Here is a 96,475-nt window from a genome sequence, read left to right on the forward strand (position 1 = left end):
CAACCACTACAAGGCGGGCGGTGTCGAGGCGCGGGAGTGGGGGGAGCGGTCTCGACGGGTGGCGGGTGGGCTGTGGCCGCACCACGCGCTGGGGCGGGCGGCGACGGACCGCAACAGCGTGCGGGCCCATGATCTGTCCGGTGTCGGCTCGCTGGGAGTGCCTGTCGGCTGAGGACGGAATGGGCGGAGTGCTCGGGAGGTTGCCCGTCCATGACCCTCACGAACGACGCCGTTGACGGCCGTACGATCACCAACCCGCCCACGCTCCACGACCCCACCCCCTTCGGGTACAGCCATGCCGTGTCGGCACCCGGTGAACTCGTCTTCATCGGCGGGCAGTACGCGTCCGACGAGACGGGCGCACCGGTGCCGGGCGACTTCGCGGCGCAGGTGGACGTGGCCTTCGCGCGACTCCGGTCGGCCCTTGCGGGAGTGGGCCTCGGGTTCGAGCACGTGGTGCGGCTGGGTACGTTCGTCGTCGACCACGACCTTGCCAAGCTGGAGACTCTGGGCAAGGCGCTGCACACGCACTTCGGTGACCGTCTGCCGGCCCAGACGCTGAGCGGGGTCGCCTCGCTCGCGCTGCCCGGGATGCTGTTCGAGGTGGACGCGGTGGCGGTACGCCCCTGACCGGCGATGGCGCCGGTCAGGGACCGTTGACGCGTGGGGGGCTCCGGTCAGCCGTCGGACTCCGGGGACGGGAGGTAGGCGCCCGGTACGTCGTCCGGTGCGTAGATCTTGCTGTCGCCGGGGTACGGCTTGGTCCAGTTGTGGGTCTGGTACCAGGTGTAGCGGTTCATCTGGGTGGGGTTGGCGTAGTCGGGGACCGCGTGGGGGCCCGTGAGGCGTTGGTGGGAGGCCCAGGTCTTCCACTCTGCCGCGAGTGTCTTCTCGGCCGGGGGGATCGCGGTCGACGTCGGGGCCAGTCCCGCCGGGGTGTCCGAGCCGCAGGACGGCTGGGGGCTCACGCCCAGGGTGAGGGAGGTGCGGTTGGGGACCGCCGTGAACGGGGTGTTGTCGGGCTTGCTCGTGAAGGCGCCGTACATGGGGGTGGCCGCGCTGTCGAGCTGGTTCATCGGGTGGATGCCGAGGATCTGCTCGATCGTGCGGACCATGGTGATCTGGGAGTAGTAGTGGGCGTCGACCGTGGCGTGGTTGGCGTACGGGCTGATGATCTGGACCGGGGCCCTGTGGCCGTCCACGTGGTCGAGGCCTGCCTGGGAGTCGTCCTCTACGACGAAGATCGCGGAGTCCTTCCAGTACTTGCTGTGGGTGATCGTGTCGACCATCCTGCCGACCGCGAGGTCGTTGTCGGCGACCTCGGCGGCGGCGTTGGCGGGGCCGCCTGTGTGGTCGTTGGAGTACCAGAACATGTTCAGGTTCGCCGGGCCGTTCTTGGCGAAGTCCTGCTGCCAGATCTGCTCCTTGTAGATGTCCGGGACGTCGAGGTCGAAGAGCGGGAACCCTTGCACCGACACGTCGTTGAGGGAGGGGATCGCCGAGCCCGTCTTGATGGGGTAGGCGGTCCCCGCTCCGGTGGCGGCCATGTTCTTGCTGTCGCAGTACAGGTTCTGCCAGGTCGCGCCGGAGGGTTTCGTCTCCAGCGACTGGAACTCGCCGAAGTCCTTCACCGACTTGCCTGCCGCCTGCGCGCCGGTCCAGATGAACCCGGACTTCTGGTGGCCCAGGACGTCGTTCTCGGTGTCGTAGCTGCGCGTGTACTCACCGGCCGAGGACTCGGTGTACTCCGGATTGTCCGACTGCATCAGCCAGTTGTGGCCCTCGGCGGAGTTGGTGCCGATGTCGTAGAAGTTGTCGTAGAGCCCGAACTGCTGCGCCAGCGCGTGCTGGTTGGGCGTCACGTTCGCGCCGAACTGGGTGAGCGAGGCGTTGCCGTCGCCCTGCGGGAGGTCGCCGAAGACCTGGTCGTAGGTGCGGTTCTCCTTGACGAGCAGGAAGACGTGTTTGATCGTCGAGGGGTCGCCGAGCCGGGCGGGGACCGGGATCGCCTTCGCGTGGCTCTTGCCCTTGGCCGTGGTGACCGAGCCGGGCGTCCAGCCGTTCTGCTTGAAGACCTTGGCCGTCTGGGACTTGACGGTCAGGTCGCTGGGCAGCGTGAACTGCGTGAGGCTCGACGTGGTGTCGTGTGTGTTGTGGCCCGCCGCGTCGGGGCGGAGGGCGTCCACGCCCCGGGTGTTGGCGACGACGATCTGCTTGCCGTTGGCCGTGATGCCCGAGGGGAAGTAGTCGGTGGGGAGCAGGCCGACGTAACGGGCGGGCTGCTGCGGGGAGTTGTAGCGGTAGATGGCGACCGCGTTGGCGCGGCCGAGCGTGACCAGCAGCCGGCCGTCGTCGGTGAGCGTCACCGCATTCGGCTCATAGCCGACGGACGCCTCGGGCCACGGCTGGGTGGCGATCGTCTGGACGACCCTGCCCTTGCGGGTGTCGATGACCGACACGCTGTTGTCGGCGGTGTTGGTGACGAACACCGCGCCCTTCTTGGCGTACACGGCGGTCGGGTGCAGTCCTACGGCGATGGTGCCCACGGCGGCGGACGGGTCGGCGGTGTCGATGACGCTGACCGTGCCGGTGGTGCTGGCGCCCGTCTTCGGGTTCGCGGGCACGTCGGTGCCGTAGGAGTTGATGGTGGTGTCGCCGGGCTTCGCCGGGCGCCCGCCCTCGTTGCTGACGTACAACGTGCCGCCGACCAGGGCGATTCCGCGCGGAGCGGTGCCAACTGCCCAGGTCTGCTTGATGGTTCCGGTCGCCGCGTCGATGGCGACCACCTTGTTCTGGCCGTTGACCGCCGAGTAGACGGTGGAGCCGTCGGGGGAGAAGACTGCCGCGCCCACGAGGGCCTGCTTGGCGCCGTCCGCCGCGATCGGGACGGCGGTGGGGGCGGCGAGGGTGCCGTCGGCGTTGACGGTGAACTTGGTGTAGCCGCCTGCCTGTCCGAGCCACAGCTGCTTGCCGTCGGGCGAGTAGGTCGGGCCCTCCTGGCCGACGGCGCCGCTGCTGATACGCAGGTCGTCCGCCGTGCTGGTGCCGATCTTCTGCTTGATCCGCCCGGTCGCCAGGTCCATGACCACCAGAGAGGCGTCGCCGTCGGCGATCGAGGCGGCGAGGTGCGTGCCGTCCGGGCTGACCGTGGACGACATGATCTTGCCGTCGTTGATGACGGTGCGGGTGCCGTACGGCTTGATGTACTGGTCGCTGGAGATGACCTGGCCGTTGGCCGTGGCCTGGCCGACCTGCTGGGTGCCGAACTGGTACGTCGAGGCGACCGCCGTGCCCGTGACGCCGAGGGCGACGGCGATACCCGTCGTCACCAGCAGTGCCCGGCGGCCGACGTGTCTGCCGAAGAGGTTGACCTGTTTCTTCTCACTGATCCGACGCTGGCGGGTTACCTGCACGGAACTGTTCCCTTCACTGGGTGTCGAGCAGCTCGACGTTGCCGTCGAACTGCCACAGCGGATTCGGGGCGTCACCGGTCGAGGTCCGCACCAGGAAGTAGCCGTTGACTTCCTTGGGACCGTCGCCGTCCGCCACGAACCGCCCGTCCGAGGTGATGTCGAGCTGGTAGATCGCCGACCCCGTGACCGCGACCCCGGGGACATGCCAGCTCACGACGCAGCGCCAGTCGTTGCCCGCGCCCTCCTGGGCGGCCTGGCCGTCGCTCTTGGTGCAGGCCGCCGAAGTCCGCAGCTGGGCCTCGGTGACGGCGGGGCGGTGTAGCTGCCGGGTCTGGAGGCGGTAGAGGTGGGCGAAGACGGTGGCGAGGGACTTCTGCACCTTCTCCTGCTCGATCCCCGAGCCCGTCGACGGTGTCGCCACGGCGACCGCCCCCACGGTGACCGCGGCCAGCGCGGCCAGCGGCAGCACGCCGAAGGTGAACGCGCGGCGCCCGGAGCCGTCGTAGGCCGCGTTGGTGAAGTCCCTTCGTACGAAGAGGAGATGGGCCAATGCTGTGGCGAGTGCAGCCCACGCCAGGCTGACCGCGACGGCGATCAGGAGCGGGGTGAGCTGGGCCGGGCTGGTGAACAGGCCGTTCCAGGCGATGAAGGCGTAGCCGGGGAGGGCGAGGCGTACGGCGACGGGCAGGGGCAGCATCTGGGCGACCTGCATCGCGAGCGCGACCAGGACGGGAAGCAGCAGTCCCATCGAGGACCGGCCCAGCGCGACCGAGCCGAGGAGGCCGATCGCGGCGAGGGCGAGGGTCGGGGCGAGGGCCGCGGTCCAGGAGAGCAGGACCGCGGCCGCCGCGTCGCCGGGCGTCAGCAGGTGGCCGTCGAGGCCGACGAGCGGCTGGTTGCCTACGGCCAGGAGGCCGCCGACCGTGCTGGAGACGGCCAGTCCCGCCACCAGTGCCAGGATGACGGTGACGCTGGCGAGGGCCTTCGCCGCGAAGATCCGCGCGGGCGAACGGACCGCCACCAGCAGATGCCGCCAGGTGCCGAGGCGGTCCTCGGCCGCGAACACGTCGCCCGCGACGAGCGAGGTCAGCAGCGGGAGCGCCCAACTGCCCGCGAAACCCAGCATGACCAGCGGTCCGGCCCACCCCGTGGCGTGCATCCAGCGGCCGAAGAGGGTGTCGGAGGGGAGGGTGCTCTGGCCGCTCACCCCGGCGACGAAGAGGGCGGGGGCGATCCAGCAGGCGAGGACGAGTAGGCGGATCCGCCACTGGGAGACCAGTTTGACGAGTTCGAAGCGGTAGCCGCGCGCGACGGAGACGCGGGGGGCTGTGGCGGTGTGTTCGGCGCCTGCGGTCGCGGTTGCGGTCGCGGTGGTCATCGGCCCGCCTCCTGGTCGGTGAGCGCGAGGAACGCGGCCTCCAACGGCGATACCACGGGGGCGAGTTCGCGTACCGCGATGCCCGACCGGACCAGGCCGGCGACCAGTTCGTCGAGGGCGGGGGTCAGTGCGCGGACGACGAGCAGTTCGGTGTCCTGTCGTATCCCCACGTCGTCGATGATCTGAACGCTGGCTGTATCGGCGGCAAGCACGCGTGCGGCCTGTGCGTCGGATGTCCGCAACCTGTAGTCGAGTTCACGGCTCTCGGCGGCCAGTTTGCTCAACGGGCCGGAGAACACGACCCGTCCGGTGGCGAGGATGGTGACCTCCGAGCACAGCGCCTCCAGGTCGTCCATACGGTGGCTGGAGAGCACCACGGCGGTTCCGTCGGCGGCGAGTCCGCTGAGCACCTTGTGCACATGTCTCTTGCCCGCCGGATCGAGGCCGTTGGACGGTTCGTCGAGCACGAGCAGCCGGGGTCTGGTGAGCAACGCGGCGGCGAGGCCGAGCCGTTGGCGCATACCGAGCGAGAAGCCTCGGGTCCGGTCGTCGGCGACATCGGTGAGGCCGACCTGGTCGAGTACGTCGTCTATGCCTGACGTGTGTGCGTCGCCGCCGCCGCGCAGTGCGGCCAGCGCGGCGAGGTTCTGCCGGGCGGTGAGGGAGGGGTAGAGGCCGGGGCCGTCCACGAAACCGGCCACGCCGTCGGGGGCCGCGAACGCCCGTCCGACCTGCCGACCGAGGATCTCCAGCCGTCCGCCGTCGGCGACGGCCAGTCCCAGCAGCAGGCCGAGCAAGGTGGTCTTGCCCGCCCCGTTCGGCCCGACCAGGCCGTGGATCTGACCCTGCGTCACATCCAGATCGACGCCGTCGAGCGCTACGACCTCGCCGAAGCACTTGGTGATTCCGGCGGCCCGGACCGCGTGGAGTGTCTCCATGAGCCCCTTCTCTCCTGAATCCTCAGGGAACCTAGGGGCACCACACATCACACGCACAGGTAGTCGTCTGAACGGCCATGGAACGGATCGTCAAGTCGTCGGCAAGCCGGGTGAAGGAACGGTCAACCCGAACGGTCAACTCGAACGGTCAACCCGCGCGCAGCATCAGCCCGATCCCGGCCACCAGCAGCACGGCGGCGGCGATCCGGGGCGCCCCGAACCGTTCCTTGAAGAAGACCGCTCCGATGGCCGCGCCGACGATGATCGACGACTCGCGCAGGGCGGCGATGGGGGCGAGTTCCGCGCGGGTCTGGGCCCACAGGACCAGTCCGTACGCCAGCACCGACAGGACGGCGCCGAGGAAGCCCACGGCGACGAACGGCCGTAGGGCCGGGAAGAGTTGACCGCGTCGGAGGTAGAAGGCGTAGGCCGGGATCATCCAACCCTCCACCGCCATCAGCCAGGCGATGTAGCCGAGTGACGATCCCGAGGCGCGGACACCGAGTCCGTCCACGACGGTGTACGCGGCGATCGACAGTCCCGTCGCCAACGCGGCGCCGATCGCTGCCCAGTTGGGCCGTCGGCCGCGCATCCCCCACAGTGCGACGCCGGTCAGACCCGTGCACGAGAGCGCGATGCCGGCCGCCGCCCAGCCGTCGGGCACCTCGTGCGCGAAGACCGCGGCGAAGACGGTGACGACGAGGGGTGCGGTGCCGCGCGCGATCGGATACGCCTGGCCGAAGTCTCCGAGCCTGAACGACTTCATCAGGAGGAGTGTGTAGGCGACGTGGATGAGCGCGGAGGTCGCGAGGTATGGCCACGCGGCGGCCTTCGGGAAGGCCGTGAACGGTACGAGGGCCAGTCCGATGACCGTTCCGCCGCCCGTGATGAGCGTGAAGCCGAGAAGCTTGTCGGTGATCTGGTGCGCGAGGGCGTTCCAGCAGGCGTGGGTGACGGCGGCGAGCAGGACGGCGGCTGCGACCAGTGGCGTCACGAGGTCTGCTCGCGCACGTCCACCAAGGTGGCACCGGCGTACGCGACGAGTTCCTTGGGTTGCATGGGAAACACGGCGTGCGGGTTGCCTGCGGCGGCCCACACGACGTCGTGCGCGAGCAGTGAACGATCGGCGAGTACGCGGGTCTTCGTACGGTGTCCGAAGGGCGGCACGCCTCCGATGGCATAGCCGGTCGTCTCGCGTACTACGTCTGCCTTGGCCCGGGTGACCTTCTCGGCGCCGAGTTCCTCACGGACTCGTTCCAGGTCCACGCGCGAGGCTCCGTCCATCAGTACCAGTACCGGTACGCCGTCCGCCGCGAAGATCAGGGACTTGCAGATCTCACTCAGTTCGCAGCCGATCGCGGTGGCGGCCTCTGCTGCGGTGCGGGTCGCGTCCGGGAAGCGGCGGATGCTGGTGAGGAGGTCTCCGAGTCCCAACTCCCTTGCGGCTTCGGCGAAACGGGGGTTGGCGCCGGAGTCTGGGGCCTGGGGAGTTTCGCTGCCGTTCGTGGTCATGTACCGCACGCTAGCGGGGGGTGTACTGGGCCTGCGACTGAGTTCTTGCCGTGGGGCCACTCGCTTCTTTGCCAGTGTCGGGCTGGAGCGGACCGAGTAAAGGGCGCTACGCGTCGGCTCCGCCGATTCCGCTGCGCTCCACCCTTGACTAGGTCCGCTCCAGCCCGTTTGAGAAGCGAGCGAGCGGCCCGGAAGAGCGGGGGGCCGCCGGGGCGTATCGGTCCCTCGCGTCGGCTCAGCGGCCAACCCTGAGTGGGTGGACCCGAAGGGTCGGGGGGAGAGAGACCCCGGGGGGGTGGGGTGGTGGTTCCAAAAAGTGTGTCAGTTTTCGTCCTAAGTGACACACTTTTTTGGTGACCACGGCCTTGGTGCGCAACCTGTTGGTCAGCTGGTGGATACCGGAGGGCAACCCTGCGGTGTTTTGGCGTGTCCACGTTGTGTGCTGACGATACGTAGAACATGGCGGACAGCCGCTGTCGCCGCTTTCGTGACCGCCGCTGTGGCGGTCACGATGCCGGCCGCGCATGCCGCCGGAACAGCGCTCGTCCTGGACGCCCAGGAGAACTACTACCTCCCCGCGAAGGGGGAGGGTCCGAACCTGGGTCTCGCCGTCGCGGCCTCGGGCGGGGACGCCCATGACGTCTCGGTCGTGGTCGACGCGTCGTCGCTCGCCGGGAAGGCGACCATGGTGGTCACGGGGGACTGTGTGAGCACCGGCACCCTGAAGGTGAGGTGCGACGTGGGCCCCTTGTCGGGCGAGGAGTCGATCGATCCGTTCCTGTTGAAGCCGACCGCAGGTGCCAAGGCGGGCGACATCGGTGTCATCTCCTATACCGCCAGCGCCTCAGACGCGGCCACCGTGACGGGGGAGAGGGACGTTCTGGTCGGTGGGCCGAAGCTCGTCTCCCGGGGCTATCCGGCGGTGAAGGGCATCGCGCCCGGTGGCGTCTTCGAGCGCACCCCGGCCTTCGCCGACACCGGCACCGCCCCCGCCGACAAGAGCGTCATGCTGCTGGTGCAGGACTCGGAGGGCGTCTCTCTCGCCCGTGATCACTCCAACTGTCACTACTCGGAGCGGGCTGACGTCGGTGCCTGGTGTCGGTTCGACACCCCGGTCGCGGTCGGCGCGGCCTACGAGACGGACGTGCCGCTGCCCTACACCGCCGCCAAGGACACGATGTACGGCTACAACACCTACATCGTGTGGCCGGTCGGCGGCACCGCGCCCGACTCCTTCGACCCGGCCGCCTTTCCCGAGACCGGCACCGGCGCGCCGCTCGGCCTGAAGTCCGTCGCCTCCGGATTCGCCGACTCCGGGTACGGCACCTTCGCCACCACCCAGCACGCCGACTACCGGGCGCTCGGTGACACGGTCGAGGGCAAGGTCGGCACGACGGTGAGCATCACCCTGGGCGTGCGGAACAACGGGCCGGGCCGGATGAACTTCCGGTGGATGGACGCCGAGAATTCCGGCACGTTCGTGGTGACCCCGCCCGCCGGAACCACCATCACCGGCGTCCCCGCCCCCAGCGAACAGGGCGACCCCGGGCCGTTGTGGAACTGCACACCGCGCAAGGCCGGCGCGAAGAGCTACACCTGCGACATCAGCAGTACGGACTTCCAGCCCGGCGACTCCGTGACCCAGAAGTTCACGGTGCGGATCGACCGGGTCGTCCCCGGCGCACGGGGCAGCGTGCGGGCCGTGGAAAACCCCAAGTACCCCAATCGGGACGGCAATGCGTCGAACGACACCGTGGCAATCACGGTGAAGGCGATCGGTTCCGGGACGACTACCGGCGGCGGGCTCGCGGCCAGTGGCTCGGGCGGAGTCCTGCTGCGGGCGGGCACCGCCGGTCTGCTGGTGACGGGCGGCGCGCTGGTGTTGCTGGCGGCGCGGAGGGCGCGGTCGTCCGCCGGGAACCGCCGTATGTGACGAACTCGCCCTGGGCCTAGGTCAGTTGGTGAGGGTGACGTCCTTCGTCGTGTCGACTCCCGCCGTGCGGCCGGGGCCGGTGTGGTGCTGCCAGTAGAGGTTCGTGTGGGCGATGACCTGCTCCGGCGGGGCTGCGCCCCACTGGCTGAGGTCGGTCGTGGTGTGGGCGTCGCCGACGAGTGTCACGTCGTAGCCGCGGGTGAACGCGCTGTGGAGCGTGGAGCGGATGCACTGGTCGGTGGACGCGCCCGCCACGACCAGGCGTCCGACCCGGGCGGCGGCGAGTACCTCTTCGAGGGGCGTGTCGTCGAAGGAGTCCGGGTAGAGCTTGTGGAGCTGGGGTTCCTGGTCGCCAGGGGTCAGTTCGGGGACGAACTGCCAGCCCTCGCTGCCCTTCTCCACGTTCTCGTCGGAGTGCTGGACCCAGATGACGGGGACGTCTTCCTCGCGTGCCCGGTCGGCGAGTGCGGCGATGTTGGCGACGACGGCGTCACGCTCGTACGCGTCGGCCACGACAGCGACCTGGACGTCTACCAGCAGGAGTGCGGTGTGGGGCCGTTCTGCGAGTGTGGTCATGTCCAACACGTTAGTCCGGCCCACTGACATCGGCCCGGTTCGGATCCCGGCCCACTGACGTCGGCCCGGTTCGGATCGGTCTGAAGCTCGGTTCAGATCGGCTTGAAGCTCGGTTCCACCGGTCCGGTCTCTCCTTGTTCGGCCAGTTCCGCCAGGTCCTGCGGCTCCAGGAACTCCAGTTCGTCCGGATCGAGTCCGTGGTGCGGGTCCAGGTTCCGCAGCTGCTCGACGAAGTCGAGGACGAACGCGGTGAACGTCCCCTCGAAGACCTCCAGTTCCAGGCCGTGGCTGTCGGTGACGACCTTCCACCGGTCCGGGTCGGGGTCGCAGGGCCAGAAGAAGTGCTCGTTGCCGGAGTGGTCGTAGCCCCAGGAGATCAGGCCGCCGGGTTCCGGGTGGACGGGGAAGGTGTGCAGGTCCGGAGCGCGGCGCCGGGCCTCGGCGCGTCTCTCGTGGACCTGGCGCATCCGGTCCAGGAGCGGGCTCTCCCCGCGCGGGTGGAAGACCACCAGTTCGTCGCAGACGACGCCCGTGCCGTAGGTGTCGAGGAACGTCTTGAAGTCGGTGGGCAGGGGTGAGGCCACGTACGTCTCGGTCTCGGTCCAGTCGTCGGGGGACCGGGTCCTTGCCACGGTCGACGGGCCGAGCAGTCGTACCAGATCGTCCAGTGCTGTCACGGCCGTAACCCTGTCACCGACGCGATCTGCCGCGCCACCCGAATTCGGTGGCGCGGCAGATCAGTTGTCCGGTGCCTCAGTGCCTCGCGGCAGCCGCCTCAGGCCCGGACCAACTCCCGGTCCTCGTCGGGATCCGAGTCCTTGGAGTCGAGGTCGCGCAGGCCTTCGCCCTCGACGTCGACGTTGGGCAGTGCCCGGTCCAGCCACTTCGGGAGCCACCAGGCCTTGTCGCCCAGCAGGGCGAGGACGGCCGGGACGATCGCCATGCGGACGACGAACGCGTCGAAGAGGACCGCGACCGCCAGGCCGAAGCCGATCATCTTGACCATGGACTCGCTGGAGGTGATGAAGCCCGAGAAGACCGCCATCATGATGACCGCCGCGGCCGTGACGACCCGGGCGCCGTGCTTGAACCCGGTGACGACGGCCTGGTTGGGCTTCTCGCCGTGGACGTAGGCCTCGCGCATCCGGGTCACGAGGAACACCTCGTAGTCCATCGCCAGGCCGAAGACCACGCCCACCAGGAAGATCGGCATCATCGACATGACCGGGCCGGTCTCCTCCACGCCGATCAGGCCCGCCAGCCAGCCCCACTGGAAGACGGCGACGACCGCGCCGAGCGAGGCGAGCACGCTGAGCAGGAAGCCGAGGGCCGCCTTCAGCGGGACCAGGATCGAGCGGAAGACCACGATCAGGAGCAGGAAGGCGAGGCCTACCACCAGGGCCAGGTACGGGATCAGGGCGTCGTTGAGCTTCTGGGAGAAGTCGATGTTCATCGCGGTGGTGCCGGTCACCAGGACCTGTGCGTCCGTGTCGGCCTTGATGCCGGCGCCCTCGCCCCGGATGGAGTGCACCAGGTCCTCGGTGGTGACCGACGACGGCTTGGAGTCGGGCACGACGGTGATCGTCGCAGTGTCACCGGCCTTGTTGAACATGGCCGGACTGACCGAGACCACGTCGTCGAGGGTCTTGATCTTGTCGGTCACCGTCGTGACGGCGGCCTTGGGGGCGTCGCTGTTCTTGGCGTCCACGACGATCATCAGCGGGCCGTTGAAGCCGGGACCGAAGCCCTCCGCGAGGAGGTCGTAGGCCCGTCGCTGGGTGGTGGACGTCGGCTGTGAACTGTCGTCGGGCAGGCCCAGTTGGAGCTGGCTGGCGGGCAGCGCGATCGCGCCGAGGCCGAGCACGCCGAGGATCAGGACGGCCGCGGGACGCCGTACGACGAAGCTCGCCCAGCGGGTGCCCATGTTGGGCCTGGCCGCCTTGGCCGCCTCCTTGGCGCTGCCGCCGCCCAGCCACTTGGCCTTCTCGCCGGTGGGCTTGATCCTGCGGCCCGCGTAGCCGAGCAGCGCCGGGATCATGGTCAGGGCGATGAGCACCGCGACCACGACCGTGCCGGCCGCCGCGACGCCCATCTTGGTGAGCATCGGCACGTTGACGACCGCGAGACCGGCCAGGGCGATGACCACGGTGAGGCCGGCGAAGACCACCGCCGAGCCCGCGGTCCCTACGGCCCGGCCCGCCGCCTCCTCGCGTTCGCGGCCCTCGGCCAGTTCCGCGCGGTAGCGGGAGACGATGAACAGCGCGTAGTCGATGCCGACGGCGAGGCCGATCATCAGCGCCAGCGTGGAAGTCGTGGAGCCCAGGTCCAGCGTCTTCGCGAGGGCGGTGATCGTCGAGACGCCGATGCCGACCCCGATGATCGCCGTCAGCAGCGGCAGGCCGGCCGAGACGAGTGAGCCGAGGGTGATGAGGAGGACGACCGCGGCGAGGGCGATGCCGATGATCTCGCCGATGCCCATCTCGGCGGCGGCCTGGAGCGCGTCACCGCCGACGTCGACGGTCAGGCCGGTGGCCCGTGCCTGGGCCGCGGTGTCCTCCAGGGCGTCCTTGCTGGCGTCCTTGAGTTCCATGCCGGCGACGTCGTACTTCACCGAGGTGTAGGCGACCGTCCCGTCCTTGCTCACGGCGTTCGTGGTGAACGGGTCGGAGACGGAGACGACCTCGGAACCGTCGGCCAGTTCCTTCACCGTCTTCTCGACGGTCGCCTTGTTGGCGGCGTCGGTCATCTTCTCGCCGCTCGGCGCCTTGAAGACGACGCGCGCGGTGGCGCCGTTCGAGCTGGAGCCGGGGAAGCGCTGGTCGAGGAGGTCGAAGGCCTTCTGGGCCTCGGTGCCGGGGATGGAGAAGGAGGTGGAGCCCGCGGCGGGCGCGCTGGCCGCGCCGACTCCCGCGAGTGTCAGCAGGGCGATCCATATGAGGGCGACGAAGTGCCGTCGCCTGAAGGCGAGCCGGCCGGCTTTGTAGAGGAACGTGGCCACGAGGGCGTATCTCCCGGTCAGGTCGTGGGGTTCTTCGGGGCAGGTGTGACCGGCCGGTTGGGGACACGGCTGATCGGCCCGACGACGTGAGCGGTTACGTCAGGTGGGCTTGCTGGGTGTGAGGGTGTCGCGGGTGTCGCGGGTCTGTCAGGTGGTGGGTACGCCCAGTGCGGGGAGCACTACGGCGTCGATGTACGAGGTCAGATAGGCCTGGGTCGGCGGCAGATCCTCGATCACCGTGCGGGTGGCGAAGGCGCCGATCATCATGTGCACCACGAACTGCAACGCGGGGCAGTCCGCGCGGATCTCGCCCCGGTCGATGGCCCGCTGGGTGACCTGGCGGAACTCTTCCATCTCCGGTTCGATGAGCAGTTCCCGGAACGCCTGGAGGAGGTCCGGGTGGTTGTGCGTCGCCATGGCGAGACCTCGCATCAGCGCGGAGGTCTGCTCGATCCGGCAGTCGTCCTCGCGGGCCACCATGGCGTGCATGTCGCCCCGGAGTGTTCCGGTGTCGACATCGGTGGGCCGGCCCGGCTTGCTGTGCCGCACCGCTTTGGCCACCAGCTCGGCCTTGCCGCCCCACTGGCGGTAGAGGGTCGCCTTGCTGGAGCGGGTGCGGGCGGCGACGGCGTCCATGGTGAGGGCGTCGTAGCCGACTTCGCGGAGCAGGTCGAGCACGGCCTCGTACAACTCGGCCTCGCGCTCGGGTGTGATGCGACTGCGACGCGCCGTTGCGACTTCAGTCATGCGACTCACCTTCCAGCTCCGAACGACACGGTTTCGTACATGACGAATGTAGCGCACCTCTCTACGAAACGAAACAGTTTCGTACGTGTGCTGAGTCACCCACAGTCTTATTTCACGAGTTGCTCCGGTCCGTCCCGCGGAAAAGCATAGGGACGTGAGCTATCTGCGCCTGCCGCACCTCAACGGAGACCTGCTGAGCTTCGTCGCCGAGGACGACCTCTGGCTGGCCCCGCTCGACGGCGGGGGCCGCGCCTGGCGCCTCACCGTCGACCGCACCAAGGTCGGCCACCCCCGCTTCTCCCCCGACGGCCGCCACCTCGCGTACACGACCTGGCGCAGCCTCGTCCCGGAGATCCACCTCGTCCCGGTCGACGGCGGACCCGGCCGCAGACTCACCTACTGGGGCAGCGCCGACACCCAGGTCTGCGGCTGGACTCCCCCCGACCGGGAAGGAAACTCCGACATCCTCGCGGTGGCCTCCCACGGCGAACCGTTCTCCTACTTCACCTGGGCCCACAAGGTCCCCACCGACGGCGACCCCGGCGGCCGCCTCCCCTGGGGCCCGGTCTCCGACATCCAGCTCGCCGACCTCGACGGCGAACGCCAGACCCTCCTCCTCACCGGCACCCCACCCCACGAACCGGCCGCCTGGAAGCGCTACCGCGGCGGCGCCATGGGCCGCCTCTGGCTGCACGGCCGCCGCCTCCTCGCCGACCTCGAAGGCCACCTCCACTCCCCGATGTTCGTCGACGGCCGCATCGCCTTCCTCTCCGACCACGAGGGCATCGGCAACCTCTACTCCTGCGCCTACGACGGCTCCGGCCTCCGCCGCCACACCGACCACGACGCCTTCTACGCCCGGCACGCGGCCAGCGACGGCACCCGCGTCGTGTACCAGTGCGCCGGTGACCTCTGGATCGTCGACGACCTGTCCCCTACGTCGACTCCGCGCAAGCTGGACGTGCAGTTGAGCGGGCCGCGCGCGGGCCGCCGTACGTACCAGGTCCCCGCCGCCCAGCACGTCGACGGCATCTCGGTCGACGAGACGGGCCGGGCGAGCGCCGTCGTCGTACGGGGAAGTCTGTACTGGCTCACGCACCGCGACGGGCCCGCCCGCACCATCACCGACACCCCGGGCGTACGGGTCCGCCTCCCCGAGATGCTCGGCAGCGGCGGGCAGGTCGCCTACGTCACGGACGCGGACGGCGAGGACGCGATCGAGATCGCCTACCTCCCCCGCGCCACCGGCGACCGCGCGCCCCGCCGGCTCGCCTCCGGCGAGGTGGGCCGCGTACTGGAGCTGGTGTCGGACACGGCGGGTGAGCGGCTGGCCATCGCGGCACACGACGGACGGCTACTGCTCCTGGACGCCACGGAGGACTCCAACGGCGAAGTCACGGAACTGATCTGCTCGCTCAACGGGCCGGTACGGGATCTCGCCTTCTCCCCCGACGGCAGCTGGCTGACCTGGTCCCACCCGGGCATCGGCCGCTCGCTGCGCCAGATCAAGATGGCCCGCATAAAGGACCGCCTGATCGTCGACGTCACCAACGGCCGCTTCGAGGACGAGAATCCGGTCTTCACCCGGGACGGCCGCTACCTCGCCTTCCTCTCCTGGCGCGGCTTCGACCCGGTCTACGACGTCCACACCGGCGACCTGTCCTTCCCGCTCGGCTGCCGCCCCTACCTCGTCCCCCTCTCCTCCGCCACCCCCTCCCCCTTCGCGCTGACCCCGGAGGGCCGCCCGGCCGCCGGGGGCCTCGACGCGGCGGCGGACGACGAGGGCGCGGACGGCGCGGTGACGGTCGAGGTGGAGGGCCTGGAGAGCAGGGTCACGCCGTTCCCCGTCTCGGCCTCCAAGTACTCGGCGCTATACCCGGTTTCGGGCGGCGGTCTGGTCTGGCTGCGCTGGCCGATCTCGGGCGCGCTGGGCGAGACCTTCGCGAATCCGGACGACACCAGTGGCCGCCCGACCCTCGAACACTTCAACATCAGCAAGGCGAAGAAGTCCGAACTCGTCGACCACCTCGACTGGTTCGCGGTGAGCGGCGACGGCACCCGGCTGGTCGTGGTCGACGAGGACGAGCTACGGGCGGTCCCCTCGACGGAGTCCGGTGACGGCGACTCCACGGTCTGGATCGACCTCCGCCGCATCCTGCACGAGGTCGACCCGCCCGCCGAGTGGCGCCAGTCCTACGAGGAGGCGGGCCGTCTGATCCGCGCCTACTACTGGGACCCGCAGATGTGCGGCATCGACTGGACCGGCGTCCTGGACCAGTACCGCCCGTTGGTGGAACGAGTGGCGTCTCCGGACGACTTCGCGGACCTACTCCGCGAAGTCCTGGGCGAGTTGGGCACCTCGCACGCCTACGTCACCGCGTCCCGCCGCAACGAGGGCCCGCCCCACTACCAGCGCCGCCAGGGCCTGCTGGGCGCCAACCTGGTCCGCAGGGAGGGAGGTTGGACGGTGACCCGCATCCTCCCCGGCGAGTCCTCGGACTCCAAGGCCCGTTCGCCCCTGGCCGGCACAGGCATCCGCGAGGGCGCGGTCCTCACGCACGTCGACGGCCGCCCGGTGGACCAACTCACCGGCCCCTACCCCCTGTTGGCGGGCGCGGGCGGTACGACGGTGGAGTTGACGTTCACCCCGGCGGAGGGCGAGGGCAGGGCTCGCCGGGTGGCGGTCGTCCCCCTCATCGACGAACGCCCCCTCCGCTACCAGGACTGGGTGGCCAAACGCCGGGCGGTGGTACGGGAGTTGAGCGGCGGCCACTGCGGCTACCTCCACATCCCCGACATGGGCGGCTCCGGCTGGGCCCAGTTCAACCGCGACCTGCGCCTGGAGGTCTCCCGCCCCGCCCTCATCGTCGACGTGCGCGGCAACGCGGGCGGCCACATCAGCGAGTTGGTGGTGGAGAAACTCACCCGCACGATCCTCGGCTGGGACCTGACCCGCAACGCCCAACCGGTGTCGTACGCGTCAAATGCCCCCAGGGGCCCGGTGGTTGCGCTGGCGGACGAGGCGACCTCGTCGGACGGCGACATGATCACGGCAGCGTTCAAGCTGCTGAAGCTGGGCCCGGTCGTCGGCCAACGCACCTGGGGCGGAGTGGTCGGCATGACCGGCCGCCACCAGCTCGGCGACGGCACGGTCATCACCGTCCCGATGAACGCGGCCTGGTTCGACGCGTACGGCTGGTCGGTGGAAAACAGGGGCGTGACCCCGGACTTGGAGATCCTCCGCACCCCGCTGGACTGGGCGGAGGGCAGACACGCCCAACTGGACGACGCGATCAAGCTGGCGCTGGATCTGCTGGCGATCCATCCGGCGGCGACCCCGCCGGACTACAGCGCGGTACCGGACCGAAGCAGGCCGAAGCTGCCGCCGCGTTCGAGCCCGTGACCACGATCAGGGGTACGGCTACGACGGAGTCCGGACTCCCAGGACGCCACTGGGCTGGTCGAAAGGAACTGCCGCGACGATCACGGGTTTCGCCACGTAACCGGCCACGCTCTCCACGGAGACGACCAGAGCCACGGGCGACGACACGTCGAACCGGCTGACCAGCTCACGGGCCGAGCCCCGTGAGAACAGGTGGCTCGCACCCGTTGTGGCCAGAGTCCCGCAACCGGCGACGAGGATCAGCCGGCTCCGGGGCGCGAAGGGATTCCGGGCCAGCAGGACGATGGCGTGATCGACCGAGCTGCCGTCCTCCCGTTCCGACTCGCCGAACTCCTCGTCCCCGCCCACCAGTCCGATCCGGGCTCCGGAGTCGTACCGGCGGAACTCGACCGGCGCGGCGAGTCGCCCGGTCAGCAGATTCCACAGCGGATTGTGTGCCGGGCCGCCGATCACGACCAGGTTGACCTCCGCATCGGCCGCCATGTCGAACGCGCCGGCGCGAACGATGGTCGCCGTGTGCACCCGAAGATCCTGGGCAAGGAACTGCCGGAGATTCATCGCCGCGAGGGCGTCCGGCTCGGGGATCTTCGCGTACCGGGGCGAACCACCCCTGCTCTCGCCCACGACGATGACGGTCTTCTTCTTGAGGTCCAGGCGCCACAGACGCGCGGCCGGCTTCCTGGTCCGGTAGTAGTGAACGAGGTTCCGGACCAACCAGCCCGCAGCGAAGGCCAGCAGCGAGGAGGCCAGATTGATACTGAGCTCTTCCCCCACGACCGCTCCCCCACCTATGAATCCCCAACGTGCAGTATGCGCTGGACAGTTGACATGAGAAAGGGTGCCCCTCGTCAGGGGCACCCTCTGCTCAGGGGAGGACGTCAGACGTCGTGGTCCTGGTCCATCCGGTCCTCTTCGCGCTGCACGCGCTCAGAGACCTCGTCCCGCTGAGCGCCACGCTCGGACGCCTCGTCCTGACCCTGGCCCATCTTGTCCTTGGCCTTGTCCGCGAGGTCCTTGGCCTTGTCCTGGAACTGGTCCTTCATACCCATGTGGGTTCACTCCCGTAGTGGGGGGAAACGGCCCGCGACCGGGCCTCGACCAGATTCACACGGGCGGACACAGTTCGCATTTCGGTCAGCTACGTTCCGTAGCGCGAGCCTCCTCGTCGGCGGCTCCACCCGCCCCGACAAGCCCGGAACGCATGCCTTCCAACCGCGATCCGAACCGCCGCATCTCCCGCTGCCCCACCGCCCCGATGATCCCCGGCAGATACCCGCGCACACCCTGCGTCCCCCGCAGCCACCCCTGCCCGTACACATGGCTCGCCCGCCGTTCGATCCCGGCGACGATCCGGTCCACGGCCGGTCCCAGTGGATACGTCTTGTTGGCCGGCCACGGCAACCGTTGCCTCAACTCCCGCATGACGTCGTCCTGGTCGGCCCCGCGCACCATGTCCGTGTCGGTCCAGGACAGGTACCCGACCCCGACGCGTACGCCCTTGTAGCCGACCTCGGCGCGCAGGCTGTGCGCGTACGCCTCGACGCCCGCCTTGGACGCGCAGTACGCGGTCATCATCGGCGCGGGCGTGATCGCGGCGAGGGAGGCGATCTGTAGCAGATACCCGCGGCTCTCCATCAGCACCGGAAGGAACGCCCGCGCGGTCACGGCGGACCCGATCAGGTTGACCTCGATCACCCGCCGCCACGCGACCGGGTCGGAGTCGACGAAGGGCCCGCCGCTGGCGACACCGGCGTTGGCGACGACGATGTCGACCTTCCCGAACCGCTCCTTGACCTCGGCCGCGACCCGCGCCATCGCCTCGTGGTCGGTGACGTCCGCGTACCAGGAGGCGCTGTCGGTGTGCAGCCGCTCGGCGACCTGCTTGAGCGCGTCCGGTTCCAGGCCGACCAGCGCCACCTTCGCGCCGCGCGCGGACAGCTTGCGGGCGAGCAGTTCGCCGACGCCCCGCGCGGCCCCGGTCACGACCGCGACCTGACCCTCCAGGCTGACCTTGTTGCTCATGCGCCCTCCTTGACCTGATCGATCGGGTCCAACTCGATGTAGGCGGCGGCCAGTTCGCGGATCTTCGCGCTGACCAGCTCCGGCGCCTCGACGGGGGTCATGTGGCCGAGCCCCGTCAGCTCGGTGCTCCCGACGCACTGCGGCAGCGCGGCGACCAGCGCCCGCGCGTGCACCGGCGGTGTCATCCGGTCCGCCGTACCGACGACGACGGCCGTGGGCACCGCCAACTCCCGTACGCCGTGGTCGAGATCGAGGGAGTCGAGGACCTGCGACCACGCGTGCCGCACCGTCCGCGGACACGCGTGCACGATCCGCGCGCACGCCTCGACCATGTGCGGCGCGGAACCGGGTCCCATCGTCGCGTACTTCAGGATCCGGCGCGCGGCGGGCGTGACCGGCCCGAGCGGTGCCCTGCTGCCGAGGACCTTCCGGGTCAGCCGGGTCCGGGTCCGCCCGGCCCGCATCGGCACCACGCGCGACTCGTCGACCAGCCGCGAACTGCCCGTACTGCACAGCAGCACGGCCACCGCGTGCTCCCGGAACCGGGCCCGCCCGGCCGCCGCCAGTACGGTCATCCCGCCCATGGAGTGCCCCACGACCACGGCCTTCTCCCCGGGGGTGAGGGTCGCTTCGAGTACGGCTTCCAGGTCGTCGGCGAGCGCGTCGGTGCTGTAGGTGAGGGCGGCCGGACTGCGCCCGTGGCCCCGCTGGTCGTAGACGACGACCCGGTGGTCGGCCGCCAAGTCCCTTGTCTGCGCGGCCCAGAAGGCCGTGGAGCAGGACCAGCCGTGGGCGAGGACGACGGCCGGCGCGCCCTCGGGGCCGTGCACCTCGACATGCAGCCGGGAGCCGTCGGCCGAGGTGACGGTCAGTTCACGGCCGGGGACGGGCGGGGCGTACGGCCCGGACGTGACGTGCATGAGCCGGCTCATGCCTCCACCACCTCCGACTTCTCGGCCTTCTCCTCGGCCCTCTTGTCGGCCTTCTCCTCGGCCCTCTTGTCGGCCTTCTTCTCGGCTTTCTTCTCGGCGGGCGCCCGCACGACCTCGTACTCCGCGAGGTCCACGCGCCGGGTGGCCGTGCGAAACTCAGTGGTCGTGCCTGGCCAGACGGTGGTGTTGCGGCCGTTCGCGTCGAGGTACCAGCTGGTGCAGCCGCCGGTGTTCCACACGGTCCGCTTCATACGTTCCTGCACACGCCGGTTCCAGACGTCCACGGCGGCGGGCCGGGCGTCGAGGGCGACCCGTCCGCCGAGGACGTCCAACTGCCGTACGTAGTCGGCGAGATAGTTCAGCTGGGACTCGATCATCAGGATCATGGAGGAGTTCCCGAGGCCGGTGTTGGGCCCGATGATGGTCATCCAGTTGGGGAACCCGGCCGCCGAGGCGCCGCGCAGCGCCTGCATTCCGCCCTCCCAGGCCTCGGCCAGTGTCCGCCCGCCCACGCCGACGACCCGGTCGGCGATCGGCATGTCCGTGACGTGGAAGCCGGTGCCGAAGACGATCGCGTCGACCTCGGCCGTACTGCCGTCGGCGGCGACGACGGTGGAGCCGCGGATCTCGCTCAACCCGCTTGCCACGACGTCGACGTTGGGCTGGGCGAGGGCCGGATAGTAGGCGCTGGAGAGCAGGATGCGCTTGCAGCCGATGCGGTAGTCGGGGGTGAGCCTGGCGCGCAGGGCCGGGTCCTTGATGGAGCGCGCCATGTTGCGCTTGGCCAACCGCTCCACCATTCCCAGCTCGTTGGGCCGCTTGGTGAACGCCTGGACCTGCAACTCCCGCAATCCCCACAGGAGTCCGCGACGGGCCTGGGTGGTGAAGGGCAGCGCGCGGTGCAGTGCGCGTTCGGCGCCGCCGATGGCGCGGTCGACGCGGGGCATCACCCAGGGCGGGGTGCGCTGGAAGAGGGTGAGGCGCTCCACGTCGGGCTGGATCGACGGCACGATCTGGATCGCGGAGGCGCCGGTGCCGACCATGGCGACGCGCTTGCCGCGCAGGTCGTAGTCGTGGTCCCAGCGGGCGGAGTGGAAGACCTTGCCGGGGAAGGAGTCGAGCCCGGGGATGTCCGGGATTTTGGGGTCGGAGAGCGGCCCGGTCGCGGAGACGACGAGATCGGCGGAGTAGGAACCGCTGCTCGTCTCGATGTCCCAGCGCAGCCGCTCCGCGTCCCAAGTCATCATCTTCACTTCGGAGTTGAAGCGGAGGTGAGGGCGGAGCCGGAAGACGTCGGTGACGTGCTCCAGGTAGCCGCGGATGTGCTCCTGCCCGGAGAAGGTGCGCGGCCAGTCGGGGTTGGGCGCGAAGGAGAACGAGTACAGGTGGGACGGTACGTCGCAGGCGCACCCGGGGTAGCTGTTGTCCCGCCAAGTCCCGCCGACGCTGTCGGCGCGCTCCAGGACGACGAAGTCGGTGACGCCCTCGCGCCGCAGCCGCACCGCGGCCCCCAGCCCGCCGAACCCCGAGCCGATCACCGCCACCCGCACATGCTCGTGTTCGGTCATCCCGTGCCCTCCCATACGACCGCGCAACCGCGCCAGTGAACACTGGCGCAATCGGACTGTAGAACAGCTCCGTACTCATGGGTAGGGGGCGGTACGAGGAAAGTTACCGGGGGTACGACGTAGGGTGCGGGCGTGGCGGAGAAGGCAGAACAGAAGCGCGAATACCGCATGGAGGAACTGGCCGAGCGGGCCGGCATCACGGTGCGCACCCTGCGCTTCTACCGCGAGCGCAAACTCATCCCCCCGCCCCGCCGGGAGGGCCGTATCGCCTGGTACGACGAGACGCACCTGGCCCGCCTGCGCACGATCTCGGCGCTCCTCGAACGCGGCCACACCCTCAACGGCATCGCGGAACTCGCCGAGGCCTTCGACCACGGCCGCAACGTCGGCGAGCTGCTGGGCCTCGGCGCCCCCACCGAGGAGACCCCGGTCCGGCTCACCCCGGAAGCCCTCGCCGACTACTTCGGCGACCAGGCCACCCCGGAGAACTTCGCCGCCTCGCTCGAACTCGGCTACCTCGGCACCGACGGCAGCGAGATCGTCCACATCAGCCGCCGCCTCCTCGACGTCACGGCCGCCCTGGTCCGCGAGGGCATCCCCCTCGCCGACGTCCTCACCGCGGGCCGCCGCGTCCGCGCACACACGGAGTCCCTCGCCGACCTCTTCGCCGACCTGATCCTCGCCCAGGGCGGCACACCGGAGGACCTGCAACGACTGCGTCCACTGGCGAAGAGCGTGGTGGAGGCCGAACTGTCGATGGCCATGGACCGCCGCCTGCAAGCCGGCCGCGACCAGGGCACTGGTCCTGACCGTGGCCCTGCCCCTGAGCCTGGTCCTGGTCCTGGTCCTGGTCCTCAGAGGTCGTAGACCACCGTCACCGGCGCATGGTCCGACCACCGCTCGTCGTGCGTGGCCGCCCGCTCGACATACCCCTTGACCGCCTTGGCGGCGAGCCCCGGCGTCGTCACGTGGTAGTCGATACGCCATCCGCTGTCGTTGTCGAAAGCCCGCCCCCGGTACGACCACCACGAGTACGGCCCCTCCACGTCCGGATGCAGCGCCCGTACGACGTCGACGTACGCCCCGTCCGTCGCGTCGAAGACCCGGCCCAGCCACTCGCGCTCCTCCGGCAGGAAGCCGGAACTCTTCTGGTTGGCGCGCCAGTTCTTGAGGTCGGCCTGCTGGTGGGCGATGTTCCAGTCGCCGCAGACGACGACCTCGCGGCCGTCGGCGGCGGCCCGCTCGCGCAGGTCCTTCAGGTAGGCGAGGAACTCGTCCATGAAGCGGATCTTCTCGTCCTGCCGCTCGGTGCCGACCTCCCCGGAGGGCAGGTAGAGGCTGGCGACCGTCACGCCGGGGAGGTCGGCCTCGACGTAGCGGCCACTGTCGTCGAACTCGGCCGATCCGAAGCCGACCTGGACGCGGTCGGGCTCGCGGCGGGTGTAGAGGGAGACGCCCGCGCGGCCCTTGGCGGCGGCCGGCGCGTGCAGCACGTGCCAGCCCTCGGGGGTGCGGACATGCTCGGGCAGCTGCTGCGGCTCGGCTCGCACCTCCTGGAGGCAGAGCACATCGGCGGAGGTCCCGGCGAGCCACTCCACGAAGCCCTTCTTCGCGGCGGCCCGCAGTCCGTTCACATTTACAGAGGTCACAGTGAGCACTCCGGCACGATACCGGCACACTGGACGGAGCCCGGATCCGCCCGGATCCCCCTTTCGAGTAGGTATACGATTTTCGGCATGAATATACGTACGGTTCCCTTCGACCACCCCGACGCCGTGAAGCTGAACGACGAGGTCCAGGCGGAGTACCACGCCCGCTACGGCGACGGCGGCGACTCCACCCCGCTCGCCCCACCGGACTTCGAACCACCCAACGGCGTCTACCTGATCGCGTACGACGAGGACGACAGCCCCGTCGCCACCGGCGGCTGGCGCGCCCAGGACGCCAACGGCGAGGGCAACGAGGACGGCGACGCCGAACTCAAGCGGATGTTCGTGATCAAGCGGGCGCGCGGCCTGGGCCTCGCCCGCCGCATGCTCGCCGCCCTGGAGAAGGACGCCCGCGCCGCCGGCCGCGTCCGCATGGTCCTGGAGACCGGCACCAAGCAGCCCGAGGCCATCGCCCTCTACACGTCCAGCGGCTACGAGCCCTGCGTGAAGTTCGGCTACTACCGCCTCTTCGACGACAGCCGGTGCTTCGCGAAGGCGCTGTGACCTCCTCGTACCTGCCGGCCGGTCAGCTTCTCAGGTAGGTGAGCACGGCCAGCACCCTGCGGTGCGCGTCGTCCGCCGGCGGCAGGTCCAGCTTGGCGAGGATGCTGCCTATGTGCTTGCCGACGGCGGCCTCGGTGACCACCAGCTCGCGGGCTATCGCGCCGTTGGACCGGCCCTGCGCGACCAGCCCCAGCACCTCCCGCTCGCGCGGGGTCAGCCCGGCCAGCGGATCACGGCGCCGACGCAGCAACCGCCGTACGACCTCCGGGTCGACGACCGTGCCGCCGGCCGCGACCTCGGTCAGCGCGGCCACGAACTCCTCGACCTGGCCGACCCGGTCCTTGAGCAGATAGCCGACGCCGGTGCCGTCTCCGGAGTCGAGGAGCTCGGCGGCGTAGGCGCGCTGCACGTACTGGCTGAGCACCAGCACCGGCAGTCCCGGGCGCTCCGCGCGCAGCCGCACCGCCGCGCGCAGGCCCTCGTCCTGGAAGCCGGGTGGCATCCGTACGTCCGTCACCACGATGTCCGGCGCGTGCTCGGCGACGGCGGCCACCAGGGCGTCCGCGTCCCCGACCGCGGCCACCGCCTCGTGCCCGAACCGGGCGAGCAGCGCGACGATCCCGTCCCGCAACAACACACTGTCCTCGGCCAGCACGACGCGTAGCGCCGACCGCTCCCCCTCGACCATCACTCCCCCCGTTCCCCCTCCGCACCGCAGGAAATGCCCGCGCGTGGACTGCCATCGCGCGGAATGCCCGCGCACGGAGTGTCCGCGCACGGGATGTCCACCCGCAGGACCGTCGGACCGCCCACCGGACTCGACACCTGAAGTGAACCACCCAGCACTGACACCCGGTCCCCGAGCCCGGTCAGCCCGCTCCCCCGCCCCGCGTCCGCGCCCCCGCACCCGTCGTCGTACACCTCCAGCACCAGCCGTCCGTCCCGGTGGCCGCCCCGCACCCCGGCCCGGGTGGCGCCGCTGTGCCGGTCGATGTTGGCGAGTGCCTCGCAGACGACGAAGTAGGCGGTGGCCTCGACGGCGGGCGGTAGCCGTTCGGGCAGGTCGAGTTCGAGGTCCACGGGTACGGCACCGCGGTCGGCGGCGTCGGCGACGGCGGCTTCGAGGCCGTAGTCGACGAGGACGCGGGGATGGATGCCGTGGATCAGTTCGCGGAGTTCGGCGAGGGCGCGTCCGGCCTCGTCGTGGGCCTTGGCGAGTTGGTCGGCGAGGGGGCCGGGCGGGGCGTCGAGACGGGCGAGGCCGAGGGTCACGGTGAGGGCGACCAGCCGTTGTTGGGCGCCGTCGTGCAGGTCGCGCTCGATGCGGCGACGCTCGGCCTCGAAGGCGTCGACCAACCGCAGCCGGGAGCGGGCGAGTTCGACAACCCGAAGCCCCAAGTCCTGCTGTCCCGGCTCCAGCAGAAGTCGCGTCAGCCCGGCGCGTGCTCCGGCGACGACCCCGAGGGCGTAGAGCCCGGGCGCCAGCAGCACGAGCCCGAGGACGGCGCCCCCGGCGGCGGACGGCCAGGTGGTGACTGTCCACAACTTGAGCACCTTCACCTCGCCGTCCCCCATCAGCGCGGGCGTGCCCAGCATGGCCAGCGGGCCGCCGAGCCCGACCACGAGCGCGAACGCGTCGAGCGGCCACAGCACCAGCGCGAACAGCAGCGTGTACGCCAACTCCCGCCAGGTCGCCTGCTCGCGCAGCCGGGTCGTCAGCAGGCCGCGCAGCCCCGGCCGGTCCGGCACCCGGTGCGGGCTGGGCACCGGTTCCCGGTCGACGAGCCGCAGCCGGTACCGCTCGGCGGCGGCGACGGGTATCCCGGCGAGCGCGGTCAGCACGAGCAGCGGTATCCCCACCAGGACGACGGCCAGCACACCCCCGCCGACCACCCCGGCCAGCAACAGCACCAGCACGACGGCCCCGGCCGGAACTCCGCTCCCGAGATACAGCACGGCCCGCCAGGGCCACACCGACCACAGAAAACCGCGCCTCGCCAGGGCCTGCCACACGGTACGCATGCGGATCACCGTAGGAGGCGGGGCAGTTGGGGGACAGGGGTCCAGGGGGTGGGACGGGGGTAGGGGCAGCCATACCTGCCGGGAGCGGAAAGGTTCCCTTCGCCCGTGATCCGCTACGGGCCGGAGAGGGCCTCCCGGGGAGCGAGGCGGGCGGCGCGGACTGCGGGCCACAGGCTGGCGAGGGCGCCGACGGCGATCGTGGCGCCGACGCCGACGGCCGGGGCCCACGGGGGTATGACGACCTGCCAGCTCTGGTGGACGGCGTAGCCCGCCGAGGCCACGGCACCGAGGGCGGCGCCGCTCGCCCCGCCGAGGGCGGACAGCAGGACGGACTCGGTCAGGAACTGGGTGCGGATCTGGGCGCGGGTGGCGCCCAGGGAACGGCGCAGGCCGATCTCGCCGCGTCGTTCCAGGACGGCGATGACCATGGTGTTGGCCACGCCGACACCGCCCACGAGCAGGGCGATGCCGCCGATGCCGACGAGCAGTCCGGTGAAGGCGTTGTCGGCGGCCTGCTTGGCAGTGCGGGCGTCGGAGGGGCGGGAGACGGTGACCTCGCTGGGGTTCTCGGGGTTGACGGTGGCCGCGCGGACGTCGCGGACCTGGCCGACCTCGCTGTCCGCGCTGCGGAGGTAGATCTGGGTGGGCCTGCCGTCGAAGCCGAGCAGGCGTTTCGCGGCGCCCCAGCCGACCAGGGCGGAGGTGTCCAACTCCGGGGCGAGCGGCGCCCGGTGCAGGATGCCGCTGACGGTGAACCACTGGCCGCCGAGCCAGATCCGGTTCCCGGGGCGGGTGATGCCGAGGAGTTCGGCCGTGGCGGCGCCCAGTACGACGGCCGGGTAGCGGGCCTGCGCGGCGTTGAGCCAGCTGCTGGCCGCCAGGCGCAGGCCGACGGTGGCGGGGAGGCCGAGTCCGGTGGCAAGGACGCCGATGCCGCCGCTGGCCTCCATGGGGATGTGGTCGTTGCGGTAGACGTGGGCGTCGGCGATGGTGCCGGTGGCTGAGGCTGAGTCGACGGGGGCGATGCGTTCGAGGCCCCATTCAGCCTGTTCAGGGTCAATTCAGGGTCAATTCGGGGTCTGTTCGGGGACAAAGCAGCGACAGCCGCAGCCGCCGAACCGGCCACCGGTCAGCGGTCAGCGGCAGGGCGGAGCGGCCGAGTAGGCACTTCACCTTTGGCAGAACCGGCGCGACTGGAACAACTCAATAAGCCGGGACGTCGATGCGTTCCGTGCTCTGGTCGGCGGCCATCTTCAGGTACTCAACCTGGAACGGCCGGCCGCGACCATGCACCTCAACAACGAAGGCAGGCTCGACGGGTTGCCGTTCAACCCCAGGGCTACGGCTCTGCTTTGGGCGCACAAGCTCGACCTTCGCAACGAAGACATCATCGCCGGTAACGCCTTGATCCTCGGCGTGCCCGATCGACACGCGACGACACCACGGCACCACGGCAGCAACAGAGCTGGTCGACCTCCTCTTCCACACCAAGCGTTACCGCGTGTTGGTGCAGAGCGAAGGCAACGAAAAGGTCTACGTGCACCTACCTGCGAACCAAACTCATCCAGGAATTGACGCGCATCGGAAAGGAGAACCCAGGAATCGCGGCGGCTGACCCCTCGTTCACCACGTCTCACGCAACGAACAGAGAAAGCCGATCAAGCAAAGCAAACGCCTCATCCAGACGCTTTGCAATACGCCCCTGTTCGAGCAGCGGCGCCAACGGGACGGTGAGCGCCTTCACCTGCTTTCCGTTAATTCCGATGTTTCCGGCGGTTGTAGCCGCGACACTCTCGATCTGCCTGCGGACAAACTTGGAATTCATCACATGCCGGAGATAGGCGTGCGAGACAAGAATTGCCCGAAGGCAGATAAGTTTGTCTGGGTGCAAGATAGGACCATTTGCCACAGGAGGCACCTGCGACACCCTGCCGACGTAGTGCAGATTACCGTTGAATCGACAAGCTAGCAGGTCGCCGGGGCGAACAAAATAAGAGGCGGCCTGACTCTCCGACAATTCGGTGAACTTGTGATCTGAAAGATCGACAACGCCGTCTCGCCGGGAAGTTGCCGCACTGATCCGGAGTAGCGGATAGCCAGCCCCCACATCATTTGGCTTAGCCGACGTTCCATTCCGACAGTGAGCCAAGATGTCCCCCAGCGAGACAAGCCGCCAGGAATCAGGCAAAGCGAGAGATTTGTCCGTCTCTAGCGCACGCACTCCACCCTTGAGACCCAGAGTTTGCTTCTCCGACGCGATTCGCGCGATCAGGTCGTCAACAGCCTCGTCTCCAGGCTCCGACTCAACAAGATGCCCGGTCAAAGCAAGCTCAACGACCGCATCTCGCATCCTCTCGACACCACCGGGAATGCGGGCCACTTCGTCCAATCTCTCGACCATGAGTCGAAGTTCGTCAACGTCCACAATTCTTCGTTCACAGGTCTTCAACGCCTGATTCAACAGATCACGGATGGCGTCAATTGTGTGCGCCGCCTCGCGCTGCTTGTGACGATAATCAGCAAGCAGCTCAGCCAGGCTTTCCCTCTGGCCGAGGTTGGAATTCGGATTATTTACGGCAAGATTGAAATTGCGTTCCCGGATTTGTTCAATCCCAACGCGCCACGACCGCTCCGACTCTTTGCGCTCACCCCACCACGCTCTCTCCTCATCGAACTCCTCAGATCGCATGGGATTGCTCTTGCTGTAGCTCTTTAGAGCCCGAGGAAGGGGATGCTCATAAAACCAAATTTCCCTCGTGGGCTCACCCTTGGCGAAGAAGAGCAGATTTGTGGCAATGTTGGCGTACGGGGCGAAAGCACTATTTGGAATCCGCACAACCGTATGCAAATTGCATTCTTCTAGCAACTGCTCTTTAATGCGGGTCTTAACACCCTCACCAAACAGTGTTCCATGCGGCAGGACGACGCCTGCACGGCCTCCAGGCTTAAGCAACCTCATGATAAGCACGAGGAACAGATCCGCGGTCTCTCGCGTGCGGACTTTCTGCGGGAAGTTCTGCTCGACCCCGGGTTCCTCGATGCCACCAAAGGGCGGGTTGGTGACGATCACGTCCACACGGTCCGCCGGTCCGTAGTCCCGCAGTGGTCTGGTTAGCGTGTTCGCCCGACGAATCGCCGTCGGAGCGTCGACGCCATGCAGGATCATGTTGGTCAAGCAGAGCAAGTGCGGTAGCTGCTTCTTCTCGATACCTCGTAGAGAGGATTGCAGCAGAGTCTCTTCGTCACCGGTCTTCACCTGCTTGCGCAAATGGTCGATGGTGTTGGCCAGGAAGCCGCCAGTCCCGCAGGCCGGGTCCAGCACGATCTCCCCAAGCTTCGGATCCACCATTTCCACAATGAACTGCGTCAACGCCCGTGGTGTGTAGTACTCGCCAGCATTTCCTGCGCTCTGCAAGTCCTTGAGGAGCTTCTCATAGAGATCGTTGAACTGATACCGGTGAGCGCGAATCGTGAAATCGATTGAGTTGATTCTGTTGATGACCTGGCGGAGCAGCGTGCCGCTCTTCATGTAGTTGTAGGAGTCTTCGAAAGCCTCACGAACGATCAGCGTGCGAGGGTTAACCCCCGCAGGCAGTTTCCGGAGAGCTGGAAACAAGTCGTTGTTGACGAAGTTGTTGAGGTCGTCGCCGGTGAGGCCCTCTTCGTCCCCGGCCCAGTACCGCCACTGGTACTTCGCCGGCACGGCCGACTCGTACCCGTCGGTCATCAACTCCAGTTCTCGCTCAGTGTCGTCAAGAATCTTGAGGAAGATCATCCACACGAGCTGGCTCAGACGCTGGGCGTCACCGTCTACGCCCTGGTCCTGCCGCATGATGTCCTGGACGGACTTGATCAGCGTAGAGGAAATCACTGCTCCGCCCGGTACAGCTGCCGCTCAAGGTCATTCACGGCCTTGAGGTAGGTTTCGCGGGCTCCAAAGGGCCGGATGAGCTCCATAGGTCCGCCCATCGATCGGAACGGCTCCACCCGCAAGATCCCAATATCTTCGATCGATCGCATGCCTGACTGGATGTACTTGTCGAGCAACGCCTCCAGCACAAAGCGCGCCTGGCCCTTGTATTTGTCAAGGTAGCCGTTTGCGCGGACCGCTTCGGCGCGATGCCGACGCTCAACTGGCTGACGTCCGTAGGCAACATCAAGCGCCATGTCGAACGGATCGAGCTCCAGGCCTGACTGCTCCACCAGATCTTCCAATGGGATCCCGGCGTCCAAGAGTTCGTCGAGCAACAACGATCGCTGGTCTGCGCCCACCCAGACATTCACAAAGGCGTCTACGGTCGGATACCGCTCCAGCAGGTTCTTGCGGACGAACTCCTTGAGACTCGATGTGAGCGGCTTGCCGTCGGCCCCAAGCAACTGCACCTGCTCGCCGATGATGGTGACCTGCTGGCCACTGACCACTATTCGCTTACGCCGAGGCTTGCGGCTGCCCGGCCGTTCCACCCATTGATCCGGAACGTCAGCATCCTCATCGGTGCTTTCGGTCTCATTGACATCATCCAGGTCTTCGACGGCGTCTTCCATGGCGCCGTCGGGCGGCAATTCATACACCTTGACGGGCTCGCCGTCGAATTGTGCGTCGGCGAACAACCTCGTGACGTTCTTGAAGTCCATGACGACAAAGAACCACTTGTCGTAGTCCGTTCGCACACGGGTTCCGCGACCGATCATCTGCTTGAAGTCGGTCATGCTCTCGACTTTACTGTTCAGCACAATGAGCTTGCATGTTTGTGCGTCCACCCCTGTGGAGAGAAGCTTCGAGGTGGTCGCAATGACTGGATAGGTCATCTCTGGGTCGATAAAGTTGTCGAGTTCTTGCTTACCCTGCTGGTCATCGCCGGTAATCTGCATGACGTACCTGGAGTCCTTACGGACTTCGTCAGCGTTGAGGTTCGCCAGAACTCGCCGCATCCGATTCGCGTGCGGAATATCCCTGCAAAATACGATCGTCTTGGCGTACCTGTCAGTGCTCTTCAGATACTCGGTGATCCGCTCCGCAACGCGCCTGTCGCGCTCGGGAAATACGATCGAGTCGTCGATGTCATCGCCGGCATAGTGCCGGTCGGGAATCAGAGTCCCCGAGTCGTCGACTTGCCCTTCCTCGGGACGCCAGCCGAAAGTATCGACGTCAAGGGCAGTACGGATGACTTTATAAGGGGCGAGATAGCCGTCATCGATCCCTTGCTTCAACGAGTAGGTATAGAGAGGGTCGCCGAAGTAGTCGCTGTTGCTGACGGTCTCTGTTTCCCTGGGTGTTGCCGTTAGTCCGATCTGGATCGCAGAGCTGAAGTATTCAAGGATGCCCCGCCAAGCGCTATCTTCCCTCGCACTCCCCCGGTGGCACTCATCGACGATCACCAGGTCGAAGAAGTCCGACGAGAACTGCTTGTAGACGTTGTCTGCTTCTTCTGTACCACTGACAGCTTGGTAGAGCGAGAAGTACAGCTCGAAGCTTTTGTCGACAGCCTTGTTTTTTACACCGGTCGAGTCATCAGCGCTTGCAACTTTCGTAATGGTACCGCGTGAGGAACTGAGCTTCGCCATTCGCCCCTTGAACATGGCGAAGTCGTTCATCATGGCCTGGTCGATCAGGATATTGCGGTCAGCCAGAAACAACACCCGAGCCTGGGACTTACCAGGGTTGATGGCCTTGAAGGATTCCATGAACCGCCAGATGATTTGAGCGGCGGTGTAGGTCTTGCCAGTGCCGGTTGCCATGACGAGTAGCAGCCGCCGAGCCTCCTTCGCGATGGATTCCATCGTCCGGTTGACCGCAATGCGCTGGTAATAACGCGGCCTGCGCCCCGACCCGTCGTCATAAAACTGGCTTGCGATGACCGGCTCTTCGGCGTCCGCGATTCCCTTCCACCGTTTATAAATGTCATAGAGCTCGGCGGGTGACGGAAACGCATCGAGCGGGATTTCCGTCTCGACCTCTTCCCGAAAACCCGTCCGGTCATGCCATACGAAGGAGTCGCCGTTGCTCGTGAAGACGGAAGGTACATCGAGCTGTTCGGCATACTCAATGGCCTGCTGCATGCCGTCACCCGGCTCGTGGTTGTTATCCTTGGCCTCCACCACGGCAATTGGCAGGTTGGGACGCCACTCCAGCAGATAGTCAACCTTCTTGGGCCTTTTCCGAACGCCCTTCTGGCCAACCACCTGAATGCGTCCGGCCGAGAAGTAGTAGTACTCCTCGCGGAGCGAGGTCAGGGGCCAGCCGGCGGCACTCAGGGCGGGCGTGATGTACCGGGTGCGGATCTCTGTCTCGGTAAGTTGGGCCTTATCCGGATCACTCACGGCGCCGATCCTACCGACCACTCCCGACAGTCACGGCGAGACGCGGCAACCCTACGGACCTCGCCCTGCTAGCGACCACCTGGCCCGTTTATGCCGCTTGTATCTATCTGTCCATTCGTGCGGCTGGCCCGCCCCTGAACCCCTCGCCCTTTAGACGGGGGCTTCTTCTTGTTGGTGGCCTGCTCCTCCGGCTCGTCACCGATCGGCATGCTCAGCTTGTGACCCACCGGGGCACACGCGGCTGTCGACCAACGATGACGAAATCGTGGACAGAGCGTCGTACACGGCTGGTGCGCTGCCCCTCAACGTCTGCCTTGCGCAGTACAGCGCGCTCGGTGCTCGCCTGAAACAGCCGGTCGAGGACGGCCAGCGTGCACCGCGCCCGCCCCCAGCTTGCGGAGCCGTGCCCTGCTTGAGTTGGTCGAACTCGTCCACCACGACCATCGGCACCACGAGGTGAACGGAGTGTTCTGTTACGCCCAGCAACTCGTCGAAGTCGGTCTCTCCGCCAACCGTCCGCCGCCAACGCAACCGAGCCGTCTTCGTCCGCTTCTGGATCGTCGACGACCAGGAGCACGGCGTGGACCTGACCGAAACCTTCGCCCACCTTCTCGCGCCCGACTCCGACGGAAGGGAAAACAAGATCGCTGACGCCCCGGAAACCGACCCAGAACCGGTCATGGTCGGCGGAACGGTGGGACGCACCCCCAGGGGCCACCAGTGCCCCACTGAGGCGCCGAACGGCACCCCCGAATCGATCCCCGACCCCGCGACCCGATCCAACGCCCGCACGGCCCTCTACCCGCCGAAACGAAGAACCCCGATCCGTTTCGGGATCGGGGTTCTGACGTCGTTACTTGGGTGGACCTGTGGGGATTTGAACCCCAGACCCCCTCGATGCGAACGAGGTGCGCTACCAGACTGCGCCACAGGCCCTTGCAACGAGTGAAACTCTAGCATCCCCCTCAGGGTGCTTGGAAATCCGTTCCTTGCCTGGTCACTCGTTGGCCGCGCGGGGCCGCTCGCCGTCCTCGTACTGGTCGAACAGGGGGGTGCGCCCCCGCTCGCGGGCCCGGCGGGCGGAGGCGGCGCGGCGGGCGTCGGTGCGGCCGTCCGGCGTCGTCTTGTCGTCGTCCGACAGGTCCTCCGCCTCCTCGTCCCGGGCCTCGTCCCGTGCCGTCGGCTGCGCCTCCTGCTCCGGTGCCACCGTGCTGGAGCGCGCGGAGCTCCACGCGTCGGGCGCCCCGAGGTCCACGTCGGAGGTGGCGCGCGGTGCGACCGGTGCGGTGACGTACGTCGGCAGCGGTACCGGTACGGGGTCCCAGCTGTCGCCCTGGCCCGGTCGGCGCTGACGTTCGCGCTGTTGGTCGACCCACTCGGCGTGGTCGGTCTGTTCGACGAGGGCACGGCGGTCGGCGGCGAGGGCGGACATCCCGGGGTCCGTCTCCGGTTCGGGTCCCTCCTCGGTGTCGTCGATCCCGGCGTCCACGGTCGCGCGCCGGCGCGGCTGACGCTCCCGCAGTCGCTGCGCGGCGACCTCGGCCTGGCGGCGGTCCATCTGGTAGGCGAAGCGGCTGCGTTCCTGGGAGCGCAGGTAGGCGATGTACCCGCTGAGCAGTACCGCCGGCACACCGGGCGCCCAGAGCAGGGCGAGCCCGCCGACCGCCGCGACGATCGCGCCGAGCGTGAAGGCGAGGAAGAGCATCACAGTGGTACGTCGACGGCGCGCGAGCACCTTCACACGCCGGGCGCGCGCCGCGGCGGCCTCCTCGGCGGGCGTACGCCGCCCGACCGGGACGCGCCTACGGGCGGACGCGGGGGCCGACTTGGGTGCGGTCTTGGGCGCGGACTTGGACGCCTGGGCGGAGGAAGGGGCGGGGACGGAGGCTTGCTGGGGTGCCGGTTTGGCCGCCTGATCACGGGCCTGGTCCCGAGCTTGGTCACGGACCTGACCCCGGGTCTGATCGCGGGTCTCGTCGCGCGCCGGTTCACGACCCGGCTCACGCGCGGGTTCGCGCGCCGACTCTCGGGTCGCTTCGCGCTCCGGTTCCCGCGTCGCTTCCGACCTGTCCGGGCCCGGTCGGCGGACCTGCGCGTGCACCTGGGGACGGGCCGGGGGCATGGCGAAGGCCCGGACGTCCACCGAGTCGGTGACGGCGTCCGGCACGACGGCGCTGGACTCCCCCTCCTCGGTGGAGCGCGCCCGCAGGTCCTTGGCGTACCGGCGCTCCATTCCCGCCCGTCCGGACAGCAGCCGGATGGCGGTGCTGAAGCGTTCCGTCGGACGGGCCTCGTTCAGCTCGTCCTGCCTACGGAGCCACATCGGCACCAAGTAGGCGGCCCAGGCCCCGACAATGACTGCGTAGATGAGGCCGCTGCTGCTCACGCCTCACACGGTAGAGGGGTTTGCGTGAGGCCATCTGCCAATTGAGCCGGTGTGTCGCACGATCTGGCTGATATTTCGAGCTTTTTTTGTGACCGATGCGATCAACAGGCCGCGGAGTTGGCGAATTCATTGCCCCGAGGTGGTCATCCGTCGATCACTTTCGAACACTTATTCCATTTTTGGGGATCCGGGCTTCCGGGCCCAACAGGCTCCCCGCTACGCGGGATTGTCGTGCGGTGTGCTCCGGGAGCGTGCCCGCTGCCAGCGGGCCAGCAACCCTTCGGGGACCTCTTCCGCGGTGAGCGCGAAGACGAGATGATCGCGCCAGGCGCCGTCGATGTGGAGATAACGGGGCCTGAGCCCCTCCTCACGGAATCCGAGTTTCTCGACGACCCGGCGGCTGGGGCCGTTCTCCGGGCGAATGCAGACCTCGATGCGGTGCAGTCCCACGGCACGGAAACAGTGGTCGACGACGAGTGCCACGGACGTCGGCATCACTCCGCGCCCGGCCACCGACTCGTCCACCCAGTAGCCGATGTGGCCCGAGCACATCGAGCCCCAGGTGATCCCGGCGACCGTCAACTGCCCGACCAGGCGCCCCTGGTACTCGATGACGAACGGCAGCATCCGGCCCGAGTTCGCCTCGGAGCGGAGGTGTCTGACCATCTGCCGGTAGGTCGGCCGGTGCGCGATCGGCCCACTGGGGGTGGGCGGCGGAATCGTCGCCTCCCAGGGGCGCAGCCAGTCCCGGTTGCGCCGGTTGACCTCGCGCCAGTCCCGCTGGTCGCGGAGTTTTATCGGCCTCAGGACGATGTCGCCGTCCGCCAGTACGGCGGGCCAGGATGGGCTGTTCAGCTCGCACCCCCACTGGTGTCGGCGGGTCTGGGGTGATCGCCGCCTCGGATCTGGTCGACGGCGTGCGCCAGCAGGGGTTCCAGGACGGCGAGGCCGTCCTTCACCCCGCCGGTGGAACCCGGCAGGTTGACGACGAGTGTGCGCCCGGCGACTCCGGCCAGGCCCCGGGAGAGCGCCGCGGTCGGCACCTTCTCGCGACCGAACGCCCGGATGGCCTCGGCGATGCCCGGCACCTCGTAGTCGATCACCGCGCGGGTGGCCTCCGGGGTGCGGTCGGTGGGCGAGAGGCCGGTGCCGCCGGTGGTGACGACCGCGTCGTAACCGGCCGCTACGGCGGCTCGCAGGGCGGCCTCCACCGGTTCGCCGTCGGGGACCACCCGCGGTCCCTCGACCGCGAAGCCGAAGCCCTTGAGGCCGGCGGCGATCAAGGGGCCGCCCCTGTCCTCGTAGACCCCGGAGGAGGCGCGGTTGGAGGCGGTGACCACCAGTGCCCGGTACGGCGCGGGCAGCGCGCCGCCGGCCGGATCGTCGGGACTCATGTCCGGCTCCAGTCCCCCGACTTGCCGCCCGTCTTCTCCTCCACGCGTACGTCCGTGATGACCGCTCCCTTGTCGACCGCCTTGACCATGTCGATCACGGTGAGCGCGGCGACGGAGACCGCGGTGAGGGCCTCCATCTCGACACCCGTGCGGTCCGTCGTCTTCACGGTGGCCCGGATCCGTACGGCGTCGTCCGCGACCGACAGGTCCAGTTTCACACCCGACACCGACAACGGGTGGCAGAGCGGGATCAGATCGGGAGTGCGTTTGGCGCCCATGATCCCCGCGATGCGCGCGGTGGCCAGGGCGTCGCCCTTGGGGACTCCCTCGCCGCGCAGGAGTTCGACCACGCGGGGCGAGACGAGGACGCGTCCGGTGGCGGTGGCGGTGCGCGCGGTCACGTCCTTGCCGGACACGTCGACCATCCGGGCTGCGCCGGCGTCGTCGATGTGTGTGAGGCGGTCCTGCTCAAAGGGTCCGGGGGTGTCCCCCCGGAAAGGCTCAGTCATGCTGTGTGGCGCTCCCGGTCCGGGCGTGTTGTGCGCGACACGGTACCGCCAACCAGGAGTACTCAGCCGAGCAGGACCACCTCGACCTCGGTGCCGGGTTCGACGGACTCGACGTCCTCGGGGACGACGATCAGCGCGTCGGCCAGCGCGAGGGCCGCGACCAGGTGCGATCCGGCGCCCCCTACGGGGGTGACCTCGCCGTCGGCGTACGTCCCGCGGAGGAATTGTCTGCGCCCTTTCGGGGAGGTCAGCGCCTTGTCGGTGGTGAGGGTGGCGCGGGTCCTGGGGCGGTGGACGTCGTCGAGGCCCATCAGGGTGCGGATCGCGGGGCGGGCGAACAGCTCGAAGGAGACGTACGACGACACCGGGTTGCCGGGGAGGGCGAGCAGCGGGATGTGATCGGGGCCGATGGTGCCGAAGCCCTGGGGTTTGCCGGGCTGCATGGCGAGCTTGCGGAAGTCGATCCCGGCGCCCTCCTCGTCCTCGTCGCCCACGGAGGACAGGGCTTCCTTGACGACGTCGTACGCCCCGACGCTCACGCCGCCGGTGGTGACCAGGAGGTCGGCGCGGACGAGCTGGTCCTCGATGGTGTCGCGGAGGGTCTCGGCGTCGTCGGCGACGGCTCCGACCCGGTAGGCGATGGCACCGGCGTCGCGGGCGGCCGCGGTGAGGGCGAAGCTGTTGGAGTCGTAGATCTGGCCGTCGCCCAACTGCTCGTCGGGCTGGACGAGTTCGCTGCCGGTGGACATGACGACCACGCGCGGGCGCGGGCGGACACGGACGGTCCCGCGGCCGATGGCGGCGAGCAGGGCGATCTGCGGCGGGCCGAGGATCGTGCCGGCGTCCAGGGCGCGGTCGCCCGCCTTCACGTCGCTGCCCATCGCGCGCACGTGCGCGCGTGCCTCCGCCGAGCGGTGCACGTGCACGTGTCCGCCGGCCGCCTCGGGGGCCTGGCTGCGGGCGCGCATGCCGGTGACCGGGCCGCCGCCGAGGCCTCCGTCGGTCCACTCCACGGGGACGACGGCCTCGGCGCCGGGCGGGAGCGGGGCGCCGGTCATGATGCGGGCGGCCTCACCAGGGCCCACGTGGAGCGGTTCGGCCTGGCCCGCCGCGACGTCGCCGACGACCGTGAGGACGGCCGGGTACTCCTCGCTCGCGCCCGCGACGTCCGTGACCCGCACCGCGTAGCCGTCCATCGAGCTGTTGTCGAAGGGCGGGAGCGAGACCGGCACCGTGATGTCCTCGACCAGGACGCAGCCCTGGGCGTCGAGCAGTTGCAGCTCGATGGGTTCCAGGGGGCGGACGGTCGCGAGGATGTCCTCCAGGTGCTCGTCCACCGTCCAGAGGTGGTCGGGTCCTGTGGTGCGGTTCGCGGCGGTGCTCAACGTTGCTACATCTCCTCGGCTACGTAACTGCGAAGCCAGGCGCGGAAGTCCGGGCCCAGGTCTTCACGTTCGCACGCGAGTCTGACAATGGCACGCAGATAGTCGCCCCGGTCGCCGGTGTCATAGCGGCGGCCCTTGAAGACGACGCCGTGCACCGGTCCGCCGACCTTCTCGTCGTCGGCCAATTGCTGGAGGGCGTCGGTGAGTTGGATCTCGCCGCCGCGGCCGGGCTCGGTCTTGCGCAGTATGCCGAAGATGTGGGGGTCGAGGACGTAGCGGCCGATGATCGCGTAGTTCGACGGGGCGTCGGCCGCTTCCGGCTTCTCGACCAGGCCGGTGACCTTGACGACGTCGTCGTCCGCGGTGGCCTCGACGGCCGCGCAGCCGTAGAGGTGGATCTGTTCGGGGGCGACCTCCATGAGGGCGACGACGCTGCCGCCGTGCTGCTCCTGGACCTCGACCATGCGCGCGAGAAGGGGGTCCCGGGGGTCGATCAGGTCATCCCCGAGGAGGACGGCGAAGGGTTCGTGGCCGACGTGCGGGGCCGCGCACAGCACCGCGTGGCCGAGGCCCTTCGGGTCGCCCTGGCGGACGTAGTGCATGGTCGCGAGGTCGCTGGACTCCTGGACCTTGGCCAGCCGGCTCGCGTCGCCCTTCTTCTGGAGGGCGGATTCGAGCTCGTAGTTGCGGTCGAAGTGGTCCTCAAGAGGGCGCTTGTTGCGTCCGGTGATCATGAGAACGTCGTCGAGCCCCGCCGACACGGCCTCTTCGACCACGTACTGGATCGCGGGCTTGTCCACGACCGGCAGCATCTCCTTGGGAGTTGCTTTCGTGGCCGGCAGGAACCTGGTGCCGAGACCGGCTGCGGGAATGACAGCCTTGCTGATCCTGGGGTGCGACTGAGTCATGTCCGAACCCTATCCGGTGCCTTTGTGCAGAATCTGTGGCTCCGGTTAATACGCTCTCATATGAGCACATTGGAAAGGATACGGGTGGGACCTGTGCGTCACCTGGGACCTGAACACGAGCCTGACAAGCGAATGTTGCGACGAGAGTTCCTCGCGGTGAGGAACAGGTTGACGGCCGGTGACGTGCGGGAAGCCGCCGCCGCGCTGGCCGGCCGCGCGCTGGAGCTGCCCGAACTGGCGCACGCGCGCACGGTGGCGGCGTACGTCTCCGTGGGGGGCGAACCGGGAACGCTCGCCCTGCTGGACGCACTCCGCGCGCGGGACATCGACGTCCTTCTCCCCGCGCTCCTCCCGGACAACGACCTCGACTGGGGTGCCTACGACGGCGAGGGCTCGCTCTCCCAGGTCCAACACGGCGGAAAGATGGCCCTGTTCGAGCCGTCCGGCAAGCGGCTCGGCCCGGACGCCGTGACGGCCGCCGACGTCGTCCTGCTGCCCGGTCTGGCGGTCGACGGACGCGGGATGCGGCTGGGGCGCGGCGGGGGGTCGTACGACCGCGTGCTGGCGCGGCTGGAACGGGCGGGCGCGCATCCCGCGCTGGTGGTGCTGCTGTACGACTCCGAGGTCGTCGGGCATGTCCCCACCGAGGCGCACGACCGGCCGGTGCGGGCGGCGGTGACACCGAGCGGCGTGCACCGGTTCCCGGGGAACTGAAATGGCCCTCCACGCGCGCGTGGAGGGCCATTTCGGATGTCAGCCGCTCACGGTTTCAGCACCAGGGTGTCGCTCGTGCTGTTGTCGACCGCCTTGGACGAGAAGGACCACGACAACAGTTCGCCGTTGACCCACTTGCCGGTCTGGTCGGTGTAGTGCGCGCTGAAGGCGTGCCCGGAGGCTCCGGTGAGGTTGATCCACTTGGACTTGTCGAAGTTGTCCAGGTTGACCACCATGCGCATCGACGGCACCCAGACCACTCCGTAGCCGCCCGCCGCGTTCCAGCCGGTGGCGTTGACCGTGGCCTCGCCGCCGCTGAGCTTCCAGGGGCCGCGGTTGAGGATGTACTGGACGATGGCGGGGCCCTCGGTGCCCAGGGTCTGGTTCTTCAGGAACAGGCGGTGCAGCCGGCCCCAGCTCCAGGTGTCGATGTCCTTGCCGAGCTTGGCGGTCAGCTCCCAGCGGGCGTCGATCATGGCGCGCTTGAAGAGCTGGTTCATGTTGGTCGCGCCCGGGCGGGTGCCCGACGCGGGAGTCTTCCACCAGTCGCTGTTCGGGTCGTCCATGAGCTTGCGGACGACCTCGAACCAGCGGTCGCCGCCGTCCGGCTGCGCCTGGTCCGCGTCGCGTTCGCCGCACTCGCGGACCTTCTGGTTGTCCTCGTCGGCGGGACCCGTGGTGTCGACCGGTGAGACGTACAGGCACTGGCCCTTGACCCGCAGTTCCTTGGGCAGCTTGTTGCCGAAGGCGAGCTTGAGGATGTTGCGCCAGACCGAGTTGAAGTAGGCGGCGGCCGCCGAATCGGCGTCCTGGGTGTAGTCCCAGCCCTCCAGGAGTTTCTGCGCCTGGCGCACGTCCGGGTCGGGCTCGTCGATCTTCAGCAGCTTGGGCACGAGCAGCTTGGCGATCTCGCTGCTGTCGTCGAGCTGCATCTGCCGCATGTCGTCGGTGGAGATCTTGCCTCCGCCGCCGATCTTCGACTCGATCAGATCGGTGATGCGCTGACTACGGGTGCCGTAACCCCAGTCTGTGGTGAGCGTGTACGGGTACTTGTCCTTGTCGATCACGGCCTGGTTGGCGGTGACGATGTAGCCGCGCTTCGGGTTGTACTCGTACGGCAGGGCCGCCTGCGGGATGTAGCCGGTCCAGTCGTACTTGGAGTCCCAGCCGGGCACCGGCAGCGAGCCGTCGCCCTTCCCGCGCACGGGGATCTTTCCGGGCAGCGTGTAGCCGATGTTGTTCTTGGTGTCGGCGTAGACGAGGTTCTGCGAGGGCACGTCGAACTTCGTGGACGCCGAGCGGAACTCGCTCCAGTCGGACGCCTTGTCGATGGCGAAGACGGCGTCCATGGTGGTGCCCGGGTCCTCGGCGGTCCAGCGCAGGGCGATCGCGTAGCCGTCGCCTCTGTCCGGGGCCGCGGTGTCGACGGTGGCCTTCTTGCCGACCTTGACGAGTTCGTCGTTGCGGTCGGACAGCAGCGGGCCGTTGTTGGTCTCCCGGACGACGATCTTCTTGGACGCGCCTCCGGCGACCTTGATGGTCTCGGTGCGGCTCGTGAAGGGCCTCGTAGTGCCGTCGTACAGGTAGCCGTCGCCGGACAGCTTCTCCAGGTAGAGGTCGGTGGTGTCGACCCCGGAGTTGGTCATGCCCCAGGCGATGTCCTGGTTGTGGCCGATGACGACGCCGGGCATGCCCGCGAAGGTGTATCCGGTGACGTCGTACTGGCACTTGCTGGAGATCGCGCGGCAGTGCAGGCCCATCTGGTACCAGACGGACGGCAGCGACGCCTCCAGGTGCGGGTCGTTGGCCAGCAGAGGCTTGCCGGTGATGGTGTGCGCCCCGCCGACGACCCACGAGTTGGAGCCGATGCCCTGGCCGTTCACGCCGACAGCCGTCGGGAGGTCGTCCAGGACGTTCGAGAGGCCCGCGAGCTGGCTCGTGAGGGCCGAACCCGACGAGGACGACGTGGAACCCGTCGTGCCGCTCGTGGACGTGCTGGAGGTGCCGTCACCGCCGTTGAACGTCTTGGTGTACTCGTCGTACTCGCCCACGGTGACGATCGGCTCGTTGCGGCTGTACGGATACTCCGGGTACAGGTCCGCGATCTGCTGGGGGCCGAGGCGGCTGGTCATCAGCGCGCGGTCGATCTCGTCCTGCATGTTGCCGCGCAGGTCCCAGGCCATCGCCTTGAGCCACGAGACCGAGTCGACCGGGGTCCACTTCTCGGGCTTGTAGTCGTTGGTGAAACCGAGAGCCGCGTACTCCAGGGAGATGTCTTTCCCGTCCTTGCCCTGGAGGTAGGCGTTGACCCCCTTGGCGTAGGCCTGGAGGTACTTCTTCGTGGAGGCCGACAGCGTGGTGTCGTACTCCTTCTTGGCGACCCGGTCCCAGCCCAGGGTGCGCAGGAACTCGTCGTCCTTGACCTGGCTCTTGCCGAACATCTCGGACAGCCGCCCGGACGTCATGTGCCGGCGCACGTCCATCTCGTAGAACCGGTCCTGCGCCTGGACGTAGCCCTGCGCCATGAACAGGTCCGCGTCGGAGGACGCGTAGATCTGCGGGATGCCGTAACTGTCGCGCTTGACGTCGACGGGCCCCGACAGGCCTTCCAGGGTGATCGAACCCGTGGTCTGCGGCAGGGAGGCACGGACCGTACTGACGGACCAGTAGGCGCCGTAGGCGATGCCCCCGATGATGGCCATTACCAGGACGAGAACCAATAGACGGGCTTTGCGCCCCTTTTTCCTGCCGGACTTGCCGGGCTTATGACCCGATGAGGCGGTGGTGTTGGGGGGCATCGCTGTCCTTGCTGTCCTAACGCGAGCGGCAGGGCGGGCTGTGCTTTTGACTGAGCGCTGGAGCAACCATAGGCGCAGGCTTCCGAGCGACTTGACGCGGAGTCGGGTACCGGCGCGGACGGGCGTTCGATCTTGCCTCGGGAAGCGTCAAGAAAGCGTCAAGAGTTAGGTAAGGTAACGAAGTACTTGGATGCGTGGCGCCGCAGCCTCGCGTCCCCTGTACATGTGCTGCCGCCCCGGACGCGCGTCAGCCGAGGAAGGGAAGCCTTCTGACTGTCCACCACCTCGACCAGCTCCTGCTCGTCTGCTCGCTCGTCCTGCTCGTCGCCGTCGCGGCGGTCCGGATCTCCTCGCGCAGCGGGCTCCCCAGCCTGCTCGTCTACCTGGGGATCGGCATCGCCATGGGCCAGGACGGCGTCGGCGACATCCATTTCAACAACACCGAGCTGACCCAGGTCATCGGATACGCGGCCCTGGTCGTGATCCTTGCCGAGGGCGGCCTCGGCACGAAGTGGACAGAGGTCAGGCCGGTCCTGTCGTCGGCCGCAACGCTGGCGCTCGCAGGGGTGGCGGTGAGTGTCGGCGTCACGGCCGCGGGCGCGCACTACCTGGTCGGTCTGGAGTGGCGGCAGGCGTTCATCGTCGGGGCGGTGGTGTCCTCGACGGACGCGGCGGCGGTCTTCTCCGTGCTGCGCAGAATCCCCCTCCCCGCGCGCGTGACGGGCACTTTGGAGGCCGAGTCCGGCTTCAACGACGCCCCGGTGGTCATCCTGGTCGTCGCCTTCTCCACCGCGGGCCCGGTCGTGCACTGGTACGCGCTGGTGGGCGAGATAGCCCTGGAGCTGGCCATCGGCGCGGCCATCGGCCTCGCCGTGGGCTGGCTCGGCTCCTGGGGGCTGCGACACGTGGCGCTGCCCGCCTCCGGCCTCTACCCGATCGCCGTGCTGGCCATCGCGGTCACCGCGTACGCGGCGGGCGCCCTGGCGCACGGCAGCGGCTTCCTGGCGGTCTATCTGGCCGCGATGATGCTCGGCAACGCCAAGCTGCCCCACTGGCCCGCGACGCGCGGTTTCGCCGACGGGCTCGGCTGGATCGCCCAGATCGGCATGTTCGTCCTGCTCGGCCTGCTGGTCACCCCGCACGAACTGGGGGACGACGTCTGGCCGGCGCTGATCATCGGCCTGGTGCTGACGATGGTGGCCCGGCCGCTCAGTGTGGTGGTCAGCCTCACACCGTTCCGGGTGCCCTGGCAGGAGCAGACGCTGATGTCCTGGGCGGGGCTGCGCGGCGCCGTGCCCATCATCCTGGCGACGATCCCCATGGTGAACGGTGTCACCGGCAGCCGTCGCGTCTTCAACATCGTCTTCGTCCTGGTCGTCGTCTACACCCTCGTCCAGGGACCGACGCTGCCCTGGCTGGCGCGCAAGCTGAAGCTGGGCGAGGGGCCCGAGGCCGCCGACCTCGGTATCGAATCGGCGCCCCTGGAGCGGCTGCGCGGGCATCTGCTGTCCGTCGCGATCCCCGGGGAGTCGAAAATGCACGGCGTCGAGGTCAATGAACTCCGGCTGCCGGCCGGGGCCGCGGTGACCCTGGTCGTACGCGACGGAAAATCGTTTGTTCCGCTGCCCTCGACGGTCCTGCGGCGCGGCGACGAACTCCTGGTCGTGGCGACGGATCCGGTCCGGGACGCGGCCGAACGGCGGCTGCGCGCGGTGGGTCGCGGCGGGAAGCTGGCGGGATGGCTGGGCACGGACAACACCACGGCCAGTCATTAAGGGCATGTTTCGTACGGTTCACGCGTTCACCAATCGCAGGTGAACGCGCGCGTGGCGCCTGTTTTCACAGGCCCACCGGCCTTCGCTCCCTGTACGATGAAGGCACATTCTGATCGAACCAACTCTGCCTGACGCAGTGCTGGCGCGACCGTATGGCGGCCGAATCCCTCCTCCGCAGTGGGCACCGGTATCTACCGCAGTTCCGCGCAAGAGGACAGTGCTCGGCGCCCCCCGCACAGGGCGCGCTACCAGGCGGCAGAAAGGCACGGGCCGTGGAATCCACGGTCACCTCCAGGACGGGATCCCGTCCTGGATACGGGCAGCTGCTGCGCACCCGCGGCGCCTGGACGTTCCTGCTTCCCGGCTTCGCGGCACGCCAGCCGTTCGCGATGCTCACCATCTCCATCGTGCTGCTCGTGCAGCACACCACCGGCTCCTACGGCGCCGCGGGCGCCGCCGCGGCCGCCACCGGCGTCTCCATGGCCCTCTTCGCGCCCTACAGCGGGCGCCTGGCCGACCGCCACGGGCAGCGGGCCGTGCTGATCCCCGGCGTCCTGGTGCACTCCCTGTCAGGCCTGACGTTCACCGCGCTCGCGCTCGGTCACGCTCCCCTGTGGGCGCTGTTCGTGGCCGCTGTGCCGACGGGCGCCTCGGTGCCGCAGATCGGGCCCATGGTGCGTGCCCGCTGGGGCGTGAAGCTCCAGGACTCGCCCCTCATGACAACCGCCGCCGCCTTCGAGTCCGTCACCGACGAACTGACCTTCGTCTTCGGCCCGTTGCTCGCGACCGCCCTGTGCACCACCGTGAACCCGGCGGCCGGTCTGGTCACGGAGGCCGGGCTCACCCTGGTCGGCGGTCTGCTGTTCGCCGCCCGCAAGAGCACCCAGCCCACCGTGACCGCCGACAGGCACGCGCGCGTGGAGCACGTTTCCGCACTGCGCATCCCCGGAGTGCGTGTGCTGATCGTGACCTTCCTGGGCATCGGTTCCGTCTTCGGCGGAATGCAGGTCTCCCTGGCCGCCTTCACCGAGTCGATCGGCGAACCCGGCCTCAACGGCGTCCTCTACGGCACCTTCGCCGCCGGCAACATGCTCTCCGGGGTCGTCTGCGGTGCCGTCGCCTGGAAGGTCGCCCCGCAGCGCCGTCTCCTCGTCGGCTACGCGGCCCTCGCGCTGACCGCGTCCGCCCTGTGGACCGCCCACTCGGTACTGCTCCTGGCCGGCCTCGGTCTGCTGGTCGGCATGTGCATCGCGCCCGCCCTGATCACCGGCTACACCCTGGTCGAGGGGCTCGTCCCGGCCGGCGCCCGTACCGAGGCCTTCACCTGGCTGACCGGCGCGGTCGCCCTCGGCCAGGCCGCCGCCGTCACCGTCGCCGGACAGCTGGAGGACCGCCTGTGGGGCGGCGCCGGTTTCCTGGTGCCGATGGCCGGTACGGTGCTCGCCCTGGGGACCCTGATCGCGCTCCGGTCGCACCTCGCGACCCGGCCCCACAGCCGCACCGTGGCACGTGGCGTCGGTCACCGCGTGCCGGTGGCAGTGGACTGATCCCCGGGAATACGTCACTATGGACGCTCGTTAGCACTCATTGACTGAGAGTGCCAGGAGGAAGACACAGTGCCGACCTACCAGTACCAGTGCACCGAGTGCGGCGAGGGCCTTGAAGCGGTCCAGAAGTTCACCGACGACGCGCTGACCGAGTGCCCCAATTGCGGTGGCCGCCTGAAGAAGGTGTTCTCCGCGGTCGGCATTGTCTTCAAGGGCTCCGGTTTCTACCGGAACGACAGCCGCGGCTCCTCGTCGAGCAGCTCGCCGGCCACCGCGAAGCCGTCGACGTCCTCAGACGCGAAGCCGTCCACGCCGTCGACCACGTCCTCGTCCTCGGACTCCAAGTCGAAGTCGTCGAGCTCGGGCTCCTCGTCGGGCAGCAGCAGCTCCGCCGCGTAGCCCACGTAGACCCCGCAGGACTTCTCGACCGCGGGACCCTGTCGTCGTACGACGACAGGGTCTTCGGTGTTTTCCGAGCAGGTTTCCACACCAGTTCCTGTACCGATTCCTGAGCCCGTTCCTGCGCCTTTTCGGCGGCGGCTAGTGTGCCGGTCATGGCGAACGCAGAGATCGGCGTAATCGGCGGCTCCGGCTTCTACTCGTTCCTGGACGACGTGACCGAGATCCAGGTGGACACGCCCTATGGGCCACCCAGTGACTCCCTCTTCCTCGGCGAGATCGCCGGCCGGCGGGTGGCGTTCCTGCCCCGGCACGGGCACGGCCACCATCTGCCGCCGCACCGCATCAACTACCGGGCCAACCTCTGGGCGTTGCGCTCCGTGGGCGTGCGCCAGGTCCTCGGTCCGTGCGCCGTGGGCGGGCTGCGCCCCGAGTACGGGCCGGGCACGCTGCTGGTACCGGACCAGTTGGTGGACCGTACGAAGTCCCGGGCGGCGACGTACTTCGACGGACTGCCGCTGCCCGACGGCACGGTGCCGAACGTCGTGCACGTGTCCCTGGCCGACCCCTACTGCCCGACCGGCCGGGCCGCGGCGTTGAAGGCGGCGCGCGGGCAGGACTGGGAGCCGGTCGACGGCGGCACGCTCGTGGTGGTCGAGGGGCCGCGTTTCTCGACCCGCGCCGAATCCCTCTGGCACCAGGCCCAGGGCTGGTCCGTGGTCGGCATGACCGGCCACCCCGAGGCACCGCTCGCCCGTGAACTGGAGCTCTGCTACTCCTCGTTGACCCTGGTCACCGACCTCGACGCGGGCGCCGAGACCGGCGAGGGCGTCTCGCACGACGAGGTGCTGCAGGTGTTCGCGGCCAACGTGGACCGGCTGCGGGGCGTGTTGTTCGACACGGTGGCCGCGCTGCCGGAGACCGAGGCACGGGACTGCCTGTGCGCGAACGCGCTGGGCGGGATGGATCCCGGGTTCGAACTGCCGTAGACGGGGACCGTGGGGAGGGGACGGTGAGGGCTGCCGTGCTGTGGAACTTCCCGTTCGGGTGAGGGAGTTGTCCACAACCGGCGGGTAGCACACGGGCTCCGGCAGGCCTTGACGGATTCACGCATCGTGGGACCGCAAACCCGATCCCTCGTCGCAGGTGGTGGTCCACATGTCCCTCTCCCCTCCCTTTCCACGCCCGTTGGGCACCGATGCTCCGGCCACGTGCGAGGTGCCGCACTTCGCGCCGGTGCGGGTGCGCGGCGGGTGGTACCAACTGCGCCGGCTGCTACGGCACCGGAGGCGGGCTGTGGCCGCCGGGCTCGCGGTGACGGCGGTCGCGCTCATCGCGGCCGGCCCGCGTGACGCGGCGGAGGCACGGCACGGCGAGCGACCCCGCGGGCATCCGGTGGCCGATCCGCCACGGCAGCAGCGCCGGGCGGTCGAGTGGGTGTCGGCGCCGGTGCGAATCGCCGACGCCGCTACGGTCCGGCTGCTGCGGTCCGGCGACCGGGTCGATGTGATCGCGGCACAGGACACGGCGGCGGGCGGTGACGCCGAGGTGGTCGCGCGCGGGGCGCGGGTGACGAAGGTGCCCGAGCCGCTCGACGAGGCGGCCGGCAGCGGGGCGTTGGTGGTGCTCTCGGTGCCGCGCGCAACGGCGGCGCGGCTGGCCGGTGCGAGTGCCACGGCACGGCTGGCGGTGACGATGTGTTGAGCCGCGCTCTCCGTATCGTGACCCGCGCCTTCCGGCGCATGTGCGAATTCGTGTCAAGTCCCTCGTTCGAGCTACCGAATTGGACACGGCGGCCACGCCTTGACGTAGGTTGCGGAGCTGTTCGTTCCACACCGTACGCGTGCGAGAAGAGGCTCCGAGTTGAGCGAGAAGAAGAAGGAACCGAGCGTCTGGCAGGGGTTCAAGACCTTCCTGATGCGCGGGAACGTCGTCGATCTGGCAGTCGCGGTGGTCATCGGCGCCGCCTTCACGAACATCGTCAACTCGGTGGTGAAGGGGCTCATCAACCCGCTCGTCGGCGCGATCGGCACGCAGAACCTCGACAGCTACAGCTCGTGCCTGAGCGACAGCTGCTCAGGGGACAAGGGCATCCAGTTGATGTGGGGTTCGGTGCTGGGCGCCGCCCTCAGCTTCGTGATTACCGCGGCGGTGGTCTACTTCCTGATGGTCCTGCCGATGTCGAAGTACCTGGCCCGGCAGGAGGCTCAGCGCAAGGCCAAGGAGGGCACCCACGAGGTCATCGAGATCACCGAGCTGGAGGTCCTCAAGGAGATCCGCGACGCGCTCGTCGCTCAGCGCGGCAACGGACACCGGGAGCCGTAGCAGGCGGCTCGGGTGCACCAGGAGTCGCAGACGGCGGCTCGGACGTACCAGGAGCCGTAGCCGACGGCTCAGATGTGGTGGGGCGGCTTCTCGTCGAGGAAGCGCCTGAGATCGGCGGCGCTGTCGCCCTCGGCCCGCTCGCCCCACCCGCGATCCGTGTCGTCCGAGGAGGGCCGGCTCAGCGGGTCGTCGAAGACCAGCGCGGGCTTCGGCTCGATCGGATCGCGCGGCTCGGGGGCGGGGGCGGTACTCATACCTCCAGGGTACGACCGAGGGGGCGCCTGACGGCGCCGCGGGCGAAGCGGTCGGTCCCGGCCGACCCGGCCGCTTCTGAAATCCCTGCCGTTATCTGCTGTGCTTGTCCGCATGACGTCCGAGATTCCAAGACCCCTGCGCCCGCTCACCGCCCGCGGCCGGGACGAACCGCACCGGGTCGCCTCGCCGTTGGAGCTCTTCTTCGACCTGTGTTTCGTCGTGGCCATCGCGCAGGCGGGCGTCCAGCTGGCGCACGCCGTGGCCGAGGGGCACGCGGGCGAGGGCGTCCTCAGTTACGCGATGCAGTTCTTCGCGATCTGGTGGGCCTGGATGAATTTCTCCTGGTTCGCCTCGGCGTACGACAACGACGACGTGCTCTACCGGGTCGTCACCCTGGTGCAGATCTCCGGCGTCCTGGTTCTCGCGGCCGGGGTCTCACGGGCCTTCGAGCAGCACGACTACCTGGTGGTCTGGCTCGGCTACGTGATCATGCGGCTGGCGATGGCCACGCAGTGGCTGCGGGCCGCACGGGCCGCCACCGGGCCGGAGCGGACGATGGCATTGCGGTACGCGGGCGGCGTGCTGCTCTGCACGGTCGGCTGGACGGGCCTGGTGATCCTGCCGGAACAGGCCCGAGGCTGGGTGTTCCTCGTGATGGTGATCGCCGAACTGTGCGTGCCGCGCTATGCGGAGAAAGACTTCCCTACGCCGTGGCATCCGCACCACATCTCGGAGCGGTACGGACTGTTCACGATCATCGTGCTGGGCGAGTCGATCGCGGCGGCCACGGTCGCCGTGAAGTCGGCGGTGGACGAGCACGACGCGCTGGGCGAGTTGCTGCCCATCGCGGCGGGTGGGCTGCTGATCGTTTTCGCCGCCTGGTGGATCTACTTCGTGGTGCCGATCCACGGCCATCTCCGGTCCAACCAGCAGGCGTTCCTGTGGGGTTACGGCCACTATCTGATCTTCGCGTCGGCGGCCACGATCGGCGCAGGACTGGAGGTGGCGGTCACGGAGGCCATCGGCAAGGCGCACATCTCCACGCCGGCCGCGTCCGCCACGGTGACCGTGCCGACGGCGCTGTACCTGCTCAGCGTGTGGGTGCTGCACGCCCGTCACTACAAGGTGGGCGTCGCCCAGCAACTGGTGCTTCCCGTGGCCGCGTCGCTGGTGATCTGCTGCACCTTCCTGGGCTCCTGGGCGGTGCTCGCGGCGGGCCTGGTGTCGGCGCTGACGGTGGCGGTCGGCACGACCCTGACCGCACTCGCGGCCGCCGGGAAGAGCAGGGCCGAGGCGACGGCGACGGTGGGCTGACCGGCACGCGCGACTGGCCGACCACCAGCGGAACAACCCCCCACACCCAGCCGACCAGCAGCACAACAACCACCCCCACCGCGCCGCCGGTCCCCGGATCCGCCGCACGCTGCGTGAGACTGACCTCCATGACAGTTGACGCATTGACGGACGTGGCCGGCGTGCGGGTGGGCCATGCGACACGGTCGGGGGACGGTTGGCTCACCGGTACGACCGTGGTGCTCGCGCCGGAGGGCGGGGCGGTGGCCGCCGTGGACGTGCGCGGCGGCGGACCCGGCACCAAGGAGACCGACGCGCTCGATCCGCGCAATGTGGTGCAGCGGGTCGAGGCGATCGTGCTGACCGGCGGCAGCGCGTACGGGCTGGACGCCGCGTCCGGGGTGATGGCCTGGCTGGAGGAGCAGGGGCGCGGGGTGCGGGTGGGCGCGGATCCGACGCATGTCGTGCCGGTGGTGCCCGCGGCCTGTGCCTTCGACCTGGGGCGGGGCGGCGACTTCAAGGCCAGGCCGGACGCCGCCACCGGGCGGGCTGCGGTGGAGGCCGCCGCGATCAGCGGGCCGGGGGTGCGGGTGCGTGAGGGGTGCGTGGGTGCCGGTACGGGTGCCGCGGTCGGGCCGATGAAGGGTGGTGTCGGGACCGCGAGCATCGTGCTGGAGTCGGGGATCACGGTGGCCGCGCTGGTGGTCGCGAACGCGGCGGGGTCGGTGACGGATCCCGAAACGGGCGTCCTGTACGGGGAGTTGTTCCAGGGGCGCGTGACGTATCCGGAAGCGCATGTGCACGAGGCCGCGCGCCGGCGTCTCGCCGAGACCGCCGCGAAGAACGCGCCTCCCCCGCTCAACACGACGCTCGCGGTGGTCGCCACCGACGCGGACCTGTCCAAGGCGCAGGCGCAGAAGCTGGCCGGTACGGCGCACGACGGCATCGCGCGTGCCGTGCGGCCGGTGCATCTGCTGCACGACGGGGACACGGTGTTCGCGCTGGCCACCGGGGCCCGCCCGCTCGACGCCGAACACCCTCTCGCCCTGAACGACATCCTCGCGGCCGGCGCGGACGTGGTGACCCGGGCGATCGTGCGCGCGGTGCGGGCAGCCGAGTCGGTGGACGGGCCGGGCGGGGCGTGGCCGTCGTACGAGGAGCTGTACGGGAGGCGGTAGGGGCGGAAGGGGCCCCTGTGGCAGTGGGCGTCCGGTGTTTCCGGGGATCCGTCGCGGTGTTTGTCGCGGTTCTGTCACCGGATGGCGTTCGTGGGGAACGGCGGGAACCCGTGTGGGGGTTGGGGCGCTCTTTGTCCACGCATCGCAGCGGATCACGCATCACACATCACCACTGCGCATTTCGCACACCACACGAACCTGGAGCAGCCCGTGACAACGCCGGACATAGCAGCGCGGCGCGTACTGGGGGCCATCGCCGCCCTGGTGGTCGGCACCCTCACCCTCAGCGCGTGCGGCGGCAACGCCAGCGCGGACACCGACACCAGCGGCAAGGGTGGTGGCGGCAAGACGTCGGTCAAGACGTCCACCGCGAAGATCGTCATCTCGGCGAAGGACGGTTCGGCCAACGCGTCCATCAACGCGACGGGCGTGCGGGTCAGCGACGGCAAGCTGACCGACGTGAAGATGACGGTGGCCGGCTCGGGGCAGGCCGTGGAGGGCGTGGTCTCCGCGGACGGCGGGAGCTGGAAGCCGAAGGAGCAGTTGGAGCGCGGTACGAAGTACCAGATCTCGGCGACCGCGAAGGACGCGAGCGGCAAGGTCTCCGCGGCCAACTCGATCTTCACGACGGTCAGTTCGGCCAACAGCTTCATAGGGACGTACACGCCGGACAACGGGACGACGGTCGGTGTGGGGATGCCGGTGTCGTTCACCTTCGACAAGGTGATCGGCGACAAGAAGGCCGTGCAGTCGCACATCACGGTCGCCTCCAGCAGCGGGCAGCAGGTCGTGGGGCACTGGTTCGGGGCGCAGCGGCTCGACTTCCGGCCGCAGGAGTACTGGAAGGCCGGTTCCAAGGTCACGATGAAGATCGACCTGGACGGTGTGGAGGGCGCGAACGGCGTCTACGGCGTGCAGAAGAAGACCGTGACCTTCACCGTCGGCCGTTCGCAGGTCTCCACGGTCGACGTGAACACGCAGACCATGACGGTGGTGCGGGACGGTCAGACCCTCAAGTCGTTGCCGATCTCCTCGGGCAGCCCGGAACACACCACGTACAACGGGCAGATGGTGATCTCCGAGAAGTTCACGCAGACCCGGATGAACAGCCAGACGGTCGGGCTGGGCGGCGAGTACGACATCCCGGACGTGCCGCACGCGATGCGGCTGACCTCGTCGGGGACGTTCATCCACGGCAACTACTGGTACAACAAGGCCAATCCGCCCTTCGGCCAGACCGGCACCAGTCACGGCTGTGTGGGGCTCGCGGACGTACAGGGCGCGCAGGGCGCCACGAATGCCAAGTGGTTCTACGACAACTCCCTCGTCGGGGACGTCGTGGTCGTGAAGAACTCCCCCGACAAGACGGTCGCCCCGGACAACGGGCTCAACGGCTGGAACCTGGCGTGGAGCGAGTGGACCGCCGGAAGTGCCGCCTGACCGGCAGGTTTTGACGGATCTTCGGGCCGCGCGGGAACATCTCGCGCGGCCCGCGCGTTTTCCGGGCATACGTTTTCTCGGTTCCCGGGCACGATGTCCGACCGAGGGGCTACGGTATGCACCCACAAGGTGACATGCAGCAACGCCGGGAGAAGCCTTGAGCGTTCCGTACGACACGGCAGCGTACGAACCACCCGAGTCGCACGAGTCTCCGGAGGAGCACCTCGCGCGACTGCTCGGCCGTGCCCTGAACTCCTTCGAGATGCCGGACGAGACGATACGGCAGGTCCTGGACTGCGCGCTGGCGTACGACAGTTCGCTGCACTCCGCGCACCACAGCGCGGGTCTGCACCGGGAGACGTACCGGCACACGTGGCTGCTCAGCGACGGTTCGGCGCTGACCCTATGGGAGCTCGTCCACAACACCGTGCTGGGCCGTGAGGCGCAGCACGAGGTGTACGTCGACGAGGAGGAGCTGCGCACGGCGACCGCGCGGCTGCCGATGCCGCCGGACACGACGGACTTCGAACTCCCGGTGCTGGTGCACCTGTCACCGATCCCGGAGCCCCGGCACTCCTATCTGGCGGACAACTCGGCGGACCACGCGCGCCGCTTATTGCGCCGCGCGGAGAACACGGACCGGCCGGACGAGGAGACGGCGGCGCTGCTGACGACGGCGTTCGCGCACCAGATCATCCAGGCCTTCGGCCGCCCCTACCGAGCGGGCCGCGCGGCGGTGTGCTTCTCGCTCTACGAGCACGCGTTCCTGTTGCCCGACAACACGGAGATCTCTCTGTGGGAGGTCGAGCACACGGCCACGCCCGACGGCCGTCACATGTGCGAGGTGTACATCAGCGAGGACGCGGCCCGGGACGCGATGGAGCGGCGGGCGGCGCAGGTCTCGTAGGACTTCGGGCAGGAAGCCCGGGCAGAACCCCGGGCGCGGGTCAGCGTCCGTCGCTGAGCTGGCGTACGAGACCCGCGAAGGCGTCGCGTTCCGCGGGGGTCAGTTCGACGGACTCCAGGTGGGGAGCGGTGTCGCGTTGGCCCGGGAGGCCGTGGAGCGGGTGGGCCGCGTGCCAGACGGTGGGTTCGACGAGGGCGCGGCGCAGGATGCGCGTCAGGCCGAGCACCCAGGCGACGGTCGCCAGGGCGAGGACGGCCACACCGGTCAGCTGGAGGATCGAGACGTGCGCAGGCATGCGTTCCAGTAGACACCACGGTCCGGGACCGTGGTCCCGGACCGTGACGTATCTCGCAGTTGCCGTGAACAACTCACGGCGGCCCAAAAGCGGCTAGGCGGCGACCGGCTGCTTGGCGTCCGCCGCGGGGGCGGACATGTCCTCCGGCGCTCCGGGGGCAGCGGCACCGGCGGTCGGCTTGCGCATGCCCTTCAGTACGACGACCAGGCCCGCCGTGACGGACATGCCGACCGCGATGGCGATCAGGTAGAGGAACGGGCTGCCGATCAGCGGGACCACGAAGATGCCGCCGTGCGGGGCGCGCAGGGTCGCGCCGAACGCCATCGACAGGGAGCCGGTGATCGCGCCGCCCACCATCGCGGACGGGATGACCCGCAGCGGGTCGGCCGCCGCGAACGGGATGGCGCCCTCGGAGATGAAGGAGGCGCCCAGGACCCAGGCGGCCTTGCCGTTCTCGCGCTCGGTCTCGGTGAAGAGCTTGCCGCGCACGGTCGTCGCCAGGGCCATCGCCAGCGGCGGGACCATGCCGGCCGCCATGACCGCGGCCATGATCTTCATCGCGGAGTCACTGGGGTTGGAGACCGCGATGCCCGCCGTGGCGAAGGTGTACGCGACCTTGTTGACCGGGCCGCCGAGGTCGAAGCACATCATCAGGCCGAGCAGGGCGCCCAGCAGGATGGCGTTCGAGCCGCTGAGGCCGTTGAGCCAGTCGGTCATGCCCTTCTGCGCGGAGGCGATCGGTTTGCCGATCACCACGAACATCAGGAACCCGACGACCGCCGTGGAGATCAGTGGGATCACCACCACCGGCATGATCCCGCGAACCGCCTTGGGGATCTTCACCTTCTGGATGGCCAGCACCACACCACCGGCGATCAGACCGGCCGCGAGGCCACCCAGGAAGCCGGCGTTGATGGTGGAGGCGATCATGCCGCCGACGAAGCCCGGCACCAGGCCCGGCCGGTCGGCCATGCCGTAGGCGATGTAGCCCGCCAGCACCGGGACGAGGAAGCCGAAGGCCACGGCGCCGATCTGGAACATCAGCGCGGCCCAGCTGTCGGTCTGCGTCCACACGAAGTGCTGCATGACCGAGGGCGCGGACTTGATCTCGTAGCCGCCGATCGCGAAGCCGAGGGCGATCAGCAGACCGCCGGCCGCGACGAACGGGACCATGTAACTGACGCCGGACATCAGCCACTTGCGGAGCATCGTGCCGTAGCCCTCGCCCGGCTCGCCGCCGCGTTCGACGGGGGTGGCGGCGCCCGCACCGGCGGTCACCTCGCCGCGCTCGGCCTTGCCCCGGACCTCGGTGATCAGTTCGGTGGGGCGGTTGATGCCCGCCTTCACGCCGACGTCGACGGTGGGCTTGCCCGCGAAGCGGGCCTTGTCGCGTACGGGTACGTCGTGGGCGAAGATCACGCCGTCCGCCGCCGCGATGACCGCCGGGTCGAGCCGGGTGAAACCGGCCGAGCCCTGGGTCTCCACGACGAGTTCGACACCGGCGTCGCGGCCCGCGTTCTCCAGCGACTCGGCCGCCATGTAGGTGTGCGCGATACCGGTGGGGCAGGAGGTGACGGCGACGATCCGGAACGGACGGTCGCCGCCCCCCGCCGTCTCCGTGCTGCCCGCCGCGGCACCGGCGGAGGCCGCCGCCGGTGCCGCGGCGGAGTCTGTGGATCCCGTGGGCTCGTCGCCGCGGATCAGCGCCGCCGCGCTCTCCGCGTCGCCCACCGACCGCAGCGCGGACGTGAACTCGGCGTTCATCAGCTGCCGGGCGAGCGCCGACAGGATGGTGAGGTGGGCGTCGTCGGCGCCCGCGGGCGCGGCGATCAGGAAGATCAGGTCGGCGGGGCCGTCCGGGGCGCCGAAGTCGACGCCCTCCGCGCTGCGCCCGAAGGCGAGGGACGGCTCGGTGACGTACTCGCTGCGGCAGTGCGGGATGCCGATGCCGCCGTCGAGGCCGGTCGGCATCTGCGCCTCGCGGGCGGCCACGTCGGCGAGGAAGCCGTCGAGGTCGGTGACCCGGCCCTGGGCGACCATGCGCTCGGCGAGGGCACGTGCCGCCGCCTCTTTGGTATCGGCGGACAGGTCGAGGTCGACCAGGTCCGCGGTGATCATCTCGCTCATCGCGGGCTCCTTCGCACGCGTATCGCCCGGGGAGTGCCGTGGGCGGGGGTGGGGACGGGGGTACTGCGGGGTGTCGCGGTGGGGGTGGCGGCGGCGGTTAAGAGCGGGGAGTGCCGCCGCCCTGTGGCCGGTTCGAGGGGCGCCCTGAAGGCCGTAGAAACGTTCATGCGACCGGCTCCGTCAGGACGAGGTCTACCGGGACGTCGGCTGTGACCGTCACCGCGGCCGGGTCGAGGTCGGCGGGGGTGGGCATCACGCTGCCGGGGAGTTGGACGGCCGCCGCGCCGTGGGCGACGGCCGAGGCGAGGGCCTCCGGGCCGTGGCCGCCGGCGATCAGGAAGCCGGCCAGCGAGGAGTCCCCCGCGCCGACATTGCTGCGTACGGCGTCGACGCGCGCGCTGCCGTACCAGGCGCCCGAGGCGTCCACCAGCAGTTGGCCGTCCGCGCCGAGGCTGGCGAGGACCGCGCCCGCGCCCAACTCCCGTAGTTCTTCGGCCGCCTTGACGGCGTCGCCGACGGTGGCGAGGGGGCGGGAGACGGCTTCCGCCAACTCCTCGGCGTTGGGCTTGACGACGTCCGGGCGTTCGCGCAGGGCCTCGATGAGCGCGGGGCCCGAGGTGTCCAGGGCGATACGGACGCCGGCCGCGTGCGCGCGGGCGACCAACTCGGCGTACCAGGACGGCGCGAGGCCGCGCGGGAGGCTGCCGCAGCAGGCGATCCAGTCGGCGTCACGGGACTGCTGCCGGACCGTCTCCAGGAGCAACTCCTGTTCGGCGGCGGTCAGTTCGGGGCCGGGGGCGTTGATCTTCGTGAGGACGCCGTCCGCCTCCGCGAGGGCGATGTTCGAGCGGGTGGCCCCGGCGACCGGGACCGGCGCGACCTCGATGCCCTGCGCGTCGAGCAGGCTGGCGACCAGCGCGCCCGGCGCACCGCCGAGCGGCAGGACGGCGACCGTACGACGGCCCGCGGCGGCGACCGCGCGGGAGACGTTGACGCCCTTGCCGCCCGGGTCCATGCGCTCGCCGGTGGCCCGTATGACTTCGCCGCGGTCCAGGGAGGGGACCTCGTAGGTGCGGTCGAGGGACGGGTTCGGGGTGACCGTGAGGATCATGCGCGCACTACTTCCATGCCGCCGCGCTCCATGGCGGTGGCGTCTTCTGGGCTCAGCCCGCTGTCGGTGATCAGGAGGTCCACGTCGCTCAGGGCGCCGAAGCGGGCGAAGTGCTCCTGCCCGTGCTTCGCGGAGTCGGCGAGCAGCACGACGCGGCGGGCGGCGCCCATCGCCGCGTGCTTGACCGCGGCCTCGGCGAGGTCGGGCGTGGTCAGCCCGTGCTCGACGGAGAAGCCGTTGGCCGCCACGAACACGACATCGGCGCGGATCTCGCCGTAGGCCCGCAGCGCCCAGGCGTCGACGGCGGCGCGCGTACGGTGCCGTACGCGCCCCCCGACGAGGTGGAGCTGCATGCCCGGGTGATCCGCGAGGCGGGCCGCGATGGGCAGGGAGTGGGTGACGACGGTGAGTTCGGCCTCCAGCGGGACGATGCCCGCGAGGCGGGCCACCGTCGTACCGGCGTCGAGGATCACCGTGCCCTGCATGGGCAGTTCGGCGAGGGCCGCCTTGGCGATGCGGTCCTTCTCGTCGGCCGCCGTCGACTCGCGTTCGGCGAGGTCGGGCTCGAAGTCGAGCCGTCCGGCCGGTATGGCCCCGCCGTGCACCCGGCGGAGCAGACCCGCGCGGTCGAGGGCCTTCAGGTCGCGGCGGATCGTCTCCGCGGTGACCTGGAACTCCTCGGCCAGCGATACGACGTCGACCCGGCCGCCGTCACGGGCCAGCCGGAGGATCTCCTGCTGCCGCTCCGGTGCGTACATGTCCGTTCGCCTCCGACCAGTGCCCGAACTTGTGGTTTCGCTCGGAGGCTACGCCCACATTTCCGGAAAGTAAACAGGTTCGGGCATCAGGTGGACATGAACGGGCAGAGAGGCAACATCGACGGGGGTCGCCGGGGGCGACGGGGGCAACGGGGGCAACAGGGATCAGCCGCGGCGGAGGTCCTTGATCCTCTTCTCGGCGGCGAGGACGGCGCGCACCAGGTCGCCCCGGGCGGCCTCCTGCCGCATGGCCTGGACGAGCTGGGCGCGGTGCTGCTGGGCGCTGACGCGTCCGGCGGCCGGGGCCGGCTCGGGCAGGGCGGTGGCGACGTAGTCCTTCACGCACTCGACGACCTTCCGCAGTTCGGGGCGGAGGGCCTCGGTGGTGTCGGCTATTCCCTCGATCATGTTGCCGATCTGCGCGATCTCGGCGAAGTCGTCGGCCGCGCAGGGCTTCCGGGTGAGGCGGCACTGGGCCTTGTACAGGTCGGCGAGCCACTCGGCGGGCTTGTCGTATTCGGCGTTCGTCTCGTCCTTGCGACGGATCATCCGGGTCCAGGCGAAGACCCGTCGCTGGTGCCGGTACATCAGAAAACCGACGAGACCCCCGCCGAGGGCGGACACACCGGACACCGCGAGGGTGCTGGTCATCATGCTGTGGTCCGTTCAGGGGTGGGCGTTCCCGGCGGCACGGTGGCGCAGCGCGTCCACGTCGTGGATGACGAACCGGCGGTACCCGGCTTCGACGATCCCGTGGTAGCGCAGGTCTCTGATCGCGTTCTCCGTGGTGGAGACGGCGAGTTGGAGCGCGGCGGCGAGGTCCTTCTGACTCGGGCCGGTGACCCTGACGCGGTCCGCCCGGGGGTCGGGGCGGCCCGCGGTGTCGGCGAGGTGGGCGAGGAGCCCGCTGACCCGCTCCAGGGGCGGCCTGGTGGCCATGGTGTAGACGAGTTCGTCGCTGCGGCTGCGGTCCTCCAGGCTGCGCAGCAGGGCGCGCTGGACCTCGGGCCACTTGCGCAGCAGAACGTTGAAGTGGTGGGCACGGCAGGGGATGACGACGGTCCCGGTCAGGCACTTGGTGCTGACGGCGGAGTCGTCGGTGACGAGCTTGGCCTCGCCGACCAGCTGGCCGCGGCCCCGGAACCGGGTGACGGTGGGGACGTTCTCCCCCGCGCCCAGCGGGAAGCGGTCCTGGCGTACGACGCCGTCCCAGATGATGTACACGTCCCGGTCGGCCGACCCGATCGGCAGCTGCTCGTCGCGCGCGAAGGTACGGCCGCGCAGGCCGGTCCGCAGCAGCGAACACCAGTCCTCGGCCGCCAGCCACCGCAGGAAGCTTCCCTCGGGCTGATTCTCGGGGGCCAGGAGGAGATCGGGCGGGCGGGCGGTGTCGACGGTCGAGGGCACGCTCACTCCCCCGCTCCGGCGTACGCGCCCTGCGGTACGCGCTGGTGGCGAGGTATCACGGTACGCATGAGGTCTGAATTCCTTTCTCAGTTTCTCTGTTCTGTTGAGGTTCTGGAGCCCCGCTGGTCGGCGGGGTTCCGGAGTGACGGGTCCGGCCTCCCTCTCCGGGAGGTACGGCAACCGCCCGGTTGGTGAGGCCGGGCGGGCGGAAACAGCAGCGGGACAGACCGTACCGCTGGTCGCGAGAGATAAGCCAGTCGGCATTCCGAAGGCACCAGGACGGTTAGCGATCATGGTCGAAACCCCCTCGCCATGGGGTTTTACGACGGGAGATCACGCGCGCTCCGAATGGAAAAGTAGCCACCCATTGCGTAATTACCAATCCGCTTATCCCCGTTATCGGCGTGCCCTCCGGGACACGGCGGGGAACTTCTCCGCCGGGCGACATATGACGTCCACACAAACGGGCGGCAAAGACGAGAGGCCCCGGGGCACCACCCCCAGGACCTCCCGGAAAGGTCCGGACCCGTCAGGATCAGACCGCTGCCCAGTAAACACCACGGACCTGCTTTGGGTCACTCCCCGTCAGTCAGGAAACGGCCCGCACCGCCGGACGACCGGCCCAAATCCCCAACCCTGGGGGTGTCACCGACCGCTCACCTTTCCGCACGCGCCGTCGAGACATCCCACCCGGCCGCACGCTTTACCCCTTTTATGCATGCGCGGGCAAGACCGCCCCTATCCGCACCGGGGCGGGACGACTTCCCCACGTGACGGCAATCGATCAAGACCAAACAGATTCGGCCAAAGCACCCCCGCGCCGCCGACGCCCCAATCGGCCGACAGCACACCCGCCGAATTAACCGGCCGACACCTCGGCAATTACTTTCCGAGAGGCAATCCGAGACGAGCGGAAATACGGCGAATCGGCGCCAGGAACGGATTCCCGTCCATGAATCGACGGTTCACCGCAGCACATCACCAAATATCGACTAATGGATAAGGGCATGGCCCTTCGGCCGCATCGCCTCACCCCTCCCGCTCCCCCTCCCGCCCCATCTTTCACCCTGTCAGTTTTCTTGCGGGGCAGGTGAGTTGAGCACCCGAGCCGCTCCGAAGCCGGAGTGTCCGGTCCAGAAGCGGTTATTTCGTCACACAGCGTGCCGTTCGGTACCGAGTCCGCCGTCGGATCCGCCCGGCGTGCGCCTCCCCTCGCACACCGGCGTACGCCAACTCCGACGGCTCGCGTCGAGCGCCCCACCCCCGGTACTGCCTCGGGGCGGGGCGCTCGACCGCGGTGCGTCAGCGGATGACGTCAACTCCCGTCGGAGACAGCCCCCTTGGCCGCCATCCGCGCCGTGGCCGCCCGCGCCGTGGCCGCCCGCCCCGGCAGCGCGAACATCAGCAGGAAGATCAGGCCCATCACCGCGGCGACCCAACCCAGCGCGTTCTGGAAGGCGTTGACGAACGCCGGACCCACCTCGGCCGGGGTCAGCCGGTCGCCGATCGACCCGAAGAAGACGACCGACACCAGCCCGAGCCCCAACGCGTTGCCCATCTGCTGCACGGTGTTGATGAGTCCGGACGCCGAACCCGCGTACTCGCGCGGCACCTCGGAGAGGATCGTGTCGGTCAGCGGGGCGAAGATCAGACCCATGCCGGCGCCCATCACGACCAGTGGGAGCGCCATCTGCCAGGAGGCGATGGCCAGTTGGTACCGGTCGGCCTCCCAGAGGTACAGCAGCACGCCCACGACCATCACCAGCGCACCGGCCTGGAGCACATTGCGTCCGCCGACGCGCGGCACCAGTTTCTGCACGGACATCCCGGCCGCCACCGAGCAGGCGATCGAGAACGGTACGCCGGTCAGCCCCGCCCGCAGCGGGCTCCAGCCGAGACCGGTCTGCATGTAGAGCGTCCAGACCAGGAAGAAGATGCCGAGTCCGACGCCGAAGACAGTCTGCACGGCGATGCCGGCCGCGAAGCTCTTCACCTTGAACAGGGAGAGCTCGACCAGCGGGGACCCGTCCCGCTCGGCCTTCCGCTTCTCGTACGCCACCAGGCCGCAGAAGACGCCGATCGAACCGGACATCGACACGAACCCCCAGGCGGGCCAGCCCAGTTCGTCGCCCCGGGTGAGGGGATACAGCAGCATCAGCAGCCCGAGGGTGACCAGGGCGACGCCGACGAGGTCCAGCTTCAGCGCGCGCGGGGCCTTCGACTCGGTGATGAAACGGCTGCCGAGGATCAGGCCCGCGATGCCGACGGGCAGGTTGATCAGGAAGATCGGGCGCCATTCGAGACCGAAGAGGTTCCACTCGGTGAGCAGGGCGCCGAGCAGCGGACCGGAGACCGCGCCCAGGCCGACGATCGCGCCGAACAGCCCGAACACCTTGCCGCGTTCGTGCGCCGGGAAGGTGGCGTGCACGATCGACAGCACCTGCGGCACCATCATCGCGGCCATCCCGCCCTGGAGGATGCGCGAGGCGACCAGCGTCTCCGGGTTCGCGGCGAAGCCGCACAGCGCGGAGGCGAGCGTGAAGCCGCCGATCCCGAGCAGGAACAGCCGCTTGCGGCCGTAGATGTCGCCGAGCCGTCCGCCGGTGATCAGTCCGGCGGCGAAGGCGAGCGCGTAACCGGCCGTTATCCACTGGATCTGGCTGAAGGAGGCGCCCGCGTCCCGCTGGATCGAGGGGATCGCGACATTGACGATCGTGACGTCGACGAGGTCCATGAAGGCCGCGGTCATCACGATCGCGAGGGCGAACCAGCGCCGCCGGTCGCCTGCGGCGGGCTGACCGGTGTGGTCCGTCGCCAGGCGGGGTGCGCTGAGCGCGGTGGTCTCAGTTGAGGTCATGTGTCGAAGTTAGAAGACAACTAGGCCAGATTATGTCCTAGTTCTACGGCATCCTCGAACTCATGACCACGGACACTCCGGCCCGGCTCCTCCAGCTCCTCTCCCTCCTCCAGACGCCCCGCGAGTGGCCCGGCGGCGAGCTGGCCGACCGGCTCGGGGTCTCCCGTCGCACGGTCCGGCGGGACATCGACCGGCTCCGCGAACTGGGCTACCCGGTGCAGGCGACCCTGGGCGCCGACGGCGGCTACCGGCTGGTCGCGGGCAAGGCGATGCCGCCGCTCGTCCTCGACGACGAGGAGGCGGTGGCCATCGCGGTCGGCCTGCGCGCGGGCGCCGGACACGCGGTCGAGGGCGTCGACGAGGCCTCCGTACGGGCGCTGGCGAAGCTGGAACAGGTCCTCCCCGCGCGGCTACGGCACCGGGTCGCCACGCTCCAGGCCGCCACGACCGCGCTGACCAGTGGCGACGGGGCGAGCATCGCGCCCGAGACGCTGACCGTGATGGCCTCGACGGTGGCCGGCCACGAGCGGCTGCGGTTCGCCTACCGCGCGGGCGACGGCACCGAGTCGCGCCGCGTGACCGAGCCGTACCGACTCGTCTCGACCGGGCGGCGCTGGTACCTGGTGGCGTACGACCTCGACCGCGAGGACTGGCGGACGTTCCGGGTCGACCGGGTGAGCGAACCGTTCGCCACGGGGGCGCGGTTCGCGCCGCGCGAGCTGCCGACGGGGAGTGCGGCGGAGTATCTGCGGCAGTCGATGTACCGGCAGCAGCGGGCCTACGAGTACACCGTGACCTTCGCCGCGCCCGCCGACGCCGTCGCCGCGCGCGTCCCGGCCTGGATGGGCACACCCGAGCCGCTCGACGCGCACAGTTGCCGCCTGCGCGCCACGACCGGCGACGAGGTGCGCTGGCTGGCCGCCCGGCTGGCCCTGCTGGAGTTCGAGTTCACGGTCCAGGAACCGGCGGAACTGGTGCGCTGCGTACGGGAGTTGGGGGAACGGCTGAGCAGGGCGGCAGGGGGAGAGTAGAGCCGCCTCACCCCACGCCCCGCGCCGCCCCGATCTCCCCCCAGGGAAAGCCCCGCAGCGCCCGCAGGTTCCGCAGCGCCGACTCCGCCGGGCCGGCGAGCGTGCCCGGGTGTTCCTTTCCGGTGGCCCAGCCCTCGACCGCGGTCCGTACGGCGGCGCTCGCGACGGCGGCGGCGAAGCGCAGTTCCGGGGAGGTGGCGCTCGGGGCGTGGGCGGCGAGGGTGGGGTCGCCGTGGGTAGGGTCGCCGTGGGTGACACGTTCCAACAGGACCTCGCCCAGGGTCCGTTCCGACGTCTGGCAGACCTCCGCCCACACCTTGCGCAGGCCGGGGCTGGACTCGGCCATGCCGATCAGGGTGCGCGCCCAGGTCCACGAGTGCGTGGAGACGCCCACCCCGGGGGTGAGCGTGTGGCGCACGCCGTGTTCCAGGGCCTCCGGCACCGACAGTGCGGGCGGGGCCGCGCGTACCGCGTCCGCCCAGCGCTGGGCGCCGGCCGCGTAGAGCGGGGCGACGGCCTCTTCCTTGGTGGCGAAGTAGCGGTAGAAGGTGCGCGGGGCGATACCGGCACGCTGGGCGATGTCCTCGGCGCGGGTGGCCCGTAGCCCGTGTCTGGCGAAGAGTCCGGCCGCCGCCCGGGCGATCTCCATCCGGGTCTCGGCCTTGCGCCGCTCGGTCAGCGAGAGCGGTGCGGAGGGAGAGGCGGGACGGGGATCCGGTGCTGGGGTGGGGCTGCTCACACCGGCAGGCTATGCCGCTGTGGCACAATCTGCCATTCGGCGGGCCACCCCGGTGTTCAGGTACGGGGTGCCCCGCCATCCCACCATGTCCGCGCCTCGCCCGCCCCGCCGCGCGTGAAAAAAGAGCCGGGCCCCGACGCCTGGGGGGACAGGCGCCGAAGCCCGGCTCGGGAGAGTCCCGGCGCCGGGGGGGGATTTGCGTCGGGACTTGGCTCGGTGGGTCGTGGGGCAACGCCCGTATCTCCAACTCCTGGGCCCTGAAGTCTTGTTCCCCGGGCCTCGCGGCTTGAAGCGGCGTCGCACGGCCATGTTTGCGCGGTCTCCCGCCACCCGGCGTACGCGGCCGGGCGCGCACCCGGGGTCGTACGCGCCCCCGGGGCCGCCATGGCCGCCGGGGCTGTCGAGCGGTCGGACCCTCCGGCGCCCCCGCCGGAGGGTCCGACGCTTACGCCGCCGCGTCGAAACCGGTCTGGCTGGCCAGCTTCTTCAGTTCCAGCAGGGCGTGCTTCTCGATCTGCCGGATGCGCTCGCGCGTGAGGCCGTGCTCCTTGCCGACCTCGGTGAGCGTGCGCTCCCGGCCGTCCTCCATGCCGTACCGCATCTTGATGATGGAGGCCGTGCGCTGGTCGAGGCGGCCGATCAGGTCGTCCAGTTCCTCGCTGCGCAGCAGGGTCATGACGGACTGCTCGGGCGAGACCGCGGAGGTGTCCTCCAGGAGGTCACCGAACTGGGTGTCGCCGTCGTCGTCCACCGACATGTTCAGCGAGACCGGGTCGCGCGCCCAGTCCAGGACGTTCGTCACCCGCTCCGGGGTCGACTCCAACTCGGCGGCGATCTCCGCGTGCTCGGGCTCCCGCCCGTTCTTCCGGTTGAACTCGCGCTGCACGCGCCGGATCCGGCCCAGCTCCTCCACGAGGTGGACGGGGAGCCGGATGGTCCGGGACTGGTCGGCGATGGAGCGGGTGATGGCCTGACGGATCCACCAGGTCGCGTACGTCGAGAACTTGAAGCCCTTGCGGTAGTCGAACTTCTCGACCGCGCGGACCAGGCCCGCGTTGCCCTCCTGGATCAGGTCGAGCAGGGGCAGGCCGCTACGGGGGTAACGGCGGGCCACGGCCACGACCAGCCGGAGGTTGGACCGGATGAAGACGTCCTTGGCACGCTCGCTCTCGGCGACCAGGGCCTCCAGCTCTTCGCGGGTGGCGTCCGCCTGGGACACCTCCTCGCCGTCGAGGACCTGGCGCGCGAACACGCCCGCTTCGATGGTCTGTGAAAGCTCGACTTCCTTGGCGGCGTCGAGCAGCGGTGTACGCGCGATTTCGTCGAGATACATGCCGACCAGGTCGCGGTCGGCGATCTCGCCGCCATGGGCGCGAACACTGCGTGCCACGCCGGAGGTCTCGCCGGAGGCGGACTTACGACGGGCGACGGCACGGGTTGCCATGCGTGCTCCCTTGCGAATGGGGGTCCCCCCAGGCCCTTTGGCACTGGGGGAGGGTCAGCAGGTGTTCGTCGGATGCTCGGGCACTGTCTTCTTCGTGACTCTTCTCGTGTGCCCTGCATCTGATGGAAACAACGACTGGAATCCGGACAGAATTCCCGACCCACTCCCCTATTTTTCTGATCTTGCAGTACCCTGTCCGGCCACAAGGGAGGCATGATGCCGTCGGAACGTACAGAGGTGCAGGTCAGGCCGGGAGTCGAGGGTGACCTCGACGCCCTCACCGACCTCTACAACCACTACGTACGCGAGACCCCGATCACCTTCGACACCGCCGCCTTCACGCCGGAGGAGCGCCGTCCTTGGCTGCTCTCCCACCCTGAAGACGGCCCATACCGCCTGAAGGTTGCCGTCGACGGGACCTTCCAAGGAAACTCACAGCGAATCCTCGGCTACGCCACATCCAGCCCTTACCGGGCGAAGCCCGCCTACTCGACCTCGGTCGAGGTCACGGTCTACCTCGCCCCCGACGCCGGCCGCCGAGGCATCGGAACGCTGCTCTACAAGGCCCTGTTCGCGGACCTGGCGGCCGAGGACGTGCACCGGGCGTACGCGGGCATCGCGCAGCCCAACGAAGCGTCCACGCGGCTGCATGAACGCTTCGGTTTCCGGCTGGTGGGGGTCTACCGGGAGGTGGGCCGCAAGTTCGGCCGCTACTGGGATGTCGCCTGGTACGAGAAGGAGTTGTAGCCCTCCCCGAAGGGGAGGGCCTTTTGCCCCGCGCTCAGCCGAACTGCACCGACCGCTTCGCCATCCCCATCCAGAACCCGTCGATCACGGACTGCTGCGCGTCCAGCTCGCCGCTCGCCTCCGCCGCGCCCATGGTGACGAACAGCGGGGCGAAGTGCTCCGTGCGCGGGTGGGCGTAGCGCCCGGCCGGTGCCTTGTGCAGGAAGTCGAGCAGACCATCCCAGTCGCGGGCCTCCAGCGCCCGCCTGCCCCAGTCGTCGAACTCGGAGGACCAGGTGGGCACTCCCCCGCCGGTGTGGCGCAGGGCGGCCAGGTTGTGGGTGAAGAAGCCGGAGCCGACGATCAGGACGCCCTCGTCGCGCAGGGGCGCCAGCTTGCGGCCGATCTCCATGAGCTTCACCGGGTCGAGGGTCGGCATCGACACCTGGAGGACGGGAATGTCGGCGGCCGGGAACATCTCGACGAGCGGGACGTACGCCCCGTGGTCGAGGCCGCGGTCGGGCACGTCCTGCACGGGGATGCCCGGGGCGCGCAGCAACTTCCGTACGGACTCGGCGAGTTCGGGTGCGCCGGGGGCGTCGTAGCGGACCTGGTAGTAGTGCTCGGGGAAGCCCCAGAAGTCGTAGACCAGGGGGACGGGGTCGACCGCGCCGAGGGCGAGGGGGGCCTCCTCCCAGTGGGCGGAGACCATGAGGATCGCCTTGGGGCGGGGGAGGTCGGCGGACCAGGCGGCGAGTTCACCGGGCCAGATCGGGTCGTCCGCGAGGGGCGGTGCGCCGTGGCTGAGGTACAGGGCGGGCATGCGCTCCGGTGCGGCGGTGGACATGACGGTCACTCCCCATGCTTGAACTCTCAAATTCCCTGTACCGGAGCTTACGCCTCGTTTGTTTAACCTTCAAGGAGCACTCTCGTACAGTGGAGTGCATGAACACGGCATCCACTTCCGCAGAACCCCGCTGGCTCAGCGCCGAGGAGCAGCGTGTCTGGCGCTTCTACATGCACGCCAGCACCCTCCTGGAGGACCATCTGGACCGCCAGCTCCAGCGGGACGCGGGCATGCCGCACATCTACTACGGCCTCCTCGTGCAGCTCGCCGACACGCCGGGCCGCCGGCTGCGGATGACCGAGCTGGCCATGAACGCGAAGATCACCCGCTCCCGGCTCTCGCACGCGATCGCGCGGCTGGAGAAGAACGGGTGGGTGCGCCGCGAGGACTGTCCCTCCGACAAGCGCGGCCAGTTCGCGGTGCTGACCGACGCGGGCTACGAGGTGCTCAGCCGGACCGCGCCGGGTCATGTGACCGCCGTACGGCAGGCGTTGTTCGAGCGGCTGAGCCCGGAACAGCAGAAGTCCCTCGGCGAGATCATGGAGATCGTCGCCGAGGGACTTCAGCCCAACGAAGCGGGCGCGGATCTGCCCTGGCTCCGCTGAGTCGCTCAACTCGGCGGAGAGCCAGGGCAGTTCCTGGGAGTCGTACGTACGGGGCGTCCCCTTCCCCGTACGTACGGATGGTGCGAAGGGGGTACGACCGGGTCGGGCGTCGTCAGTGGGCGACGACCGGGATCTTGAACTCGTCCTCGGCGGCGCCATCACCGGAGGCGACCGGGTCGGAACCCTGCTTGCCCGCGTTGACGAGGACCGAGACGATGACCGCGGCCGCGACCAGCATGCCGACGGCGAACCAGATGGCGTTGGTGTAGCCGTGCACCTGGCCCTGGAGCGCGACGAGTTGCTGCTGGGTCTTGGAGGTACCCGCGCCGGCGATGTGGTCCTTGATGTACGCGGTCGTCGCGGAGGCGGCGATCGTGTTCAGCAGGGCCGTACCGATGGCGCCGCCCACCTGCTGCGAGGTGTTGACCATCGCGGAGGCGACACCCGCGTCCCGGGGCTCGACGCCCAGGGTGGCCAGGGACATGGCCGGCATGAACGCCGTACCCATGCCGAGGCCGAGCAGCAGCATCGCGGGCAGGATGATCGAGGCGTAGGACGAGCCGATCTCCAGCTGCGTCATCAGGAGCATGCCGACCGCGGCGACCAGGAAGCCGGGGCCCATGAGCAGGCGGGCCGGCAGGCGGGTCATCAGGCGGGTGCCGATCTGGGTCGATCCGACCATCATTCCGACGATCATCGGCATGAAGGCGAAGCCGGTCTTGATCGGCGAGAAGCCCTTGACGACCTGGAGGTAGTAGGTGAGGAAGAGGAACGTGCCGAACATCGCGATGATGGCGATGCCGAGCGAGAGGTAGATACCGCCGCGGTTGCGGTCGGTGATCACGCGCAGGGGCAGCAGCGGGGCCTTGACCCTGGACTCGACGATGACGAACGAGACCAGCAGGACCGCCGACGCGATGAAGAGCGCGATGGTCGAGGAGTCGCCCCAGCCGTTGGACTCGGCGCGGGTGAAGCCGTAGACGAGCGAGACCAGGCCGAGGGTGGAGAGCAGGACGCCCGGGATGTCGAGCGGGTTGCGGTTGCGGCCGCCCGCCGGCTCACGGATGACGAAGTACGCGCCGAGCGCGGCGACGATCGCGAACGGGATGTTCACGAAGAACGTCCAGCGCCAGTCGAGGTACTCGGTCAGCACACCGCCGAGGATGAAGCCGACGGCGCCGCCGCCACCGGCGATCGCGCCGTAGATGCCGAACGCCTTGGCACGCTCCTTGGCGTCCGTGAACATCACGGCGAGCAGGGAGAGCGCGGCGGGCGCGAGCAGTGCGCCGAAGGCGCCCTGGAGGGCACGGGCGCCGAACATCATGGCGCCGGTGGTGGCCACACCGCCGAGGGCGGACGCGGCGGCGAAGCCGGTCAGACCGACGACGAAGGCGCGCTTGCGCCCCCACAGGTCGGCTATCCGGCCGCCGAAGAGCAGCAGACCACCGAAGGCGAGGGCGTAGGCCGTGACGACCCACTGCCGGTTGCCGTCGGAGATGCCCAGATCGGTCTGGGCGGACGGGAGGGCGATGTTCACGATGGTCGCGTCGAGCACGACCATCAGCTGGGCGAGCGCGATGAACGCGAGCGCCTTCCAGCGGTTGGAATGGGCTTCGTGCTCGGCGGCCTCGGAGGCCTTGTCGAGAGCGCCCGAGGCGCTTCGAGCCGTTTCAGACATGGTGGTACCCACTTCGGGACTTCGTGACGGAAAAATACGGAAGAAGGACGTGATCGGGGACGGCTCGTCCACGACGACGAGAGCCGGTGCTTGTTGTTGAGACAGGCGTGACGCTCGGAACTAATCGGCGCCGAACTAATCGGTCAGCACTGCCGGAGATCCTCCATGGTCGCGGCGGTACCGGGCAGGACCGAGCGGGCCGGGGCCCGCAGTCCGTCCAGGAACAGCTGCAAGTGTCGGTGTACGAAGCGGTCGGCGCTGAGGCAACCGGTGCCGGCCGGGGGCCTGCTGAGCTGGGCCACGGCGACCATCACATCGCCGACACCCACGTCCGTACGGAGCTGTCCGGACCGCCGGGCGCGGTCCATGACCTCGTCGATGAGCTGCTCCACCCGCTCCCGCGCGGCTTCCAGGTCCGGGTGGAACTGGTCGAACGTGCTGGAGATCATCGGGCACAGCGCGCTGATCCGTTCGTCGGCGGACACGTGCACGAAGCGCTCCAGAGCGGCGAAGGCATCGCCGGTCTCGGTGAGCGCCTGCTCGGCGGCCTCCGACGTACGGTCCATGACCGAGACGACGACCTCGCGAACAAGGGCGTCACGGTCGGGGAAGTTGCGGTAGAGCGTGGCGTTGCCGACGCCGGCCCGGCGGGCGATCTCGTCGAGCGGCACATCGGGGCCGAACTCGACGAACATCTCGCGGGCGGCGGTGACGATCCGTTCCCGGTTGCGCAAAGCGTCGGCGCGCGGCCGGGGCACCTTTCGCTGTACGGGGGTCGCGGTCGTCACGGCGTACTCCTAGGGCTCTGGCTCTGAAGGTCTTGGACTGCTGACGCGATCCGGGGATCCACTCCCCGTTTCGCTCGGACACATGGCTAAACGGGGAAACGCTCCCCGGTTATTTCCCACTCAGTGGGACATTTGATGTGACCTGGGTCACATCTCGTTCGGGCTCCTGTTCAAGCCCCTATTAGGGCCCCTTTTCCCGCTGCACCACACGGTCGGTCGCCTCCAGCGCGCGCCCTCGCACCGCACGACACAGGGTGATCGAAAGGGTGCAGCCGGAGACCGGCGGCTGCCGTGGCGCGAAGGGTCTCCCCGCATGCAGCCCAGCCGTCGGATACGCCCGCGCCGCGTGGCCGCCCTCGCGTCCGTGACCGTCCTGACCCTCGCGGTCAGCACCTCGGCCGGTTCCGGGCGCCTCACCCCGGGCGCCACGACGGCCGCGGGCCCGGTCGCGCTCGCCCGCACCTCCGCACTCGGCGCCTGCATGATCAACGGCCCCCTCGACACCGAGATGTCCGAGGGCATCCCCACCCCGGGCGGCTACTCCCGCTCCACCGGCACGGTCCACGCCCTGACCCTGATGGTCGACTTCTCCGACGCCCCCGGCCAGGGCACCGCCATGGACCGCTACCACGAGTTCTTCCCGCAGACCCAGGAGTGGTTCCGCACCAGCTCCTACGGCCGCCTCGACTACCGCCCCGAGACCCCGGTCACCCACTGGCTCCGCATGCCCAAGCCCTTCAGGTCCTACGGCATAGAGCGCGGCGCGCCCTTCGACCCCGGGTACCGGCAGCTCGTCCAGGACATCGTGGCCGCGGCCGACCCGACCGTGGACTTCCGGTCGTACGACCTCCTGAACGTCCTCGTCACCCCGAACGCGGGCCCCTCCGCCCTCGACACGGTCCTGTCGGTGACGTTCGCCGGCAACACGGAGGCCCCTGTCGCGGACGGCGTCCCCGTCTCCAACGCCTCCTTCGTCTACTCCCGCCAGGACGACGGCTCCGGCTCCTACTCCCGCACCGGCTACCGCGTCCTCCCCCACGAGAACGGCCATGTCTTCGGCCTGCCCGACCTCTACACCCAGGAGGGCGGGGGCGCGGTCGGACACTGGGACATCATGAGCGAGGACTGGGGCGCCGACAACGACCTCCTGGGCTGGCACAAGTGGAAACTCGGCTGGCTCGACCCGTCCCAGGTCAACTGCGCGATGACCAGAGGCACTTCGGAGTACACCCTGACCCCGCTGGAACGCCCCGGCGGCGACGGCACCCGCCTGGTCTTCGTCCCCCTCTCCCGCCGGACGGGCTACGCCCTGGAACTGCGGACGCACGAGGGCAACGACGAGGCGGTGTGCCGCCCCGGCGTCCTCATCTACAAGGTGGAGGCGGACGTCGACACGGGGATGGGCCCGGTGAAGGTGTACGACGCGCACCGGGACAGCGGGGGCTGCACCCGGAGCCCCAATGTGCACGCCGAGCTGTCGGACGCACCGTTCACCGCGGGTGAATCGTTCAACGATCCTCGCAGGGGGGTTCGGGTCACGGTCACGGGGGCCGACGCGGAGGGGAAGTACCGGGTGACGGTCACGCGGACGCGGTAGGGGGGCGGGGCTCAGGGGATGGAGCACCGCTCTCCTAAAGCGGGTGTCGCATGCTCGACAGTGACCGCACCGGGCGCGGGCTTACCGTAGGGCTGCCGAGATCGCCGTACCGGAGAGCCGATGCCCGCTGAGACCACGTTGGACGACCGTGCCGGAGCCGTGCCCGTCGAGGCGGTCGCCCCGTTGATCCGCGGAGTCGCCGTGGTGCGTCAACTCACCGACGCGGGCGGCACGTTGAGCCTCAGCGCGCTAGAACGGGCCACCGGCCTTGCCCGTTCCACGGTCGACCGGATCACCGCGACGCTCGCCCGCATGGGATACGTCCGTCTCGACGGCCGGGACACGGTTCTCACGCCTCGGATCATGGAACTGGGCAACGCCTACCTGGCCGCCCTCCGCCTGCCGGCCGTCCTCGACGCCCGCGCGGACGCCGTCGCCGACGAACTCGACGAGTCGGTGTCCCTCGCCGTCGCCGACCGGGACGGCATCCGGTTCATCCACCAGGCGACCCGCCGCCGCGCGATGTCCCTGAGCTTCCGCATCGGCGACCTGCTGCCGGCCGAACGCACCGCGCCGGGACCGCTGTTCGCGACGGAGTGGACCGAACGCGACTGGGCGCGCTGGCGCGAGCGCCGGTCGGCGGACCCGGAGGACCGGGGCTTCCCGGCCGTACCCCCGCGTTCGCCGTCGTCCCCCGGCCCCGACTTCGAACGCTCGGTGGTGCTGGCCCGCGAGAACGGCTGGGCACTGGACGACCAGCTGATCGAACCGGGCCTGGTGGCGGTGTCCGTACCGGTCCGCGATCCCCGTACCGGCACGATCGCGTGCGTCGCCAGCATCGTGAGCCACACCAGCCGGCATACGGCGGCGGAGCTGCGGAACACGCTGCTGCCGCGGTTGCGGGCGGCGGTCGAGGCGATGGAGGAGGACCTGCGCACCGCACCCCGACCGGACTCGGTGGCCGCGCCCTCGGGCCTGGCGACCTGGACGGGCGCGTCCAAGCAGGAACTGGGCCGGGAGTTCGTCGAGTCCCTGGCCCGCGGACTGACGGTCCTGACGGCCTTCGGCGAGGGCCGCGCCGAACTGACCCTCACGGAGGTCGCCCAGGCGACGGGCCTGGCCCGCGCGACCGCCCGCCGCGCACTGATCACCTACGAACATCTGGGCCTGGTGACCCCGTCCGGGGACCGCCGCTTCGCCCTGACACCCCGGGTGCTGTCGCTGGGCTTCCCCCCGCTCTCCCGCACCACCCTGCCGTCCCTGGCGACCCCGCACCTGACCGCCCTCGCCGCCCGCATCCACGAGTCGGCGTCCCTGGCGATCCTCGTGGGCGCCGACATCCAGTACACGGCCCGGGTCGCCACCAGCAGCGTGATGAGCGTGAACATCGCGGTCGGCACCCGTTTCCCGGCCTACGCGACGGCACTGGGCCGCGTCCTGCTGTCCGACGCCCCGCCGACGACCGTACGGGACGCCCTGACGGCCCCACGTCCCCTGACCCCCCACACGCTGACCGACCCCGGGGCGCTCTCGGCCACCCTGGACCAGGTCCGGACCCAGGGATACGCCCTGGTCGACGAGGAGTTGGAGGCGGGCCTGCGCTCACTCGCCGTCCCGGTCCGCGACCGCACCGGCCGGGTGGTCGCCGCGCTGAACACGGCGACCCATGTGGCACGCCGGCCGGCCGAGGAGTACGTCGGCGCGGTGCTGCCCGAACTGCTGGAGACGGCGGGCCGGATCGAGGCGGATCTGCGGGTGGCGGGACGGTTCACTCGGGTGGCGGGGTCCTGACCGGGGCCGGAACCGGCTCGACGGCTACGCCTTGGCTGCCGTTCCCGCCAACCCGCGCAGCCGCACCACCCACACCACGATCGCGGCCAGAGTGATCGAGACGACCGCGGTGGCCATCCCGGCCCGGATGCCGACGGACACCGTGATGCCACTCGCGACCAGGGCGCCGAGCGGGACGCCCAGGCCTGAGGAGAGCATGCGGCGGGTGGTGTTGACCCGGCCCTGGAGTTCGGCCGGGGTCACCTCCTGGGAGTAGGTCATCGTGTTCACCAGCACGACCAGATAGGCGGTTCCCCAGGCCGCCAGCGCGACCAGCGCGATCCGCCAGTCGGTACTGAGCACGACCACGAGCCCGAGCAGCGCGCCGACCGGCAGCACCAGGAGCAGCAGCGGAAAGGCGTCGTAGCGGCGCCGGAGCCGGGGCAGCAGCAGGGAGCCGCCGATGCCGCCGGCGCTCCACGCCATGTAGAGCAGGCCGATACGGCCGTCGGTGCCGTGGATGCCGAGGCCGCGGTCGGCGAAGACGACGAGCTGACCGACGATGGCTCCGCCGGAGAACGACTGGAGCGTGCCGACCACGGTCATGACCCGCAGCGTCGGATGCCCGCCCAGAAAGCGCAGCCCCTCGCCGACGGACTCCCGGAACCCCGGTCGCGGAACCGAAGAACTGGCGGCGCGGGCAGGTGAGTTGGCGACGGCCCGGAGGAACAGCGCGGAGCCGGCGAAGCTCAGGGCGTCGAGGGTGAGTGTGCCCACGGGGTGGACGAGGGCTATGAGGACGCCCGCGATGCCGTTGCCGATGATGCGGACGACGGTCTCGGCGCCGTAGAGCGCGCTGTTGGCGTCGGCGAGCCTTTCCTTGCCGACGAGGGCCGGGACGAACCCGTACCCACCCGCGTCGAAGAAGAGGGAGAGGCTGGAGGAGAGGAACGCGACCACGACGACGTGTCCGACCGTGAGCGCGTGCAGGGCCTGGGCGAGTGGCACGGAGCCGAGGCAGAGTGCGCTGAGGCAGTCGGTCACGATCATCAGGGCGCGCCGGTCCACCCGGTCGGCGACCGCGCCCGCGATCAGCCCGAACGCGAGGTAGGGCAACGTCCCGGCCGCCGCGACCAGCGACACCAGCAACGGCGACCGACTCTGCTGGAACACCAGCACAGGCAGCGCGACGGTGGTCACGGCGGACCCGAGACCGGACACGGCACGGGAGAACCAGAAGTTCCGGAAGCCTGGGCTCCGCCGGAGGGACGGGAGAGGAGGAGGGACGGGCGGGTTGGTGTCCGCGTCGGTGACGCTGTCTGTCATCTGTCGAACTCCATGCCGAAGGACCGGCGGGCGCGGTGGCCCGTCGGTGCGGTGTGCTGTAGGGGTGACATCAAAAAGGGTCGACACCCGGTCCGGTTGATGACCGGAGGTGGTGTCGACCCGAAGGAATGAACTGGGCGGATTATAGCAAGGACGCGCGACCGGACCGCCAGAACTCCCAGCACCCCGGCCCCCCAACAACGCGCCGGCCGTCAACGCGCCACGCGCTACACTGACGCCGGTGGCGCAGCCGTACGTCGGTTACGCGGCCACCGCGCCTTCGTAGCTCAGGGGATAGAGCACCGCTCTCCTAAAGCGGGTGTCGCAGGTTCGAATCCTGCCGGGGGCACCGGTTCGATCAGGGCTCGGGCCCCGGGCTTCCCACGTCAGGGAGGGTCCGGGGCCTTTCTCATGGCCTGTCCGAAGGACTCGGACGCAACTCCTGCCGTGGGCCCGGTGATCGGACGGCCGCCAGTGGGTGCGCGCGGGACACCCGTGCCGGACGGACGGCGGACAGTACGCTGAACGCAGCGGGATCGGGCCCGCCACACAGCGTCCGGGAGGTACTCCATACAGCGTCCGGGAGGTACTCCATGGCGGCCGAGATGATGGCCCCGGCGTGGACACATGAGCAGATCACGGCGGAGGAGTACCAGTCCTGGTCCGCGGAGCAGTGCGCCGGGATCGAGATCGTGGACGGGATGGTCGTCGTGGGCGCGACCGCGTCCAAGCGGCACAACCGGCTGGCCCGGATCCTGGCGAACGCCCTTGATGCCGCCTCGGGCCCGGAGTGGAACGCCGACACGGACTTCGACGTCCGGCTCCAGGACGTCCCTCTCACCAATCGCCGCCCGGACGTCGTCGTGTACCGCGCCGACACGATCGACATCACCCCCACCCGCCCAGAGCACGTGCTGCTGGTCGCGGAGGTGGTCTCGCCGGGTTCGGAGACCACCGACCGGATCGTGAAGGTCGACCAGTACGCCAAGGCGGGCATCGGCTTCTACTGGCGGATCGAGCAGGCCGCGACAGGCGTTCCTCTCGTGTACACCTACGTTCTCGACCCCGCGACGAAGACCTACCGGGACGGAGACGTGTTCATGGGGGTCCTCAAGGCGGCAGCCCCCTTCCCGATGGAAATCGACCTCGGCCAGCTCTGATCCAGGGGGTTCGACTCCTTCCGCGCTACGGCACCCTCGCCGCATCCGTGTCCTCAGCCGCCGCCCCCGCCCCGTCCTCCGCCGCCGCGAGCGCGTTGTTGCGTCGCACCGACGACCAGAACGACCACCCGATCAGCAGGACGCCGACCAGGCCGGTGATGACCTCGTTGATCTGGTACTGGATGGTGATCATGAGGATCACGGCGAGGGCGCCGATCGCGTAGTGGGCGCCGTGCTCCAGGTAGACGTAGTCGTCGAGCGTGCCCTGGCGGACCAGGTAGACCGTCAGGGAGCGGACGTACATCGCGCCGATGCCGAGGCCGAGGGCCATGAGGACGATGTCGTTGGTGATGGCGAAGGCGCCGATCACGCCGTCGAAGGAGAAGGACGCGTCCAGGACTTCGAGGTAGAGGAACATGAAGAACGCTGCCTGGCCCGCCAGTACCACCGGCGAGCGTTCGCCGCCGCGTTCCCGTTCCTCCGCCTCCGCTTCCTCCTCCGCCTCCAGGCGGTTCTCGAAGAAGCCGGAGAGGCCGCCGACGATCATGTACGTGATCAGCCCGGAGATGCCCGAGATCAGGACCGTCTGCGCCTTGTCCGCGTGGGCGCCGCCGTGCTGGTGGGCGTGGGTCGCGAAGGTGAAGGACGTGATCAGGAGGACGATCAGGGCGAGGCAGACCGAGAGCATGTCGACCTTGCCGAGCTTGGCGAGCGGGCGTTCCAGCCAGCCCAGCCACTTGATGTCGCGGTCCTCGAAGATGAAGTCCAGGAAGATCATCAGCAGGAACATGCCGCCGAAGGCCGCGATCGCCGGGTGGGCGTCGGTGACCAGCTGTTCGTAACGGTCCTTGTCGGTCAGGGCCAGGTTCACGGCGTCGATCGGGTTCTTCTTCGCCGTGACGGCGACGATGACCACCGGGAACGCCAGGCGCATGCCGAACACCGCGATCAGGACGCCGACCGTCAGGAAGATCCGCTGCCAGAAGGCGGACATCTTCTTCAGGATCCCGGCGTTGACCACCGCGTTGTCGAAGGACAGCGAGATCTCCAGGACGGCCAGGATCGCGATGACGCCGAACGCCGTCCAGCCGCCGTACCAGACTCCCAGGGCCAGGCCGAGCGCGGTGACCGCGAACGACCAGCGGAAGGTCTTCAGAAGCACGGGTTGCCCCTTCCTGTTGTCGCGCGGTCGCCCGCGGGCCGGGTGTCCGTCAACAGCCCCGACCATCATCGGCGTTGTCTACCACGGCCGCCTGTCGTGCGGGTGACGGGGCGGGCCCGGGGCACGAAAAAAGGGGCCCTCGACCTTCCCGGTCCAGGGCCCCTTCCGCGTCGATGTCGCCGCGTCGTCACTTCCTGGGTGCCGTGCGTCCCGACGTCCGCAGCGCGCCCACCGTCTTCAGGAGGCGGTCCGCCGGGTCGCGCAGCGACTGGTGGGCCAGGACCGTGTTGCGCAGGCCGCGGACCGGGCGGCGCCACAGGCGGTGGGCCGTCGCGACCGGGTGGGGGCGGGTGGCGAAACCTTCCCCCACGCGCAGCTCGCGGGTCTTGAGCCAGTCCTTCCACTCCTTGTCGCCACGCCCCAGGTCCATGAGCCGCACGCCGTGCCGGCCCGCCTCCTCGGCCATCCTGAGGTGCATGATCAACCCCGGGGAGTAGTACCGGAGTTCGGGGTCGTACGCCGTGAACCAGGCCGCGAAGAGGGTGCGGGACGTCGGGCCGAAGTGGGCCGCCACCGGGCGGTCCCCGGCGTAGAGGACGGACAGGATGCCGGTGAAGTGTTCCTCGCGGACCCGGAACAGGTGGTCCACCAGGTCTACGATCCAGGGGCGGGCGAAGCGGTCCATGCGGCCGGTTCTGCGGTACTGGGCGGACTTCCAGCGCATCAGCGTGTGCAGGACCTCGGGGTCGCGGTCGTCGTAGACGAAGCGCATCTCGCCGAGGTCGCGGCCGAGCCGGCGTTCCTTCTTCAGCGTCGTCTTGGCGATGCCCGGGTACGCGCCGCGCAGCCACTCGGCGTACGGGACCTCGCCGTCGCCGTCCTTCAGGTCGATCACCGGGGAGGCGAAGGTGCCCGTGACATGGCGGCCGAACGGCTGCTGTTCCTCGACCAGATGGTCGAACTCGAAGACCGACAGGCCGCAGGCGCGCAGGAGTTGCTGGACGTCCCAGGTGACACCGGGCCGGTGCACGAGGGCCTGGCAGTCGGAGAGGCCGAGGCCGATGGCCCGGCCGACGCCGACGGGGTTGCGCTCGTACGGGAAGAAGCCGACCGGCTCCTCGCCCTCGTGCAGAACCGCCACCTGCGCACTGCCGCGATAACGGCCGACGCCGTCCGCGAACTCCGGTGCCAGGAAAGGGTTCGCGTAGTCCGGCGACTCGTCCATCGCCTTGTGCCAGGCCTGGCGGAGCGAGGTGCTCAACTCCTCCGGTCTGTGGATCGTGATGTCCGCCTTGCCATTGGATCGCATGGATCGCATGGGCGACCGTCCCCCCACATTTCCCCCACGACGCGTCGTCCGCGCCCTTGCCTACTCGTCCCACGGTACGACGAGACACGAAGAGTTCGGCAGGTCTCAAACGTCGCGAAACAGTACGGACGCTGTCAAGGATGCCTCTGGTCACGGAAAAGTACGGATCCCGCAGATCGTACGGATCGTACGGATCGCTCGGCCGGTGTCGATCAGGACGCACCGGCGGAGACCGTCAGCAGTCGTTCCTGGCGGGCGCGGGACGCCAACACCCCTGTCACCGCCACCGATCCGGTCGCCATCAGGGTCATCGCCGTTGCGGGAGAGGTCAGTTGGGCCGCCGTGCCCGCGAGGGCCGCGCCGACGCCCTGCATGGTGAGCATGCCGGCGGAGCGCAACCCGAGGGCGTGGCCCGCGAGTTCGTCGGGCGTCAGCTCCATCAGACGTTCCTGGAGGACGAGGCTCGCGCCGTAGCCGACGGAGCCGACGCACACCGCGATCGCCACCCATGGCAGGCCCGGCCGCAGCGCGAAGAACAGGTACGGCGCGGCCAGCAGGAGGCGCAACGGGATGTCGAGGCGGGCACGCAGGGCGGGCGGTACGAAGCGGCCCAGGGTCAGGTCGCCGACGAACATGCCCAGCGCCGCGCTCGCGAACAGCGTGCCCGCGGACCCGGAGTCGTAGGGGACGTAGAGGGATTCGCAGCCGACGATCAGGCCGTTGGGGATCCACATGCCGAGGAAGGCCAGGCGGCGGGGGCGGGAGGACCACAGGAGGGCGTTCGTGCGCCAGGTCGCGGCGACGGACGGGCGGCCCGCGGTGCGTGGCGGGCGGGCGGTCAGGCCCAGGCGCAGCAGCAGGGCCGTGGTGGCGTACAGGCCCGCCGACAGGAGCAGGCAGGCGCGCGGGGACAGGAGTGCCAGCAGGGCGCCGCCCGCCGCGAACCCGGTGACCTGCATCAGCCCGGACGCCATGTTGAACACCGAACGCCCCAGCAGGAAGCCCCTCTTGGGCAGGATCTCGTTCAGCAGGCCCCCGCTCACTCCCCCGCCCAGCGAGGCGATCAGGCCCTGGAGGAACACGACCGCGAAGACCGCGCCGATCGGCAGACCGCGCAGCGCGAGCAGCGCCGTACAGCCGGCGAAGGCGGTGTTGATGCCGGTCAGTGTGGCCCGCGGGGGCAGCCGGTCGGCGCCGGAGAGGAAGAAGGTCGCGCCGATCATCTGGGCGAGCTGCGGCCCGAACATGCTGACCGCCGACAGTAAGGGCGAGTCCGTGGCCCGGTAGACGAGGGTGGCGAGGGACAGACCGCTGATGGTCAGAGCCGCGTTCTGGGTGGCGAAGGAGAGGAAGAACGGGGTGTATTCGGGGGTGCGGAAGAGCTCGCGGTAGCTGCGCATGCGCGGAGTCTGCGGGGGTGCGGGCGCGGGTCGTATTCTTTCGCGCGGACGCGAAAGAAGCGGGGGTGCGGATGGGGTGGTGGCAGCTCAACGCCGACACCCTCGCCCGGAGCCGGTTCGTGCTGTCGTCGTTCGCCGAGACCTTCGCCTCACTGAAACTGCTGCACGCCGGGGTGGGCGCGCACCCCGGTGAGCAGGAGTGGCTGCGCGACCATCTCCCGGGCTACCGGCGGCAGTTGGCGGCCGATCCGGTCACCGGGGCGCTGGTGCGGGCGGCACTCGGGCGGTCCTGGATCGCCGACTTCTTCTGCCCGACCCAGACGGACCGGGAGTCGTTCGCGGAGACCGTCGCCCGGGTGCGTACGGCCCCGCCCGCCGCCGCGCGCGCGAACCTCACGGTCTCCCTCGCCGGACCGCTCCCCGCCGCCCTGGAGCGCGACGATCTGCCCGAGCGGGCGGCCCGGCTCCTGGAGTACGTCTGGGAGGAGACCGTACGGCCGTCCTGGGAGCGGCGGCGGCGCGTCCTGGAGGCCGATGTGGTCGCGCGGACCGCACAGGTGAGCCAGGGCGGCTGGGCGGCCGTGGTGGACGCGCTGCGGCCGGGGCGGACGCGGTGGCTCGGGGAGAACCGGCTCCAGGTCAATCTGCACGAGTATCCGCCGCGCGAGATCTCCGGCGCGGAGTTGCTCTTCGTGCCGGTGACGGCGAGCGGGGCGAGCGGCGGGTGGGTGTCCTGGGAGGAGCCCGACCGGTACGCGATCGTCTACCCCTGCGCGGGCGCGCTCGCCGACCATCGCGGGCGGCCGGTGCCGGCGGCCCTCGGCGCGCTGCTGGGGACCGCCCGGGCCGGGGTGCTGGTGCTGCTCTCCTCGCCGATGAGCACCAGCCAGCTGACCGCCGTGACCGGGCAGGGGCTCGGCTCGGTGGGCCGGCATCTGAAGGTGCTGCTGGACGCGGGGCTCGTGGAGCGACGGCGGGCGGGGCGCTCGGTGCTGTATTCGCGGACGGTGACGGGGGAGGTCGTGGTGGAGGCCGCGGGGGCGTGAGTGGCGGAGGCTGCCGGGGCGTGAGTGGCGGAGGGACATGGCCCGCTCGCGAGAACGACATTTACCGGAGTTAGCATCCGGTTATGACGACTACAGAGAACACGGGTCCCCTCGCCGTCGAGATCGGGTCGCTCAAGGGCGGCTCGGCGGACCTCTCGCAGTACGCCGGCCAGGCCGTCCTCGTGGTGAACGTGGCCTCCAAGTGCGGGCTGACCCCCCAGTACACGGGCCTTGAGCGGCTCCAGGAGCGGTACGCGGCACAGGGCTTCACCGTGCTGGGCGTGCCCTGCAACCAGTTCCTCGGGCAGGAGCCCGGCAGCGCCGAGGAGATCGCCGAGTTCTGCTCGGCGACCTACGGCGTGACCTTCCCGCTGACCGAGAAGGTCGAGGTCAACGGGGACGGGCGGCACGAGCTGTACGACCGCCTCGTCGGCTTCGCGGACGCGGAGGGCCACACCGGCGACATCCGCTGGAACTTCGAGAAGTTCCTCATCGGCAAGGACGGCACGGTCGTCGCCCGCTTCTCACCGCAGACCGAGCCGGAGTCGGCGGAGGTCGTGGCGGCGGTGGAGGGTTCCCTCGCCTGAGAAGGTGCTGGCCTTCGAGAAGGTGTTGACCTTGCCCCTGGGGCAGGGCTGAGCGTCCTTGTCGCCGAGCGGACAGAAACCGCCCGGTGACGGAGGATGGCTGAGGTGAACGAGGAACTGCTGACCATCGGGGCGTTCGCGGCCCGGGCGCGGCTTTCGGCCAAAGCGCTGCGGCTGTACGACCGCCTCGGGCTGCTGTCACCGGCTCGCGTCGACGCGGTCAGCGGCTACCGCTACTACCGCGCCGACCAGGTCGAGCGGGCCCGACTCGTGGCGCTGCTACGGCAGTTGGACATGCCGCTGGCCCAAGTCGCCGCGCTGGTCGAGGCGGACGGGGCGGACGCGGCCGAACTCCTCGCCGTGTACTGGACGGACGTCGAGACCCGGATCGCCGGGCAGCGCACGCTCGCCGAGTACCTCCGTGCACGCCTTTCGGGGAGGAGCTCCGAGATGTACGGAAAGTTCGTGGTCGAGACGGTCGAGGTACCGGAACAGGTGCTGATCACCGAGACCAGGCACACCCTCGCGGACGAGTTGCCGGCCTGGATCGGCGCGTCGCTGGGGCGCCTGGAGGCGGCGGCCGAGGAGTGCGGGGGCGGGAGCGGTGCGCCGTTCGTCGTCTACCACGCCGAGGTGTCGACGGAGAGCGACGGCCCGGCCGAGTCCTGCGTACCGGTCGCGGACGAGGCGGCGGCGCGGGCGTGGGTCGCACGGCAGGGCCGGGCCCGGCAGACGGCGGTCCGGGTGGAACCGGCCCGGCGGCTGGCGTACACCCGCATCACCAAGGCACAGGTGGCGCATCCGCAGATCCTGGCCGCGTTCGAGGCGGTGGAGCAGTGGGTGACCGCGGAGGGGCTGCGGTACGCCGGTCCGTGCCGCGAGGTGTACTTCGCGGACTGGACGGCCGCGGGGCCCGGGGACGCGGTGTGCGACGTGGCGTTCCCGGTGGAACGGGCCCGATAGCCGCGCCTCCCCCCCTCCTACCCGCGGCTCGGGTCAGCGTGCACGGCCTGAACTCGTCCGGAATGAACGTGCGTTGGTGGACGGGGGCTCATCACCGGGGCACAGTCGTCGAACTGCCGGCTGAGCCAGCGCGGCGCCTCCTCGCGTGTGGCGGGTGCGGCCCGGACGAGGCGGGCCGTTTTCCGTCGCCCCGCCATGAGCAGGCGTGCCAATGCAGGGAGCGTTCACGCCAGACGGTCGGCTCGCGGTGCCGCCAGGCGTCGTAGGCGCGTGACGCGCACTCCGGGGAGGCGGCCGCACCCGAGGAGGGGTACGGCCGCACGGCACCCGAGTCAGGCACTGAGGTCGAACTCGCTCATGCCGAGCTCCTGTTGTCGGGCTGGATCTCCGGCCAGCCCATGGTGTGGATGAACCCACCGGCGTGTGTCACCGGATCGGTGATCTGGGCGTACTCCGTCGTGAGCGTCGAGATCGTCTCGGGCGAGACGGTGAGCAGGACGGACGCGTCGGTGGTCGTCGGCTTCTCGACGGCACGGGCCAGAGCCGGGCGTTCACGTGCCTTGGTCGGGTCGCTCTGGCCCGTCGCGTCGTGCAACGAGTCGACGACCCGCCAACCGCGTCTGCCCGCATAGGCGTCGCAGGCCCGCAGGAGTTGGTTGCGGGTTCGAGTGCACGGTGGTGCAGAGGTGGACGACGGCTGTCCGAGCTGCGGGTCTTGACTGGTTCCTCCGCCCGCAGGCGACGAGTTGGCGCGCAACTCCGCCACTGGCGTACAGGCGAGGGGCTGACGCTTCAGGAGGTCGCGGACCGACTTGAGGTCAGCCTGGCGGCGGCGAGCCGTTGGGAGACGGGGAGTACGAAGCTGTCGCTCGACACGTATTCCAGGCTCGCGGACCTGTACGGGGTGGATGAGCAAGAGCCGGGTCTACTTCGAGCGGCTGTGCCGCGACGCGGACGAAGCCGGCTGGTGGACCCGCTACGGCGATGCGCTCTCGCACGGTTTCGCGACTTCATCGAGCTGGAGTCACAGTCCGTGCGGGAGTTCGTCTTCCACACCATGGTCGTGCCCGGCCTGTCGCAGACGGCCGAGTACCGGCGTGCCGTGGTCCTCACGCAGGGCGCTCCCGACGGAACGGCCCACAAGGCGGACGTGGTGGCGGACATGAACTCCGCCCGCCAGTCGATCCTGTCGCGGATGTCCGCGCCTTTCGACCCGCACGCAGTGATGCAGGAGTCCGTATCGCTCAACGAGTTCGATACACGGCCGCACATCATGCGCGACCAATGTCGACGGCTGAGGGAGCTGGCCGCGCGGCCGAACATCACCATTCAGATCGTGCCGTCGCGCCGGTCGTCGCACCCCAGCTCCAACGGGGACTTCACCATCCTGACGCACGACGGAGGCGGGGCGCTGGTGGCGGATGCGGCCCTGCCGGTGGAGGACTCCCCGCACCTGCTCGACAGGATGATCGATGAGTCCGAGTCGTGAGCATGGCCGAGCCCCCTCGGCCGGGACGGCGGGCCAGTCGAGAGGGCTCTTTCGGTGAACCTATGAAATTGGAGTGATCATCCGTCACGCGAGGCCGACAGTCCCCCTGCCGACCTCGGCCACGAAGGCGTTCCACGCGTCGACGGGGAACGCCAGCGTGGGGCCGTCGAGGGTCTTGGAGTCCCGTACGGCCAACGCCGCGAGAGCTGGGGACTTGACCTCGACACACGCACCGTTTCCGGCCGAGTACGAGGACTTGATCCAGTTGTCGTTGGCGCCTTGCTGAATTGCCATTTTTGCTCCGGTTACGCCAGTTGATGAGTCGCTGTCACCGCGTCACGTCCGGCCACGAACACTCCGGACGTACAACACGGTTTGCGCCAAAGCCTGTTGCTCGATGGCGTGATCGACGCTACTCGCCAACATCGGTAGACGAAGCTGCCATTCACTCGACCGGGTGGCATATTCCCCTGGTGCTTCCATCCTGACTGGCGGAAGGTGTACAGTGCGGCCCCTTCCGCCCGACGGACCACTCAGCGCGCGTACTCCTTCGCGATGTCCGCGATGAACTGGTGCGACTGATCCACGTTCAGGGCCTGGGCGCGCAGATGCTCGTACATGACGCTGTACTTCTGCACATCGGCCGCCTTCTCCAGGTACAGGTCGCTGGTGACACCCTCGATGTACACGACGCTGGAGTCCGCCGCGTCCGGGAACTCCAGGATGGCGTACTGGCCGTTGAGACCGGGGTGCGCGCCCACCTCGTACGGCAGCACCTGCACGGTGACGTGCGGGAGTTGGGACATCTCGGCGAGGTTCTCCAGCTGCTCGCGCATCACCTGGCGGCCCCCGACGACGCGGCGCAGGGCCGCCTCGTCCAGCACCGTCCACAGGCGCAGCGGGGACTCCGTGGTGGAGACCCGCTCCTGCCGGCGCAGCCGTACATCGACCCGCTTCTGGATGTCGCTCGGCGAGGTCTCGGGCAACGCCCCCCGGATGAGCGCCTCGGCGTAGGGCCGGGTCTGCAACAGGCCCGGGATGATCTGGGGTTCGTAGGCCCGCAGTGAGGCCGCGTCCGTCTCCAGGCCGATGTAGACGCTGTACGGGATGTCGCCGAAGGAGTGCCACCAGCCCTGCTGGCGCGAGTCCTTGGCCATCTGCATCAGCGAGTCGACGATCCGGACGTCCTCGACCTCGTAGACCCCGCACAGGTCGCGGACGTCACGCTGACTGATGCTGCGCCGGCCGTTCTCCAGCCGGCTGATCTTCGACTGCGACACCAGCAGCCGCTCGGCGACCTCTTCGGCCGTCATGCCCTTGAGCTCGCGGAGCCGACGCAACTCCTGGCCCAACCGGCGTCGCCTGACGGTGGGATTGACACTTGACGCCACGGGAACGTGCACCTCCGGCTGCATGCCTCTACTTGCTGCTCACTGCTTGCCACTTTGCGTATCTGCTGTTGAGCAGACTGCCACCAAGATGGTTTCTACCGCTGGGAAACGGTGGATATGCGGCAGGTACGAGCCAGGTTCCGGTTGCCCACGGCGTCCGTAGATGCGGCCGAGCGGGGTGGAGTGACGTTACGTCTACTCCACCCCGCTCGGACCAGCGGCTCCCGAACCGGGTCTTGGGGACTGGCGGTGCGGCGGTACTGCGTGTGGTGCGGGTACTGCGGTGGTGCGGGTACTGCGGTGGTACCGGTCGTGCGGTGCTGCTCCGCGGTGCCGGCGTGTGCCGTGGAACTGCGGCTCAGTGAGCCACGGCGCGCGCCATGGTGCCGCGGTGCGGCTGCATGGGAACACCACGAGCCGGTTCCGGTGGCCTTGTTCCGGGCGCGGCCTGACGGCCGGCCGGGGCCGGGCTGCGGCGTGGCTGTGCGGCCACACCGTTCTGGACGTCCATCACGGCGTGCGCCACGAGTCCGCCCATGGGGTCGTGCCTGATCAGGTCCCGCAGCCGGGAGCGGGACGAGCGTCCCTCATTACCCGGATACAGGTGCTTGCCCAGACCCACCGCGTGCGCCAGTGCGGCGAGCGCTGCGGTCCGCGGGTCCGGCGGTACGCCGGTGCGGATCGCGGAATCGAGTCGCGCCCTGATCTCACGGCTGATCTCGTTGTCCGTCGCCTGATAGCGAGTCGTGGGCAACACCCCGCACATCTGTCCCGCCACGGCATGCACCATGCCGCACCGCTCCAGATGCGAGAGGTAGGTCTGGCGAAGTCCCAGTCGGGGCCCGCCAATCCAGTTCACTGCACGCACGGGAGCGCCACGCCTTCGCAGCAACTCCAACGCGCAGTCCAAAGTTGGATCTCCGGTCGGCCGTGGCACGACCACGGCGATACGATCCCCGTCTGGGGCTATCCGTCCGGCCAGCGCCAGCTCCACTAGCTGTGCTCCGGCCAGACCGAGGTCGAGCGACTGCGGCTGCGCAGTGGTACCCGTGGCCGGGTCCAATGCCAGCAGTAGAAGCTCTTCCGGAAGAGTTCTGCGGCTCCTGCCCATCCATGCCTCCCCGCGTGGATGAATGACAGGGTGACCCCTCTCACATCTGTCTGTCGAGGGTGCGTGACCGCTTCGTAGTGGAACCGGTAGGTATGTCGTTCTCGTCTACCGCAGGGGTTAAGCCCGCACACAGGACACTGGTACATCGTTCGGACAACGGTGCTTGATGCGTTGTCCGGGCTGCGGGTAGGAGATTTACCGGCTGTTTTCAGCTGTTTTTGTAGCTGTCTCGGCTATCTCGGTCGGTTCGGTTGACGCACGGTGGCGTGCGGCTCATGGAGGAGGCATCGGTGGCGGGCGAGTCCCCCGACAGGTCGAAGCAGCGCGAGTCGTCGGCAGAACCGACGCCGGGGAGCGCGAGTCCGGTTCCCGAGGCGAGGTCCGAACGCGACCCGCGCCTGGCGGTGGCCCGGGAGGCCACGTCGACGTCGTCCCAGCGCGGGGGTGTGGACACGGCGACGAAGATCTTCTCGATCCGTGAACTGCGGCCGGAGACGGCCGAGGACGATGGGGTGGGGGGCGGCGGGGCCGACGGGGCGGGTGATGCCGGTGGGCCGAGTGATGCCGGCGGGTCGGGTGCGGCCGGTGGGTCCGGTGGAGCTGGTGGGTCCGGTAAGGCCGGTGGGTCCCGTGGGGCGGCCGGCGCGGGCGGAGCCGGTGGCTCCGACGGTTCCGAGTCGACCGACGGTCCTGAGTCGGCCGGGGGTGGTGAGTCCGCCGACGGTCCCGAGTCCGTCGAGGGGGGCGAGAGTCCCACGGACGTCGAGTCCGCCGAGGGCGGCGAAGGCTCCGAGGGTGCCGAGGTCTCGGCGGGTGGTGAGGACGCAGAAGCTTCCGAAGTCGCCGGAGCCGTCGATCCGCAGAACCCTTCCGCCAAGGGCGGTCCCGCGGGCGATGCCCGGCTGCGGGCGGCTGTGGTGGCTTGGGTGTCGGGGGCCGACGAGCCGGACGGTTCGGCCGCGGAGGAACCCGCGGGTGCCGAGGACGCGGCGGAGTCCGCCGAGAGCGCGGAAACCGTGGTCGTGGCGACTCACGCTGTGAAGGGTCGCCCCGAGGACGCTGAGGCCGCTGCGGAGACCGCGGAGGGGTCCGTGAGCGCGGTGACGGCCGAGGCGGCCGACGCCGGGCGGGACGCCGAGACCGAGGACGACCCGGACGACCCGCAGGACGCGGTTCCTGGGACCGCGGAAGCCGACGTGGCCGAGACCGAGACCGAGACCGACGAGATCTCGGACGCCCGCCCAGAGGACACCGGCACCCCCGAGGACGCGGTTCGCGACGCGGCCGAGCCTTCGGAGGCCGCCGGGGACGCGGACGAGGAACCACAGGACGCTGCGCCCGGCACGTCCGAGGACGAGCCGGAGGACACCGCGCCAGGCGCGTCCGAAGCCGAACCGGAAGACGCGGCACCCCACGCCTCCGAAGCCGAACCGGAAGACGCGGCACCCCGCGCACCCGACGCGGCAGACGAGCCGGAGGACACCGCACCCCACGCCTCCACAACCGAACCGGAAGACTCCGCACCCGGCGCACCCGAAGACGCGGCAGCCGAGCCGGAACCGGAAGACGCCACCCCGGCCGCCGAAACCCCCGGCCCCGGCTCCAGCCGCGCCCCCGCACCTGCCGCCGCCCCCACCCCCGAACCGAAAGCCGCCGACGGCGCCCCCGCCCCACAAGCTCCACCCGCACCCGACAACGCGACCCGCACGGGTGGTGCGGGTGGGAAGACGGGACCGGGCGACGGCGTAGCCGAGGCGGTTGATCAGCCCACCGCCATTTTCAAGGCCGTACGGCCGCCCAAGCCCGCGGTGGACCAGCCGACGACCACCCTCAAGGCACCGCCCGCCCCAAAGGCCCCCGAGGCCCGGGAGGCTCCCGCCGAGCGCACCAGCAAGTTCGTCGCGCTCAAGCCCCTCGACGAGCCCCGCACGCCCCCCACGCCCCGCAGGGACACCGGCCAGGTCGGCCCCGAGCGCACCACCCAGCAGCCGCTTCCTCCGAAGCCCCCGCTGGACCTCCTCGCCGAACTGACCAACACCCCGCCCCCACCGCAGACCCCGGTCCGCACGGCGATCCGCAGGGTCAAGATCTGGACCCCGCTGGTCATCCTCCTGGCGATCGTGTTTGCAGTAGTGCAGGCTCTACGGCCGCTGCCGACACCCTCCCTCACGCTCACCGCCGACGACTCGTACACCTTCGACGGCAGCAAGACCGACCTGCCGTGGCCGAGCGAGGGCCAGGGCTGGATGGACGTCAACGGCATCGGCACGATGGGCAACTTCGGCAAGCAGACGCCTGTCGCCATCGGCTCGGTCGCCAAGGCGATGACGGCGTACATCGTCCTCAAGGACCACCCGCTGAAGTCGGGCGCGGAGGGCGAGAAGATCACCGTGGACGCGACCGCCGAGAAGGAGGGCGGTTACGACAAGGACGGCGAGTCCACCCTCAACACCGTCAAGGCGGGCGACGTCCTCACCGAGAAGCAGGCCCTGTCGGCGATCATGATCCCGTCGGCGAACAACATCGCGCGCCTGCTGGCCCGTTGGGACGCGGGCTCCGAGGCGGCGTTCATCAAGAAGATGAACGACACCGCCAAGGCGCTGGGGATGACGAACACGACGTACACCGACGCCTCGGGCCTGAAGGAGACCACGGTCTCCACCGCCGAGGACCAGGTGAAGCTGGGCAACCAACTGGTCAAGATCCAGGCCCTGATGGACATCACCAAGCTGCCGAGCTGGGTCGACCCGTCGGGTCACAAGTGGACCAACTACAACCGCCTGGTGCCGTACAACAACTCGCTCGGCATCAAGACCGGCACCACCACCGCGGCCGGCGGCAACCTGCTCTTCGCCGCCACCAAGGAGGTCGGCGGTGAGACGGCCGTCGTCGTCGGCGCGATCCTCGGCCAGCACACCGCGCCGATCATCGACACCGTCAACGCGGTCAGCAAGACGGCGATGCTCGCGGCGCAGGACGCGATGAAGTCGGCCAAGATCCTGAAGAAGGGTGACGTGGTCGGGTACGTCGACGATCAGCTCGGCGGCCACACCCCGGTCGTCGTCACCAAGGACGTCGCCGCGGTCGGCTGGGCGGGCCTCAAGGTGAAGCTGTCCTTCGCCCCCGACGCCGTACCGCACACCGCGAAGGCCGGCACCAAGGTGGGCACGCTCACCGTGGGCGACGGTTCGGGCGGCGCGGTCAAGGTGCCGGTCGCTCTCCAGAAGGATCTCGCGGAACCGGCCCTGACCGCGAAGCTGACCCGTCTCGGCTGACCCACGAGGCGCTGTACGTCACCGCACCCCGTCGGGCGGCCACCCACCTGGGAGCCGACCGGCGGGGTGCGTGCTAGCGTCGCGAATCGGGGCACGTCGCCGGTCCGGTGGACGCGGCGTCGAACAGGCCGGGAACGGGACGGGACGCGGCCGGGAACAGAAGACGGGACACGGGGAGTGCCTTCAGGTGGCCACAGCGGAGCCGACACGCGCCGACGATGCCGATCCGGGCCCGGGAGCCGGCCCGCGAATACACCTGCCCGCGCAGCACACGGACCACGACTCGACACCTAGCGGACGCACCACCCGCTGGGCGGGCCTGATCGACCGCCTCCGCGCCCCCTTCCTCCGCCACCCGGTGATCGGCTTCACCCTGCTCTCCGGGGTCCTGCACGTCGTCTGGTTCTTCACGTTCGCGAACAGCGGCGGCGACCTCGCGGCGCAGGACGCCTGGGCGGAGTTCGTCGGCCGGCACCCGGACTCGGCGTACAACCTCGCCTGGTACGGCGGCATGCACCCGGTGTCGTACAGCGTGGTCTCGCCGTATCTGATGTCGATCCTCGGTGTCCGTACGACGATGATGATCGCCGGGACGATCTCGGCGGGCCTGCTCACCCTGATCCTGATCCGCAGCCGCTCCGTGAAGAACCCGCTGTGGGCCTCCCTCGCGGGTGTCTTCGCGCTGCTGTGCAACGCGGCGTCGGGCCGGGTGACGTACGGCCTGGGCCTGGTGTTCGGGCTCGGCGCGGTGGCCGTCGTCTTCTGCTGGCCCTACCGCTGGCGGTACAAACGCTGGGCGAAGGCCCTGTGCGCGGCCCCGCTGGCCGCGCTCGCGACGATGTCCTCGCCGGTGGCCGGACTGTTCGTCGGCCTGGTCGCCGTAGCTCTCTTCCTCCAGAAGCGCCGCCCCGGAGCCTGGGCGCTCGGCCTCGCGCCCGCGGCCGTAGTGGCCGTATCCGCCTGGCTGTTCCCGTTCTCCGGCACCCAGCCGATGCTGTTCGGCTCGATGATCCTGCCGCTGGCGTCCGGGGTCCTCGTCTACTTCCTGGTGCCGCGCGAGTGGATCACCGTACGGATCACGGCGGCCGTGTACAGCATCGGGGTCATCCTGGTCTGGCTGGTCAGTTCGCAGATCGGCTCGAACATCAGCCGGCTGGCGATGCTGTTCGCCGGCGTGGCCCTGATCGCCGCGCTGCCGTTCGTGGCGCCCCGCTCGCGCAAGTGGTACACGATCGTGCTGGCCTTCGTCGGCTTCACCGGCTGGATCGGCTTCAAGTCGGTCGACGACGTCGTCAACACCGCCCCCGCCGCGTCCTGGTCGCACGAACTCGCCCCGCTGGTCAACGAACTCCAGGAGGTCGGCGCCGAACGCGGCCGGGTCGAGGTCGTCCCGGCCGCCTCCCACATCGAGGCCTCCGCACTCGCGCCCTACGTCAACCTGGCCCGCGGCTGGAACCGCCAGGCCGACATGGAGCGCAACCCCCTCTTCTACGACGACACCCTCAACTCGGCGAACTACCACGAGTGGCTCCAGCGCTGGGCCGTCCACTACGTCGTCCTGCCCAAGGACAAACTGGACGGCGACGGCGGCGAGCGCGAACGGGACCTGGTCCAGCGCGGGATGCCGTATCTGAAGCAGGTCTGGGGCGACACGAACTGGCAGCTGTTCCAGGTCACCGACCCGACACCGCTCGCCGAGCCGAACGCGGTCGTCGACCGGGCCGAGCAGGGCGAGCTGACCATCGAGGTGAAGAAGAAGGGCCGGATCCTGATCCGGATCCCGTACTCGCCGTGGCTGAGCGTCGTCGACGCGAAGGGCAAGAGCCTCAAGCCGCCGCAGGAGACCGACGCGTCGAAGCATCGCGCCGAGGGCACCCCGAAGACGTACGACAACCCCAACGGCTGCCTGATGGAGACCGAGGAGGACTCCAAGGGCGACAAGTGGACGATGCTGCTCGCGCCGAAGGCGGGGACGTACAGGCTCGCGGCGCCGTACCAGTTGCCGCGCGGTACGCCCTGCCCCGACGAGCTGAAGTAGTCAGCGCAGCCGGTCGACGTACTTGTCGGTACCGGGGAGGGTGGGGATGAAGGGCGCCACCAACTCGACCGTCCCCAGGCCCGATTCGGCCACGGCCGTGTCCAGTCCCGTGAAGTAATCCTCCCAGCAGTCCCGCGGATCCGCCTCCAGGAACCACAACAACGTCAGCCGCGTATCCACCCCCTCGACCTGCTTGACGTAGGTCATGCGGTCGCCCGGCAGCGGAGTCGGCCGGAACACGGTCACCATCGCGGCCGGGGACCCAGCGAGCCGCTTCGGCAGGTGCCGGGAACGGAGCCACTCCAGCAACTCGGCGCGCCGCTCGGCCGATTCACTGTCGACGACCTCCAACACCAGCCCGGCGTAAGGGTGGTCGAGGGCGTGGAAGTCCCTCGGCCCGGCCGCGCCGTCGCGGTACACGGTCACCTCGTGGTCCTGGAACGCGGTGAAGACGTGCGTACGGTCCTGGTAGACCCGCCCGTCGCGATTCAGCCGTTTGTTGATGCCGACGGTCCACTTCATGTGGTCGTCGTAGCGGCCCTCGGTGACCCAGTACGTGGAGAGGTAGCACCCGGCGGTGACGGGCTGGGCGATCGCCGACTTCTCGGGATACCGCAGGAGTTGGAGGTCCCGGGTGGCGACCCAGCGGCGGCCCGCGTACATCCAGGGCATGGCCATCGCGCCGGCGTAGTAGTGGTCGTCCTCGTACCAGCGGTTGTACGCGTACTCATGGCCGGGATGCGGTTCGACCATGGTGATCAGCGCGTGTCCCGGCCGGACTCCGTACGGCCCTACGGCGGCCAGCTCGGCGTACACGTCGCTCCGGGTGTCCTCGCTCACGTCGCTCCCCTTCCGTCCTCCGCCGGTCGCCCATACTCTGACGCCCCGTCAGATAAATCGCCAGACCCCGGGAGGGATCGGATGTCGCTGCTCGCGGGCAGGACCGTCGTCGTCTCGGGGGTCGGGGCCGGACTCGGCCACCAGGTCGCCGCCGCCGTCGTACGGGACGGAGGCAACGCCGTGCTCGGCGCGCGCACGGAGTCGCATCTCGCCAAGTCGGCCGCCGAGATCGATCCCGACGGGTCGCACACGGCGTACCGGTCGACGGACATCACGGACGAGGCGCAGTGCGAGGCGCTGGCGGAGGTGGCGCGGGAGCGGTTCGGGCGGATCGACGCGGTGGTCCATGTGGCCGCGTGGGACAGCTACTTCGGCGGGATCGAGGACGCGGACTTCGCCACCTGGCAGTCGGTGCTCGACGTGAACCTGCTGGGGACGCTGCGGATGACCCGGGCGTGCCTGCCCTCGCTGAAGGAGGCGGGCGGCGGCTCGGTCGTCTTCATCGGGACGCAGTCGGCGGTGGCGGCGCCCTCGCAGGTGCGGCAGGCGGCGTACGCGGCGTCGAAGGGGGCGCTGACGAGCGCGATGTACTCGCTGGCAAGGGAGTTGGGGCCGCACCGGATCCGGGTGAACACCGTGCTGCCGGGGTGGATGTGGGGGCCGCCGGTGGAGGCGTACGTGCAGTTCACCGCGCACACGGAGAAGGTGCCGGAGGCGGAGGTCCTGAAGCGGCTGTCGGACCGGATGGCGCTGCCCGAACTGGCGACGGACGGGGATGTGGCGGACGCGGCGGTGTTCCTGGCGTCGGAACGGGCGCGGGCGATCACCGGACAGTCGTTGCTGGTCAACGCGGGGGAGCTGATGCGATGAGTTCTCGTATGTGAACACAGAACATCAATCCGAACGATTTTACTTCCCTTTGACCGTTCGCTTACTTGTCGTGCTCACGCGCGACCGCCCACGATGAGCCCCGGGCTGAACCGGCTCAATCGTGGGAGGGCGCATATGAACGGGCTCGACTGGGCCGTGCTCATCGGCTATTTCGGCGTGATGGTGGCCATCGGTGTGTGGTCGCACAAGCGTGTCGACAACGTGAGCGACTTCTTCACCGCCGGCGGCAAGATGCCCTGGTGGCTGTCCGGCATCTCGCACCACATGTCGGGCTACAGCGCGGTCATGTTCACCGGCTACGCGGGCATCGCCTACACCTACGGCGTCACCTCCTTCATCACCTGGTCGTTCCCGATCGCGCTGGGCATCGCCATCGGCTCCAAGCTGTTCGCGCCGCGCATCAACCGGCTGCGCTCCCGGCTCCATGTGGCATCCCCGCTCGAATACCTGAAGAACCGCTACAACCTGCGCACCCAACAGGCGCTCGCCTGGTCCGGGATGCTGCTGAAGATCGTGGACGTGGCGGCCAAGTGGGCAGCGATCGCAACCCTGTTGTCCGTCTTCACCGGTGTGTCCCTGAACCAGGGCATCCTCATCACCGGCGCCATCACGGCCGTCTACTGCACGATCGGCGGCCTGTGGGCGGACGCGCTGACCGAACTCGGCCAGTTCGTCATCCAGTTGCTCGCCGGCGTCTCCATGTTCGTGGCCGTCGTACTGAAGCTGAACGACAAGGGCATCGGATTCTTCGGCGCCTGGGACGAACCGGCACTCCAGGGCCACGGCAAACCCCTCGTCGGCCCCTACGGCACGGTGTTCCTCCTCGCGTTCCTCTTCATCAAGCTCTTCGAGTACAACGGCGGCATGCTCAACCAGGCCCAGCGCTACATGGCCACCAAGAGCCCCTACGAGGCCGAGCGTTCGGCCCGCCTCTCGGCCGCACTGTGGCTCATCTGGCCGACGGTCCTCTTCTTCCCCATGTGGATGTCACCGCTCCTGGTCCACGCACAGAAACCGGACGGCTCCGACTCCTACGGCCTGATGACCGAACAACTGCTGCCGCACGGCCTGTTGGGCCTGGTCGTCGTCGGCTTCTTCTCCCACACGATGGCCATGTGCTCGTCCGACGCGAACGCCATCGCGGCCGTCTTCACCAGGGACGTGGCACCCGTCATCTCGGCCAAGGCCCGTGCGTGGAACGACCGTTCGGGCCTGATCGCGGCCCGCGTCACCACGGTCGCCTTCCTCGGCCTGTCGATGGCGGTGGCGACACAGATCAACTCCCCCACGTTCAAGAACATCATCACCGTCGTCATCAAATGGGTCGCGGGCCTGATGGGCCCGATCGCGATCCCGATGATGCTCGGCCTGCTCCGCCCCTTCCGCAAGTCCGGCCCCACAGCGGCCCTGACGAGCTGGGCGGCGGGCCTGCTGGCCTTCTGGCTGGTCAACTACCCCATCAACTGGGAGGTCGACGGCGGCGTCCCGCTCCAGTACCAGGTGTCGGTCCCGCTCGCGGTCTCCCTGATCCTCTACATCCTCATCGGCTACGTGAAGCCCGAGGACACCCCCGAACGCGACGCGCTGATCGAACGGATCAACGGCGGCGGAGACGACGACGGAGACGCGGTCGCGGTGGCAGTACCGGCACAGGCGGAGGCTCAGGCGCAGGCGGGAACGGGAGACGACGTGGTGGGCAGCAGCAGCCAGTCCTAGCGGCTACACCCCGGCTGCACCCCTGCTACACCCCTCTCGGATACCGGGCGATCCAGCCCGGAGAGGCCCCGGCGGGCCCGTGCAACGCGGGCCCCTGGGTCATCTCCACGGCAAAGTCGTCCGCCAGCACGAGCAGCGTGGGACGGCCCTCCAACTCGGCCAGCCAGGCCGGCGGGAGGGCCGTCTCGCCGTACAACGCCCCTAGCAGACCGCCGGTGAGCGCCCCCGCAGCCCCGGAGGGCCCACCGTGATTCACCGCGAGACACAACCCGTGCCGTACGTCCTCCCCGACGAGCGCGCAGTAGACAGCCCCCGAGAGCACCCCCTCCGCGCTCCCCTCCCCCACGAGTTCCTCCACCCGCCCGGAAGTCGGCATCCCCTGCCGTACGGCACCGAGGGCACGCTGCAACCCATCGGAGACGGGCTGATGCCCCGGCCGGGCGGCAAGCAGCGCAAGCGCCCGCTGCACCGCACCGTCGAGACTCTCCCCGCGCGCAAGCCCATGCACGACGACGGCATACGCACCCGCCGCCAGATACCCCACCGGATGCCCATGGGTCTGCGCCGCGCACTCCACCGCGAGCTGCATCACCAACTGCGGCTCCCACCCGACGAGCAACCCGAACGCCGCGGAACGGGCAGCCGCCTCGCCCCCCACCTCACCAGGATTCTTGGGCGCGTCGAGAGTCCCCATCCGCTCATCGCCAAACCCCATCAAACAAGCCCGAGTCGGATCCCGCCGAGCGTAGAGCCACTCCTCCCGCGCCAGCCACCCGTCGTCCTTACGACGCTCATCCGGCCCCCAGTCGTGCTGGGTCGCGGCCCACCGCAGATACGCCCGATGCAGATCGGTGGGCGGATGCCAGGCCCCGGTATCACGCCTCACCTGCGCCCGGATCAGCCCGTCCACGGTGAAGAGAGCGAGCTGCGTGAGATGAGTGACGGCACCCCGCCGCCCGTACCCGAACGGGAGATCTACGACGCCCTCCGCACCGTAGGCCTCCCGGATCTCGTCGATCGCCAACAGGTCGACGGGCGAACCGAGCGCGTCCCCCACGGCGGCCCCCAGCAGCGTCCCCCGCACCCGACTCCGGAAGTCCTGCTGCTCGCCCCGCCCCCAGACGGCGCCGGCTGCGGCACTCACCAAGACCTCCACAGGCTCCGTTCGTACGTACGAGTCAGCTCAGCACTGTAATCGAACGGGGACGGTGAGTTGAGGGGGCTTGGACCGACCTGCGTTGGAGATGTTGCCGTGGGGCCACTCGCTTCTTATCAGTGTCGGGCCGGAACGGACCAAGTAAAGGGCGCTCCCTACGGTCGCGTCGGCTCCGCCGATGACCCTCCGGGTCACCCTTGACTAGGCCCGCCCCAGCCCGTCTTAGAAGCGAGCGAGCAGCCCGGAGGAATGGGGGGCCCAGGTACGTCAGCCCTTCACGTGGGCTGCGTACGCACCCAGCGGAGAGGGACGCATCCGCGCCTCGCCAGCACGCCGGGCCGTCTCAGCGGCCAACCCCGAGTGGACAGACCCGAAGAAGGGCAGGAGCGTAGAGGCTGGCTTCACGCACGAGAACCGGCTCCACTTCCGCGCGGGTCCTGGCCCCGCCTGAGAGGAGACCGGCTTAGCCGGTGGGTGGGTGGCGCCAGGACTCCCTGGAATCGACCCCATGAACAGTGGCGGGGCGAGGTCGTGTCCGTAGATGGGCCGGCGGGGTCGGGAGTCGGTTCCGAAACCAGAGAAGCCTCCCGGCCTGGGGGGGGTGGGGGTGGGTCTGAAAAAGTGTGTCAGTTTCCGTCCGAAGTGA

The 96,475-nt window shown here is 69.4% G+C and carries 81 protein-coding genes, 2 tRNA genes and 1 pseudogene (1 of these 84 only partly in view); 33 read left to right on the forward strand and 51 right to left on the reverse strand.

The genetic code is table 11. From position 1 onward, the window contains the following. On the forward strand, positions 1-172 hold the 3' end of the coding sequence (locus ACWIHT_RS38930; protein WP_456173242.1) for a metallophosphoesterase. Its footprint begins 1,301 nt before the window's first position; only the last 172 of its 1,473 coding nucleotides appear in the window; the start codon falls outside the window, past its left edge; its stop codon occupies positions 170-172. Between the two features lie 38 nt (positions 173-210). After that, positions 211-630 carry a RidA family protein gene (locus ACWIHT_RS38935; protein WP_456173243.1) on the forward strand — a complete coding sequence of 140 codons (420 nt, stop codon included), beginning with the start codon at positions 211-213 and terminating at the stop codon, positions 628-630. Positions 631-677: 47 nt separating this feature from the next. On the opposite strand, the gene ACWIHT_RS38940 is transcribed toward ACWIHT_RS38935, so the two are convergent. From ACWIHT_RS38940 to ACWIHT_RS38960, 5 genes are all read right to left on the reverse strand, one after another. Beyond that, positions 678-3,413, reverse strand: a complete 2,736-nt coding sequence (locus tag ACWIHT_RS38940) for a phosphoesterase (RefSeq protein WP_456173244.1) — start codon at positions 3,411-3,413, stop codon at positions 678-680. Between the two features lie 13 nt (positions 3,414-3,426). Beyond that, positions 3,427-4,791 carry an ABC transporter permease gene (locus ACWIHT_RS38945; RefSeq protein ID WP_456173245.1) on the reverse strand — a complete coding sequence of 455 codons (1,365 nt, stop codon included), beginning with the start codon at positions 4,789-4,791 and terminating at the stop codon, positions 3,427-3,429. Then, entirely contained in the window at positions 4,788-5,729 is a 942-nt protein-coding gene (locus tag ACWIHT_RS38950; RefSeq protein WP_456173246.1) for an ABC transporter ATP-binding protein, read from the reverse strand. Before ACWIHT_RS38950 ends, ACWIHT_RS38945 begins: the two co-directional genes overlap by 4 nt. Before the next feature lie 148 nt (positions 5,730-5,877). Next, positions 5,878-6,723, reverse strand: a complete 846-nt coding sequence (locus ACWIHT_RS38955; RefSeq protein ID WP_456173247.1) for a DMT family transporter — start codon at positions 6,721-6,723, stop codon at positions 5,878-5,880. Continuing rightward, on the reverse strand, positions 6,720-7,241 hold the full coding sequence (locus ACWIHT_RS38960) for a YbaK/EbsC family protein (protein ID WP_456173248.1): 522 nt from the start codon (positions 7,239-7,241) through the stop codon (positions 6,720-6,722). Before ACWIHT_RS38960 ends, ACWIHT_RS38955 begins: the two co-directional genes overlap by 4 nt. Positions 7,242-7,728: 487 nt before the next feature. Between ACWIHT_RS38960 and ACWIHT_RS38965 the strand changes: the two genes are divergently transcribed. Continuing rightward, positions 7,729-9,174, forward strand: coding sequence for a hypothetical protein (locus tag ACWIHT_RS38965; protein WP_456173250.1), 1,446 nt, complete (start codon positions 7,729-7,731; stop codon positions 9,172-9,174). 21 nt (positions 9,175-9,195) lie between these two features. On the opposite strand, the gene ACWIHT_RS38970 is transcribed toward ACWIHT_RS38965, so the two are convergent. From ACWIHT_RS38970 to ACWIHT_RS38985, 4 genes are all read right to left on the reverse strand, one after another. Next, positions 9,196-9,750, reverse strand: a complete 555-nt coding sequence (locus ACWIHT_RS38970; protein WP_456173251.1) for an isochorismatase family protein — start codon at positions 9,748-9,750, stop codon at positions 9,196-9,198. 92 nt (positions 9,751-9,842) lie between these two features. After that, positions 9,843-10,427: a hypothetical protein gene (locus tag ACWIHT_RS38975; RefSeq protein WP_456173253.1), complete on the reverse strand. Its 585-nt coding sequence runs from the start codon at positions 10,425-10,427 to the stop codon at positions 9,843-9,845. Between the two features lie 98 nt (positions 10,428-10,525). Next, positions 10,526-12,748: an MMPL family transporter gene (locus ACWIHT_RS38980; protein WP_456173254.1), complete on the reverse strand. Its 2,223-nt coding sequence runs from the start codon at positions 12,746-12,748 to the stop codon at positions 10,526-10,528. 147 nt (positions 12,749-12,895) lie between these two features. Beyond that, a complete protein-coding gene (locus ACWIHT_RS38985; protein ID WP_456173255.1) occupies positions 12,896-13,495 on the reverse strand; it encodes a TetR/AcrR family transcriptional regulator in 600 nt (199 codons plus the stop codon). Positions 13,496-13,649: 154 nt separating this feature from the next. Between ACWIHT_RS38985 and ACWIHT_RS38990 the strand changes: the two genes are divergently transcribed. Beyond that, a complete protein-coding gene (locus ACWIHT_RS38990) occupies positions 13,650-16,898 on the forward strand; it encodes a S41 family peptidase (protein WP_456173256.1) in 3,249 nt (1,082 codons plus the stop codon). Between the two features lie 18 nt (positions 16,899-16,916). Here ACWIHT_RS38990 and ACWIHT_RS38995 read toward each other — a convergent pair whose 3' ends face one another. The 5 genes from ACWIHT_RS38995 to ACWIHT_RS39015 form a co-directional block, all read right to left on the reverse strand. Continuing rightward, positions 16,917-17,672 carry a hypothetical protein gene (locus tag ACWIHT_RS38995; protein WP_456173257.1) on the reverse strand — a complete coding sequence of 252 codons (756 nt, stop codon included), beginning with the start codon at positions 17,670-17,672 and terminating at the stop codon, positions 16,917-16,919. Positions 17,673-17,776: 104 nt separating this feature from the next. Then, positions 17,777-17,947: a hypothetical protein gene (locus ACWIHT_RS39000; RefSeq protein ID WP_456173258.1), complete on the reverse strand. Its 171-nt coding sequence runs from the start codon at positions 17,945-17,947 to the stop codon at positions 17,777-17,779. An 85-nt stretch (positions 17,948-18,032) separates the two neighbouring features. After that, entirely contained in the window at positions 18,033-18,920 is an 888-nt protein-coding gene (locus ACWIHT_RS39005; protein WP_456173260.1) for an SDR family oxidoreductase, read from the reverse strand. Beyond that, the gene (locus ACWIHT_RS39010) at positions 18,917-19,852 is read right to left on the reverse strand and encodes an alpha/beta fold hydrolase (RefSeq protein ID WP_456173261.1); all 936 of its coding nucleotides are present in this window, start codon (positions 19,850-19,852) and stop codon (positions 18,917-18,919) included. The genes ACWIHT_RS39005 and ACWIHT_RS39010 overlap by 4 nt, the downstream gene beginning before the upstream one ends. Further along, the gene (locus ACWIHT_RS39015; protein WP_456173262.1) at positions 19,849-21,420 is read right to left on the reverse strand and encodes a flavin-containing monooxygenase; all 1,572 of its coding nucleotides are present in this window, start codon (positions 21,418-21,420) and stop codon (positions 19,849-19,851) included. The genes ACWIHT_RS39010 and ACWIHT_RS39015 overlap by 4 nt, the downstream gene beginning before the upstream one ends. A 168-nt stretch (positions 21,421-21,588) precedes the next feature. Here ACWIHT_RS39015 and ACWIHT_RS39020 point away from each other — a divergent pair, with 168 nt between their 5' ends. Beyond that, entirely contained in the window at positions 21,589-22,287 is a 699-nt protein-coding gene (locus tag ACWIHT_RS39020; protein ID WP_456173322.1) for a MerR family transcriptional regulator, read from the forward strand. On the opposite strand, the gene ACWIHT_RS39025 is transcribed toward ACWIHT_RS39020, so the two are convergent. Further along, complete coding sequence (locus ACWIHT_RS39025; RefSeq protein ID WP_456173263.1) at positions 22,275-23,078, reverse strand: exodeoxyribonuclease III; 804 nt, start codon at positions 23,076-23,078, stop codon at positions 22,275-22,277. The genes ACWIHT_RS39020 and ACWIHT_RS39025 overlap by 13 nt on opposite strands. Positions 23,079-23,156: 78 nt before the next feature. On the opposite strand from ACWIHT_RS39025, the gene ACWIHT_RS39030 reads away from it, so the two are divergent. Then, a complete protein-coding gene (locus ACWIHT_RS39030) occupies positions 23,157-23,633 on the forward strand; it encodes a GNAT family N-acetyltransferase (RefSeq protein WP_456173264.1) in 477 nt (158 codons plus the stop codon). 22 nt (positions 23,634-23,655) lie between these two features. Here the strand turns inward: ACWIHT_RS39030 and ACWIHT_RS39035 are convergent, their stop codons facing one another. The 3 genes and pseudogenes from ACWIHT_RS39035 to ACWIHT_RS39045 all read right to left on the reverse strand — a co-directional run. Then, the gene (locus ACWIHT_RS39035; RefSeq protein ID WP_456173323.1) at positions 23,656-24,321 is read right to left on the reverse strand and encodes a response regulator; all 666 of its coding nucleotides are present in this window, start codon (positions 24,319-24,321) and stop codon (positions 23,656-23,658) included. Further along, positions 24,321-25,655: a sensor histidine kinase gene (locus ACWIHT_RS39040; protein ID WP_456173265.1), complete on the reverse strand. Its 1,335-nt coding sequence runs from the start codon at positions 25,653-25,655 to the stop codon at positions 24,321-24,323. The genes ACWIHT_RS39035 and ACWIHT_RS39040 overlap by 1 nt, the downstream gene beginning before the upstream one ends. 113 nt (positions 25,656-25,768) lie before the next feature. Next, positions 25,769-26,710, reverse strand: a pseudogene (locus tag ACWIHT_RS39045) (ABC transporter permease); the annotation flags it as partial. Positions 26,711-26,891: 181 nt separating this feature from the next. Between ACWIHT_RS39045 and ACWIHT_RS39050 the strand changes: the two are divergent. Next, entirely contained in the window at positions 26,892-27,230 is a 339-nt protein-coding gene (locus ACWIHT_RS39050; protein WP_456173324.1) for a DUF3846 domain-containing protein, read from the forward strand. Positions 27,231-27,288: 58 nt separating this feature from the next. On the opposite strand, the gene ACWIHT_RS39055 is transcribed toward ACWIHT_RS39050, so the two are convergent. The 9 genes from ACWIHT_RS39055 to galU form a co-directional block, all read right to left on the reverse strand. Next, positions 27,289-29,526, reverse strand: a complete 2,238-nt coding sequence (locus tag ACWIHT_RS39055; protein WP_456173266.1) for an N-6 DNA methylase — start codon at positions 29,524-29,526, stop codon at positions 27,289-27,291. Then, entirely contained in the window at positions 29,523-31,976 is a 2,454-nt protein-coding gene (gene hsdR / locus ACWIHT_RS39060; protein ID WP_456173267.1) for an EcoAI/FtnUII family type I restriction enzme subunit R, read from the reverse strand. Before hsdR ends, ACWIHT_RS39055 begins: the two co-directional genes overlap by 4 nt. Positions 31,977-32,838: 862 nt before the next feature. Continuing rightward, positions 32,839-32,912, reverse strand: a tRNA-Ala gene (locus ACWIHT_RS39065). A gap of 61 nt (positions 32,913-32,973) precedes the next feature. Beyond that, entirely contained in the window at positions 32,974-34,362 is a 1,389-nt protein-coding gene (gene sepX / locus ACWIHT_RS39070; protein ID WP_456173268.1) for a divisome protein SepX/GlpR, read from the reverse strand. A 216-nt stretch (positions 34,363-34,578) separates the two neighbouring features. Continuing rightward, positions 34,579-35,217, reverse strand: a complete 639-nt coding sequence (locus tag ACWIHT_RS39075; protein ID WP_317888006.1) for a GNAT family N-acetyltransferase — start codon at positions 35,215-35,217, stop codon at positions 34,579-34,581. After that, entirely contained in the window at positions 35,214-35,756 is a 543-nt protein-coding gene (locus tag ACWIHT_RS39080) for a MogA/MoaB family molybdenum cofactor biosynthesis protein (RefSeq protein ID WP_456173269.1), read from the reverse strand. The genes ACWIHT_RS39075 and ACWIHT_RS39080 overlap by 4 nt, the downstream gene beginning before the upstream one ends. Beyond that, complete coding sequence (moaC, locus tag ACWIHT_RS39085; protein WP_456173270.1) at positions 35,753-36,265, reverse strand: cyclic pyranopterin monophosphate synthase MoaC; 513 nt, start codon at positions 36,263-36,265, stop codon at positions 35,753-35,755. Before moaC ends, ACWIHT_RS39080 begins: the two co-directional genes overlap by 4 nt. Positions 36,266-36,327: 62 nt before the next feature. Further along, positions 36,328-37,650 (reverse strand): molybdotransferase-like divisome protein Glp, encoded by a 1,323-nt coding sequence (gene glp / locus ACWIHT_RS39090; protein ID WP_456173271.1) that lies wholly within the window; start codon positions 37,648-37,650, stop codon positions 36,328-36,330. A gap of 5 nt (positions 37,651-37,655) precedes the next feature. Next, positions 37,656-38,558, reverse strand: coding sequence for a UTP--glucose-1-phosphate uridylyltransferase GalU (gene galU, locus ACWIHT_RS39095; protein WP_026178193.1), 903 nt, complete (start codon positions 38,556-38,558; stop codon positions 37,656-37,658). Positions 38,559-38,690: 132 nt separating this feature from the next. Here galU and ACWIHT_RS39100 point away from each other — a divergent pair, with 132 nt between their 5' ends. Further along, entirely contained in the window at positions 38,691-39,272 is a 582-nt protein-coding gene (locus tag ACWIHT_RS39100; RefSeq protein WP_456173272.1) for a 5-formyltetrahydrofolate cyclo-ligase, read from the forward strand. Between the two features lie 47 nt (positions 39,273-39,319). On the opposite strand, the gene ACWIHT_RS39105 is transcribed toward ACWIHT_RS39100, so the two are convergent. Then, entirely contained in the window at positions 39,320-42,070 is a 2,751-nt protein-coding gene (locus ACWIHT_RS39105) for a penicillin acylase family protein (RefSeq protein ID WP_456173273.1), read from the reverse strand. Between the two features lie 194 nt (positions 42,071-42,264). On the opposite strand from ACWIHT_RS39105, the gene ACWIHT_RS39110 reads away from it, so the two are divergent. The 6 genes from ACWIHT_RS39110 (at position 42,265) to mscL (ending at position 48,116) form a co-directional block, all read left to right on the forward strand. Beyond that, the gene (locus ACWIHT_RS39110; RefSeq protein WP_456173274.1) at positions 42,265-43,845 is read left to right on the forward strand and encodes a potassium/proton antiporter; all 1,581 of its coding nucleotides are present in this window, start codon (positions 42,265-42,267) and stop codon (positions 43,843-43,845) included. Positions 43,846-44,117: 272 nt separating this feature from the next. After that, positions 44,118-45,392: an MFS transporter gene (locus ACWIHT_RS39115; protein WP_456173275.1), complete on the forward strand. Its 1,275-nt coding sequence runs from the start codon at positions 44,118-44,120 to the stop codon at positions 45,390-45,392. Between the two features lie 69 nt (positions 45,393-45,461). Next, entirely contained in the window at positions 45,462-45,791 is a 330-nt protein-coding gene (locus ACWIHT_RS39120) for an FmdB family zinc ribbon protein (RefSeq protein ID WP_456173276.1), read from the forward strand. A gap of 155 nt (positions 45,792-45,946) precedes the next feature. After that, complete coding sequence (locus ACWIHT_RS39125; protein WP_456173278.1) at positions 45,947-46,780, forward strand: S-methyl-5'-thioadenosine phosphorylase; 834 nt, start codon at positions 45,947-45,949, stop codon at positions 46,778-46,780. Between the two features lie 169 nt (positions 46,781-46,949). After that, complete coding sequence (locus ACWIHT_RS39130; RefSeq protein WP_456173279.1) at positions 46,950-47,495, forward strand: hypothetical protein; 546 nt, start codon at positions 46,950-46,952, stop codon at positions 47,493-47,495. 159 nt (positions 47,496-47,654) lie between these two features. Further along, complete coding sequence (gene mscL / locus ACWIHT_RS39135) at positions 47,655-48,116, forward strand: large conductance mechanosensitive channel protein MscL (protein ID WP_200715037.1); 462 nt, start codon at positions 47,655-47,657, stop codon at positions 48,114-48,116. Positions 48,117-48,184: 68 nt separating this feature from the next. Here the strand turns inward: mscL and ACWIHT_RS39140 are convergent, their stop codons facing one another. Next, entirely contained in the window at positions 48,185-48,370 is a 186-nt protein-coding gene (locus ACWIHT_RS39140; RefSeq protein WP_200715036.1) for a hypothetical protein, read from the reverse strand. Positions 48,371-48,482: 112 nt separating this feature from the next. Between ACWIHT_RS39140 and ACWIHT_RS39145 the strand changes: the two genes are divergently transcribed. The 4 genes from ACWIHT_RS39145 (at position 48,483) to ACWIHT_RS39160 (ending at position 53,189) form a co-directional block, all read left to right on the forward strand. Continuing rightward, positions 48,483-49,685 (forward strand): low temperature requirement protein A, encoded by a 1,203-nt coding sequence (locus ACWIHT_RS39145; protein ID WP_456173280.1) that lies wholly within the window; start codon positions 48,483-48,485, stop codon positions 49,683-49,685. Positions 49,686-49,813: 128 nt separating this feature from the next. After that, entirely contained in the window at positions 49,814-50,842 is a 1,029-nt protein-coding gene (locus ACWIHT_RS39150) for a P1 family peptidase (RefSeq protein WP_456173281.1), read from the forward strand. A gap of 210 nt (positions 50,843-51,052) precedes the next feature. Beyond that, the gene (locus ACWIHT_RS39155; protein ID WP_456173282.1) at positions 51,053-52,282 is read left to right on the forward strand and encodes a L,D-transpeptidase; all 1,230 of its coding nucleotides are present in this window, start codon (positions 51,053-51,055) and stop codon (positions 52,280-52,282) included. Between the two features lie 157 nt (positions 52,283-52,439). Continuing rightward, the gene (locus tag ACWIHT_RS39160) at positions 52,440-53,189 is read left to right on the forward strand and encodes a DUF6227 family protein (protein ID WP_456173283.1); all 750 of its coding nucleotides are present in this window, start codon (positions 52,440-52,442) and stop codon (positions 53,187-53,189) included. A 40-nt stretch (positions 53,190-53,229) separates the two neighbouring features. Here the strand turns inward: ACWIHT_RS39160 and ACWIHT_RS39165 are convergent, their stop codons facing one another. From ACWIHT_RS39165 to ACWIHT_RS39195, 7 genes are all read right to left on the reverse strand, one after another. Continuing rightward, entirely contained in the window at positions 53,230-53,484 is a 255-nt protein-coding gene (locus ACWIHT_RS39165) for a hypothetical protein (RefSeq protein WP_456173284.1), read from the reverse strand. Between the two features lie 93 nt (positions 53,485-53,577). Continuing rightward, complete coding sequence (locus ACWIHT_RS39170) at positions 53,578-55,611, reverse strand: PTS fructose transporter subunit IIABC (protein ID WP_456173285.1); 2,034 nt, start codon at positions 55,609-55,611, stop codon at positions 53,578-53,580. Positions 55,612-55,774: 163 nt separating this feature from the next. Next, on the reverse strand, positions 55,775-56,722 hold the full coding sequence (gene pfkB, locus ACWIHT_RS39175; RefSeq protein WP_456173286.1) for a 1-phosphofructokinase: 948 nt from the start codon (positions 56,720-56,722) through the stop codon (positions 55,775-55,777). Then, on the reverse strand, positions 56,719-57,480 hold the full coding sequence (locus ACWIHT_RS39180; protein ID WP_456173287.1) for a DeoR/GlpR family DNA-binding transcription regulator: 762 nt from the start codon (positions 57,478-57,480) through the stop codon (positions 56,719-56,721). Before ACWIHT_RS39180 ends, pfkB begins: the two co-directional genes overlap by 4 nt. 165 nt (positions 57,481-57,645) lie before the next feature. Beyond that, a complete protein-coding gene (locus ACWIHT_RS39185; protein ID WP_456173288.1) occupies positions 57,646-58,134 on the reverse strand; it encodes a hypothetical protein in 489 nt (162 codons plus the stop codon). A gap of 12 nt (positions 58,135-58,146) precedes the next feature. Then, positions 58,147-58,887: a Crp/Fnr family transcriptional regulator gene (locus tag ACWIHT_RS39190; protein WP_456173289.1), complete on the reverse strand. Its 741-nt coding sequence runs from the start codon at positions 58,885-58,887 to the stop codon at positions 58,147-58,149. A 1,315-nt stretch (positions 58,888-60,202) separates the two neighbouring features. Next, positions 60,203-61,744 carry an MFS transporter gene (locus tag ACWIHT_RS39195; protein ID WP_456173290.1) on the reverse strand — a complete coding sequence of 514 codons (1,542 nt, stop codon included), beginning with the start codon at positions 61,742-61,744 and terminating at the stop codon, positions 60,203-60,205. 62 nt (positions 61,745-61,806) lie between these two features. Here ACWIHT_RS39195 and ACWIHT_RS39200 point away from each other — a divergent pair, with 62 nt between their 5' ends. After that, on the forward strand, positions 61,807-62,775 hold the full coding sequence (locus ACWIHT_RS39200; protein WP_456173292.1) for a helix-turn-helix transcriptional regulator: 969 nt from the start codon (positions 61,807-61,809) through the stop codon (positions 62,773-62,775). A gap of 7 nt (positions 62,776-62,782) precedes the next feature. Here ACWIHT_RS39200 and ACWIHT_RS39205 read toward each other — a convergent pair whose 3' ends face one another. Both ACWIHT_RS39205 and ACWIHT_RS39210 read right to left on the reverse strand, forming a co-directional pair. Then, positions 62,783-63,514, reverse strand: coding sequence for a TetR/AcrR family transcriptional regulator (locus tag ACWIHT_RS39205; RefSeq protein WP_456173293.1), 732 nt, complete (start codon positions 63,512-63,514; stop codon positions 62,783-62,785). A gap of 445 nt (positions 63,515-63,959) precedes the next feature. Next, complete coding sequence (locus ACWIHT_RS39210) at positions 63,960-64,958, reverse strand: sigma-70 family RNA polymerase sigma factor (protein ID WP_456173294.1); 999 nt, start codon at positions 64,956-64,958, stop codon at positions 63,960-63,962. A gap of 216 nt (positions 64,959-65,174) precedes the next feature. On the opposite strand from ACWIHT_RS39210, the gene ACWIHT_RS39215 reads away from it, so the two are divergent. After that, a complete protein-coding gene (locus ACWIHT_RS39215; RefSeq protein ID WP_456173325.1) occupies positions 65,175-65,705 on the forward strand; it encodes an N-acetyltransferase family protein in 531 nt (176 codons plus the stop codon). A gap of 34 nt (positions 65,706-65,739) precedes the next feature. Here ACWIHT_RS39215 and ACWIHT_RS39220 read toward each other — a convergent pair whose 3' ends face one another. Further along, the gene (locus ACWIHT_RS39220; RefSeq protein ID WP_456173295.1) at positions 65,740-66,531 is read right to left on the reverse strand and encodes a dioxygenase family protein; all 792 of its coding nucleotides are present in this window, start codon (positions 66,529-66,531) and stop codon (positions 65,740-65,742) included. Positions 66,532-66,629: 98 nt separating this feature from the next. Between ACWIHT_RS39220 and ACWIHT_RS39225 the strand changes: the two genes are divergently transcribed. Further along, a complete protein-coding gene (locus ACWIHT_RS39225; RefSeq protein ID WP_456173296.1) occupies positions 66,630-67,136 on the forward strand; it encodes a MarR family winged helix-turn-helix transcriptional regulator in 507 nt (168 codons plus the stop codon). A 112-nt stretch (positions 67,137-67,248) separates the two neighbouring features. Here ACWIHT_RS39225 and ACWIHT_RS39230 read toward each other — a convergent pair whose 3' ends face one another. Both ACWIHT_RS39230 and ACWIHT_RS39235 read right to left on the reverse strand, forming a co-directional pair. After that, positions 67,249-68,814, reverse strand: a complete 1,566-nt coding sequence (locus tag ACWIHT_RS39230) for an MFS transporter (protein ID WP_456173297.1) — start codon at positions 68,812-68,814, stop codon at positions 67,249-67,251. Between the two features lie 143 nt (positions 68,815-68,957). Then, positions 68,958-69,602: a TetR/AcrR family transcriptional regulator gene (locus tag ACWIHT_RS39235; RefSeq protein ID WP_456173298.1), complete on the reverse strand. Its 645-nt coding sequence runs from the start codon at positions 69,600-69,602 to the stop codon at positions 68,958-68,960. A gap of 313 nt (positions 69,603-69,915) precedes the next feature. Here ACWIHT_RS39235 and ACWIHT_RS39240 point away from each other — a divergent pair, with 313 nt between their 5' ends. Together ACWIHT_RS39240 and ACWIHT_RS39245 are read left to right on the forward strand one after the other, a co-directional pair. Next, positions 69,916-71,199 carry a M6 family metalloprotease domain-containing protein gene (locus ACWIHT_RS39240; RefSeq protein ID WP_456173299.1) on the forward strand — a complete coding sequence of 428 codons (1,284 nt, stop codon included), beginning with the start codon at positions 69,916-69,918 and terminating at the stop codon, positions 71,197-71,199. A 120-nt stretch (positions 71,200-71,319) separates the two neighbouring features. After that, positions 71,320-72,990 (forward strand): IclR family transcriptional regulator domain-containing protein, encoded by a 1,671-nt coding sequence (locus ACWIHT_RS39245; RefSeq protein WP_456173300.1) that lies wholly within the window; start codon positions 71,320-71,322, stop codon positions 72,988-72,990. Between the two features lie 24 nt (positions 72,991-73,014). On the opposite strand, the gene ACWIHT_RS39250 is transcribed toward ACWIHT_RS39245, so the two are convergent. Then, a complete protein-coding gene (locus ACWIHT_RS39250) occupies positions 73,015-74,295 on the reverse strand; it encodes an MFS transporter (protein ID WP_456173301.1) in 1,281 nt (426 codons plus the stop codon). A gap of 276 nt (positions 74,296-74,571) precedes the next feature. On the opposite strand from ACWIHT_RS39250, the gene ACWIHT_RS39255 reads away from it, so the two are divergent. Both ACWIHT_RS39255 and ACWIHT_RS39260 read left to right on the forward strand, forming a co-directional pair. Further along, a tRNA-Arg gene (locus ACWIHT_RS39255) sits at positions 74,572-74,644 on the forward strand. Positions 74,645-74,888: 244 nt separating this feature from the next. Beyond that, complete coding sequence (locus ACWIHT_RS39260) at positions 74,889-75,455, forward strand: Uma2 family endonuclease (RefSeq protein WP_456173302.1); 567 nt, start codon at positions 74,889-74,891, stop codon at positions 75,453-75,455. 25 nt (positions 75,456-75,480) lie between these two features. On the opposite strand, the gene ACWIHT_RS39265 is transcribed toward ACWIHT_RS39260, so the two are convergent. The 3 genes from ACWIHT_RS39265 to ACWIHT_RS39275 all read right to left on the reverse strand — a co-directional run bounded on the left by ACWIHT_RS39265 (position 75,481) and on the right by ACWIHT_RS39275 (position 79,326). Then, on the reverse strand, positions 75,481-76,617 hold the full coding sequence (locus tag ACWIHT_RS39265; protein WP_456173303.1) for a DUF475 domain-containing protein: 1,137 nt from the start codon (positions 76,615-76,617) through the stop codon (positions 75,481-75,483). 187 nt (positions 76,618-76,804) lie between these two features. After that, a complete protein-coding gene (locus ACWIHT_RS39270; protein ID WP_456173304.1) occupies positions 76,805-77,935 on the reverse strand; it encodes a GNAT family N-acetyltransferase in 1,131 nt (376 codons plus the stop codon). 203 nt (positions 77,936-78,138) lie between these two features. Next, positions 78,139-79,326 carry an MFS transporter gene (locus tag ACWIHT_RS39275; protein WP_456173305.1) on the reverse strand — a complete coding sequence of 396 codons (1,188 nt, stop codon included), beginning with the start codon at positions 79,324-79,326 and terminating at the stop codon, positions 78,139-78,141. 71 nt (positions 79,327-79,397) lie between these two features. Between ACWIHT_RS39275 and ACWIHT_RS39280 the strand changes: the two genes are divergently transcribed. The 3 genes from ACWIHT_RS39280 to ACWIHT_RS39290 all read left to right on the forward strand — a co-directional run bounded on the left by ACWIHT_RS39280 (position 79,398) and on the right by ACWIHT_RS39290 (position 81,922). Next, positions 79,398-80,372, forward strand: a complete 975-nt coding sequence (locus tag ACWIHT_RS39280; protein WP_456173306.1) for an ArsR/SmtB family transcription factor — start codon at positions 79,398-79,400, stop codon at positions 80,370-80,372. A gap of 83 nt (positions 80,373-80,455) precedes the next feature. Then, positions 80,456-80,959 carry a glutathione peroxidase gene (locus tag ACWIHT_RS39285; protein WP_456173307.1) on the forward strand — a complete coding sequence of 168 codons (504 nt, stop codon included), beginning with the start codon at positions 80,456-80,458 and terminating at the stop codon, positions 80,957-80,959. A 96-nt stretch (positions 80,960-81,055) separates the two neighbouring features. Further along, entirely contained in the window at positions 81,056-81,922 is an 867-nt protein-coding gene (locus ACWIHT_RS39290; RefSeq protein ID WP_456173308.1) for a MerR family transcriptional regulator, read from the forward strand. A gap of 355 nt (positions 81,923-82,277) precedes the next feature. On the opposite strand, the gene ACWIHT_RS39295 is transcribed toward ACWIHT_RS39290, so the two are convergent. Continuing rightward, complete coding sequence (locus ACWIHT_RS39295; protein ID WP_456173309.1) at positions 82,278-82,517, reverse strand: hypothetical protein; 240 nt, start codon at positions 82,515-82,517, stop codon at positions 82,278-82,280. Between ACWIHT_RS39295 and ACWIHT_RS39300 the strand changes: the two genes are divergently transcribed. Then, positions 82,512-83,411: a Scr1 family TA system antitoxin-like transcriptional regulator gene (locus ACWIHT_RS39300; RefSeq protein WP_456173310.1), complete on the forward strand. Its 900-nt coding sequence runs from the start codon at positions 82,512-82,514 to the stop codon at positions 83,409-83,411. The two genes, ACWIHT_RS39295 and ACWIHT_RS39300, sit on opposite strands and share 6 nt — an antisense overlap. A gap of 84 nt (positions 83,412-83,495) precedes the next feature. Here ACWIHT_RS39300 and ACWIHT_RS39305 read toward each other — a convergent pair whose 3' ends face one another. The 3 genes from ACWIHT_RS39305 to ACWIHT_RS39315 all read right to left on the reverse strand — a co-directional run bounded on the left by ACWIHT_RS39305 (position 83,496) and on the right by ACWIHT_RS39315 (position 85,913). Further along, on the reverse strand, positions 83,496-83,705 hold the full coding sequence (locus ACWIHT_RS39305) for a DUF397 domain-containing protein (RefSeq protein WP_262062655.1): 210 nt from the start codon (positions 83,703-83,705) through the stop codon (positions 83,496-83,498). A 239-nt stretch (positions 83,706-83,944) separates the two neighbouring features. Beyond that, the gene (locus tag ACWIHT_RS39310; RefSeq protein ID WP_456173311.1) at positions 83,945-84,802 is read right to left on the reverse strand and encodes a helix-turn-helix domain-containing protein; all 858 of its coding nucleotides are present in this window, start codon (positions 84,800-84,802) and stop codon (positions 83,945-83,947) included. Between the two features lie 358 nt (positions 84,803-85,160). Next, positions 85,161-85,913, reverse strand: coding sequence for a GOLPH3/VPS74 family protein (locus ACWIHT_RS39315; protein WP_200716969.1), 753 nt, complete (start codon positions 85,911-85,913; stop codon positions 85,161-85,163). 275 nt (positions 85,914-86,188) lie between these two features. Between ACWIHT_RS39315 and ACWIHT_RS39320 the strand changes: the two genes are divergently transcribed. Both ACWIHT_RS39320 and ACWIHT_RS39325 read left to right on the forward strand, forming a co-directional pair. Next, complete coding sequence (locus ACWIHT_RS39320; protein ID WP_456173312.1) at positions 86,189-89,188, forward strand: D-alanyl-D-alanine carboxypeptidase; 3,000 nt, start codon at positions 86,189-86,191, stop codon at positions 89,186-89,188. 187 nt (positions 89,189-89,375) lie between these two features. Then, positions 89,376-91,226: an MFS transporter gene (locus ACWIHT_RS39325; RefSeq protein WP_456173313.1), complete on the forward strand. Its 1,851-nt coding sequence runs from the start codon at positions 89,376-89,378 to the stop codon at positions 91,224-91,226. On the opposite strand, the gene ACWIHT_RS39330 is transcribed toward ACWIHT_RS39325, so the two are convergent. Continuing rightward, the gene (locus ACWIHT_RS39330) at positions 91,227-92,066 is read right to left on the reverse strand and encodes a hypothetical protein (RefSeq protein ID WP_456173314.1); all 840 of its coding nucleotides are present in this window, start codon (positions 92,064-92,066) and stop codon (positions 91,227-91,229) included. A gap of 81 nt (positions 92,067-92,147) precedes the next feature. Between ACWIHT_RS39330 and ACWIHT_RS39335 the strand changes: the two genes are divergently transcribed. Both ACWIHT_RS39335 and ACWIHT_RS39340 read left to right on the forward strand, forming a co-directional pair. Next, entirely contained in the window at positions 92,148-92,936 is a 789-nt protein-coding gene (locus ACWIHT_RS39335) for an SDR family oxidoreductase (RefSeq protein ID WP_456173315.1), read from the forward strand. A gap of 135 nt (positions 92,937-93,071) precedes the next feature. Next, the gene (locus tag ACWIHT_RS39340; RefSeq protein WP_456173316.1) at positions 93,072-94,673 is read left to right on the forward strand and encodes a sodium:solute symporter family protein; all 1,602 of its coding nucleotides are present in this window, start codon (positions 93,072-93,074) and stop codon (positions 94,671-94,673) included. A gap of 25 nt (positions 94,674-94,698) precedes the next feature. Here the strand turns inward: ACWIHT_RS39340 and ACWIHT_RS39345 are convergent, their stop codons facing one another. Then, positions 94,699-95,817, reverse strand: coding sequence for an ADP-ribosylglycohydrolase family protein (locus ACWIHT_RS39345; RefSeq protein WP_456173317.1), 1,119 nt, complete (start codon positions 95,815-95,817; stop codon positions 94,699-94,701). Positions 95,818-96,475: the final 658 nt, after the last annotated feature.

Source organism: Streptomyces sp. NPDC002276 (assembly GCF_053891435.1).

What these genes read in the sequence shown, in the direction of transcription:
- ACWIHT_RS38935 (WP_456173243.1), top strand. Translation starts at nt 211, where the DNA reads ATGACCCTCACGAACGACGCCGTTGACGGCCGTACGATCACCAACCCG.
- ACWIHT_RS38945 (WP_456173245.1), bottom strand. Translation starts at nt 4,791, where the DNA reads ATGACCACCGCGACCGCAACCGCGACCGCAGGCGCCGAACACACCGCC.
- ACWIHT_RS38950 (WP_456173246.1), bottom strand. Translation starts at nt 5,729, where the DNA reads ATGGAGACACTCCACGCGGTCCGGGCCGCCGGAATCACCAAGTGCTTC.
- ACWIHT_RS38960 (WP_456173248.1), bottom strand. Translation starts at nt 7,241, where the DNA reads ATGACCACGAACGGCAGCGAAACTCCCCAGGCCCCAGACTCCGGCGCC.
- ACWIHT_RS38970 (WP_456173251.1), bottom strand. Translation starts at nt 9,750, where the DNA reads ATGACCACACTCGCAGAACGGCCCCACACCGCACTCCTGCTGGTAGAC.
- ACWIHT_RS38985 (WP_456173255.1), bottom strand. Translation starts at nt 13,495, where the DNA reads ATGACTGAAGTCGCAACGGCGCGTCGCAGTCGCATCACACCCGAGCGC.
- ACWIHT_RS39000 (WP_456173258.1), bottom strand. Translation starts at nt 17,947, where the DNA reads ATGGGTATGAAGGACCAGTTCCAGGACAAGGCCAAGGACCTCGCGGAC.
- ACWIHT_RS39005 (WP_456173260.1), bottom strand. Translation starts at nt 18,920, where the DNA reads ATGAGCAACAAGGTCAGCCTGGAGGGTCAGGTCGCGGTCGTGACCGGG.
- ACWIHT_RS39010 (WP_456173261.1), bottom strand. Translation starts at nt 19,852, where the DNA reads ATGAGCCGGCTCATGCACGTCACGTCCGGGCCGTACGCCCCGCCCGTC.
- ACWIHT_RS39015 (WP_456173262.1), bottom strand. Translation starts at nt 21,420, where the DNA reads ATGACCGAACACGAGCATGTGCGGGTGGCGGTGATCGGCTCGGGGTTC.
- ACWIHT_RS39020 (WP_456173322.1), top strand. Translation starts at nt 21,589, where the DNA reads ATGGAGGAACTGGCCGAGCGGGCCGGCATCACGGTGCGCACCCTGCGC.
- ACWIHT_RS39030 (WP_456173264.1), top strand. Translation starts at nt 23,157, where the DNA reads ATGAATATACGTACGGTTCCCTTCGACCACCCCGACGCCGTGAAGCTG.
- ACWIHT_RS39035 (WP_456173323.1), bottom strand. Translation starts at nt 24,321, where the DNA reads ATGGTCGAGGGGGAGCGGTCGGCGCTACGCGTCGTGCTGGCCGAGGAC.
- ACWIHT_RS39040 (WP_456173265.1), bottom strand. Translation starts at nt 25,655, where the DNA reads ATGCGTACCGTGTGGCAGGCCCTGGCGAGGCGCGGTTTTCTGTGGTCG.
- ACWIHT_RS39080 (WP_456173269.1), bottom strand. Translation starts at nt 35,756, where the DNA reads ATGAGTCCCGACGATCCGGCCGGCGGCGCGCTGCCCGCGCCGTACCGG.
- moaC (WP_456173270.1), bottom strand. Translation starts at nt 36,265, where the DNA reads ATGACTGAGCCTTTCCGGGGGGACACCCCCGGACCCTTTGAGCAGGAC.
- galU (WP_026178193.1), bottom strand. Translation starts at nt 38,558, where the DNA reads ATGACTCAGTCGCACCCCAGGATCAGCAAGGCTGTCATTCCCGCAGCC.
- ACWIHT_RS39100 (WP_456173272.1), top strand. Translation starts at nt 38,691, where the DNA reads ATGTTGCGACGAGAGTTCCTCGCGGTGAGGAACAGGTTGACGGCCGGT.
- ACWIHT_RS39105 (WP_456173273.1), bottom strand. Translation starts at nt 42,070, where the DNA reads ATGCCCCCCAACACCACCGCCTCATCGGGTCATAAGCCCGGCAAGTCC.
- ACWIHT_RS39125 (WP_456173278.1), top strand. Translation starts at nt 45,947, where the DNA reads ATGGCGAACGCAGAGATCGGCGTAATCGGCGGCTCCGGCTTCTACTCG.
- ACWIHT_RS39130 (WP_456173279.1), top strand. Translation starts at nt 46,950, where the DNA reads ATGTCCCTCTCCCCTCCCTTTCCACGCCCGTTGGGCACCGATGCTCCG.
- ACWIHT_RS39140 (WP_200715036.1), bottom strand. Translation starts at nt 48,370, where the DNA reads ATGAGTACCGCCCCCGCCCCCGAGCCGCGCGATCCGATCGAGCCGAAG.
- ACWIHT_RS39145 (WP_456173280.1), top strand. Translation starts at nt 48,483, where the DNA reads ATGACGTCCGAGATTCCAAGACCCCTGCGCCCGCTCACCGCCCGCGGC.
- ACWIHT_RS39150 (WP_456173281.1), top strand. Translation starts at nt 49,814, where the DNA reads ATGACAGTTGACGCATTGACGGACGTGGCCGGCGTGCGGGTGGGCCAT.
- ACWIHT_RS39165 (WP_456173284.1), bottom strand. Translation starts at nt 53,484, where the DNA reads ATGCCTGCGCACGTCTCGATCCTCCAGCTGACCGGTGTGGCCGTCCTC.
- ACWIHT_RS39170 (WP_456173285.1), bottom strand. Translation starts at nt 55,611, where the DNA reads ATGAGCGAGATGATCACCGCGGACCTGGTCGACCTCGACCTGTCCGCC.
- pfkB (WP_456173286.1), bottom strand. Translation starts at nt 56,722, where the DNA reads ATGATCCTCACGGTCACCCCGAACCCGTCCCTCGACCGCACCTACGAG.
- ACWIHT_RS39180 (WP_456173287.1), bottom strand. Translation starts at nt 57,480, where the DNA reads ATGTACGCACCGGAGCGGCAGCAGGAGATCCTCCGGCTGGCCCGTGAC.
- ACWIHT_RS39185 (WP_456173288.1), bottom strand. Translation starts at nt 58,134, where the DNA reads ATGATGACCAGCACCCTCGCGGTGTCCGGTGTGTCCGCCCTCGGCGGG.
- ACWIHT_RS39195 (WP_456173290.1), bottom strand. Translation starts at nt 61,744, where the DNA reads ATGACCTCAACTGAGACCACCGCGCTCAGCGCACCCCGCCTGGCGACG.
- ACWIHT_RS39200 (WP_456173292.1), top strand. Translation starts at nt 61,807, where the DNA reads ATGACCACGGACACTCCGGCCCGGCTCCTCCAGCTCCTCTCCCTCCTC.
- ACWIHT_RS39210 (WP_456173294.1), bottom strand. Translation starts at nt 64,958, where the DNA reads ATGGCAACCCGTGCCGTCGCCCGTCGTAAGTCCGCCTCCGGCGAGACC.
- ACWIHT_RS39215 (WP_456173325.1), top strand. Translation starts at nt 65,175, where the DNA reads ATGCCGTCGGAACGTACAGAGGTGCAGGTCAGGCCGGGAGTCGAGGGT.
- ACWIHT_RS39220 (WP_456173295.1), bottom strand. Translation starts at nt 66,531, where the DNA reads ATGTCCACCGCCGCACCGGAGCGCATGCCCGCCCTGTACCTCAGCCAC.
- ACWIHT_RS39225 (WP_456173296.1), top strand. Translation starts at nt 66,630, where the DNA reads ATGAACACGGCATCCACTTCCGCAGAACCCCGCTGGCTCAGCGCCGAG.
- ACWIHT_RS39230 (WP_456173297.1), bottom strand. Translation starts at nt 68,814, where the DNA reads ATGTCTGAAACGGCTCGAAGCGCCTCGGGCGCTCTCGACAAGGCCTCC.
- ACWIHT_RS39240 (WP_456173299.1), top strand. Translation starts at nt 69,916, where the DNA reads ATGCAGCCCAGCCGTCGGATACGCCCGCGCCGCGTGGCCGCCCTCGCG.
- ACWIHT_RS39245 (WP_456173300.1), top strand. Translation starts at nt 71,320, where the DNA reads ATGCCCGCTGAGACCACGTTGGACGACCGTGCCGGAGCCGTGCCCGTC.
- ACWIHT_RS39250 (WP_456173301.1), bottom strand. Translation starts at nt 74,295, where the DNA reads ATGACAGACAGCGTCACCGACGCGGACACCAACCCGCCCGTCCCTCCT.
- ACWIHT_RS39260 (WP_456173302.1), top strand. Translation starts at nt 74,889, where the DNA reads ATGGCGGCCGAGATGATGGCCCCGGCGTGGACACATGAGCAGATCACG.
- ACWIHT_RS39270 (WP_456173304.1), bottom strand. Translation starts at nt 77,935, where the DNA reads ATGCGATCCATGCGATCCAATGGCAAGGCGGACATCACGATCCACAGA.
- ACWIHT_RS39275 (WP_456173305.1), bottom strand. Translation starts at nt 79,326, where the DNA reads ATGCGCAGCTACCGCGAGCTCTTCCGCACCCCCGAATACACCCCGTTC.
- ACWIHT_RS39280 (WP_456173306.1), top strand. Translation starts at nt 79,398, where the DNA reads ATGGGGTGGTGGCAGCTCAACGCCGACACCCTCGCCCGGAGCCGGTTC.
- ACWIHT_RS39285 (WP_456173307.1), top strand. Translation starts at nt 80,456, where the DNA reads ATGACGACTACAGAGAACACGGGTCCCCTCGCCGTCGAGATCGGGTCG.
- ACWIHT_RS39290 (WP_456173308.1), top strand. Translation starts at nt 81,056, where the DNA reads ATGGCTGAGGTGAACGAGGAACTGCTGACCATCGGGGCGTTCGCGGCC.
- ACWIHT_RS39305 (WP_262062655.1), bottom strand. Translation starts at nt 83,705, where the DNA reads ATGGCAATTCAGCAAGGCGCCAACGACAACTGGATCAAGTCCTCGTAC.
- ACWIHT_RS39315 (WP_200716969.1), bottom strand. Translation starts at nt 85,913, where the DNA reads ATGGGCAGGAGCCGCAGAACTCTTCCGGAAGAGCTTCTACTGCTGGCA.
- ACWIHT_RS39320 (WP_456173312.1), top strand. Translation starts at nt 86,189, where the DNA reads ATGGAGGAGGCATCGGTGGCGGGCGAGTCCCCCGACAGGTCGAAGCAG.
- ACWIHT_RS39335 (WP_456173315.1), top strand. Translation starts at nt 92,148, where the DNA reads ATGTCGCTGCTCGCGGGCAGGACCGTCGTCGTCTCGGGGGTCGGGGCC.
- ACWIHT_RS39340 (WP_456173316.1), top strand. Translation starts at nt 93,072, where the DNA reads ATGAACGGGCTCGACTGGGCCGTGCTCATCGGCTATTTCGGCGTGATG.